The 110135-nt window shown below is 56.6% G+C and carries 120 protein-coding genes, 2 tRNA genes, 1 other RNA gene and 1 pseudogene (2 of these 124 only partly in view); 58 read left to right on the top strand and 66 right to left on the bottom strand.

Annotation, left to right across the window (positions count from 1 at the left end):
* The 11 genes from ACUTSC_RS05580 to ptsG form a co-directional block, all read left to right on the top strand.
* Positions 1–869: the 3' portion of a beta-ketoacyl-ACP synthase III gene (locus tag ACUTSC_RS05580; RefSeq protein WP_025302411.1), read on the top strand. The gene continues 85 nt to the left of window position 1, outside the view; the window shows 869 of its 954 coding nt (coding positions 86–954); its start codon lies beyond the left edge, outside the window; its stop codon occupies positions 867–869.
* An 18-nt stretch (positions 870–887) separates the two neighbouring features.
* Positions 888–1817 (top strand): ACP S-malonyltransferase, encoded by a 930-nt coding sequence (gene fabD, locus ACUTSC_RS05575; protein WP_015377451.1) that lies wholly within the window; start codon positions 888–890, stop codon positions 1815–1817.
* 11 nt (positions 1818–1828) lie between these two features.
* Positions 1829–2563: a 3-oxoacyl-ACP reductase FabG gene (gene fabG / locus ACUTSC_RS05570; RefSeq protein WP_197768691.1), complete on the top strand. Its 735-nt coding sequence runs from the start codon at positions 1829–1831 to the stop codon at positions 2561–2563.
* Positions 2564–2717: 154 nt separating this feature from the next.
* Entirely contained in the window at positions 2718–2954 is a 237-nt protein-coding gene (gene acpP / locus ACUTSC_RS05565; RefSeq protein ID WP_004719003.1) for an acyl carrier protein, read from the top strand.
* Between the two features lie 82 nt (positions 2955–3036).
* Positions 3037–4278 carry a beta-ketoacyl-ACP synthase II gene (gene fabF / locus ACUTSC_RS05560; RefSeq protein ID WP_049197999.1) on the top strand — a complete coding sequence of 414 codons (1242 nt, stop codon included), beginning with the start codon at positions 3037–3039 and terminating at the stop codon, positions 4276–4278.
* A gap of 145 nt (positions 4279–4423) precedes the next feature.
* The gene (pabC, locus tag ACUTSC_RS05555) at positions 4424–5221 is read left to right on the top strand and encodes an aminodeoxychorismate lyase (protein WP_197768679.1); all 798 of its coding nucleotides are present in this window, start codon (positions 4424–4426) and stop codon (positions 5219–5221) included.
* Positions 5222–5233: 12 nt separating this feature from the next.
* The gene (mltG, locus tag ACUTSC_RS05550; protein WP_049197996.1) at positions 5234–6259 is read left to right on the top strand and encodes an endolytic transglycosylase MltG; all 1026 of its coding nucleotides are present in this window, start codon (positions 5234–5236) and stop codon (positions 6257–6259) included.
* Positions 6249–6887 carry a dTMP kinase gene (tmk, locus tag ACUTSC_RS05545; RefSeq protein WP_049213159.1) on the top strand — a complete coding sequence of 213 codons (639 nt, stop codon included), beginning with the start codon at positions 6249–6251 and terminating at the stop codon, positions 6885–6887. Before mltG ends, tmk begins: the two co-directional genes overlap by 11 nt.
* Positions 6887–7894: a DNA polymerase III subunit delta' gene (gene holB, locus ACUTSC_RS05540; protein WP_443003151.1), complete on the top strand. Its 1008-nt coding sequence runs from the start codon at positions 6887–6889 to the stop codon at positions 7892–7894. Before tmk ends, holB begins: the two co-directional genes overlap by 1 nt.
* Positions 7895–7913: 19 nt before the next feature.
* Positions 7914–8690 carry a metal-dependent hydrolase gene (locus ACUTSC_RS05535; RefSeq protein WP_443003149.1) on the top strand — a complete coding sequence of 259 codons (777 nt, stop codon included), beginning with the start codon at positions 7914–7916 and terminating at the stop codon, positions 8688–8690.
* A 343-nt stretch (positions 8691–9033) separates the two neighbouring features.
* Positions 9034–10467, top strand: coding sequence for a PTS glucose transporter subunit IIBC (ptsG, locus tag ACUTSC_RS05530; RefSeq protein ID WP_016928184.1), 1434 nt, complete (start codon positions 9034–9036; stop codon positions 10465–10467).
* Positions 10468–10523: 56 nt separating this feature from the next.
* Here the strand turns inward: ptsG and ACUTSC_RS05525 are convergent, their stop codons facing one another.
* On the bottom strand, positions 10524–10889 hold the full coding sequence (locus ACUTSC_RS05525) for a DUF4180 domain-containing protein (RefSeq protein WP_197768681.1): 366 nt from the start codon (positions 10887–10889) through the stop codon (positions 10524–10526).
* A gap of 14 nt (positions 10890–10903) precedes the next feature.
* Complete coding sequence (gene mntR / locus ACUTSC_RS05520; protein ID WP_033638048.1) at positions 10904–11374, bottom strand: manganese-binding transcriptional regulator MntR; 471 nt, start codon at positions 11372–11374, stop codon at positions 10904–10906.
* 230 nt (positions 11375–11604) lie between these two features.
* On the opposite strand from mntR, the gene ACUTSC_RS05515 reads away from it, so the two are divergent.
* Positions 11605–12909, top strand: coding sequence for an Nramp family divalent metal transporter (locus ACUTSC_RS05515; protein ID WP_445653165.1), 1305 nt, complete (start codon positions 11605–11607; stop codon positions 12907–12909).
* A 9-nt stretch (positions 12910–12918) separates the two neighbouring features.
* Here ACUTSC_RS05515 and ACUTSC_RS05510 read toward each other — a convergent pair whose 3' ends face one another.
* Entirely contained in the window at positions 12919–13824 is a 906-nt protein-coding gene (locus ACUTSC_RS05510) for a LysR family transcriptional regulator (RefSeq protein WP_141969527.1), read from the bottom strand.
* A gap of 158 nt (positions 13825–13982) precedes the next feature.
* Between ACUTSC_RS05510 and ACUTSC_RS05505 the strand changes: the two genes are divergently transcribed.
* The gene (locus ACUTSC_RS05505) at positions 13983–14501 is read left to right on the top strand and encodes a YybH family protein (protein ID WP_197768682.1); all 519 of its coding nucleotides are present in this window, start codon (positions 13983–13985) and stop codon (positions 14499–14501) included.
* Between the two features lie 51 nt (positions 14502–14552).
* Here ACUTSC_RS05505 and ACUTSC_RS05500 read toward each other — a convergent pair whose 3' ends face one another.
* Entirely contained in the window at positions 14553–15302 is a 750-nt protein-coding gene (locus ACUTSC_RS05500; RefSeq protein WP_197768683.1) for an SDR family oxidoreductase, read from the bottom strand.
* A gap of 99 nt (positions 15303–15401) precedes the next feature.
* Between ACUTSC_RS05500 and ACUTSC_RS05495 the strand changes: the two genes are divergently transcribed.
* Positions 15402–15779, top strand: coding sequence for a winged helix-turn-helix transcriptional regulator (locus tag ACUTSC_RS05495; protein WP_074469396.1), 378 nt, complete (start codon positions 15402–15404; stop codon positions 15777–15779).
* On the opposite strand, the gene ACUTSC_RS05490 is transcribed toward ACUTSC_RS05495, so the two are convergent.
* Positions 15776–16681 carry a transporter substrate-binding domain-containing protein gene (locus ACUTSC_RS05490; RefSeq protein WP_197768684.1) on the bottom strand — a complete coding sequence of 302 codons (906 nt, stop codon included), beginning with the start codon at positions 16679–16681 and terminating at the stop codon, positions 15776–15778. The two genes, ACUTSC_RS05495 and ACUTSC_RS05490, sit on opposite strands and share 4 nt — an antisense overlap.
* Before the next feature lie 221 nt (positions 16682–16902).
* On the opposite strand from ACUTSC_RS05490, the gene hinT reads away from it, so the two are divergent.
* From hinT to ACUTSC_RS05445, 9 genes are all read left to right on the top strand, one after another.
* Entirely contained in the window at positions 16903–17253 is a 351-nt protein-coding gene (gene hinT, locus ACUTSC_RS05485) for a purine nucleoside phosphoramidase (RefSeq protein WP_004928776.1), read from the top strand.
* A gap of 11 nt (positions 17254–17264) precedes the next feature.
* Positions 17265–17654 (top strand): YcfL family protein, encoded by a 390-nt coding sequence (locus ACUTSC_RS05480; protein ID WP_015377465.1) that lies wholly within the window; start codon positions 17265–17267, stop codon positions 17652–17654.
* A gap of 26 nt (positions 17655–17680) precedes the next feature.
* On the top strand, positions 17681–18271 hold the full coding sequence (gene lpoB, locus ACUTSC_RS05475) for a penicillin-binding protein activator LpoB (RefSeq protein ID WP_107226962.1): 591 nt from the start codon (positions 17681–17683) through the stop codon (positions 18269–18271).
* Positions 18252–19118: a thiamine kinase gene (thiK, locus tag ACUTSC_RS05470; RefSeq protein ID WP_197768685.1), complete on the top strand. Its 867-nt coding sequence runs from the start codon at positions 18252–18254 to the stop codon at positions 19116–19118. Before lpoB ends, thiK begins: the two co-directional genes overlap by 20 nt.
* Positions 19119–19156: 38 nt before the next feature.
* Positions 19157–20176, top strand: coding sequence for a beta-N-acetylhexosaminidase (gene nagZ, locus ACUTSC_RS05465; RefSeq protein ID WP_197768686.1), 1020 nt, complete (start codon positions 19157–19159; stop codon positions 20174–20176).
* A gap of 79 nt (positions 20177–20255) precedes the next feature.
* Positions 20256–20798, top strand: a complete 543-nt coding sequence (gene ycfP / locus ACUTSC_RS05460; RefSeq protein ID WP_033638056.1) for an alpha/beta hydrolase YcfP — start codon at positions 20256–20258, stop codon at positions 20796–20798.
* A gap of 332 nt (positions 20799–21130) precedes the next feature.
* Positions 21131–22435, top strand: coding sequence for an NAD(P)/FAD-dependent oxidoreductase (locus ACUTSC_RS05455; protein ID WP_164097064.1), 1305 nt, complete (start codon positions 21131–21133; stop codon positions 22433–22435).
* A gap of 355 nt (positions 22436–22790) precedes the next feature.
* Positions 22791–23327 carry a glycine zipper 2TM domain-containing protein gene (locus tag ACUTSC_RS05450; protein ID WP_197768687.1) on the top strand — a complete coding sequence of 179 codons (537 nt, stop codon included), beginning with the start codon at positions 22791–22793 and terminating at the stop codon, positions 23325–23327.
* Between the two features lie 263 nt (positions 23328–23590).
* Entirely contained in the window at positions 23591–24070 is a 480-nt protein-coding gene (locus ACUTSC_RS05445; protein WP_025302433.1) for an RrF2 family transcriptional regulator, read from the top strand.
* Between the two features lie 64 nt (positions 24071–24134).
* Here ACUTSC_RS05445 and sdeB read toward each other — a convergent pair whose 3' ends face one another.
* Positions 24135–27278: a multidrug efflux RND transporter permease subunit SdeB gene (sdeB, locus tag ACUTSC_RS05440; RefSeq protein WP_445653164.1), complete on the bottom strand. Its 3144-nt coding sequence runs from the start codon at positions 27276–27278 to the stop codon at positions 24135–24137.
* A gap of 24 nt (positions 27279–27302) precedes the next feature.
* On the bottom strand, positions 27303–28490 hold the full coding sequence (gene sdeA, locus ACUTSC_RS05435) for a multidrug efflux RND transporter periplasmic adaptor subunit SdeA (protein WP_048233429.1): 1188 nt from the start codon (positions 28488–28490) through the stop codon (positions 27303–27305).
* 294 nt (positions 28491–28784) lie between these two features.
* On the opposite strand from sdeA, the gene ACUTSC_RS05430 reads away from it, so the two are divergent.
* Positions 28785–29141: a helix-turn-helix domain-containing protein gene (locus ACUTSC_RS05430; RefSeq protein ID WP_004928813.1), complete on the top strand. Its 357-nt coding sequence runs from the start codon at positions 28785–28787 to the stop codon at positions 29139–29141.
* 220 nt (positions 29142–29361) lie between these two features.
* Here ACUTSC_RS05430 and ACUTSC_RS05425 read toward each other — a convergent pair.
* From ACUTSC_RS05425 to ACUTSC_RS05415, 3 genes are all read right to left on the bottom strand, one after another.
* A non-coding RNA gene (locus tag ACUTSC_RS05425) (RtT sRNA) lies at positions 29362–29481 on the bottom strand.
* 47 nt (positions 29482–29528) lie between these two features.
* Positions 29529–29618 (bottom strand) — tRNA-Ser (locus ACUTSC_RS05420).
* 286 nt (positions 29619–29904) lie between these two features.
* Positions 29905–29994, bottom strand: a tRNA-Ser gene (locus ACUTSC_RS05415).
* Between the two features lie 447 nt (positions 29995–30441).
* Between ACUTSC_RS05415 and ACUTSC_RS05410 the strand changes: the two genes are divergently transcribed.
* From ACUTSC_RS05410 to ACUTSC_RS05385, 6 genes are all read left to right on the top strand, one after another.
* Complete coding sequence (locus ACUTSC_RS05410) at positions 30442–31908, top strand: peptide MFS transporter (protein ID WP_049202801.1); 1467 nt, start codon at positions 30442–30444, stop codon at positions 31906–31908.
* A 127-nt stretch (positions 31909–32035) separates the two neighbouring features.
* Positions 32036–32977, top strand: coding sequence for a glyoxylate/hydroxypyruvate reductase GhrA (gene ghrA, locus ACUTSC_RS05405; protein WP_197767615.1), 942 nt, complete (start codon positions 32036–32038; stop codon positions 32975–32977).
* Between the two features lie 90 nt (positions 32978–33067).
* The gene (locus ACUTSC_RS05400; RefSeq protein ID WP_049202798.1) at positions 33068–33805 is read left to right on the top strand and encodes a phosphatase; all 738 of its coding nucleotides are present in this window, start codon (positions 33068–33070) and stop codon (positions 33803–33805) included.
* A 42-nt stretch (positions 33806–33847) separates the two neighbouring features.
* Positions 33848–34426, top strand: coding sequence for a molecular chaperone TorD family protein (locus ACUTSC_RS05395; RefSeq protein WP_197767616.1), 579 nt, complete (start codon positions 33848–33850; stop codon positions 34424–34426).
* Positions 34427–34575: 149 nt separating this feature from the next.
* The gene (locus tag ACUTSC_RS05390) at positions 34576–35229 is read left to right on the top strand and encodes a tellurite resistance TerB family protein (protein ID WP_038875883.1); all 654 of its coding nucleotides are present in this window, start codon (positions 34576–34578) and stop codon (positions 35227–35229) included.
* A 68-nt stretch (positions 35230–35297) separates the two neighbouring features.
* Entirely contained in the window at positions 35298–37331 is a 2034-nt protein-coding gene (locus tag ACUTSC_RS05385) for a S9 family peptidase (RefSeq protein ID WP_445653163.1), read from the top strand.
* Positions 37332–37368: 37 nt separating this feature from the next.
* Here the strand turns inward: ACUTSC_RS05385 and exoX are convergent, their stop codons facing one another.
* On the bottom strand, positions 37369–38037 hold the full coding sequence (gene exoX / locus ACUTSC_RS05380; protein ID WP_004928833.1) for an exodeoxyribonuclease X: 669 nt from the start codon (positions 38035–38037) through the stop codon (positions 37369–37371).
* A 423-nt stretch (positions 38038–38460) separates the two neighbouring features.
* Here exoX and dksA point away from each other — a divergent pair, with 423 nt between their 5' ends.
* Both dksA and pip read left to right on the top strand, forming a co-directional pair.
* A complete protein-coding gene (gene dksA, locus ACUTSC_RS05375) occupies positions 38461–38886 on the top strand; it encodes an RNA polymerase-binding protein DksA (RefSeq protein WP_033653830.1) in 426 nt (141 codons plus the stop codon).
* A 193-nt stretch (positions 38887–39079) separates the two neighbouring features.
* On the top strand, positions 39080–40033 hold the full coding sequence (pip, locus tag ACUTSC_RS05370; RefSeq protein ID WP_445653162.1) for a prolyl aminopeptidase: 954 nt from the start codon (positions 39080–39082) through the stop codon (positions 40031–40033).
* Positions 40034–40066: 33 nt separating this feature from the next.
* On the opposite strand, the gene ACUTSC_RS05365 is transcribed toward pip, so the two are convergent.
* Positions 40067–40297: a DNA polymerase III subunit theta gene (locus ACUTSC_RS05365; protein WP_033638067.1), complete on the bottom strand. Its 231-nt coding sequence runs from the start codon at positions 40295–40297 to the stop codon at positions 40067–40069.
* 344 nt (positions 40298–40641) lie between these two features.
* Between ACUTSC_RS05365 and ftnA the strand changes: the two genes are divergently transcribed.
* From ftnA to ACUTSC_RS05345, 4 genes are all read left to right on the top strand, one after another.
* Entirely contained in the window at positions 40642–41160 is a 519-nt protein-coding gene (ftnA, locus tag ACUTSC_RS05360; RefSeq protein ID WP_038875847.1) for a non-heme ferritin, read from the top strand.
* Positions 41161–41485: 325 nt separating this feature from the next.
* On the top strand, positions 41486–41869 hold the full coding sequence (gene yobA / locus ACUTSC_RS05355) for a CopC domain-containing protein YobA (RefSeq protein WP_004940886.1): 384 nt from the start codon (positions 41486–41488) through the stop codon (positions 41867–41869).
* A gap of 2 nt (positions 41870–41871) precedes the next feature.
* Positions 41872–42753, top strand: coding sequence for a copper homeostasis membrane protein CopD (copD, locus tag ACUTSC_RS05350; RefSeq protein ID WP_060440195.1), 882 nt, complete (start codon positions 41872–41874; stop codon positions 42751–42753).
* A 69-nt stretch (positions 42754–42822) separates the two neighbouring features.
* The gene (locus ACUTSC_RS05345) at positions 42823–43164 is read left to right on the top strand and encodes a YebY family protein (protein ID WP_025302452.1); all 342 of its coding nucleotides are present in this window, start codon (positions 42823–42825) and stop codon (positions 43162–43164) included.
* Positions 43165–43447: 283 nt separating this feature from the next.
* Here ACUTSC_RS05345 and ACUTSC_RS05340 read toward each other — a convergent pair whose 3' ends face one another.
* From ACUTSC_RS05340 to ACUTSC_RS05260, 17 genes and pseudogenes are all read right to left on the bottom strand, one after another.
* Positions 43448–44536, bottom strand: a complete 1089-nt coding sequence (locus tag ACUTSC_RS05340; protein WP_445653161.1) for a phage integrase — start codon at positions 44534–44536, stop codon at positions 43448–43450.
* 119 nt (positions 44537–44655) lie between these two features.
* Positions 44656–44874, bottom strand: coding sequence for an ogr/Delta-like zinc finger family protein (locus ACUTSC_RS05335; RefSeq protein ID WP_445653184.1), 219 nt, complete (start codon positions 44872–44874; stop codon positions 44656–44658).
* Positions 44875–44947: 73 nt separating this feature from the next.
* The gene (locus ACUTSC_RS05330) at positions 44948–46045 is read right to left on the bottom strand and encodes a phage late control D family protein (RefSeq protein WP_445653160.1); all 1098 of its coding nucleotides are present in this window, start codon (positions 46043–46045) and stop codon (positions 44948–44950) included.
* Positions 46042–46506, bottom strand: a complete 465-nt coding sequence (locus ACUTSC_RS05325) for a phage tail protein (RefSeq protein WP_046373895.1) — start codon at positions 46504–46506, stop codon at positions 46042–46044. The genes ACUTSC_RS05330 and ACUTSC_RS05325 overlap by 4 nt, the downstream gene beginning before the upstream one ends.
* Before the next feature lie 668 nt (positions 46507–47174).
* Positions 47175–49046: pseudogene (locus ACUTSC_RS05320) on the bottom strand (phage tail tape measure protein); the annotation flags it as partial.
* Positions 49039–49158, bottom strand: a complete 120-nt coding sequence (locus ACUTSC_RS05315) for a GpE family phage tail protein (protein WP_071844561.1) — start codon at positions 49156–49158, stop codon at positions 49039–49041. The pseudogene ACUTSC_RS05320 and the gene ACUTSC_RS05315, both read right to left, overlap by 8 nt.
* A gap of 14 nt (positions 49159–49172) precedes the next feature.
* Positions 49173–49463, bottom strand: a complete 291-nt coding sequence (locus ACUTSC_RS05310; protein ID WP_445653159.1) for a phage tail assembly protein — start codon at positions 49461–49463, stop codon at positions 49173–49175.
* A gap of 60 nt (positions 49464–49523) precedes the next feature.
* Complete coding sequence (locus ACUTSC_RS05305) at positions 49524–50039, bottom strand: phage major tail tube protein (protein ID WP_442983251.1); 516 nt, start codon at positions 50037–50039, stop codon at positions 49524–49526.
* A 10-nt stretch (positions 50040–50049) separates the two neighbouring features.
* Entirely contained in the window at positions 50050–51225 is a 1176-nt protein-coding gene (locus ACUTSC_RS05300) for a phage tail sheath protein (protein WP_445653158.1), read from the bottom strand.
* A gap of 316 nt (positions 51226–51541) precedes the next feature.
* Entirely contained in the window at positions 51542–52795 is a 1254-nt protein-coding gene (locus tag ACUTSC_RS05295; RefSeq protein WP_445653157.1) for a hypothetical protein, read from the bottom strand.
* 240 nt (positions 52796–53035) lie between these two features.
* Complete coding sequence (locus tag ACUTSC_RS05290; RefSeq protein WP_445653156.1) at positions 53036–54118, bottom strand: phage tail protein; 1083 nt, start codon at positions 54116–54118, stop codon at positions 53036–53038.
* A gap of 34 nt (positions 54119–54152) precedes the next feature.
* Positions 54153–54893, bottom strand: a complete 741-nt coding sequence (locus ACUTSC_RS05285; protein ID WP_445653155.1) for a hypothetical protein — start codon at positions 54891–54893, stop codon at positions 54153–54155.
* A 4-nt stretch (positions 54894–54897) separates the two neighbouring features.
* The gene (locus ACUTSC_RS05280) at positions 54898–57057 is read right to left on the bottom strand and encodes a hypothetical protein (RefSeq protein ID WP_445653154.1); all 2160 of its coding nucleotides are present in this window, start codon (positions 57055–57057) and stop codon (positions 54898–54900) included.
* A gap of 1 nt (position 57058) precedes the next feature.
* Positions 57059–57658: a phage tail protein I gene (locus ACUTSC_RS05275; protein ID WP_445653153.1), complete on the bottom strand. Its 600-nt coding sequence runs from the start codon at positions 57656–57658 to the stop codon at positions 57059–57061.
* Entirely contained in the window at positions 57651–58559 is a 909-nt protein-coding gene (locus tag ACUTSC_RS05270; protein WP_445653152.1) for a baseplate assembly protein, read from the bottom strand. Before ACUTSC_RS05270 ends, ACUTSC_RS05275 begins: the two co-directional genes overlap by 8 nt.
* Positions 58556–58906, bottom strand: a complete 351-nt coding sequence (locus ACUTSC_RS05265) for a GPW/gp25 family protein (protein ID WP_445653151.1) — start codon at positions 58904–58906, stop codon at positions 58556–58558. The genes ACUTSC_RS05270 and ACUTSC_RS05265 overlap by 4 nt, the downstream gene beginning before the upstream one ends.
* Entirely contained in the window at positions 58903–59496 is a 594-nt protein-coding gene (locus ACUTSC_RS05260; protein ID WP_445653183.1) for a phage baseplate assembly protein V, read from the bottom strand. The genes ACUTSC_RS05265 and ACUTSC_RS05260 overlap by 4 nt, the downstream gene beginning before the upstream one ends.
* 100 nt (positions 59497–59596) lie before the next feature.
* On the opposite strand from ACUTSC_RS05260, the gene ACUTSC_RS05255 reads away from it, so the two are divergent.
* Positions 59597–60415, top strand: coding sequence for a TIR domain-containing protein (locus ACUTSC_RS05255; RefSeq protein WP_445653150.1), 819 nt, complete (start codon positions 59597–59599; stop codon positions 60413–60415).
* A 29-nt stretch (positions 60416–60444) separates the two neighbouring features.
* Here ACUTSC_RS05255 and ACUTSC_RS05250 read toward each other — a convergent pair whose 3' ends face one another.
* The 12 genes from ACUTSC_RS05250 to ACUTSC_RS05195 form a co-directional block, all read right to left on the bottom strand.
* Complete coding sequence (locus tag ACUTSC_RS05250) at positions 60445–60891, bottom strand: phage virion morphogenesis protein (RefSeq protein WP_445653149.1); 447 nt, start codon at positions 60889–60891, stop codon at positions 60445–60447.
* Complete coding sequence (locus tag ACUTSC_RS05245) at positions 60884–61315, bottom strand: phage tail protein (RefSeq protein WP_445653148.1); 432 nt, start codon at positions 61313–61315, stop codon at positions 60884–60886. The genes ACUTSC_RS05250 and ACUTSC_RS05245 overlap by 8 nt, the downstream gene beginning before the upstream one ends.
* On the bottom strand, positions 61227–61520 hold the full coding sequence (lysC, locus tag ACUTSC_RS05240) for an Rz1-like lysis system protein LysC (protein ID WP_445653147.1): 294 nt from the start codon (positions 61518–61520) through the stop codon (positions 61227–61229). The genes ACUTSC_RS05245 and lysC overlap by 89 nt, the downstream gene beginning before the upstream one ends.
* Entirely contained in the window at positions 61423–61881 is a 459-nt protein-coding gene (lysB, locus tag ACUTSC_RS05235; protein ID WP_445653146.1) for an Rz-like lysis system protein LysB, read from the bottom strand. The genes lysC and lysB overlap by 98 nt, the downstream gene beginning before the upstream one ends.
* A complete protein-coding gene (locus ACUTSC_RS05230) occupies positions 61878–62375 on the bottom strand; it encodes a glycoside hydrolase family 24 protein (RefSeq protein WP_445653145.1) in 498 nt (165 codons plus the stop codon). Before ACUTSC_RS05230 ends, lysB begins: the two co-directional genes overlap by 4 nt.
* Entirely contained in the window at positions 62350–62679 is a 330-nt protein-coding gene (locus tag ACUTSC_RS05225; protein ID WP_445653144.1) for a phage holin family protein, read from the bottom strand. Before ACUTSC_RS05225 ends, ACUTSC_RS05230 begins: the two co-directional genes overlap by 26 nt.
* Positions 62680–62681: 2 nt before the next feature.
* Positions 62682–63050, bottom strand: a complete 369-nt coding sequence (locus tag ACUTSC_RS05220) for a putative holin (RefSeq protein ID WP_445653143.1) — start codon at positions 63048–63050, stop codon at positions 62682–62684.
* Between the two features lie 4 nt (positions 63051–63054).
* Positions 63055–63258 carry a tail protein X gene (locus ACUTSC_RS05215; protein WP_445653142.1) on the bottom strand — a complete coding sequence of 68 codons (204 nt, stop codon included), beginning with the start codon at positions 63256–63258 and terminating at the stop codon, positions 63055–63057.
* Positions 63258–63722, bottom strand: a complete 465-nt coding sequence (locus ACUTSC_RS05210; RefSeq protein WP_445653141.1) for a head completion/stabilization protein — start codon at positions 63720–63722, stop codon at positions 63258–63260. The genes ACUTSC_RS05215 and ACUTSC_RS05210 overlap by 1 nt, the downstream gene beginning before the upstream one ends.
* Positions 63723–63820: 98 nt before the next feature.
* Positions 63821–64483: a phage terminase small subunit gene (locus ACUTSC_RS05205; protein WP_445653140.1), complete on the bottom strand. Its 663-nt coding sequence runs from the start codon at positions 64481–64483 to the stop codon at positions 63821–63823.
* A gap of 11 nt (positions 64484–64494) precedes the next feature.
* Positions 64495–65559 (bottom strand): phage major capsid protein, P2 family, encoded by a 1065-nt coding sequence (locus ACUTSC_RS05200; RefSeq protein WP_445653139.1) that lies wholly within the window; start codon positions 65557–65559, stop codon positions 64495–64497.
* A gap of 60 nt (positions 65560–65619) precedes the next feature.
* A complete protein-coding gene (locus ACUTSC_RS05195; RefSeq protein WP_445653138.1) occupies positions 65620–66453 on the bottom strand; it encodes a GPO family capsid scaffolding protein in 834 nt (277 codons plus the stop codon).
* Positions 66454–66596: 143 nt separating this feature from the next.
* On the opposite strand from ACUTSC_RS05195, the gene ACUTSC_RS05190 reads away from it, so the two are divergent.
* Together ACUTSC_RS05190 and ACUTSC_RS05185 are read left to right on the top strand one after the other, a co-directional pair.
* Entirely contained in the window at positions 66597–68363 is a 1767-nt protein-coding gene (locus ACUTSC_RS05190) for a terminase ATPase subunit family protein (RefSeq protein WP_445653137.1), read from the top strand.
* Positions 68364–69407, top strand: coding sequence for a phage portal protein (locus tag ACUTSC_RS05185; RefSeq protein WP_445653136.1), 1044 nt, complete (start codon positions 68364–68366; stop codon positions 69405–69407).
* Between the two features lie 36 nt (positions 69408–69443).
* Here the strand turns inward: ACUTSC_RS05185 and ACUTSC_RS05180 are convergent, their stop codons facing one another.
* The 15 genes from ACUTSC_RS05180 to ACUTSC_RS05110 all read right to left on the bottom strand — a co-directional run bounded on the left by ACUTSC_RS05180 (position 69444) and on the right by ACUTSC_RS05110 (position 79704).
* The gene (locus ACUTSC_RS05180) at positions 69444–69995 is read right to left on the bottom strand and encodes a super-infection exclusion protein B (protein WP_445653135.1); all 552 of its coding nucleotides are present in this window, start codon (positions 69993–69995) and stop codon (positions 69444–69446) included.
* A gap of 77 nt (positions 69996–70072) precedes the next feature.
* Positions 70073–70930: a DNA adenine methylase gene (locus tag ACUTSC_RS05175; RefSeq protein ID WP_445653134.1), complete on the bottom strand. Its 858-nt coding sequence runs from the start codon at positions 70928–70930 to the stop codon at positions 70073–70075.
* 69 nt (positions 70931–70999) lie between these two features.
* Entirely contained in the window at positions 71000–72409 is a 1410-nt protein-coding gene (locus ACUTSC_RS05170; protein ID WP_368460531.1) for a ParB N-terminal domain-containing protein, read from the bottom strand.
* A gap of 507 nt (positions 72410–72916) precedes the next feature.
* Positions 72917–73102: a hypothetical protein gene (locus ACUTSC_RS05165; protein ID WP_208904979.1), complete on the bottom strand. Its 186-nt coding sequence runs from the start codon at positions 73100–73102 to the stop codon at positions 72917–72919.
* A gap of 140 nt (positions 73103–73242) precedes the next feature.
* Positions 73243–73578, bottom strand: a complete 336-nt coding sequence (locus ACUTSC_RS05160; protein ID WP_445653133.1) for a hypothetical protein — start codon at positions 73576–73578, stop codon at positions 73243–73245.
* Positions 73579–73580: 2 nt separating this feature from the next.
* Positions 73581–75716 (bottom strand): replication endonuclease, encoded by a 2136-nt coding sequence (locus ACUTSC_RS05155; RefSeq protein ID WP_445653132.1) that lies wholly within the window; start codon positions 75714–75716, stop codon positions 73581–73583.
* Entirely contained in the window at positions 75713–76639 is a 927-nt protein-coding gene (locus ACUTSC_RS05150; RefSeq protein WP_445653131.1) for a DNA cytosine methyltransferase, read from the bottom strand. Before ACUTSC_RS05150 ends, ACUTSC_RS05155 begins: the two co-directional genes overlap by 4 nt.
* On the bottom strand, positions 76626–76856 hold the full coding sequence (locus ACUTSC_RS05145; protein ID WP_445653130.1) for a hypothetical protein: 231 nt from the start codon (positions 76854–76856) through the stop codon (positions 76626–76628). Before ACUTSC_RS05145 ends, ACUTSC_RS05150 begins: the two co-directional genes overlap by 14 nt.
* The gene (locus ACUTSC_RS05140; RefSeq protein ID WP_445653129.1) at positions 76850–77674 is read right to left on the bottom strand and encodes a DNA adenine methylase; all 825 of its coding nucleotides are present in this window, start codon (positions 77672–77674) and stop codon (positions 76850–76852) included. Before ACUTSC_RS05140 ends, ACUTSC_RS05145 begins: the two co-directional genes overlap by 7 nt.
* A gap of 2 nt (positions 77675–77676) precedes the next feature.
* A complete protein-coding gene (locus ACUTSC_RS05135) occupies positions 77677–77883 on the bottom strand; it encodes a TraR/DksA C4-type zinc finger protein (RefSeq protein WP_445653182.1) in 207 nt (68 codons plus the stop codon).
* Between the two features lie 11 nt (positions 77884–77894).
* Positions 77895–78167: a DUF2732 family protein gene (locus ACUTSC_RS05130; protein ID WP_445653128.1), complete on the bottom strand. Its 273-nt coding sequence runs from the start codon at positions 78165–78167 to the stop codon at positions 77895–77897.
* A 66-nt stretch (positions 78168–78233) separates the two neighbouring features.
* Positions 78234–78587 carry a DUF5347 family protein gene (locus ACUTSC_RS05125; RefSeq protein WP_141984674.1) on the bottom strand — a complete coding sequence of 118 codons (354 nt, stop codon included), beginning with the start codon at positions 78585–78587 and terminating at the stop codon, positions 78234–78236.
* A complete protein-coding gene (locus tag ACUTSC_RS05120) occupies positions 78551–78760 on the bottom strand; it encodes a phage filamentation protein Fil family protein (protein WP_445653127.1) in 210 nt (69 codons plus the stop codon). Before ACUTSC_RS05120 ends, ACUTSC_RS05125 begins: the two co-directional genes overlap by 37 nt.
* A 10-nt stretch (positions 78761–78770) precedes the next feature.
* Positions 78771–79280 (bottom strand): phage regulatory CII family protein, encoded by a 510-nt coding sequence (locus ACUTSC_RS05115; RefSeq protein WP_445653126.1) that lies wholly within the window; start codon positions 79278–79280, stop codon positions 78771–78773.
* A 31-nt stretch (positions 79281–79311) separates the two neighbouring features.
* The gene (locus ACUTSC_RS05110) at positions 79312–79704 is read right to left on the bottom strand and encodes a hypothetical protein (RefSeq protein ID WP_445653125.1); all 393 of its coding nucleotides are present in this window, start codon (positions 79702–79704) and stop codon (positions 79312–79314) included.
* A 113-nt stretch (positions 79705–79817) separates the two neighbouring features.
* On the opposite strand from ACUTSC_RS05110, the gene ACUTSC_RS05105 reads away from it, so the two are divergent.
* The 3 genes from ACUTSC_RS05105 to ACUTSC_RS05095 all read left to right on the top strand — a co-directional run bounded on the left by ACUTSC_RS05105 (position 79818) and on the right by ACUTSC_RS05095 (position 83629).
* Positions 79818–80663, top strand: coding sequence for a phage repressor protein CI (locus ACUTSC_RS05105; protein WP_445653124.1), 846 nt, complete (start codon positions 79818–79820; stop codon positions 80661–80663).
* A 7-nt stretch (positions 80664–80670) separates the two neighbouring features.
* Positions 80671–82830, top strand: a complete 2160-nt coding sequence (locus ACUTSC_RS05100) for a hypothetical protein (protein WP_445653123.1) — start codon at positions 80671–80673, stop codon at positions 82828–82830.
* Positions 82831–83224: 394 nt separating this feature from the next.
* Entirely contained in the window at positions 83225–83629 is a 405-nt protein-coding gene (locus ACUTSC_RS05095) for a hypothetical protein (protein ID WP_197767620.1), read from the top strand.
* On the opposite strand, the gene ACUTSC_RS05090 is transcribed toward ACUTSC_RS05095, so the two are convergent.
* Entirely contained in the window at positions 83626–83844 is a 219-nt protein-coding gene (locus ACUTSC_RS05090; protein WP_130017910.1) for a hypothetical protein, read from the bottom strand. The genes ACUTSC_RS05095 and ACUTSC_RS05090 overlap by 4 nt on opposite strands.
* A gap of 73 nt (positions 83845–83917) precedes the next feature.
* A complete protein-coding gene (locus tag ACUTSC_RS05085) occupies positions 83918–84262 on the bottom strand; it encodes a hypothetical protein (protein WP_070914786.1) in 345 nt (114 codons plus the stop codon).
* A gap of 291 nt (positions 84263–84553) precedes the next feature.
* On the opposite strand from ACUTSC_RS05085, the gene ACUTSC_RS05080 reads away from it, so the two are divergent.
* On the top strand, positions 84554–84904 hold the full coding sequence (locus ACUTSC_RS05080) for a DUF4377 domain-containing protein (protein ID WP_025302454.1): 351 nt from the start codon (positions 84554–84556) through the stop codon (positions 84902–84904).
* A 50-nt stretch (positions 84905–84954) separates the two neighbouring features.
* Here ACUTSC_RS05080 and ACUTSC_RS05075 read toward each other — a convergent pair whose 3' ends face one another.
* Together ACUTSC_RS05075 and ACUTSC_RS05070 are read right to left on the bottom strand one after the other, a co-directional pair.
* Positions 84955–85257: a hypothetical protein gene (locus ACUTSC_RS05075; protein ID WP_197767621.1), complete on the bottom strand. Its 303-nt coding sequence runs from the start codon at positions 85255–85257 to the stop codon at positions 84955–84957.
* Positions 85257–85766, bottom strand: coding sequence for a DUF4225 domain-containing protein (locus ACUTSC_RS05070; protein ID WP_197767622.1), 510 nt, complete (start codon positions 85764–85766; stop codon positions 85257–85259). The genes ACUTSC_RS05075 and ACUTSC_RS05070 overlap by 1 nt, the downstream gene beginning before the upstream one ends.
* Positions 85767–86308: 542 nt before the next feature.
* Between ACUTSC_RS05070 and fabV the strand changes: the two genes are divergently transcribed.
* The 4 genes from fabV (at position 86309) to ACUTSC_RS05050 (ending at position 88810) form a co-directional block, all read left to right on the top strand.
* Entirely contained in the window at positions 86309–87508 is a 1200-nt protein-coding gene (fabV, locus tag ACUTSC_RS05065; protein WP_047727768.1) for an enoyl-ACP reductase FabV, read from the top strand.
* Positions 87509–87735: 227 nt separating this feature from the next.
* Positions 87736–87954, top strand: a complete 219-nt coding sequence (locus tag ACUTSC_RS05060; RefSeq protein ID WP_142109717.1) for a hypothetical protein — start codon at positions 87736–87738, stop codon at positions 87952–87954.
* Positions 87955–88125: 171 nt separating this feature from the next.
* A complete protein-coding gene (locus ACUTSC_RS05055; protein ID WP_197767623.1) occupies positions 88126–88431 on the top strand; it encodes a hypothetical protein in 306 nt (101 codons plus the stop codon).
* A 43-nt stretch (positions 88432–88474) separates the two neighbouring features.
* The gene (locus ACUTSC_RS05050) at positions 88475–88810 is read left to right on the top strand and encodes a hypothetical protein (protein ID WP_197772921.1); all 336 of its coding nucleotides are present in this window, start codon (positions 88475–88477) and stop codon (positions 88808–88810) included.
* Between the two features lie 37 nt (positions 88811–88847).
* Here ACUTSC_RS05050 and dcuR read toward each other — a convergent pair whose 3' ends face one another.
* From dcuR to ACUTSC_RS05035, 3 genes are all read right to left on the bottom strand, one after another.
* Entirely contained in the window at positions 88848–89567 is a 720-nt protein-coding gene (gene dcuR / locus ACUTSC_RS05045; RefSeq protein ID WP_156865502.1) for a two-component system response regulator DcuR, read from the bottom strand.
* Positions 89560–91173: a DcuS/MalK family sensor histidine kinase gene (locus ACUTSC_RS05040; RefSeq protein WP_197767625.1), complete on the bottom strand. Its 1614-nt coding sequence runs from the start codon at positions 91171–91173 to the stop codon at positions 89560–89562. The genes dcuR and ACUTSC_RS05040 overlap by 8 nt, the downstream gene beginning before the upstream one ends.
* Before the next feature lie 125 nt (positions 91174–91298).
* The gene (locus ACUTSC_RS05035) at positions 91299–92141 is read right to left on the bottom strand and encodes a class I fructose-bisphosphate aldolase (protein WP_047727766.1); all 843 of its coding nucleotides are present in this window, start codon (positions 92139–92141) and stop codon (positions 91299–91301) included.
* A gap of 484 nt (positions 92142–92625) precedes the next feature.
* Between ACUTSC_RS05035 and ACUTSC_RS05030 the strand changes: the two genes are divergently transcribed.
* From ACUTSC_RS05030 to ACUTSC_RS05010, 5 genes are all read left to right on the top strand, one after another.
* Positions 92626–93555 carry a sugar ABC transporter substrate-binding protein gene (locus ACUTSC_RS05030; protein WP_033642730.1) on the top strand — a complete coding sequence of 310 codons (930 nt, stop codon included), beginning with the start codon at positions 92626–92628 and terminating at the stop codon, positions 93553–93555.
* A gap of 75 nt (positions 93556–93630) precedes the next feature.
* On the top strand, positions 93631–95115 hold the full coding sequence (locus ACUTSC_RS05025) for a sugar ABC transporter ATP-binding protein (RefSeq protein WP_049202519.1): 1485 nt from the start codon (positions 93631–93633) through the stop codon (positions 95113–95115).
* Between the two features lie 15 nt (positions 95116–95130).
* Entirely contained in the window at positions 95131–96171 is a 1041-nt protein-coding gene (locus tag ACUTSC_RS05020; protein WP_025160279.1) for an ABC transporter permease, read from the top strand.
* Positions 96172–96234: 63 nt separating this feature from the next.
* Positions 96235–97155 (top strand): substrate-binding domain-containing protein, encoded by a 921-nt coding sequence (locus ACUTSC_RS05015; RefSeq protein WP_197772922.1) that lies wholly within the window; start codon positions 96235–96237, stop codon positions 97153–97155.
* A gap of 139 nt (positions 97156–97294) precedes the next feature.
* Positions 97295–98059 carry an SDR family oxidoreductase gene (locus ACUTSC_RS05010; RefSeq protein ID WP_197767627.1) on the top strand — a complete coding sequence of 255 codons (765 nt, stop codon included), beginning with the start codon at positions 97295–97297 and terminating at the stop codon, positions 98057–98059.
* Between the two features lie 46 nt (positions 98060–98105).
* Here the strand turns inward: ACUTSC_RS05010 and metQ are convergent, their stop codons facing one another.
* Positions 98106–98921: a methionine ABC transporter substrate-binding lipoprotein MetQ gene (gene metQ / locus ACUTSC_RS05005; RefSeq protein WP_197772923.1), complete on the bottom strand. Its 816-nt coding sequence runs from the start codon at positions 98919–98921 to the stop codon at positions 98106–98108.
* 236 nt (positions 98922–99157) lie between these two features.
* On the opposite strand from metQ, the gene ACUTSC_RS05000 reads away from it, so the two are divergent.
* On the top strand, positions 99158–99676 hold the full coding sequence (locus ACUTSC_RS05000) for a hypothetical protein (RefSeq protein WP_049202527.1): 519 nt from the start codon (positions 99158–99160) through the stop codon (positions 99674–99676).
* A 146-nt stretch (positions 99677–99822) separates the two neighbouring features.
* A complete protein-coding gene (locus tag ACUTSC_RS04995; RefSeq protein ID WP_049204172.1) occupies positions 99823–100248 on the top strand; it encodes a universal stress protein in 426 nt (141 codons plus the stop codon).
* A 43-nt stretch (positions 100249–100291) separates the two neighbouring features.
* Here the strand turns inward: ACUTSC_RS04995 and ygjK are convergent, their stop codons facing one another.
* Both ygjK and ygjJ read right to left on the bottom strand, forming a co-directional pair.
* On the bottom strand, positions 100292–102667 hold the full coding sequence (ygjK, locus tag ACUTSC_RS04990; RefSeq protein ID WP_443003415.1) for an alpha-glucosidase: 2376 nt from the start codon (positions 102665–102667) through the stop codon (positions 100292–100294).
* Positions 102668–102684: 17 nt separating this feature from the next.
* A complete protein-coding gene (gene ygjJ / locus ACUTSC_RS04985; RefSeq protein ID WP_445653122.1) occupies positions 102685–103755 on the bottom strand; it encodes a protein YgjJ in 1071 nt (356 codons plus the stop codon).
* A 337-nt stretch (positions 103756–104092) separates the two neighbouring features.
* Here ygjJ and ebgR point away from each other — a divergent pair, with 337 nt between their 5' ends.
* The 4 genes from ebgR to ACUTSC_RS04965 all read left to right on the top strand — a co-directional run.
* Positions 104093–105073 carry a transcriptional regulator EbgR gene (gene ebgR / locus ACUTSC_RS04980; RefSeq protein ID WP_197767631.1) on the top strand — a complete coding sequence of 327 codons (981 nt, stop codon included), beginning with the start codon at positions 104093–104095 and terminating at the stop codon, positions 105071–105073.
* A 170-nt stretch (positions 105074–105243) separates the two neighbouring features.
* A complete protein-coding gene (gene ebgA, locus ACUTSC_RS04975; RefSeq protein ID WP_445653121.1) occupies positions 105244–108333 on the top strand; it encodes a beta-galactosidase subunit alpha in 3090 nt (1029 codons plus the stop codon).
* Positions 108330–108782 (top strand): beta-galactosidase subunit beta, encoded by a 453-nt coding sequence (locus tag ACUTSC_RS04970; protein WP_197772927.1) that lies wholly within the window; start codon positions 108330–108332, stop codon positions 108780–108782. The genes ebgA and ACUTSC_RS04970 overlap by 4 nt, the downstream gene beginning before the upstream one ends.
* 58 nt (positions 108783–108840) lie before the next feature.
* Positions 108841–110135, top strand: partial view of an amino acid permease gene (locus ACUTSC_RS04965; protein WP_100396277.1) — the 5' portion only. The gene runs 208 nt beyond the window's last position; only the first 1295 of its 1503 coding nucleotides appear in the window; it begins with the start codon at positions 108841–108843; its stop codon lies off the right edge, out of view.

The following is a 110135-nucleotide window of genomic DNA, read 5'->3' as shown; positions in this document are numbered from 1 at the left end:
CTGACGAGTGGATCGTCACGCGTACCGGTATCCGCGAACGTCGCATCGCCGCTGCGGATGAAACCGTTGCGACGATGAGCTTCCAGGCCGCTGAGAAAGCGCTGGAAATGGCAGGTGTGGCTAAAGAAGACATTGGGCTGATCGTCGTGGCGACCACCACGACCACTCACGCGTTCCCGAGCGCGGCGTGCCTGGTGCAGCAAATGCTGGGCATCAAAGACTGCGCGGCGTTCGATCTGGCTGCGGCCTGCGCCGGCTTCACTTACGCGCTCAGCGTGGCCGATCAGTACGTGAAAAACGGCGCGGTCAAACATGCGCTGGTTATCGGCGCGGACGTCTTGTCGCGCACACTGGATCCTGAAGATCGCGGCACCATCATTCTGTTTGGCGATGGCGCAGGGGCGGTGGTGCTGGGGGCATCTGAAGCGCCGGGCATCCTGTCTACCCATCTGCATGCCGACGGCAGCTACGGTAATCTGCTGACGCTGCCGTACAAGGATCGTCAGAATCAAGACAAGCCGGCCTATGTCACCATGGCGGGCAACGAAGTCTTCAAGGTTGCGGTTACCGAGCTGGCGCGCATCGTCGACGAGACGTTGCAGGCCAACAACATGGACCGCAGCGAGCTGGATTGGCTGGTACCGCACCAGGCCAACCTGCGCATCATCAGCGCAACGGCGAAAAAACTGGGCATGGGAATGGACAAAGTGGTGGTGACGCTCGATCGTCACGGCAACACCTCTGCCGCCTCGGTGCCTTCCGCACTGGACGAAGCCGTGCGCGACGGGCGAATTCAGCGTGGCCAACTGGTGCTGCTGGAGGCCTTCGGCGGCGGCTTTACCTGGGGCTCGGCGCTGGTTCGTTTCTGATTTGGACAGGAAGAAAAAATGACGCAATTTGCTTTTGTTTTCCCGGGCCAGGGGTCGCAGACCGTTGGCATGCTGGCCGAGTTGGCCGCACAGTTCCCGATCGTCGAAGAAACCTTCGGCGAAGCTTCTTCCGCCCTGGGTTACGACCTGTGGCAGCTGGTGCAGCAAGGCCCGGCGGAAGAGCTGAACAAAACCTGGCAGACCCAACCGGCTCTGCTGGCCGCCTCGGTGGCGATTTTTCGCGTTTGGCAGCAGCAGGGCGGTAAAGCGCCTGCGCTGATGGCGGGCCACAGCCTGGGCGAATACTCGGCGCTGGTCTGCGCCGGCGTGCTGGACTTCAAGGCGGCGATCCGTCTGGTCGAGCTGCGTGGCAAGCTGATGCAGGAAGCGGTGCCGGAAGGCACCGGCGCGATGTACGCCATCATCGGTCTGGACAACGACGCGATCGCCAAAGCGTGTGAAGAGTCTGCGCAAGGGCAGGTGGTTTCTCCGGTCAACTTCAACTCGCCGGGCCAGGTGGTCATCGCCGGCAACAAAGAAGCGGTTGAGCGCGCAGGCGCCGCCTGCAAAGCCGCCGGCGCCAAACGTGCGCTGCCGCTGCCGGTGAGCGTGCCTTCGCACTGCGCGCTGATGAAACCGGCCGCCGACAAGCTGGCCGTGGCGCTGCAGGACATTACCTTCAACGCGCCGCAGGTGCCGGTGGTGAACAACGTCGACGTGCGTACCGAAAACGATCCAGAAGCGATCCGCAGCGCGCTGGTGCGTCAGCTGTACAGCCCGGTACGTTGGACCGAGAGCGTAGAATTTATCGCAGCACAGGGAGTGACGTCGCTGCTGGAAGTGGGGCCGGGCAAAGTGCTGACCGGCCTGACTAAACGTATTGTTGACACCCTGACGGCTGCGGCGGTGAACGACACCGCCAGCCTGTCGGCGGCGCTTGAACAATAAAGAGGAAAATGATGAGCTTCGAAGGTAAAATCGTTCTGGTCAGCGGCGCGAGCCGCGGTATTGGCCGAGCTATTGCAGAAACGTTTGTGGCACGCGGCGCCAAAGTGATCGGCACCGCAACCAGCGAGAGCGGCGCTGAAGCGATCAGCAGCTACCTGGGCGCAAACGGTAAAGGGTTTATGTTGAACGTTGTTGATGCGCAATCTATCGACAGCGTGCTGGCATCGATTCGCGCCGAATTTGGCGAAATCGACATTTTAGTGAATAATGCCGGCATCACGCGTGATAACCTGCTGATGCGTATGAAGGATGACGAGTGGGAGGATATCCTCGACACCAACCTGACTTCCGTATTCCGCCTGTCAAAAGCGGTAATGCGCGCTATGATGAAAAAGCGGTTTGGCCGTATCATCACCATCGGTTCCGTTGTCGGCACCATGGGGAACGCAGGGCAGGCGAACTACGCGGCGGCTAAAGCCGGTTTGATTGGTTTTAGCAAATCTTTGGCACGTGAAGTTGCTTCGCGTGGCATTACGGTCAACGTCGTGGCACCTGGCTTTATTGAGACGGACATGACACGGGCGTTGACAGATGATCAACGCGCAGGCATTTTGTCATCAGTTCCAGCCAACCGGCTGGGCGATGCTAAAGAAATCGCCAGCGCTGTTGCATTTTTGGCCTCTGATGAGGCCGGCTATATCACCGGTGAAACGTTACATGTCAATGGCGGCATGTACATGATTTAAAAAATGTGAAAACCATTTGCGTTATTTGAGGCAAAAACCGCAAAATAGCGTAAAATCGTGGTTTGACCAGCCGGGATTTAGTTGCATCTTTTTCAGCATTTTATACACTACGAAAACCATCGCGAAAGCGAGTTTTGATAGGAAATTTAAGAGTATGAGCACTATCGAAGAACGCGTTAAGAAAATCATTGTTGAGCAACTGGGTGTTAAACAGGAAGAAGTTTTGAACAACGCTTCTTTCGTTGAAGATCTGGGCGCTGATTCTCTTGACACCGTTGAGCTGGTAATGGCACTGGAAGAAGAATTCGACACCGAGATTCCAGACGAAGAAGCTGAGAAGATCACTACTGTTCAGGCAGCTATTGATTTCATCAACGCTAGCCAGCAGTAAGAGAACATATCTAGGCGGTCGTTCGACCGCCTAAGTTTTTTCTATCCCTAGTGTCATATTTTTCCCTCCCTGGAGGACAAACGTGTCTAAGCGTCGAGTAGTTGTGACCGGACTGGGCATGTTGTCTCCTGTCGGCAATACGGTAGAGTCCACGTGGAACGCTCTTCTTGCCGGTCAGAGTGGCATCAGCCTGATCGACCATTTCGATACCACTGCCTATGCGACCAAGTTTGCTGGCCTGGTAAAGAATTTTAATTCTGAGGATTTCATCTCTCGCAAAGATGCGCGCAAGATGGACGCCTTTATCCAGTACGGTATCGCTGCCGGCATGCAAGCCATGCAGGATGCAGGTCTGGACATCACCGAGGCTAACGCCACCCGCATTGGAGCCGCGATCGGTTCCGGCATCGGCGGCCTGGGTTTGATCGAAGAAAACCACAGTTCACTGGTTAACGGTGGCCCACGGAAAATCAGTCCGTTCTTCGTGCCATCCACCATCGTGAATATGATTGCAGGCCACCTGACAATCATGTACGGCATGCGTGGCCCAAGCATTTCCATCGCCACCGCCTGTACTTCAGGTGTGCACAACATCGGCCATGCGGCGCGTATCATTGCTTACAATGATGCTGACGTGATGCTGGCCGGTGGGGCAGAGAAAGCCAGCACCCCATTGGGCGTCGGCGGCTTTGGCGCAGCGCGCGCCCTGTCCACCCGTAATGACAACCCGCAGGCGGCGAGCCGTCCGTGGGATAAAGATCGCGACGGCTTCGTGCTGGGCGACGGCGCCGGCATGATGGTGCTGGAAGAGTACGAGCACGCGAAAAAACGCGGCGCGAAAATCTACGCCGAAGTGGTGGGCTTTGGGATGAGCAGCGATGCTTATCACATGACGTCGCCGCCGGAAAACGGCGCAGGCGCTGCGCTGGCGATGGAAAATGCCCTGCTTGACGCCGGTGTGACCCCGTCACAAATCGGCTACATCAATGCGCACGGCACCTCTACGCCGGCGGGTGACCAGGCGGAAGCGCAGGCGGTGAAATCCGTCTTCGGCGCCGATGCCCACCGCGTGCTGGTGAGTTCGACCAAATCGATGACTGGCCACCTGTTGGGTGCGGCAGGCGCGATCGAGTCTATCTTCACCGTGCTGGCGCTGCGCGATCAGGCGGTACCGCCAACCATCAACCTGGATAACCCGGATGAAGGTTGCGATCTGGACTTCGTGCCTCACGAAGCGCGCCAGGTCAGCGATATGGAGTTCACCCTGTGTAACTCCTTCGGCTTCGGCGGCACCAACGGCTCGCTGATCTTCCGCCGAGTGTAACTCGCGCTGCGGATAGCTGACGAAAAGCCCGGTTTTTTAACCGGGCTTTTTTACGCCCGCCGTTTGGCCGCCGGCGGGGCTGCGTATCGTCTCGCCGCCTGCTATCCTGCGAGCGTAATGAAATAGCCCGGCAACAGGAGGAAGCATGTACTGGATTAACGGACAACGCCACGATGCGCTGGCGCCGAGCGATCGTGGCCTGCAGTTCGGCGATGGCTGCTTTACTACCGCCCGGGTTATCGACGGTAAAATCGAGCTGCTGCCCTGGCATCTGGAGCGGCTGCAGCAAGCGGCGCAGCGGCTGATGCTGCCTGCCACCGATTGGCTGGCTTTCGAGCGGGAGATGGCGCTGGCGGCCGAATCAATTCCGCTCGGCGTGGTCAAAGCGATACTGACGCGCGGCAGCGGCGGGCGAGGTTACAGCCCGACGGGGTGCGAAAACCCGACGCGTATCGTCGCCCGCAGCAGCTACCCTGCGCACTATTTGCAGTGGCGCGAGCAAGGCATCACGCTTGCGCTCAGCCCGGTGGCGCTGGCGCGCAATCCGCTGCTGGCGGGGTTGAAGCATTTGAACCGCCTGGAGCAGGTGCTGATCCGCGCGCATCTTGACCAGACGGCCGCCGACGAGGCGCTGGTGCTTGACACTGCCGGTATGCTGGTGGAATGCTGTGCGGCTAATTTGTTCTGGCGTAAGGGAAAAGCGGTATTTACCCCGGATCTGAGCCAGGCCGGCGTCGCGGGCCTGATGCGGCGGCGGGTGATCGAGCTGCTGGCGGGCTCGGAATACCGTCTGCAGTGCGTCAGTGAACCGCTGGAGACGCTGGCCGATGCCGACGAAGTGCTGGTGAGCAATGCGCTGATGCCGCTGCTGCCGGTAAACGCTGTGCAATCATGGCGTTATGCTTCGCGCCAGCTGTATGATTTTTTGCGTCCACACTGTTAACCATGGCTGATGATGAAGAAAAGAAAGCTGAAGGTCCTGTCTGTTATTGTTGTTCTGGTATTGGCGCTGCTGTTTTGGGGCTACCAGAAGATCGAACGCTTTGCCGATACGCCACTGGCTATCCAACAAGAAACCATCTTCAAACTGCCGGCCGGCACCGGCCGAGTGGCGCTGGAAGGGCTATTGGTGCGCGATAAACTGGTGCACAACGGGCGCTGGTTCCAGTGGCTGCTGAAGCTGGAGCCGGAGCTGGCGGAGTTTAAAGCCGGTACTTACCGGTTCACGCCGGGCATGACGGTGCGCCAGATGCTGAAACTGTTGGCCAGCGGCAAAGAGGCGCAGTTCACCGCACGCTTTATCGAGGGCTCACGCCTGCGTGACTGGCAGCAGGTGCTGCAGCAGTCCAAATACCTGAAACACACCCTGGCGGGCAAGAGCGAAGCGGAGATTGCCGCAGCGCTCGGCATTCCTGCGGGAGAAACGCCGGAAGGGCATTTGTACCCGGATACCTATCAGTATACCGCCGGCATGAGCGACATCGCGCTGCTCAAACGCGCACACGTGCGCATGAACAAAGCGCTGCAGGCCGCCTGGGCCGGCCGCGATACCAGTCTGCCGTATAAAACGCCGGAAGATCTGCTGACCATGGCCTCGATCGTCGAGAAAGAGACCGCGGTGCCGGAAGAGCGCAGCAAGGTCGCGTCGGTGTTCGTCAACCGCTTGCGCATCGGCATGCGCCTGCAGACCGATCCGACGGTGATCTACGGCATGGGCGAAAGCTATAATGGCAACATCACGCGCAAGGATCTGGAGACGCCGACGCCGTACAACACCTATGTGATCGCCGGCCTGCCGCCAACGCCGATCGCCATGCCGGGGGAGGCCTCGCTGCAGGCGGCCGCCAATCCGGCCAAAACGCCTTATCTCTATTTTGTCGCCGACGGCAAGGGTGGGCATACCTTCACCACCAATCTGGCGAGCCATAACCAGGCGGTGCGCGTGTACCGTCAGGCGTTAAAGGAAAAGAATGAAAAGTAAATTCGTTGTTATCGAAGGGCTGGAAGGCGCGGGTAAAACCACCGCGCGCGATACGGTGGTCAATGTGCTGCGCGAACACGGCGTCAGCGACATCGTCTTCACCCGCGAGCCGGGCGGCACGCCGCTGGCGGAGAAGCTGCGCGATCTGTTCAAGCGCGGCATCGACGGCGAATTGCCGACCATCAAGGCCGAAGTATTGATGCTGTACGCCGCGCGCGTACAGCTGGTGGAAACCGTGATCAAACCGGCCCTGGCGCGCGGCGCCTGGGTGGTGGGCGATCGCCACGATCTCTCTTCACAGGCTTACCAGGGCGGCGGCCGCGGCGTGGATCCGCAGCTGATGAGCTCGCTGCGCGACACCGTGCTGGGGGATTTTCGCCCGGATTTGACGGTGTATCTCGATCTGCCGCCGCTGGTCGGCCTGCAACGCGCACAGGCGCGCGGTCAGCTGGATCGCATCGAACAGGAGGCGCTGCCGTTCTTCGAACGCACCCGCGCTCGCTATCTCGAGCTGGCGGCGCAGGATGAAACCATCGTCACCGTCGACGCCGCCCAGCCGCTGGAGCAGGTCACCGCGGCGATCCGCGACTGCGTCGGCCACTGGCTGCGGCAGCAGGAAGGCGCATAATGAACTGGTACCCGTGGCTGAACGTCCCTTATCGCCAGTTGGTTGGGCAGTACGCCGACGGCCGCGGCCATCATGCGCTGCTGCTGCACGCGGCGGCAGGCAACGGTGACGACGCGCTGGCCTACGGCCTGAGCCGTTGGTTGATCTGCCAGCAGCGCAACGGTGAAAAAAGCTGCGGCGAGTGCCACAGCTGCCGGCTGATGCTGGCGGGCAACCACCCGGATTATCACGTGCTGGCGCCGGAAAAGGGCAAGAGCAGCCTGGGCATTGAGCCGATCCGTCAGGTGATTGAAACGCTTTACGCCCACGCGCAGCAGGGCGGCGCCAAAGTGATTTGGCTGCCGCAGGCGGAACAGCTGACCGAGGCGGCGGCCAACGCGCTGCTTAAAACGCTGGAAGAGCCGCCGGAGAAAACCTATTTTCTGCTGGGTTGCCGTGAGCCGTCACGGCTGATGGCAACGCTGCGCAGCCGCTGCCTGTACTGGCATTTGGCCAGCCCGGATGAGCAGCTCAGCCTGCAGTGGCTGGGCAGGCAGGCGGCCGGATCTCAGACGGACCGCCTCACGGCGCTGCGCCTGCACGACGGCGCGCCGCTGGCCGCCGAACAGCTGTTGCAGCCGCAGCAGTGGCAACAGCGCAGCGCCCTGTGCGCCGCGTTGATCGCCGCGCTGCCGCAGCGCGATATGCTGTCGCTGTTGCCGGTGTTGAACCATGAAGACGTCGCCGAGCGCCTGCACTGGCTGTGCGCGCTGCTGGTGGACGCGATGAAGTGGCAGCAGGGCGCGCATCACTATGTATTGAATCAGGATCAGCAGCCGCTGGTGCATCAGCTGGCCAGCCTGCTGAGCAGCGTCTCACTGCAGCAGATCGTGCAGCAGTGGCTGAACTGCCGCCATCAGCTGCTCAGCGTGGTGGGCGTCAATCGCGAGCTGCTGCTGACCGAACAGTTACTTCGCTGGGAACAGATGCTTGGCGCCGCCGGCTATTCCCAACCTCATTCGCTGTAAAGTAAAAGAGTTAAAAATTATGTTGTTAGTCGATTCTCATTGCCACCTTGACAGTCTGGATTATCAAACGCTGCACCAAAATGTGGACGATGCGCTGGCCAAGGCCAAAGCGTGCGACGTCGGCTATGTGTTGGCGGTCGCTACCACGCTGCCGGGCTACCGTTCCATGACCGAGCTGATCGGCGAGCGCAACGACGTAGCCTTTTCGTGCGGGGTGCATCCGCTCAATCTGGAAGGGGGCTATGATTACGCCGAGCTGCGCCGCCTGGCGGCGGCGGAGCAGGTAGTGGCGCTGGGGGAGACCGGGCTCGATTACTTCTACCAGAAAGACAATCTTGAGCTGCAGCAGGACTCTTTCCGCGAACATATCCGCATTGGCCGGGATCTGAACAAGCCGGTGATTGTCCATACCCGCGATGCGCGTGCGGACACGCTGGCGATCCTGCGTGAAGAGGACGCACAGGACTGCGGCGGCGTACTCCACTGCTTTACTGAAGATCTGGCCACGGCCGAAGCCCTGCTGGATCTGGGCTTCTACATCTCCTTCTCGGGCATTGTGACCTTCCGCAACGCCGAACAGCTGCGTGAGGTGGCCCGCTATGTGCCGCTGGATCGCATCCTGGTGGAAACCGATTCGCCTTATCTGGCGCCGGTGCCGCATCGCGGCAAAGAAAACCAACCCGCCTATGTGCGCGATGTGGCTGAATACATGGCGGTATTGAAGGGCGTCAGCCTGGAACAACTGGCCGAAGCCACCACCGCCAACTTTTCACGCTTATTTCACCTCGATCTGTGATCTTTGACCTAGGCTATAGCTGTAGGTCATTGTCTGCGTAATTTTTTTTAAGCTCGTAATTAATCACTGAAACGGGTAAGGTTCCCTCCCGTTTCAGGGTGATTGGTGCGTGTTTTTTGGCCGGCTTTGCCAAAAAACAGCCGGTTTATGCAAAGTTACCGCGGCTCGATCATCGAAACGTGATTGTCATCAAACATTGCGCAGGCTATTTATTTTACTCTGCGTAATAAATTCAAGGGGTGCTCAGACACCCTGAATTGCAGGGGTTTTTCTCCCCCCCTTGCAGCGCGAATCATCGCGACAAGAAGTAGCAAAGCATTATTACTCAGGAGCACACTCAACTATGTTCAAGAACGCATTTGCAAACCTGCAAAAAGTAGGTAAATCGCTCATGCTGCCGGTGTCCGTGTTGCCTATCGCAGGTATCCTGCTAGGCGTCGGCTCCGCCAACTTTAGCTGGCTACCTGCGGTAGTCTCCCACGTGATGGCGGAAGCGGGCGGCTCGGTCTTCGCCAACATGCCGCTGATTTTTGCCATTGGCGTCGCCCTGGGCTTCACCAACAACGACGGCGTTTCCGCGCTGGCGGCGGTGGTGGCCTACGGCATCATGGTGAAAACCATGGCGGTGGTTGCGCCGTTGGTGCTGCACCTGCCGGCTGAAGAGATTGCGGCCAAACACCTGGCGGATACCGGTGTGCTCGGGGGGATTATCTCCGGTGCCATCGCGGCCTATATGTTCAACCGCTTCTTCCGTATTCAACTGCCGGAATACCTGGGCTTCTTTGCCGGTAAGCGTTTCGTGCCGATCATTTCCGGTCTGGCGGCGATCGTTCTGGGCGTAGTGCTGTCCTTCATCTGGCCGCCGATCGGTACGGCTATCCAGACCTTCTCGCAGTGGGCGGCTTATCAGAACCCGGTCGTGGCCTTCGGCATTTACGGCGTGGTTGAGCGTGCTCTGGTGCCGTTCGGTCTGCACCACATCTGGAACGTACCGTTCCAAATGCAAATTGGTGAATTCACCAACGCGGCGGGCCAGGTGTTCCACGGCGACATCCCTCGCTACATGGCGGGTGACCCAACCGCGGGCAAACTGTCCGGCGGCTTCCTGTTCAAAATGTACGGTCTGCCTGCTGCGGCCATCGCCATCTGGCACTCGGCCAAGCCGGAAAACCGTGCGAAAGTTGGCGGCATCATGATCTCCGCCGCGCTGACCTCGTTCCTGACCGGTATCACCGAGCCGATCGAGTTCTCCTTCATGTTCGTCGCGCCGATCCTGTATGTGATCCACGCTATCCTGGCCGGCCTGGCGTTCCCAATCTGCATCCTGTTGGGCATGCGTGACGGCACCAGCTTCTCGCACGGCCTGATCGACTTTATCGTACTGAGCGGCAACAGCAGCAAAATCTGGCTGTTCCCGATCGTCGGCATCGTCTACGGTCTGGTGTACTACACCATCTTCCGCGTGCTGATTGCCAAGCTGGATCTGAAAACCCCGGGCCGTGAAGACACCGCTGCCGAGCAGACTGCGCAGGGCGGTTCCGAAATGTCCGCGGCGCTGGTTCAGGCCTTCGGCGGTAAAGAAAACATCACTAACCTGGATGCTTGCATCACCCGTCTGCGCGTCAGCGTGGCCGACGTGTCCAAAGTTGACCAGGCGGGCCTGAAGAAACTGGGCGCAGCCGGCGTAGTCGTCGCGGGCTCCGGCGTGCAGGCCATCTTCGGCACCAAGTCCGACAACCTGAAAACCGATATGGACGAATACATCCGTAATCACTGATTCAGGCAGGGGAGTTACCAAGGGAGGCGAAAGCCTCCCTTTTTTATTGCCTGTCGTCAGGCGCCAAGCCGCTGTTCGAGTTCGGTGAGAGAAGAGAGGAACCAGACCTGTTCGCCGCGATTGGCTTCGCGCACAAAATCTTGCAGCGCGTTGCTTTGCGTCAGCCAGAGGGTGATATCGCCCAGCAGCGTCACGCGCAGGCGGTAGTTGATGAATTTCTGCAATATGGCGCCGGCCATGCCGCTTCTTAGCTGGAAGAAGGCGGCGTCGAGGCGGTTGATGGGAAGGGCAATCATCCCGGCATCGTGTTCAAAGGCGGGCGCGATAAACAGGCTGACGTCGTTCTCGTCTTTCAACATTGGCCCGGCTTCGGCGAAAACCGCCAGGCGCAGATCATGGATTTGCCGCACGGCGTAGCTCATCGGCGCTCCGGGAGTCAGGGTTTGGCGTGCTTTTGCAGGTAATGCTCGAACACCGCCAGCGTTTCGTCCGAGATATGGTGTTCAATCCCTTCGCTGTCCAGCTCGGCGGTTTCGCTCGGCACCCCGACGCACATCAGCAGATCGACCACGATGCGATGACGGCGGCGCACCTTCTGCGCCAGCAGCTCGCCTTCTTCCGTTAGAAACACCCCACGATAAGGGCGCGACTCCACCAGCCCGGCGCTTTTCAGCCGCGCGATATTTTTGATCGCCGTCGGATGAGACACGCCGAAGCGGCGCGCGATATCGGTGGTTCTGGCTTCGCGGGTGCTTTGCAGCAAATCGGCGATCAGCTCAACGTAATCTTCGATCAGCGCATTGGACTGCGCTTCGCGGGCGCGGCTAAAACGCAGGGCGTGCTCGGCCTCGTCCGGCATGTCGGTCTGGGCGTGGCGGTCGGCGTTATCTGGCGCGCGGGTAACCATAGCGTGGGGCGTCCTGTAAGCATAAAAATGGCATCTCCCGGCAATGCGGGGAGGGTTGCCCTAAGTTAGTCCAAATAGCACACATTATCAATTCGATGCCACGCATTGTGGTAGTTAGAAATATCTCTACACAAAGCCAATGAATTTCGCCTGTTGCATAAAGTGTAGCCGATGCTACATTGTCAGCATGATAGGTGGAAAAATAACCAGTAAAAGATTGAGGGTACTTCATGCGTGATGCGGCAACCACTCCATCGTTAACCGAACGGACCAACATCGCGATTGGCGCCGCCCTTGCCGGACGCAAGCGCGGCGCCTTTACGCCGCTGCTGTTCGCCGGCCCGGCGGTGATTGCCTCTATTGCCTATATGGATCCCGGCAACTTCGCCACCAACATCCAGGCTGGGGCGAAATACGGTTACAGCCTGCTGTGGGTGGTGGTGATGGCCAACCTGATCGCCATGCTGTTCCAGGCGCTGTCGGCCAAGCTGGGTATCGTCACCAACCGCAATCTGGCGGAGATGTGCCGCGATCAGTTTTCACGGCCGGTAGTGATCGGCATGTGGCTGCTTAGCGAAGTGGCGGCGATGGCCACCGATCTGGCGGAGTTTCTCGGCGGCGCGATCGCGCTGGCGCTGCTGTTCCATATGCCGCTGCTGGCGGGGATGGGCGTGACGGCGGTGATCACCTATGCGTTGTTGATGGTGGAAAAGAAAGGTTTTCGCCCGGTTGAGCTGATGATCGGCGGCCTGGTGGGCATCATTGCGCTGTGTTACCTGGTGGAGATGTTCATCGTACCGGTGGATTGGCAGGCGGCCGGGATCGGCATGGTGACGCCGCAACTGCCGGACGCGCAGGCGCTGACCATCGCCGTCGGCATTATCGGCGCCACCGTGATGCCACATGCCATTTTCCTGCATTCGGGGCTGACCCAGCACCGCAGCACGGCCAGTGATAACGGCGAGCGGCGCAAGCTGCTGCGTTTCTCCAATATCGAAGTGGTGATCGCCCTGGCGCTGGCGGGGCTGGTGAATATCGCGATGGTCATCATGGCCTCGAGCGCTTTCCACGCCGGTAACAGCGACGTGGCCGAAATTGGCACCGCCTACCATACGCTGACGCCGCTGTTCGGTGCGGCGGCCGCCGGTATCTTCCTCGCTTCGCTGATCGCCTCCGGCATTTCCAGCTCGGTGGTGGGCACCATGGCCGGGCAAATGATCATGCAGGGCTTCGTTGGCTTCCGCATTCCGGTGTGGGTGCGCCGCCTGGTCACCATGGTGCCGGCGTTTATCGTGGTGGCGATGGGCGTCAACGCCACCGACGCGCTGGTCTACAGCCAGGTGGTGCTGAGCCTGGCGCTGCCGGCGCCGATGATCGCGCTGGTGATGTTCACCCGTCGCCGCGACATCATGGGCGAGTTCGCCAACGGCCGCTGGACCAGCCTGGCGGCGGTCGTCGGCACGGTAGTGATCGTGTTGCTCAACGTGGTGCTGCTATTGCAGACCTTCGGCGTCGAGATCCCTGGGCTGGGGTGAGCCGCGCGATCAGGGCCTGGCGAATTTGTTGGCGAACAGCTCGCTGATGAAGTCGACGAAGACCCGAATTTTGTGGCTGCGATCCCGCAGGCGCGGATAGAGAATATTGATCGGCGCTCCCGTGGGCGCCCATTCCTGCAGTATCGGCTCCAATTCCCCTGTCTTCAGATAATTTTCCAGCGTGCAATCCAGCAAGTAAACCAGGCCGAAGTGATTCCTGGCAACCTCGCACAGCGATGGGGAATGGTTGAAGCTTAGCAGCGGGCTGGGCGCCAGGGAGTAGCGTTCGTCACCGCGAATGAACTGCCAGTCGTCCGCCGCCGCTGCGCCTGAACGGATAAATCCCAGCCGCTGATGCTGTTGCAGCTGTTTCGGGTGTTCCGGCCGGCCATGGCGCGCAAAATAATCGGGAGACGCACAGCACAAATAGCGTGGTTGCAGCAATTGGCGGTTGACCATCTCGGGGATGTCGCCGGCGCCGATGCGAATAAATACGTCGGCGCGATCTTCCGCCGGATTGACCAGGCGATCGCTAACCGACACGCTGAGCTGCAATTCCGGGTATTGCGCCAAAAAAGCCGGCAGCGCCGGGGCGATATGCATGCTGCTCAGCATTGAGGCTATCTCAACCCGCAGCGGTCCGCGCGGTTGTTCAAAGTCACCCGACATGTCGTTTTTCAGCTGGTCAAACTGCCGCAGTATCTCTTGCGCGGTGCGATAGCAACGCTCCCCGGCGCTGGTCAGCGAGAAGCGCCGGGTTGAACGCTTGAAGAGGGATTGCCCGAACTGTTTTTCAAGCTGATTGATGCTGTATGTGACGCTGGCTGGGGAGAGCCCCATTTTGGTTGCCGCCTGACTGAACCCCTCCATTTCCACCACCTGGCAGAACACGCGCAACGCATGCAGTTCATTCATGTTAACGGCTTCCATTATTTAAATTATTAAAAGAGTATTTTTAAATATGCCGGCTGTCAATTTAACGCGGTATTGGATAATTTATTTTCAGCGTTTTTATTTATCTGAAATCGCATCCTGTATTGCCATAATGAAATAACGCCGAAGAGGATATTTACATGAAAAAGTTAACTGCCGTATTGTTATTGGCGGGCGCGGGCTTGTGCGGCCAAACTTATGCCGCAAGCAGCGAGGCCGTGCCGCAAAGTTACAGGGTTTCCGCAGAGGCGGGCGTCGCGGCCGAGCAGAAAGCGGTGTATGAGCTGATAAACCGCTACCAGACAGCGCTTAATGCCGGCGATACGCCAACGATCTTGTCACTTTTTGCGCCAGAAAGTTACTCGCAATGGAACGAGAAACCGACGGCGGATAGCAATGAAAAGCGCCGCCAACAATATGACAACTTATTTAAAAACGAGAAATTTGAAACAGAGTTTGCTTATGACAGCGTCAACGTGAACGGGAATATGGCCTATGTGCGCACGCACCATCATCGCGGCGCAACGGTTACCCGAATAAGCGACGGTGCTACCCTGATCGATTTAAACCGTGAAGTATTTGTATTGGAGAAACAGCAGGGGCAATGGAAGATCGTGGTCTATACCTTTAATACCAACCCGATTCAAGGGGTGAGTTGAGAGGGACAGATAAAGGCCGCGCGAGCGGCCTTCTTATGGTGTCGCGTGCGGTTACAGGTTCCCCACGCCGCCATCCATCTGCAGCTCCGCGCCGACCATAAACGCCGACTCATCCGCCGCCAGAAACACCGCCGCTTTGGCCAGCTCCAGCGTGCTGCCCATGCGGCCGATCGGCACCAGCGCGCGGATATCGTCGCGCAATGCCTGCTCATCCGCTTCCGCCAACCCCAGCTTACCCAACGCCGGGGTTTCGGTCGGGCCGGGGCTGAGGCCGTTGACGCGAATGCCGCGCGCGTGCAGCTCACCGGACAGCGTTCTGGCCAGCGACAGCAAGCCGGCTTTGCTGGCAGCATAGGCGCTGCTCTGCGGCAGGCCGATATGGGCGCTGACCGAACCGCACAGGATCACCGAAGACGGGTTGGCCAGCAGCGGCAGCAACGCCTGGATCAGAAAAAACGGCCCCTTCAGGTTGATGTCCATCAGCCGCTGATAGCTCTGCTCATCCCACTCCTGCAGCGGGCGATGCGTAACGTCGCCGGCGTTGATGTACAGCACGTCCAGCCGCGGCCACCGTTGCCCCAGCCGCTGCGCCAGTTCGCGCTGCTGCGGGATATCGCCGGCGTCGCTCAGCAGCAACAGCGCCTTGCCCGCCAATGCCTGGCCCGCCGCGTCCAGGGCGCTTTGGCTGCGCCCGGTGATCGCTACCGTCGCGCCCTCGGCGATGAACTGGCGGGCGGTTTCCAGCCCGATGCCGCTGGTGCCGCCGGTAATCAATGCGTATTTGCCTTGCAGTCGTGACATAACCGATTCCTCTTTAGCGTCAGTTGCGGCATTATTTGCGCTATAGTTCCTTTTGCATAGTAGGCACCTTTTGGATACTAAAGGGCGAGGTGGGATGAAATGACGGCGCAAGCGCCATTAGCGGCGGAAAATAATTTGGCGGCGTTGCCGACGGCGGGCGAACCTTGCCCGATGGTGGACTTCGTCAATCTGGTGTCGGGCAAGTGGGCGATACCGATCCTGTACCGGCTGATAATGATCGATGGCCCGGTACGATTCAGCGAGCTGCAGCGGGCGGTGGCGCCCATTGCGCAAAAAGAGCTGACGCGCCAGCTGCGGCTGTTCGAGCAGCGCGGCCTGGTGACGCGGCAGGTATTTCCCGAAGTGCCGCCGCGGGTGGAGTATCAGGTCACCGCGCTGGGTAAATCGCTGCGGCCGACGCTCGACTCGCTGGCTGAGTGGATGCGTCGGCACGCGCCGCAGCTGATCGGCGGCTAGTCGCCGATGCCCGGCGGATTGATGGCGGAGCGCTCGACCTTTTCGTCGCCTTCGCCCCAGCGCTCCAGCACCTGCGCGTATTCGCCGCTGACGATGACGCCGTTGATGGCGGCGTTGACGGCGTTCACCAACCCGTTGCCTTTTTTGGTGGTGACCGCGACGTAGGCCACGCTGGGGCCGATACCGACCATTTTGGTTTTGCCGGTCAGCGCTGCCTTGTAGGCGCCGGTGGAGTGGGGGCCGAAGAACGCGTCGGCGCGCCCGGACTGAATGCTCAGGTTGGTGGCGGCGTCGTCGGTCACATAGATCGGCTGCACCGGCGGCAACCCGGCGGCGCGGTTTTGCTTATCCCACCCCAGCAGTATGTTTTCCTGATTGGTGCCGGATCCGACGATGATCCGCAGCCCGGCGACGTCCTGTGGCCGGTTGATCGAGATGATGTGGCTAGTGGATTTGACGTAAAAGCCCAGCGTGTCCACCCGATAGGTCGCGAAGTCGAATTTGGTCTTGCGCTGTTTGGTGACGGCGATGTTGAAGATCGCCGCATCGTATTTGCCGGCGCTGATGCCCAGCGGCCAATCTTCCCAGGAGGTGGGCACCAGATTCAGCTCAAGCCCGAGGCTGTCGGCCACCAGGCGGGCGATGTCCGGATCGCTGCCGATCAGCGTTTTATTGTCCTCGGCGAACAGCGCCAGCGGTGGGGAGTTCTCGAACGCCACCGCCACCGTCAGTTTGCCGGGCACCGCAAAGTGAAAATTCTCCGGAATCAGTGCGATAGCGGCCGGGTTTTTCTCCGCGCGTATCGGCTCTCGGTTAGCCTGCAGATCGATACCGCCCGCCGTGGCCGCCTGCACGACGGCGCTCAGCAACAGCGCGCACAGCGCCGAAATTCTCAGTGGCATAGCACCCTCTATCCTTTGTTAATCATGGGGTTACTATTGGCGGTGGCGCGGGGCAAGTAAAGCAACAATAGTGAATAACCAAAGTGAAAAGATGCACAAACGGGGCGCCGGCCTGCGCGAATCTGCAGCACTCGACGCGGAAAGTGCGCAATCAGGTTGAAAGCAGTAGAATTTGTCACTCATACTGCGTACAGCTAATTGTGTAAAACAAGGAACGCCAGATGGCCGAAGAAACGATTTTCAGTAAAATTATCCGCCGCGAAATCCCTGCTGATGTGGTTTATCAGGATGAACTGGTCACCGCTTTCCGTGACATCTCCCCTCAGGCACCCACCCATGTGCTGATCGTTCCCAACGTGCTGATCCCAACCGTCAACGACGTGACCGTGGAGCACGAAGCCGCGCTGGGCCGCATGATCACCGCCGCGGCGAAGATCGCCGAACAGGAAGGCATCGCCGAAGACGGCTATCGCCTGATCGTCAACTGCAACCGCCACGCCGGTCAGGAGGTCTATCATATTCATATGCACCTGGTCGGTGGCCGCTCGCTGGGGCCGCTGTTGTCACGTTAAGCGAGGAAATCATGCGCGGTAAAAAAACTCTGCGTGGTCTGATGGCGTTGGCGCTGCCCGCCGCGTTGCTGATGGGATGCAGTTCACCGCCCGGCATCGCGGTCAACCAAGGGCAGACGGTGGTGATGGATCCTTCGGTGCTGACCGCCGGCATTTTGGCCGATACGCCCTCGATTTCGAACGCCTCCGGGCGGGTGATGGCGACCTCGGTGCTCAATAACAGCCAGCCGACGCCGGTCACCGTACATTATCGTTTCTATTGGTACGACGCGCAGGGGCTGGATATTCGTCCCTTCGAGAAACCGCGCGAGATCGTCGTGGCGCCCGACTCGGACGCCAAAATCTACTCGATTAACGGCAACCTGGACGCCAAAAGCGCGCGTCTGTATCTGTACCTGTAAGCGCTTGCCAGGTTTGGAGAAAAAGCATGAAAAAGTACGTCTTAGTGGCGCTGGCCGCATTAACCCTGAGCGGCTGTCTGTCGCGTCCGCCTGAGCCGGATCAGCCGCTGCCGCCGGTCACCGTCGAGCCGGATCAACCGACGCCGCCGGTCGAGCAGCCACAGCCGCCAACCACCGAGCCGGTGCCGCAGCCGCCGAAAATCCAGCAGCTTGACTGGCTGGGCAGCGTTCAGCCGCTGGTGGGGCAGATGTTGAAGGCCGATGGCGTCACGGCCGGCAGCGTGCTGCTGCTGGACAGCGTCAAGAACAACACCAATGGTTCGCTGCAGATGGGCAAAGCCACCGCGGCGCTGTATAAGGCGCTGGCGTCGAATTCCACCTTCAGCGTGGTGCCGGAAGCGAAGCTGACCAGCGCCCGACAAACGCTGGGCCTGTCGGCGGATGACAGCTTCGGTTCGCGCAGCAAGGCGATTGGCCTGGCGCGCATCGTCGGCGCGCAGTACGTGCTGTACAGCGACGTCAGCGGCGACGTGAAGTCGCCGGCGTTGGATATGCAGCTGATGCTGGTGCAAACCGGTGAGATCGTCTGGTCGGGCAATGGCGCCGTTAAACGCTGAGGCCGCGCTGCGACGATTGATGGAAACCAGACTGCCGGCGGTGAATACCGCCGGTTGTCATTTCAGCCCGGTGCAGGGGCTGACCGGCGAGAGCTGGCGCATCGACGGCGCGGGCATCACGCTGTTGGCGCGGCAGCACAGTGCGGAAAAACGCGCGCTGGGCGTGAGCCGACGGCGGGAAGCGCAGGTCGTGCGCCGCTGCGCGCCGGGGCTGGGGCCACGGGTTTTCGCACAGAATAATCAGTGGCTTATCCTCGAATGGCTAGAAGGTGACGTCGTCACAGATGCCGAGTTTGCGGCGCTGAATCAGCGTGGCGAGCTGGCGGCGATGGCGGCGGAACTGCACCGGCGGCCGCTCAGCGGTTACCGACTGGATCTGCGACGGCAGTTCCGCCGCTACTGGCAGCAGCTGGATAGGCGGCGTTTAACTCCTGACTGGCTGCGCCTGCAGCGTCATTTTTTACGCAGTGCCTTGCCACGGCCGCTGCGCCTGGCGCCGCTTCACATGGACATCCATCCGGGCAATCTGCTCGCCACCGGCGTAGGGCTGCGGCTGATCGACTGGGAATATGCCGCCGACGGCGACGTGGCGCTGGATATCGCCGCGCTGTTTCGCAGCAACGGTTGGTCGGCCGCTCAGCAGCAGCGCTTTTTGCAGCACTACGCGCGCCAGGGCTATCACGACGTCGCCCGGCTGCAGGCACAGGTGAGGCGCTGGCTGCCTTGGGTGGATTATCTGATGCTGCTGTGGTTCGAAGTGCGCTGGCAGCAGAGCGGCGACGCCGAATTTTTGCGCTGGGGCGCGGCGGTGCGCCGGCGACTTTGTTTATCATCATCCGAATTCTGAACGAACAATAATGAAGTGAGGTGCCCGTGGGCCCAGTAATGCTAGATGTCGCCGGCTACGAGCTGGATGCAGAAGAACGCGAAATTTTGAAACACCCGCTGGTTGGCGGATTGATCCTGTTTACCCGCAACTTCCACGATGCGGAGCAGCTGCGTGAGCTGGTGCGCCAGATTCGCGCCGAATCGCACGATCGGCTGGTGGTGGCGGTAGACCAGGAAGGCGGGCGCGTGCAGCGCTTCCGCGAGGGCTTCACCCGCCTGCCGGCGGCGCAGTCGTTCGCCGCGTTGCACGATGCGCAGGAAGGCGGTCGGCTGGCGCAGGAGGCCGGCTGGCTGATGGCGGCGGAGATGATCGCGCAGGATATCGACATCAGCTTTGCGCCGGTGCTGGACATCGGCCACGGCAGCGCGGCGATCGGCGAACGTTCGTTCCACAGCGATCCGCAGCAGGCGCTGGCGATGGCGGAACGCTTTATCCTCGGCATGCACAGCGCCGGCATGAAAACCACCGGCAAACACTTCCCGGGGCACGGCGCTGTCAGCGCCGATTCGCACAAGGAAACCCCGCGCGATCCGCGGCCGCTGGCGCAGATCCGTGAGCACGACATGGCGATCTTCCGCGAGCTGATCAACCGCCAGCTGTTGGACGGCGTCATGCCGGCCCACGTCATCTATACTGAAGCGGACCCGCGTCCGGCCAGCGGCTCGCCTTACTGGCTGCAGCAGATCCTGCGTCAGGAGCTGGGCTTCGACGGTGTGATTTTCTCCGACGATCTGTCGATGGAAGGCGCCGCCATTATGGGCAGCTACGCCGAGCGCGGCCAGGCGGCGCTGGATGCCGGTTGCGACATGATCCTGGTGTGCAACCACCGCGAAGGTGCGGTCAGCGTGTTGGATAACCTGTCCCCGGTCAAAGCAGAGAAGGTGAAGCGGTTATATCATCGTGGTCAGTTCACCCGTCAGGAACTGCGCGACTCCGAGCGCTGGCAGCAGGCGCACAAGGCGCTCAGCGCGCTGAGCGAACGCTGGGAGGAGCACAAGCAGCGTTCGCAAGGGTGAATCCAGGCGCCGCATCGCGGCGCAGAGCGGAAATGATGAGGGCCGCGCCCGCGGCCCTTGGCTTGTTGCGAGGATCCACATGATTATCTATTTGCACGGCTTCGATTCCACCAGTCCCGGCAATCATGAAAAGGTGTTACAGCTGCAGTTTATCGATCCGGACGTGCGCTTCATCAGCTACAGCACGCTGCATCCGCGTCACGACATGCAGCATCTGTTGAAAGAGGTGGACAAGGCGGTGCAGCAGGGCGGCGACGCGCACCCGTTGATCTGCGGGGTCGGTCTCGGCGGCTTCTGGGCGGAGCGCATCGGCTTCCTGTGCGGCATTCGCCAGGCGATGTTCAACCCCAATCTGTACCCGGAAGAGCACATGCACGGCAAGATAGACCGGCCGGAAGAGTATCGCGATATTGCCACCAAGTGCGTGGAGGATTTCCGCGAGAAAAATCGCGACCGCTGTCTGGTGGTGCTGTCGCGGCACGACGAGGTGCTGGATAACCGGCGCAGCGCCGAATTGCTGCATCACTACTACGAAATCGTGTGGGATGAACAGCAGACGCACAAGTTCAAAAACATCTCACCCCATCTGCAGCGGATCAAGGCGTTCAAGGCGCTGGGTTAACAGTTTCATAACGCCGCCGCGAGCCGCGCTCCCCGTTTTGTACCGACGGAAAGTGCGGCTTTTTTGTACGCCAAGGTAGAGTTTTTCGTGGCAATCGGCAAAATTTAAAACTGTGACTCAGCGCTAACTATTTGAATCACAATCCCCAAAAAATCCCCGCGTCCAGCCTTTAACCAAAAAAATTTGATGTACGTCAATTTTGGTATGACCAAATAACCTCGCATGTTATTCTGGCCTTAGAGAGCCGATTTATTTTAAGCGAACCCTATGTATTCTAAGGATATTATTTATTTACCCTGGAATAACAAATGGTTCACATTTAGGGGGTTATTTTGACAACGCCAAAGAAGAAAATCGTTATTGTTGGCGGCGGCGCCGGTGGCTTGGAGCTGGCGACCAGCCTGGGCCATAAACTTGGCCGCAAGAACAAAGCGGAGATCACGCTGGTGGATCGCAACCACAGCCATTTGTGGAAACCGCTGTTGCACGAAGTGGCGACCGGTTCCCTCGATGACGGCGTGGATGCGCTCAGCTACCTGGCGCACGCGCGCAACCACCATTTCAGCTTCCAACTGGGGTCGTTGACCAACATCAACCGCGAGACGCAAACGCTGCAGCTGGCGCAGATCTGCGACGAGCAGGGCGGCGAGCTGGTGCCGGCCCGCGAACTGCCGTACGACATCCTGGTGATGGCGCTGGGCAGCACCTCGAACGATTTCGGTACGCCGGGCGTGAAAGAGCACTGCATCTTCCTGGATAACCCGCATCAGGCGCGCCGCTTCCACAACGAAATGCTCAACCTGTTCCTGAAGTTCTCGGCGCAGCCGGGGCAAAAAGAGCGGGTCAACATCGCCATCGTCGGCGGCGGCGCCACCGGCGTTGAGCTGTCCGCCGAACTGCACAACGCGGTGAAGCAGCTGCACAGCTACGGTTTCGAAGGCCTGGACAACAGCGCGCTCAACGTGACGCTGGTAGAAGCCGGCGAGCGCATTCTGCCGGCGCTGCCGCCGCGCATTTCCGCTGCGGCGCACCAGGAGCTGATCAAACTGGGCGTGCGCGTGCTGACCAACACCATGGTGACCAGCGCGGATGCCAAAGGCCTGAACACCAAGGGCGACGAGTTCATCGACGCCGATCTGATGGTGTGGGCGGCCGGCATCAAGGCGCCGGACTTCATGAAGGATATCGGCGGCCTGGAAACCAACCGCATCAACCAGCTGGTGGTGGAGCCGACGCTGCAGACCACGCGCGATCCGAACATCTTCGCCATCGGCGACTGCGCCTCCTGCCCGAAAGAGGGCGGCGGTTTCGTGCCGCCGCGCGCCCAGTCAGCGCACCAGATGGCCTCGCGCTGCGCCACCAATATTCTGGCGCTGATGAACGGCCAGACGCTGAAGCCATACGTGTATAAAGACCACGGCTCGCTGGTGTCGCTGTCGCGCTTCAGTACCGTCGGCAGCCTGATGGGCAACCTGATGCGCGGCTCGATGATGGTGGAAGGGCGCATCGCGCGCTTCGTTTACATCTCGCTGTACCGCATGCACCAGGTGGCGCTGCACGGCTACATCAAAACCGGCCTGATGATGCTGGTAGGCGGCATCAACCGGGTGATCCGCCCGCGTCTGAAAATGCACTGATCCTGCCTTCCTCGACCAACCCGCGCCGGTTCGCCCGCGCGGGTTTTTTTATGGCGGCGCGAGGCGATCGGCGGCGGTTGCTTGATTCTTCAGCATAAGCTGTCGTCGGCGTGGGTAAAATTCTTAAGATTCCTCCTAAACAACGGGAAAACGGCCGTTTTCCCGCATTTTTGATCCCCTTGTCTTATTGCGGGTCCTCAGATCATTGTGCAGACTTTACCTCGTTTACAGACGGCGCGTCGCGCACGCCGTAAACCGGGATACCGCAAGCCGCCCATGCGCAAAATAATAAGCGCGGTGCCAGCCGGTCACAGACCCGGAAAAAATGCGTGGTAACACTTTCAGGAGGTTTCCTGTGAACAAGTCAATGTTAGCCGGTGTTGGGATTGGTATCGCTGCCGCTCTGGGGATTGCCGCGGTAGCCAGCCTGGACGTCTTTTCTTCCGGTCCGCAGTACGCGCAGGTGCTCGCCGCAACGCCGATTAAAGAAACCATCAAAACGCCGCGTCAGGAATGCCGTAACGTCACCGTTACGCACCGTGCGCCGGTGCAGGATGAAAACCGCATCGCCGGTTCTGTGCTGGGCGCAGTGGCGGGCGGCGTGATCGGCCACCAGTTCGGCGGCGGTCGCGGGCGCGACGTGGCGACCGTGGTCGGCGCGCTGGGCGGCGGCTATGCCGGCAACCAGGTGCAAGGGGCGATGCAGAACAACGACGTCAGCACCAGCGTTCAGCAGCGTTGCAAAACGGTCTACGACAAGTCCCAGAAAATGCTGGGTTATGACGTGACCTACAAGATCGGCAATCAGCAGGGCAAGATCCGCATGGATCACGATCCGGGCACGCAAATCCCGTTGGATAAAAACGGGCAGCTGGTGCTGAACAGAGCCTGATCGCCACATTCGAATTAAGCCCGCGGGCAGTGTTAGTTCTGATCGTTTAACCCGGTTAAGCGAGCGGCGTTAACATTGACGCGGGTTTCTGTTTTCTGCCCGCCAAGAATTTGCGATCGTTCTAATGTCTGCGTGCGATATCACTGGGCAAAACTTCAAAAAAGCCCCCGCGTTTGTTATATTATTGTGCAATTAAGCGGTGTGTTCGGCGCCAATCGCCACACCGGCCAAACCCGAGTATTTCGTCTCGCAGAGATAACGACATGTTAGATTTTCGCTTTCCGACAGCGTTGCAAATGGTCCTTAGCGTCGCCGTAGCTGAGAAGCAGGGCATGCGTTCGACAAGCGCCACCCTCGCCGCCGCTCTGGAAGCCAACCCCAGCTTTATCCGCAAACTGATGGTCCCGCTGACCAAAGACGGCATCATCGTTTCCACTCTGGGTCGAAACGGCTCTATCCACCTCGGCCGCCCGGCGGAAGAGATCACCCTGCGGGACATCTATCTGGCGGTGATCGACGACAAGCGCATCTGGGCTTCCCGCCCTGAAGTGCCGGCCCGTTGCCTGGTGAGCGCCAACGCCTGCTGGTATTTCAAATCGGTGGTGAACGAAGCCGAGCAGGCTTCGCTTGCGGTGCTGGCGCGCCACACCGTGGCCGATTCGCTGGCCGAACTGGAGCGGGGCGACAAGCGCGCCTGCGCGGAGTACGCCGCCGCGCAAGAGGCTGAAACCGCCGACAAATAATCGCGGATCGCATGCATAAAAAAGGTCGGGCAATGCCCGACCTTTTTGCATTTTAACGCCGCGTTCAGACGGTCTGCGGCTGCGCTTTACGTGCCACCAGGCGCCGCAGGGTGACGTAGAACACCGGCGTCAGGAACAGCCCGAACAGGGTGACCCCCAACATGCCGGAGAACACCGTGATGCCGGTGACGCCACGCACCTCGGCGCCGGCGCCGTGGCCGAGGATCAGCGGGATGGTGCCGGCGATGAAGGCGATGGAGGTCATCACGATCGGTCGCAACCGCAGGCGACAGGCCTCCAGCGCCGCCTCGACGATGCCTTTGCCCTGCATTTCCAGCTCGCGGGCGAACTCGACGATCAGAATGGCGTTCTTGCAGGCCAGCCCCATCAGAACGACCAGCCCGACCTGCACGAACACGTTGTTGTCGCCGCCGGTCAGCCACACCCCGAACAGCGCCGACAGCATGGTCATCGGCACGATCAGGATCACCGCCAGCGGCAGCGTCCAGCTCTCATACAGCGCCGCCAGCGCGAGGAACGCCAGCAACACCGCCACCGGGAAAACCACCAGCGCGGCGTTGCCCTGGGTCGATTGCTGATAGCTCAGATCGGTCCACTGGATGTTCATGCCGTTCGGCAGCAGCTTGCCGGCCATTTGCGTCAGCGCGCCCATCGCCTGGGTAGAGGAGAGCACGCGCGGATCGGCGTCGCCGATCAGATCCGCCGCCGGGAAGCCGTTATAGCGGATCACCGGATCCGGGCCGTAGGTGGTGCCGATGCTGACCATGCTGCCGATCGGCACCATTTCGCCCTTGTCGTTACGGGTGCGCAGGTTGGCGATGTCCTCCACGCTGTCGCGGAACTGGCCGTCGGCCTGCGCCATCACCTTCCAGGTGCGGCCGTAGCGGTTGAAGTCGTTGATGTAAGACGAACCGAGGTAGGTCTGCAGCGTGCTGAACAGCGCATTAAGCGGTACCCCTTGCGCCTTGGCCTTGTCGCGATCGATTTTGGCGTCCAGCTGCGGCACGTTGGCCTGATACGAGGAGATCGGGAACCCCATCCCCGGCGTTTGCATAATGGCGCCGGACATGGTGTTGATCGCCGTTTGCAACGCGCCGTAGCCCAGCCCGGCACGATCCTGCACGTACAGCGAATAGCCGGAGCCCTGGCCGATGCCGAGGATCGGCGGCGGCATGATTGAGAAGGCGAAGCCTTCCTGAATCTGTGAAATGCGCGCGTTGATCTCGGCGTTGATCTGCGCCGCGGTGCGGGTACGGGTGCTCAACGACTCCAGCGCGAAGAACACCGTGCCGGTATTCGGCGTATTGGTGAACTGCAGCGCGTTCAGGCCGGGGAAGGCCACCGCATCGGTGACGCCGTCCACGCTCAGGCCGATGGCGCTCATCTTGCGGATCACCGTATCGGTGCGCTCCAGCGAGGCGCCTTCCGGCATCTTCACGCCGCCGATCAGGTACAGCTTGTCCTGCGTCGGGATAAAGCCGCCGGGCACGGTCTTGAACATCACCCCGGCGGCGGCTAGCAGCAGCAGATAGACGACGAACACCGCGCCGCGCCGGCCCAGCACGCGGGATACGCCGCGCTGATAGCGTTGCGAGCCGCTGGCGAAGAAGCGGTTGAACGGCCGGAACAACCAGCCGAACAGCCGGTCGATCAGGCGTGACGGCAGATCTTTCGGCGCGCCGTGCGGTTTAAGCAAGCGCGCCGCCAGCGCCGGCGACAGGGTCAGTGAGTTGATGGCGGAGATCACTGTCGAGATGGCGATGGTGACGGCGAACTGTTTGTAGAACTGGCCGGTAACGCCGGAGAGGAACGCCATCGGCACGAACACTGCACACAGCACCACGGCGATGGCGATGATCGGGCCGGAGACCTCGCGCATCGCCTGGTGCGCCGCCGCCAGCGGCGACAGCCCCTCTTCGATATTACGCTCGACGTTTTCCACCACCACGATGGCGTCATCCACCACGATGCCGATCGCCAGCACCAGCCCGAACAGGCTGAGGGTATTGAGCGAGAAGCCCAGCAGATACAGCGCGGCGAAGGTGCCGACCACGGAGATCGGGACCGCCAGCAGCGGGATGATCGAGGCGCGCCAGGTCTGCAGGAACAGAATGACCACCAGCACCACCAGGATCACCGCTTCCAGCAGGGTATCCACCACCGCGCGGATCGAATCACGCACGAACACCGTAGGATCGTAAGGCGATTTCCAGCTCATGCCGTCCGGGAAGCGGGTCGCCAGCTCGGCCATCTTGCCGCGCACCGCGTCCGACAGCTCGATGGCGTTGGCGCCCGGCGACTGGAAGATACCGATACCGACCGCATCCTTGTTATTGAGCTGGGCGCGCAGCGCGTAGCTGCCGGAGCCCATTTCGATGCGCGCCACGTCGCGCAGCCGCACGATCTCACCGTTGTCGCCACTCTTGAGGATGATGTTGCCGAACTCTTCTTCGGTTTGCAGGCGGCCCTGGGCGTTGATCGACAGCAGATAGTCGCTGCGCGTCGGCATCGGCTCCGCGCCGAGCTGGCCAGCGGAGACCTGCACGTTCTGCTCCTGCATGGCGCTCACTACGTCGGAGGCGGTCAGGCCACGCGCGGCGACCTTGTTAGGATCGAGCCAGATGCGCATCGCATACTCACCGGCGCCGAAGATCTGCACCTGGCCGACGCCCGGCAGGCGGGCCAGCTCATCCTTGACCTTCAGGGTGGCGTAGTTACGCAGGTACAGCGAATCGTACTTGCCGGAAGGCGAGACCAGATGCACCACCAGCGTCAGCGCCGGGGACTGCTTCTGGGTGGTGATGCCCTGGCGGCGCACGTCTTCCGGCAGGCGCGCTTCGGCCTGTGCCACGCGGTTTTGCACCTGCACCTGCGCCTGATCGGGATCGGTGCCCGGGCGGAAGGTGACGGTGGTCACCAGCACGCCGTCGGAACCGGCGACCGATTTCATGTACATCATGTTTTCAACGCCGTTGATCGCTTCTTCCAGCGGCGTGGCCACCGTTTCAGCGATCTCTTTCGGGTTGGCGCCCGGGTATTCGGCACGCACCTGCACGCTGGGCGGCACCACGTCCGGGTACTCGCTGATCGGCAGCAGCGGGATGGCTATCACCCCGGCGACAAAAATCAGTATCGACAGCACCGCGGCAAAGATCGGCCGGTCGATGAAAAAACGGGAAAAGTCCATGGGTCAGAAGTCTCTGCTGGGAGCTTAGTTAAGTGCGGAGGCGATAGGGTTCATGGCGACGGCTTTCGCGTCGACCGGCATGCCCGGCATAAACACTTTCTGCATGCCGTCGACGATCACCCGATCGCCGTTTGCCAACCCTTTCTGCACGATGCGCAATCCTTCGGCCATGCGGCCCACGTCGATGTCGCGGCGCTGCGCCTTGCCGTCTTTATCGACGATGTAAACGAACTTGCGGTTCTGGTCGGTCATCACCGCTTTATCGTCGATCAGCATGGCGTTGAATTCGGCGCTGCCGGGCATCTGTACCCGGGCGAACAGCCCCGGCGTGAAGCGGCGATCGCGGTTGTCGAGCAGGGCGCGCATGCGGATGGTGCCGGTCCCGGCGTTCAGCTGGTTATCGGTGAAATCCACCAGCCCCTGATGCGGGGTGCCGTCTTCGCCTACCAGGCCGACTTTCACCGGCAGGCGCGCGTCGTGCCGGCCCTGCTGCTGATAGCGCAGGAAGGTGGCTTCATCCACATCGAAATAGACGTAGACCTTGTCGAGCGACACCAGCGTCGTCAGCACGCTGGCGCTGTCGCCGGCGGTGACCAGGTTGCCGGCGGTGATCATCGCGCGGCTGGCGCGCCCGTCAATCGGCGCGGTAACGCGGGTAAAGTCGAGATTCAGCTGCGCCATGTCGAGCTGGGCCTGTGCCGCCAGCACGTTGCTTTGCGCCTGCGCGGCGGACGACCGACGCTGCTCCCAGACTTCCTGAGAGATGGCCTGAGTGCCGATCAGTTTCTCGGTGCGCGAGGATTCGCTGCGCGCCAGGGCGGCCTGGTTGCGTGCCCGCACCAGCTCTGCCTGCGCCTGTTCGCGCGCGGCGCGGTAGGTGCGATCGTCGATGGTGAACAGCACCTGGCCTTTTTTCACCTCGTCGCCTTCGGTGTAGTTGACCCGTTCGATGTAACCGGAGACCCGTGGGCGCAGTTGCACGCTTTGCACCGCTTCGACCCGGCCGTTGAACGCATCCCACTGGCTGATCGGCTTGACCACCACGCTGGCGGCGCTGACCACCGGCGGTGGTGGCGGGGCATTGTGCGCGACGCTGTTGTCGCATCCGGCGAGCAGGGCGGCCAGCAGCGCCACCCCGGAGAGCCGCTGGCCCAGAGCGACGGCGCGCGTGCGGCCGCCGGCGTTGAACGATGAGTTTGGTTGATTTGCCATTATTTTTATTCCGATAAGTAAGCGCGGTCAGACCCCATACCCGGCCCTGTTCTCCGGGATTCGCCCCGCGCCGGCGTACGGTGAGGGGGCGGCTGTGCCGTGCAGCGGCGCAGCGTTAGGTTTTGAAACACATTGGTGTCACATTAATGTATCAATATCGGTTACATTAATTGGGTGGAGTATAGTGGCGGCTTTCCGGTAAATGCAATAATAAAAATTGCATTTAAAGCGAAACTGTTGCAACGTATGTGCATCGGGCAGAGGGTGACCCTGCCGAATGATGGGAGCATCAGCATGAACACTACGGGCTTTATTACCGATTTGAAGGCGTGGATCGACAACAATCTGGAAGAGAAACTGGATATCAACACCGTGGCGGACCGCGCGGGCTATTCCAAATGGCATCTGCAGCGCATGTTCAAACGCCAGACCGGCTACGCGCTGGGGGAGTATATCCGCATGCAAAAACTGAAAGTGTCGGCGGAACGCCTGGCCAACAGCGGCGAGCCTATCGTCAGCGTGGCGATTTCGCTCGGCTTCGACTCACAGCAGTCGTTCAACCGCAGCTTCAAACGTCAGTTTGGCCAAACGCCGGGCGACTGGCGCCGCGCGTTGGCGCAGCCGGCGTCTATGGGTCGCACGCACCACTGAGCGGTTGGCGAGTGGGGATAAAAAAGCCTGAATTTGCGTTCGGGCTTTTTTGTCTATGTGGAACGAGGGATTGATTCGCTGCGCTCACCCTGCGGGCCGCCGTTGGCGGTCCAAAACGCAGGCGTTTTGTCGAACCCTGTCGAGGGTTCTCACCCTCCCGGTCGGTGCGTTATGCAAACAAAAAAGCCTGAACTTTCGCTCAGGCTTTCTCGTTAGAATATGGCGGTGAGGGAGGGATAGATTCGCTGCGCTCACCCTGCGGGCCGCCGTTGGCGGTCCAAAACGCAGGCGTTTTGTCGAACCCTGTCGAGGGTTCTTACCCTCCCGGTCGGTGCGTTATGCAAACAAAAAAGCCTGAACTTTCGCTCAGGCTTTCTCGTTAGAATATGGCGGTGAGGGAGGGATTCGAACCCTCGATACACTTTCGCGTATACACACTTTCCAGGCGTGCTCCTTCAGCCACTCGGACACCTCACCATATTTTTTTGTTGCGAAATCATCGCTGCAACGGGGCGCTACTATAGGGAGTGGGGCCGATCCGGTCAAGAATAATTTCTGTGTTTTTGTTCGTCCGCTCAAGCCGTGCGCACTTTGCTGAAAACTGCGGCGAACGGCAGGGCAGATGTCATGAATGGGCGAGAAAATCAGCGGTAAGGTTCGTGGATAACCGGCGGAAATGGGGATCGCGGTCGCAGAGGGGGGGATGCGTAGTGCACCATGCAAAAAAAAGCCTGGACGCGAATCCAGGCTTTCTCTTTGAATTTGGCGGTGAGAGAGGGGTTCGAACCCTCGATACACTTTCGCGTATACACACTTTCCAGGCGTGCTCCTTCAGCCACTCAGACACCTCACCGTTTTGTTGCCGAAAACGCGTTGCGCTGTCGACGGGCGCTAATGTAGGAGAATCTGATCTCAGCGTCAACCCTCTTATTTCATTCTCATGACTGTTTAGCCAAACTTGCAGCAATTTGCTGATTTACCGAACGATATTCCCACTCTTGGCCACCGGCGGGCAGGGCAGGCAGCGGTTGGAATCCATGAAAGACGATTACTTGACCTTTTTCTGTACAGATAGCTCAATATATCGCCATTGAGATTGGTCTGTTTGCTGTTATATGCATTAATACTGGATTATTAGTCAGATGTGTCGCTAAATGGAATCATGTCGGCGCGGCGTTTTTGGCAAGGAACATCACGACGCCGCGCAGATTGCCGGGTGACAGGCCGGCGATATCGCAGACAGGGACAGACTCATTACATAATAATGCAGTAGAGGTTCGTTTTGACTCCTTCAGATGCCATGCCGGCGCCGCAAGCGCGCCATGCCATTCCCCCCGGTGCGGGGGCGCTGTTCTTCATCCAGATCTTCGCCACGCTCGGCTTCGCCGTGCTTTACTCTACGTTGGTGCTATACGCCACCAAGCGGCTGGGCTTCAACGAAAGCAGCGCCAACGCCATGATGGGCGTATTCGGCGCCTTCAACTATGGCCTGCACATGTTCGGCGGTTACCTCGGCGGCCGATTCCTCAGCAACCGCAATCTGTTCGTGCTCGGCATGGTGCTGCAGGTGATCGGCTGCGCGCTGATTGCCGTCGCGGGCGTGTGGGGGCTGTACTGGGGGCTGGCGATGTTCCTGACCGGCAGCGGCCTTAACGTCACCTGCATCAATATGATGCTCACCCAGCGTTTCAAGCCGGACGATGATCGGCGCGAATCGGCGTTCCTGTGGAACTACGCCGGTATGAACCTCGGGTTCTTCGTCGGCTTTACCGTCGCCGGGTATTTCCAACTGACGGAAAACTACCGCGCGCTGTTCCTGTTCGCCACGCTGGGCAACGCGGCGGCGATCATCGTCGCCGTCTGCCGCTGGCGCATTCTGGCGGATCTCAATACCCCGCTGCACGACGCCAGCCGCAGCCAATACCGTTGGCGCATGCTGGTCGGGCTGGCGGTGCTGGTGGCGCTGGTGCCGATCATCCGCGTGATGCTGACCCACGCCGAGTTCAGCGGCCACTTCGTGATCGTGCTCGGCGCGCTGATCTTCCTGATGCTGTGCGTGGTGACCCTGCGCCACCATCCGCGCGATGAGCGCCGCAGAATGGCGGCCTATCTGATCCTGGCGCTGGGCTCGCTGGTGTTTTGGGCGCTGTATCAACTGGCGCCGATGGGGCTGATGCTGTTCTCCGAGCACAACATCAACCTGAACGTTTACGGCATTCAGGTGGCGCCGCAGTGGATCCAGAACATCAACACGCTGGTGATCGTGGTGGGCGGCCCGCTGCTGGCCTGGTGGTTCAACCGCCTGCGCGCTCGCGGTTGCAACATCGACATTCCGCTGCAGTTCTCCGGATCGCTGTTCTGCATCGGCTTGGGCATGCTGGTGCTGCCGCTGGGTATCAGCATGGCGGGCGGCGACGGGCTGGTGGCATTCAAATGGATCGTTATCAGCTATGTGCTGCAAAGCGTCGGTGAATTGATGATCTCGCCGATCGGTTACGCCATGATCGGCAAGCTGGCGCCGCCGCGTTATCAGGGCGTGATGATGGGCTGCTGGATGATGGTGACCGGCGTCGCCTCGGTGCTGGCGGGCTACGTCTCCGGCCTGATGCCGGAAAACAGTGGCAGCACGCCGCTGCAAACCAATCCCGGCTACAGCGAAATCTTCAGCGCGCTGGGCTGGGGGGCGACGGGCGTCGGCGTAGCGATGCTGATTTTAATTCCGCTGCTGCGGCGCCTTATCCGGCGCGACGGCCCCTCTGCCGCCTGATTGATGAGTATGCACAACAGCCCCACTGGTCGGGGCTGTTTTTATTTTGGGCTTTAACGCTTGCATCCGGCGGCGAATCGCGGAAGGCTGGAGGAAAACCAATAAAAACAAACGGGAGCCCCGCAGTATGAACATCATATATTACCACCCCTTGTTCAACGCCCAGGAATGGCTGGCCGGCATCAAGCAACGCCTGCCGCAGGCCGAGATCCGCGAGTGGCAGCGCGGCGACGAGCGGCCGGCCGATTATGCGCTGGTGTGGCGCCCGCCGCACGAAATGCTGGCCAACCGTCGCGATCTGAAAGCGGTGTTCGCCCTCGGCGCCGGCGTTGACGCGATCCTCGATCAGGAGCGCAAACACCCCGGCACGCTGCCCGCCGGCGTGCCGCTGCTGCGGCTGGAGGATACCGGCATGGCGCAGCAGATGCAGGAATATGCGCTGAGCTATGTGCTGCGCTATTTCCGTCGTTTCGACGAGTATCAGGCGCTGCAGCAGCGGCAGGAATGGCAGCCGCTCGATCCGCACTCGCTGGACGATTTCACCATCGGCATCCTCGGCGCCGGCGTGCTGGGGCAGAGCGTGGCGCGCAAACTGACCGAGTTTGGCTTCAGCGTGCGCTGCTGGAGCCGCAGCGCCAAACAGATCGATGGCGTGCAAAGCTTCGCCGGGGAGGCGCAGCGTGCGGCCTTCCTCGACGGCGTCAAATTGGTGATCAACCTGCTGCCCAATACGCCGGAAACCGTCGGCATCCTCAACCGCGAGCTGTTCGCGCAGTTGAGCACGGGTGCCTATCTCATCAACATCGCGCGCGGCGCGCATCTGGTGGAGGCCGATCTGCTGGCGGCCCTGGAGCAGAGGCAACTGGCCGCCGCCACGCTGGACGTGTTCGCCCGCGAGCCGCTGCCGCAGGATCACCCGTTCTGGCGTCATCCGCGTGTCACCATTACCCCGCATATTGCTGCCATCACGTTGCCGCAGCAGGCGATGGATCAGATCGCCGCCAACATCCGTGCGCTGGAGGCGGGGCACGCCCCGGCCGGCGTGGTCGACAGGCAGCGGGGATACTGATCCTTCAGCCGCCGTTCGGTAACTGATAAGCTGTTATCGTCATCGCGCCTGTCCGTACCTTTGCGGGCGGGCCCTCTGGAAGGAGAAACAATGTACCCCGTTGATTTGCATATGCACACCGTCGCCAGCACCCACGCTTACAGCACGCTGCACGATTACATCGCCGAAGCCCAGCAGAAAGGCATCAAGCTGTTCGCCATCACCGATCACGGCCCGGACATGGCCGATGCGCCGCACTACTGGCACTTCATGAACATGCACGTCTGGCCGCGCCTGGTGAACGGCGTGGGCATCTTGCGCGGCATCGAAGCCAACATCAAAAACCTGCAGGGCGACATCGACTGCACCGGCCCGATGTTGACCGCCACCGACGTGATCATCGCCGGTTTCCACGAGCCGGTGTTTGCGCCGCAGGATAAAGCGTCCAATACTGAAGCGATGATCGCCGCGATGGCGCAGGGGGACGTGCATATCATCAGCCACCCCGGCAACCCGCGCTACCCGATCGACATTCCCGCCGTCGCGGCGGCGGCGGCCAAATACGAGGTGGCGCTGGAGCTGAATAACTCGTCGTTCACCCACTCCCGCAAGGGCAGCGAGGCCAACTGCCGGGCGATCGCCGCCGCGGTGCGCGATGCCGGCGGCTGGCTGGCGCTGGGCTCGGATTCGCACGTCGCCTTTTCGCTGGGTAACTTTGAGCACTGTGAGCGCATTATCGAAGAGGTGGGCTTCCCGCAGGAGCGCATTCTCAACGTTAGCCCGCGCCGGTTGCTGGACTTTCTCGAGCGGCGCGGCAAGCCGGCGATTGCGGAATTGGCCGATTTGTGACATCGTCCCGGCAAAATTTTCCGTATTGTATAAGGCCTTATCATGAATGAGTTTTCGATTGTCTGCCGCGTGCTGGGTACGCTGTTCCACCGTCAGCCGCAGGATCCGCTGTTGGTGCCGCTGTTCGCGCTGATCAAAGAGGGCAAGCTGCAGCAGCACTGGCCGCTGGAGCAGGATGACCTGCTGAAGCGCCTGCAGCAGGGTTGCGACGTCAACCAACTGGCGACCGACTTCAACGCGATGTTCGTCGGCAGCGAATGCAGCGTGTCGCCGTTCCGCTCCGACTACGTCGAAGGCGCCAGCGAAGCGGAAGTGCGTACCTTCCTGCAGCAGCGCGGCATGCCGCTGGCGGAGGCGCCGGCCGACCATTTCGGCCAGCTGCTGCTGGCGGCGTCCTGGCTGGAAGATCAGTCGCAGGAAGATGAAGCACAGGCGCAGATCGCGCTGTTCGACGAGTTCCTGCTGCCGTGGTGTGGCCGCTTCCTCGGTAAAGTGGAAGCGCACGCTACCACCGGTTTCTACCGCACGCTGGCGCTGATGACCCGCGACGCCATCCAGGCGATGCGCGACGAGCTGGCGGAGTACGAGCAGGACGACGAAGCGGGCGACGAAGAAGCGTAACACCGCAGCCATCCCGGCGGGCCGTCCGGCCCGCTAAACACAGGTTTGCATCCCCCAGACGTAAATTGACAAAAGATCCCCTAATCTGGCAGTTTACCGTCGGTTCGGCCGCGCCTGCGCGCCGCGCTTTTTCACGCAAGGGGTAGATGATGAAAAGTAACTGGATGCAGCAGATTCAAACGTTGATCGGGCAGAAGGCCGGCGCGATGGGCGGAGCGGAAGGCATCGGCAAGCTGCTGGCGCCCACGGCGCTGGGCGGCCTGGTCGGCGTGCTGTTGGCCAATAAATCCTCGCGCAAGCTGGTGGGCAAGTTCGGCAAAAATGCGCTGATCGTCGGCGGCAGCGCGGCGGTGGGCGCAGTGCTGTGGAACAAGTACAAGCAGCGGGTGAAAGAGACCCATCAGGGCGAACCGCAGTTCGGTTTGCAAACCACGCCGGTGGATCTGCGCGCCAAACGCCTGGTGCAGGCGCTGGTGTTCGCCGCCAAGAGCGACGGCCATATCGATGCCGACGAGCAGCGCGCCATCGATCACAGCCTGGCGCAGCTGCAGGTGGGGGAGGAGGCGCAGGGCTGGGTGCAAGAAGCGCTCGATCAGCCGCTCAACCCGGAATTGATCGCCCGCAGCGTGCAAAACGAAGACGAGGCGCTGGAGGTTTACTATCTGAGTTGTCTGGTGATCGACGTCGACCACTTTATGGAGCGCGGCTACCTCGATGCGCTGGCGCAGGCGCTGAAGATCCCGGCGGACGTCAAGCAGGGCATCGAGAGCGACGTCAACGAGAAAAAGCGCGAGCTGGCATAGCGCCGCTTGGCAAGCCGGGGGGAATCGTGTCACTCTTGCCGCAATCTATGTAAGCGGATGATTTAGCAATGATGACCCCACCGAAAGCGGAAAAACGCCCTTATCCCATCACCATCCACGGCGACACGCGCGTGGATGACTATTACTGGCTGCGCGACGACGAGCGCGCAGACCGCCAGGTGCTGGACTACCTGCAGGCGGAAAACGCCTACACCGATGCGATGCTGAAACCGCAGCAGGCGCTGCGCGAAACCCTGTACGAAGAGATGGTGGCGCGCATCCCGCAGCAGGAACATTCGGTGCCATACGTGCGCCACGGCTATCGCTATCAGACGCGCTATGAGCCGGGCAACGAATACGCGATTTCCGTGCGCCAGCCGCAGGCCGAGAGCGAGCACTGGGAGGTGCTTATCGACGGCAACCAGCGCGCCGAGAACCACGAGTTTTACACCCTGGGCGGGCTGGACGTGAGTCCCGACAACCAGCGGCTGGGGGTGGCGGAGGATTTCCTGTCGCGCCGCCAGTATGACATTCGCTTCAAGAACCTGGCCGACGGTAGCTGGGCGGACGAAGTGTTGGAGAACACCTCCGGCAGCTTCGAGTGGGCCAACGACTCCTCGACGGTCTACTACGTGCGCAAGCACGCCAAGACGCTGTTGCCGTATCAAGTCTATCGCCACGTGGTGGGCAGCGATCCGCAGCAGGACGAGCTGATTTACGAAGAGCGGGACGATACTTTCTACGTCGGGCTGGAGAAGACCACCTCCGAGCGCTTTATCCTGATCCACCTAAGCAGTACCACCACCTCGGAGATCCTGCTGCTGGACGCCGATCGTGCGGACGCCAAGCCGCAGCTGTTCATGCCGCGTCGCAAGGATCATGAGTACGCCATCGATCACTATCACCAGCATTTCTACATCCGCTCCAACAAGGACGGCAAGAACTTCGGCCTATACCAAAGCGAACAGGCGGACGAAGCGCAGTGGCAGACGCTGATCGCCCCGCGCGCCGACGTGATGCTGGAGGGCTTCAGCCTGTTCCGCGACTGGCTGGTGGTGGAGGAGCGCAGCGCCGGCCTGACACTGCTGCGCCAGATCCACTGGCAGACTGGCGAAGAGAAGCGCATCGCCTTCGACGATCCGACTTACACCACTTGGCTGGCGTATAACCCGGATCCGGAGACCGTGCTGCTGCGCTACGGCTATTCGTCGATGACCACCCCGACCACGCTGTACGAGCTGAACATGGACAGCGGCGAGCGGACGATGCTCAAACAGCAGGAAGTGAAGAACTTCACGCCGGAAAACTACCGCAGCGAGCGAGTGTGGGTGAAGGCGCGCGACGGCGTCGAGGTGCCGGTCTCGCTGGTGTATCGCCAGGACCGCTTCCAGCGCGGCGCCAACCCGCTGATGGTGTACGGCTACGGCTCCTACGGTAGCAGCATGGATCCGGCGTTCAGCGCCAGCCGCCTGAGCCTGCTCGATCGCGGTTTCGTGTTCGTGCTGGCGCACATTCGCGGCGGCGGCGAGCTGGGGCAGCTGTGGTATGAAGACGGTAAGCTGTTCAACAAGCAGAACACCTTCAACGATTTTATCGACGTGACGGAAACGCTGGTCGCCCAGGGGTACGGCGACGGCAAGCGGGTGTTCGCCATGGGCGGCAGCGCCGGCGGCCTGCTGATGGGGGCGGTGATCAACCAGGCGCCGCAGCTGTTCCACGGCGTGGTGGCGCAGGTGCCGTTCGTCGACGTGGTCACCACCATGCTGGACGAGTCGATCCCGCTGACCACCGGCGAATACGACGAGTGGGGCAACCCAAACGAGCAGGCCTATTACGACTATATCAAGCAGTACAGCCCGTACGATCAGGTGAAGGCACAGGCATACCCGCATCTGCTGGTGACCACCGGCCTGCACGATTCGCAGGTGCAGTATTGGGAGCCGGCCAAGTGGGTGGCCAAGCTGCGCGAGCTGAAAACCGACGATCGGCAGTTGCTGCTGTATACCGACATGGATGCCGGGCACGGCGGCAAGTCCGGGCGCTTCAAGGCCTATGAGGATATTGCGCTGGAGTACGCCTTCATTCTGGCGCTGGCGGAGTAACGGTATTCGGCGGGCGGCCTCTGTGCCGCCCGCCGTGTTAGCCAATCAGATAGTATTTCAGCGTGTGCTTCATGTCCGGGCTCAGATCGTCGATGGATTTCAGCATCCAGCGCAGATAGCCGGGATCTTCCTGGGCGATGCGATCGATCTCCTGCCCGCGATACTTGCCGAATTTGAACTTCTTCAGCAGCACCGGTTGTTCGGTGATCTGCACCATTTGCTCCGGCGTCCAGCCCGAATCCTTGATGATGCGTTGCAGCAGCGCGGCGGTGACGTAGCAGTCATACAGCGCGCGGTGCGGGTACAGCGTGGCGTCTGCCGGTAGCTGCACGTCCAGGTTCAGCGCATAGCGCAGATATTGGTTGCCGTACTTGATGTCCGGATACAGCGTGCGCGCCAGCTTGAGGGTGCAGATCCAGGCGCCGTTCATCTCCGGCAGCACGCCGCGATCGAAAGCGGCGTTGTGCGCCACGTAGTAGGGGCTGCCCTGATAGCGGCCGATCGCCACCGCGATGCGCGGTTTGCCTTCCACCATTTGCTCGGTGATGTGATGAATCGCCATCGCGTCGAGGCTGATGGGGCGATCCGGGCTGACCAGATCGCTCATCGGGTTGGTTAACTGACCGTCGAGCAGATCGAGGGAGGCCACTTCCACCACGCCGCCGTCCAGCCCGCAGGTCTCGGTATCTATTACGCGTAACGTCATGTTTTCCTCCGCGTTGCCGTCAGCCCTCAGCTTAACCGGCACAGGCGGCCGTGCCAACCGCGCCTTGCTGCTGGCAATAAAAAACCCGCCTTGGCGGGTTTAATGACGGATGGAAGGACGCTTACTCACCAGACGGATGCGCTTTTTTGGCGCGTTTCTCCGCACGTTTCTCAGCTGGGGTTTTCAACGGCTTCTTCTTCGCATTCTTTTTGCTATCCATTCCCTTACTCATGATGGCCTCTCGTTACCTATGATTGGGTGGCTTGCTCAGCCATTAACCGCCTAAAGCCAAAAGGATGCAAGCGGCAAAGTGCAGGTTTAGGTTAACCGGCTGTTTGCGCATGAAATTTTGTTTTTGGATGACCGGGTGTTAAAAATAAACATTATGTTATAATATTACACTTTTGGTATTGGGAGAGCGCAATGACAGTCATGACGTTACCGGATGCGCAGCAACTGCTGGCCATGCCGGATTCTGATTATATGAACTCGGTTCAACGGGCGTTTTTCCGCCAGCTGCTGCAGGATGAGCGGCAAAAGCTGCTGCTGCACATTGATGAGCTGAAAAAAGAGATCGACGGCGGTGAAGCGACGGGCGATGAAGCCGACAAGGCGGCGCGCGAAGAGGATCTGCGCCTGCTGTTCCGCCAGTTGGATCGCGAAAGCCGCCTGCTGCCGAAAATCGATGCGGCGCTGGCGCGATTGCAGAACGGCGAGTACGGCTACTGCCGGGAAACCGGCGAACCTATCGGGCTGGCGCGCCTGCTGCTGCGCCCGACGGCGGAGCTGAGCATCGAGGCGAAAACCGCACAGGAGATGCGTGAGCCGCATATGCGCAAAGGTGGCTAATTGAGTCCCGCCGGGGGCGAACTCGCCCCTCAACCGATCGGGCCTGTGAGCATTTTGCACGCAGGTCGTTGTGATTTTGAGCAAACGCGCGCCGAGTTCTCGGCGCGCGTTCGAGTTTTCGGGTTTTACCGTTGACCTGCCGGGCGGCTTCCGCTTTGATGAAAGCATGACTCACAGAGAGACGGAAAGCGCCATGGAACAATTACGAGGTTTGTACCCGCCGTTAGCAGCATACGACAGCGGTTGGCTGGACACTGGGGATGGCCACCGGATCTACTGGGAGCTGAGCGGCAACCCGAACGGTAAACCGGCTGTCTTCATTCACGGTGGGCCGGGCGGCGGCATCTCCCCGCATCATCGTCAGCTGTTCGATCCGGAACGCTACAAGGTGCTGCTGTTCGATCAGCGCGGCTGTGGCCGCTCTCGTCCGCACGCCAGCCTGGACAACAACACCACCTGGCATTTGGTGGCCGATATCGAGCGGCTGCGCGAAATGGCCAGCGTCGACCAGTGGCTGGTGTTCGGCGGCTCCTGGGGATCGACGCTGGCGCTCGCCTATGCGCAGACTCACCCGGAGCGCGTCAGTGAAATGGTGCTGCGCGGCATCTTCACCCTGCGTAAACAGGAATTGCATTGGTATTACCAGGATGGCGCTTCACGCTTCTTCCCGGACAAATGGGCGCGCGTGCTGTCCATTCTGTCGGATGACGAGCGTAAAGACGTGATCGCCGCCTACCGGCAGCGGCTGACCTCGGCCGATCCGCAGGTGCAGCTCGAAGCGGCCAAGCTGTGGAGCGTGTGGGAAGGGGAGACGGTGACGCTGTTGCCGAGCCGCGAATCCGCTTCGTTTGGTGAGGATGATTTCGCCCTGGCGTTCGCCCGCATTGAAAACCACTATTTCACCCATCTGGGCTTCCTGGAAAGCGATGACCAGCTGCTGCGCAATGTGCCGCTGATCCGCCATATTCCGGCGGTGATCGTCCACGGCCGCTATGACATGGCCTGCCAGGTGCAGAACGCCTGGGATCTGGCCAAGGCCTGGCCGGAAGCGGAGTTGCATATCGTGGAAGGGGCGGGGCATTCGTTTGATGAGCCGGGCATCTTGCACCAGCTGATGATCGCCACCGACCGGTTCGCCGGCAAGTGACGTAAAAAACCCGCCGTTACGGCGGGTTTTTTGTTATTTGACCTTCGGCTCGTACGGCAGGCGCGAAAACCTGTGGGATTCCGCGCGGTAGTGCGCCACGCGCTCGCGAAAATAGTCGCGCAGCGCTTCCGGCTGCTCACGCTCCACCACTTCCGGGATCACCGGCATGTTGTAGCGCTCTTTGTACGCCACGCCTGAGGCGGCGAGATCCACGTTCACCCGGTCCATCTCTTCTTTAGACAGCTCGGCCAGATTGTAACCCACGCTATGCTCCTTACTTACTTTGCCGCTTTGAACCTGCGCAGAAGGTAATCCACCCGGCGGCGCTTGGCAAGCCCGTTGCGCCGCTGCTGCGGGCGATATTTGTCCGGGAGTAATGCAATCTATTTATTCTTTTAAATAAGAATGATTCGCTTTTTGATTAAAATAAAAGATGAAAATAATTATCATGTTTATTCTCAATGTGGTGATGATATTTTAATTTGTTGATATATATGATTTTTATAATTAATGTGACTTGAGTGTAAATAAGGTGTTTTTATTTTTACGGCAGCAGGGCATAATGCGCGGAAATTAAATTCATGACCTGCAGAATAAAAGGAATCATTATGCTGACGCAAGAAATGACTCAAAAGCTGAATGAGCAACTGAATCTGGAGTTCTACTCCGCCAACCTGTACCTGCAGATGAGCGCATGGTGCAGCGATAAAGGCTTTGAAGGCGCCGCCGCATTTCTTAAAGAGCACTCTCAGGAAGAGATGCAGCATATGCAACGTCTGTTCGACTACCTGAGCGACACCGGCTCTCTGCCGCTGCTGGGCAGCATCGCCGCACCGCCGGTGACGTTCGAATCGCTGGCGGACGTGTTCCAGCAGACCTACGAACACGAACAGTTGATCACCCGTCAGATCAACGAACTGGCGCACGCCGCCATGACCGCACACGATTACTCCACCTTCAATTTCCTGCAGTGGTACGTGGCGGAGCAGCACGAAGAAGAGAAACTGTTCAAATCCGTGCTGGATAAGCTGGCGCTGGTGGGCACCAGCGGCAAAGGCCTGTTCTTCATCGACAAAGATCTGAAGAAAATGGGCGCGATGGGCCAGGGTGGCAACGGCCAGGCTTAATCTGCACCAGAACACCGAAAAACCGCGCGCGGGCGAGCCTGATGCGCGGTTTTTTTTACCCTGCGTTTATCGCGGTTATGCGGCGATACGTGCTGCCGGATCGCAAAATGCCAGTGATGTGCTCGACTTGCCGCAGCGTGGTCGTTATGATTTACCGCGATACGCTACAGGGATGGTAGAGTCAAAACAGCGGGTTAGCCGATACAACCCGTTTTTCTGTTTACCCGTGGCGCAATCATTTGCGGTGGGTTGGGGCCGCTGATACATCGCCTTGGCTGTGGCCTTAACCCTTATGACCCTCTTTATACTGTTAAGGGATACCACTGTGATCGGTAAAATTCGTTCCTCCTGTCGCCTGCTTTCCACCGTTTTTGTCCTGTTCGTCGGCCTGTCTTCGCAGCAAGCGCTGGCGCACGCCCACCTGAAAGTGGAAACGCCGAAGGCCGACGCCAGCGTCAGCCCGGCGCCGAAAGCGCTGACCCTCAGCTTCTCCGAAGGCATCGAGCCGAACTTCAGCGGCGTGAAAATCACCGGCCCGGACAACGCCGTGGTGAAAACCGGCAAGCTGCAGCTCGATCCGAACAACAACACCCAGGTCAACGTGCCGATCGAAGGCGAGCTGAGCGCGGGCAAATACAACGTCAGCTGGCATGTGGTTTCGGTCGACGGGCATAAAACCAAAGGCCAGTACAGCTTCACCGTAAACTGATCGTGAGTCTGGCGACCCTGTTCGTTCTGTGTCGCTTGGTGCACTTTGCGGCGGTGATGCTGATGTTCGGCATCAGTCTGTTCACCGCCTTATTGTCACCGCAGCGCCTCTCCCCGATCCTCTCCCGCGATGTGCGCCCGCTGCTGCTTGCCGGCACCTGGATTGCCGGGCTTTCCGCCGTGGCGCTGCTGGCCATTCAGGCCGGGCAAATGGGCGACGGTTGGGAAGATGCCTGGCGGCTGGAGGTCTGGTGGGCGGTGCTCGGCACCACCTTCGGCGAAGTGTGGCGCTGGCATCTGGGCCTGTCTCTGCTGGCGATCCTGAGCCTGCTGCTGCCGGAAAGGCCGCGCGCGCAGGCGTTGGCGCTGTGTTCGGCGCTGCTGCTGGTCAGCCTGGCGTTCATCGGCCACGCGGCGATGCACGAAGGCACGCTGGGCGTGCTGCACCGGGCCAACCATGCGGTGCACCTGCTGGCCGCCGGCTACTGGTTCGGCTGCCTGGCGCCGCTGCTGGTTTGCCTGCGCTACCTGCAGCCGCCGCAGTGGCGCAGCGACGCCATCACCACGCTGATCCGTTTCTCGCGCTGGGGGCACCTGGCGGTGGCGGCGGTGATCGTCACCGGCATCGTCAACAGCCTGATTATTCTCGGCGGTTGGCCGCTCAACCTCGGCTCGCCTTATCAGCGCCTGCTGCTGATCAAAACCGCGCTGGTGGCGCTGATGGTAATGGTGGCGCTGGCCAATCGCTACGCCATCGTGCCGGCAATGAGCCGCGTGCCGGCGCTGGCGCAGCGCGGCGTGGTGCTGGCCTGCTGGCTCGAAGTCGGGTTGGGGATGGCGGTGCTGCTGCTGGTCAGTTTATTTGCAACCTATGCGCCGGTTTGACATTTCGGCTTGCCGCAACCGGGCAAGCTGCGGGAAAATCGACGTGAATAGCAACCTGAAGGCCAACACATGAAATCGGTATTACTCGGCATTACGCTGCTGGCAACCGCGACCGGCGCGCTGGCGGCAGACAAACTGGTGAACATCACCAAACTGGAATACGGCAAACAGTGGGCGTTCACCAAGGAAGAAGTGACGCTGCAGTGCCGCAGCGGCGGCGCGCTGTTCGTGCTCAACAACAGCACTCTGATGCAATACCCGCTCAACGACGCAGCGGAGCAGCAGGTGAAGAAGGGCCATCAGCGCGCGCAACCGCTGGAGGTGCTCCTGCTGGACGACCCTGCCGAACCGGGGAAAAAAATGAGCCTGGCGCCGTTCATTGAACGCGCCGAGAAGCTGTGCGCTGACTAACCGCTTGTTTGCCAACGCCTTGCCCAGCGCGCGCGGATTGATGCGCATTTGCCGCATAGTTATTTCGTCACGAAACTATCACGCGGCCGCTGGGCGGCTGGCAAAACTGGCGCGGTAGGCTACTCTTAAAGTGCACGGCTGAACAAGCCCTGCATTAAATGCCAACTTTTAGCGCACGGCTCTCTCCCAAGAGCCATTTCCCTAGACCGAATATAGGAATCGTATTCGGTCTTTTTTTGTTTATCATTTTAAAACAGCAACTTACAAGCAAAACAACCACTTATCACGCCCCCTGTTCTACCGTATTACACCCTTTTTCTTCCTCTGTCGCCACTTTGCCGCCACTGTCTTTGTACGTCTGTGCCAGTGGGTTGAGCGCTATTGCCTCCTCTAAATGGTCTGGCGCGAAATGGGCGTAGCGCATCGTTACTCTGATATCTGAGTGCCCAAGAATGCGTTGCAAGACTATGATATTCCCCCCACCCATCATGAAGTGGCTAGCAAAGGTATGGCGGAGCACATGCGTCATTTGTCCTTCAGGCAAGGTTATATTCGCCAGTCTCATCACTCGATAAAATTGCTTGTAGCAAGGATCAAACTCTTTTTCATCCAGTATTGTGAGCTCGTCATATAATTCTTTCGAGATGGGGACCGTTCTGTTTTTCTTACCTTTTGTGTTGGTATACGTGATTTTATATTTTGATATCTGCGATGGCCTTAGTTTTGCGGCCTCATTCCATCTGGCGCCAGTTGATAGGCATATCTTTACGATGAGTGTTAGCTCTGGGTTGCCATGAGTATGGCAGGCGTTTATCAGTGCTTTTATTTTTTCATTGTTCAGCCATGCCATTTCCTTTTCTGGCTGATCAAACTCTCTGATGTTTTCCAATGGGTTCGGCAGCGTCCATTCGCCTAGCCGTTTTAATTCATTGAATACCGCCCGCAAAAAAGCTTGTTCGCAGTTAACCGTTCCTGTGCTGACTTTCCTTGTTTCAAGACTGGTGCTATACCCGTTATCTATTTCCCCTCGAAGTCGCTGATCTCGATAATGAGCCCAGTCCTTTGGGGTGATCTCTGATGCTACTGGGTTCCCCATGCCGTTACAGATAATGACTAGTTTTCCGAGCCGCCCTTTTTTGTCGTTTAATGAGCAGCCATGCAGCCTGTACCACAGATCGATCAACTCGCTAAGCTTTCGCTTGTCTTCCTTATCGCCAAGCCAGGGCTTGGCCTTTGCCTGGTCGAGCTGATAGCTCTCGAAGGCGAGCGCCTCCCCCTTGGTGGCGAATTGCTTACGGGTACGCTTGCTGCCCCTCCCGTTGTGATAGAACTCGCATAGCCACTTGCCGGTGCTCAATTTTCTTACGGTCATACTCGTAGATCCAGTGAACCAAATTAGGTATTGAATACTGTATATAATAACAGTATTCAATGTTTGTGTGCGGCTGGTTCAAACATGGATCAAAAAACCCGCCGGCGGCGGGTTTATGGTTAAAAGTGCAGGGCGGTTTGGCCAGACTTTGATGGGTGAGGGGACGCAGGGTCAACCTGGCCGGGCTTAACAATGGAGCGCACAAACGTTTCCATCGTGATAAAGACATGACTGCAATTCACGTTTGTGCATTGGTTGTAACGCTCTTTTGTCGTTGCTGTCACTTCGTTACTACTGCGGGTGTGCGCCGCATGGCCACACAAGGGGCATCGCATCATGGTATTAGCCTCTACTGTATCGATATACATACAATAGCACGATGTTTGAAAAAGCAAATATTAAACTTGCAAATCACTCCATTTCGAGAGCGGTTATCTTCACTTCAAGCTCCAGCGCCGTGGTAAACCCGCCATCTGCCACTGTGTGCGTTACTGTGGTTATCGTCCAGTCTGCAGCGTCGATCTGACGCTTGAAACCCTTCACTAATACAGGCACTTCCGGGTAAAGTTCCGCCCGGCCTCTAGCCAGGGTAATTGAGAATTGCGCCGCGCCGCGCTGTATTCGTTCCCAGTTTGCCTTTGCCGCTCGGCGAGCGTTGGACGCATTTGCATAGGTCCGGCTCAGCACATAAACGTTATCGTCGGTGCCTACCAGGTATTCCCCCTGTTTATCCTGAACTGGCGCCTTAGCGGTGTTTGTCTTTCGCTTGCGCTTCCTCTTTACCTTTACCGTTTGCGGTTTTGCCGCTTTTGTATCGAGCCAACTGGCTGAAACTCCGGTATAGGCCTCTCTGTCAGCCAGGGTAAATTGGTGTTCATCGCCGTCGGCGCGCACGATTGTCATTGCCGGCAATGGCTTGCCGCTGGCATTCACACCCTGGCCCTGCTTAATGAATAGCAACTTCCCATATTTTACTGCAGCAATAGCGCCTACGCGGCGCGCCAGGCGCATCAGAAAGCTGCCATCTGATTCATTCGTTTGATCGATATGGTCGATAACGATAGTGGCCATTTGCGGACTGATTGACTGCTCCAGTTTATGGCGGGCTGCAAATTGTTTAACGATCTCGCCGATGGTGGTTTTTGAATATGACTTTTCACGCTTGATATTCAGCGTGTTCCTGAAGTCGGCGCTTCTGCCGCGCAGTGTCACCTTGTCCGGTGCGCCGGAATGGCCAATCTCGTCAATAGTGAAGGTGCCTTTATTGATCATTGGTCCGCCTTTCCAGCCCAGCTGCAGCTCCAACTGGACACCGCGCGAAGGCAGATCAATAGCGCCATCGGCATCGTCAAGTTCGATATCAAGCTGATCTGCCTCGAATCCGCGGTTGTCTGTCAACGTGAGGGATATCAGCCGGCTTTCCAGTCTTGTGGTTATGTCCTTGCCATTGAGGGTGATCTTGAACGCTGGCGCGCTATCCCGGCCGCTCAACCAGTCTGGCGTGTTCATGAAAGAAGCCCTCCAATAGCCGTTGCCGCTTGATCTTTCATGATACTAAGTTGCTCCTGCAGGTCGCCGAGCATTGTGCCCAGGTCATCATCCACACGCTTTAGCTTCAGCGTGAACTCAATACGCCTGGCGCCGCCATCCTTGAAGAATACGGACTTGTTTAGATCCAACCCTTCAATGACAAACATCCCGTAAATGGTCCCGCTGCCATCTAGCAAAGACCATGCTTTGCCGAGATCGGCGATTGTTTGCAGGGCCAACAATGACAGGCGGCCGCCGGTGATCTCCGGCAGTAGCACACCACTTAGTGTAATGGTGTCGTTTTCTGGGCCCACATATTGCGCTGACGGCCGTTTCCCAACGCGGTTGTTGGTCGGGTAGCGCCAGGCCATCTGATGCTGCAGCTCCTGATAGGGAACAGTTTCAAGCATAAAGACGTATAATCCTAGTGCCATCATCATAATTCCCACCCCAGATCTCGATCAGAAAAATTACTGCGCGCCTTGGCCGCGTCTTTTTGCATGTGCTCCCGGAGCGCTTTCACCGCGTCTGTTGCTACAGCTTTGCCGTTCTGGTTATTTCTGGCGTCAACACTGAGATCGATCTTGGGCTGGTAGTAGAAGTTACCGCCGCTTGGTACCTTAACTGGTTTCATGCTGGAGCCAGTAAAACGAATGGCCATATCATTGGCCGTGTAACCTGTTGGCGCCGGCTCTCCGACCGAGCCATATTTCTTGGCTATGGGGTTATTTTTCAATAGCTCATTCGTTTGGGCTAATGCCTCGTTTTTTTGCGGCAACAGGTCCAGCTTTTCGAGCAGCCATTTAAAGCCATCCATGACGGCGCGCAGCGGGGCGGTAATGACGTCCAATCCTCGTTTCAGGCCAATACCAATTTTTTCAGCTGCGCTACTGGCCGCCCGCTTTATTTCTTCCCAAGTCTCGCTGGCTTTGGCACTTATGCTGGTCCAAACGCCCGAAATGTAATCCTTGATGGCCTGCCATTTCTCACTGGTATATGCACTGATGCTGTCCCAAAGTCTTTTTATTTTCGGACCCAGGGTGTCCCAATTCATCCAGATATAGAGCGCTGCGGCGGCGATGGCTGCAGCCATAGCAAGGATAGGGTTTGCTAACATCATGCGGCCCATCCAGATAATTGCGGAGCCAACCCCTCTGATGGATTTGGAGAGTAGCATCATCGCCGATGGCCCTTTAATGCCCAGCACGGATAAAGAAAATCGCAGTATCGCAAATGGCCCTAACACCGCGGCAACTCCCAACATTAGCCCGCCAAATGCCACTGTGATTGCAGTAACTGCAGCCGCCGTTTTCATGAACCCAGCCGCCAATTTAGGATGCGATTCAACCAGGCGGCGAGTCCATCCTATGGCACTTTTGAACCAGTTGATAATGTCCATTAATGGCGCGCGCAGTTGTTGTCCAAGGTCACTAAACATATTGCTAAGGCCAGTTTTGAGCAGGGCGTATTGAGACGACAGGGAATCTTTATCGATATTTGATTCTCTTTGCATGGAGCCTTTGGCCTGCCCGCCTTGCACTAATGCCAATTGGCGATCCAATTCGCCAATGTTATTTGCCAGCTTGGCAGCGTCATCTCCAAATTCTTTCCCGAAAAGCATGGTCATGGCGCTTAGGTGTTGCGAATCAGGTAACCGCTTAATGCGGGATAAAACGTCCTTGATTGTGCCTATTGCGTTTGTAGCTATCCCTTTTTCCAAGTCTTTTGCATTAAGCCCGAGTAGCCCCATCCCTTGGATAAATCTCTTTCCCTGCATTGACGCGATACCCAATTCGCGGACCATTGCCTTACTGGCCGATGCAGCTACTTCGGGTTGTGTACCCAGCGAAAGGAAGGTTGATGCTAGTGCTGCCGCTTGTTTGTAATCCAGTTTGTCCGCCACGTCACCCATGCGTTGCAGAACGTTGATGATGTCAGCGCCTTTTGATTGTGCGTTGTCATCCAAATAGTTCAGGGCGTCGCCAAGCTCCTCGATTCGCTGAGTTGGCACATGGTATAGGAATGCTATTTTCCCAAGGTCGTCTGCAAGCTGATCGGCGGGTAACTCGAAGGCCTTAGCCGCTTTTGCTGCCGTCATTGCGAATCCAAGCAGATCGGCTTTTTGTTTTGACCAAGGATCTTTGTCGCTTGCGACACCCATCCTTGCGCCACCCTCTACCAGTGATGCAAAATCCACGGCCCCATTTTCCATAGGTAATTGTTCAGCCGCGGCTTTGATAGCCTTTTGCATTTCATAATATTTAGCTGTACGCCCCCCCTTGTCATCCAAAAGAGGGTTGACCTGCTTGGCTACGCCTTTCATTGCATCTTCGATGGCACTATAGCTTTTCACTGCCGCTAAAACAGGGGCGCCCATCGCTACACCTGATGCTACGGTTGTTGTACCAGTCCCCGCGATGTTGTTTCTCAGCTCTCTGGTTTTTTCATATTGCGCTTTTGCGGCGTTCATTCTGCGCTGTTGCTCGCCAGCGCGTTTTAGTTGGCGCTCCTGCTCCTGCAGCAGCCGGTTATAGCGGGCGGTTTCGTTGGCGATTCTGTTTGTAGCACCGGCGCCATCGGTGGCAGATACCCCCATACGGTAAAGCTCTGAGCGCACCCGGCCCATCTGAGCGACTTCGCTCTTTTGCCTTTGCTCCAGTCGGTCTACCGCGCGCCACTGATCCTCCAGGGCTTTTGTCTGCTTTTTGGTGGGATTTTCAAGCGCGCCCATTTCGCGCGTCATCATCTGGGCTTTCAGCTTGGCGCTAGCCAGTTCGTCGGCTGTTTTCTTAATGGACGTCTGCAGCGAATTGAAGGTGTTCACCTGGTCGCCGGCGGCGCTCAGTCGCTTCAGTTCATCACGGGAATTTTTGACGGCAGCGGCCAGCGCTTTATTGCTGGCCTGCATGGTCTTAAAGGGGCGGGTGATTTTGTCCACCGCGTTCAGGATAACCTGCAGTCTTAGATTGCGGTCACTCATCACTTTCTCCGCTTCGAATCAGTGCCCGGTGCCGCCAGTCCCACAGTTCGGTTAAGGTGAACGGGTACATTTCCGACGGCGGCCAGTGGAAGATGGCGGCGATATCCGCCATCAGGTCTTCAATGGTTAAATCGGCCGGGATTCCAGCGCCGATCTCGGCAACAAAAAACTGACGATGCCGCCGGCCAACTGTGTAAAGTCAGCCGGATCCATTTCACTGATTTCCTGCGGCGTCAGTGAAGGTGTGGAAACTCGCGGCAAGACAGTTGCCACCGCTGAATAATCCATTTCCAGCAGGTCGGCCAGCTTCACACCACGCAGCGCGCCAGACTGCGGCTTGGTTAGGGTGATCTCGGTGATTTCGGTCTTGCCGCGCTGAATTGGGGTGTCCAGTGTCACCTTGGTCGGTTCGGTCATTTGGTTGTGCTCCACAATTTTCAGAAAGAAGAGGGCGCCGGCGTTCCGGCGCCGAAGGTATTACAGGCCGATGGCTTGACGGTGCTCAGCCAGGCGGTCGACGCCGCCAAAGCTTTCGATCATGTTCACCGTGTCAACCTCGCAAATCTCCTCGCCGGCGATGGTTAACTTGAAGTAGGTCACGGCGGTAGAAATTTTGGTGGCCGAGTTTTCGCCCTGCTTGTGCTCGCCAAAATCCAGCTCTTTATGGCGGCCGCGGATCACCGCTTCGACCGCCTGCACTTCGCCGGTGTCGTCGCGCTGAATTGAGCCGGTATAACGCAGCATGACGCCATCCAGTTTTGCGACGCCCATTTGCTTAATCGGCAGGGCTTCGATGCCGCCAATTGTCCATTCAACATCAAGCGCGTCGTCGTCCAACCCCAGATCGACCTTGGCGCTACCGCTCATGCCGCCGCCGCGGTAGTTCTCGAGCTTGCGCGTCAGCTTTGGCAGCGTCAGGGACTCAACGATCCCCTGCCAGTTGTTCCCCTCATTGAAGAGGTTCAGGTATTTCAATTTGCGTGGTAATGCCATTGCGTGCCCCTTAGCTGTTCACGTTCTGGGTGAAATTGACCAGGTACTGATCAGTGATGCGCTGGCGTAACAGCAGGTTTTCCAGCGGCGGGACCGGCGTATAGTCGTAATCAATGACTAACTTCCCGGCTTTCAGCGTGTCTTTATCGTTCGCTGCGTCATCGATCCAGACGTTGCCGTCGATGATGTAGCCGGCTGATTTCAGCTCACGGAATTTGGCCTTGATACCTTCCAGGATATCTTTGGCCAGTGACGGGTGCAGTGGCATGTCAACGGCCCACATGTGCGCCTCTGCCATTGTGTCCGCCAACACCTGCGCAGTGCGGGTGTAGTTTTCAAATTGGAACAATGGATCATCGGAACAGGTGCGGGAGCCCCAGAACTTATAGCCATCCTTGCGGATCAGAGTGGTGACATCGTTCTTGTTCAGTAGGTTGGCATCGGTGGCGCTGTCTTGCAGATCCCAAAACACATCTGCACTGATGCCGGTCACGCCATTAACGCCGACGTTTGACAGCGTTTTGTGCCAACCCGTCTGCTGGTCTATTTTGGCGCGCAGCCCTAATGCACGGGCGGTTGCGAACGCCGTCGCGTCTGCATTGGTCACAGTGTCCCAACTCAAAAAATCTGGCCAGATCAGCATGGCCTCGCGCTGGCTGAAGTTCTCGCGATACGCGATAGCTTCGGAAACCGTCTTGCAGCCATAGGCGCTCAGGTAGGCGAATGCGCGCAGGCTCTGCGCTACTGACAACAATTCAGTGGCGACGGCCTTACTGTCGTGGCCGGGTACTCCTAAAATTCGCGGCTTCACACCTAACAAGCTTTGCGCAGCCAGCAGGGCTTTCATTCCGGTTTTCTTGCCAGTGGTGGCGTCGACGCCGCCGATGATGTTAGTTGTGGTTTCAGCCTCGGTGTCGCCCTGTTCGACACGGACAACAACGGTAACGGGTTTTGCTTGGTCGGCGATGGCATCCAGGGAGCGGGCGAGGGTGCCGGTTTCGCCAGCCTTGCCGCTGGCGGCTAGGACGTCGGTCAGCAATACGGGGGTGTTGAGTGGGAAAGCCGCAGCATCGGCATCGTCGGCGGTGCAGACCATCCCCACAATTGCGGTGCTTACGGTTGTGATTGTGCGGGTGCCCTCGTTAATTTCGAGGACACGAACGCCATGATGATAATCTTCAGCCATCGGGCGGATCTCCGGTTCCGGTTAAGGTTTCTCCGCTATGGTGTTCGCTGATGGCGTCTAGTGCATGCATTGGGCATTGTGTAGTGACTGGCACAATGGCTAGGCGTATTCCTGTAGGCGTCTTTGTTTGCCGGTATGGCCAACATAGTTACGATGGCTGTGCTGCAGGAAAAATGAAGCCCCGGAGAGGGGCTTATGTGTATCAGCTCAAACTTAACCTGACAGTTTTCACGAGCATCGCTTAAAAAAATCTGGTAGTCAGTTTTGAGCGATGTGCGTGCATGATTTATTTTTTTAACCTAAATGGTTTAGATTTTTATGGCTTCGTGATTAGTGGCTGGCTAGATGCAATCATTACCTTATGAGCGATGAAGTTAGCAAGATCAATATCATGGTTTATATATGCTAACTCTTTCGCCTGAGGATGCAGTACGTCAAAATTACCATCAATACCTTTCGTATGAACGATACGACAACGGATATTATAAAATCTTAGAACAACTTGCTCTAATAAAGCATCATCTTCAACACCAGAATTAATAACATGCCCGGATAATTTTTTGGCATTTTTTGAATGAAAATATTCATCCCGTTCCTGTTCTGATTTTAGCCATGCGCGAAGGCTCTGAATATCTACACACTCTGATATTGTGGCTTTAAGTTGAGAAAGCTCATTGCCAAATGCTCCAGAAGAAGAGTTAAATTTTATTATGTGCATGACCTTGGCAAGATCTTTGTCATTATTAGAATTAAAGCTCGGGTCTTTTAGAATATTCCTTATTTTATTTTGTGCCGCCATTTCAGAATACACAGGATAGTAGAATTCAACCACTTGGTAGAGAGCTAGATATTTTAGTAAAGGCATACCAAAAGCAGACTGTGCATACCAATAAAGTGAAAGAGCCTCACTGTCATAAGTAAACTGAATAGAGGACAATTCGATATCCTCTAATGTTCTGATGCGTTTACGCAAAGATCTTGCTTTTCTCTCGAAGCTAAGCATAACAGGTTGTTCTATCTTACAGTCTAATTGGAAACATATTGCCGAACATATTTTCTCTACCAAGTATAAAGCCTGATCATGCTGAGTGATATCTAACCCTGATATTTTTATCGTGGCAGAGTATTCTTTTGTGCGCTCAAAATGACGTAAGTTTCTAAAAAGCTGATCTCTTAATAAAGTAAATAATGTAAATGCATTACTGGGATAAGATATCTCAATGCTAACGCCTTCTTGATGGGATGGAACTATTAATGAACCATTGCTTTCTGCATCATTGCTTTGTCGAGAGAATCGCTGCAATGGGAATCTACCATGAGGGAGTTGAATTTCGCATTCAAGAGTGCCATTCTCAGAAGACCATATGGCTTCGTATCCTTCGACAAATTTATATTTGAAAAAATCTTGGGCACACTCTAAGATTTTATCTGCTGCTTCATCGTTTACACTGAGGAGACTTACATTTCTACCTTTAGGAATATGAATATAAAATCCTCTGCGAGACTCATCCTCTAGGGAGTATTTTATTCCATTTTCATCACAAATCGATTTTACAGCTTCAATGCTCAATTTATACTCCTAAGTATGAATTATGTTTTTTGAATGAAGGCACATGCCTATTTGTCGAGTATTTTCCCGGTTTTTATGATTTATTATTCAGCCAAGGTAACGTCAATATACATATTTTTCAACATTTTTCATTGATAGTGAAGTGAACATTTTATGCAACGTCTTCTTCTGGCACAGGGCTATCTGTCAGCTTAGGTTATATGTTGTAACAGTGCTAGATCAAGTCTGAGCCAATACAACTTATGCTACACGGTGCCAAAGCATTTGCAGCTTATGGCGCTCAACGACGCTAACCGCTTGGCCTTGCCCCATAGCCTCCGTTTGCGCCCAGACGGCATGGGTATGCGGCGGCACTGCAACTTGGTGCGCATGATCTTCGACTTCGCTTGTATAGTTGCGCGTTCTGCGGCTGTCGTTGTCAGAACCGACAATATAATCGTCATCCCATATATCACCGGGGGCGGTCATCCCCCCTTGATGCCTGTGTCTTCCTTCAGGCGATGTTTGCAGATTTTGTACGCCTTGCTCGCTAGTGCTACCCGATACGTTCAACACGGACGCTGGTAGATGCGCACGCGTTATGCTCACTGTGTCGCTTCCCCCCATAGTGCCCACGTCTGATCCGTCTGCTTTTGCAGTTCTTATCGTCAGGTATTCGCCGGCATACTCCCATGTTGACCACGGCCATTTAGCGTTAGGGTTCACGTTCTGGTTGAATAGGCGCGAAGTCCCTAGCGGGTTATCTAATTCCCAGGCGGCACGAATCGCATCTTTTACCGCTTCAGCAATCTCATCTTTGACGCTTTTGCTCAACTCGCTTAACGCTTCATCTGTGTAATCTTTGGCTGCGTCTTCCGCCCCCTTGACGTCTTCGGCGGTTGCCAGGATAACCGATGGATCAGCAATCAGTTCCACCGCCGCTGTGCTGCTGACTTTCAACTGCATCCTGATGATTTGGAAGCGGCCGGAGCCTTCGGCCAGCAATGGTTTGTAGGTTTCCGGCATGTTGCCGACGGCGACGCATTCGCCATCGTCGGCGTAAAGCGCCAGCTCACGCAGCCAGAATCCGCCGATCTGCGGTGGCATGATCATTTCGGCTTCTATGACGCTGGCGTCACTGTCGGCGATCACCAGTTTATTCAGCTCACCGCGATACTGCTCACCGATCAGCCCGGCGTTGGCGGCGCTGGGCTGGGGTAAACGCCCACCGCCGTCGCCGACGGCCATTTCCTTGATGGCTATCGGCGTGCCTGTAACAGCAGCATTTGCCAGCTTCTCTGCGCCGGCGGTGGTGATCATTGCGCTGTATTTTTTCTCGCTCACGCTTAGCCCTCCTAAATCAGGTCGTTGCCGCTCATTAAATGGTGATCCCGCGGCGGCTGTAATACCCTTGGAAGTACTGATAAATTTGCGCGATTTCGTCATCACTCAGCGCGCGGTCATAAATCAGCGAGGCGTAGTTAAGATGTGGGGCCGATCCTTCCGCCCAACTCTGCCCAATAAGATATGTGAGGGCTGGATTGGCGAACGACGCCACAGGCCAGCCAGGGGTAACAGTTTTGACCTGGTCGTTGGTCATATCTCCGATTAATAGCCCTTTGCCCACATCACGCCCATGGAAGAAAGCGGGGGTGAGGTCTGTGCTTCTGGTATTCATTCCCAAACTGTAGGCATTATTGAAGGGATTTCCGTTCGCATCAGTGCCTTTGTAATGCGAGTAGACATAGATCGCGGGCGGTGCAGCACCTTGCATCAGCAGCGATTTACCCGCATCAGTGCTTCCTTTGAAGCTGGAAATTAGGAAGCAGCGGCTTGCCGCTGTCGAAGGCGCGGTCGCAATAGAAATCAGCGTTGCCTTTTCGCTTGTCGGCACGCGGGTATCGATGTAATTACTCGTCGAAAACTCGAAAGCCTCGCCTTTCTGAATGGGGTTCCCGTGTGGGGCTGCTGGAGCGCCTCCGGGGGCGAGGTTAGCCGTCAAATTTCCGCGACCAAAGATATTGGCATATTTCAGCCCTTCAGTACTGAATGGCGGATTCCAGCCGTCCGGTTTAGAAATAGACGCGCCGGCAACGTTTGATTTAATGACCATGACCATAATATTACTCTCCGATTTCAATCGGCATGCAGAATTGCACCGATGCGTTATTTAATGGATAGGGCTTGCCGACTAGCTCAGGAATGTTTTCATCCGCATATTGGCCGCTCCCCGCCCGATACTCGTAATTTGCCAGTGATGCAAAATTGTCACTGTCAAAAACGTTACCGTTACCGTTATGGGCTGCTTTATCGCCATACCAGAGTTTTGCCTCACCTACCGGTAGCGCTGCCAGCGTGATTTTTATAATAGTGTCGGCGGCAATTTCCACTGACTCAATCGGCACGGTGCTATCGGTGCTATCGGTGCTGTCAGTGATACGGAATCCCTTATCGGCATATATCGTCGGTACGCGGCCGACATATGCCGGGCGGAATTGCAGCGGCGGGCTAGGGACGTGATACAGCACATACACCACGCGGCCGATGCGCACGATACGGATAGGGCCGAGAGGCTCCCAGCCCTGGCCCTCGTTGATAACGCGATGCATCACCTTGGCAAATTGCATATCCATCCAGCGGTAGCCGTTGGACGTTAAATGCCCACCTTTATCGGGGAATGGATAAGCCGGCGTCACCAGATAGGCGTTGGCGTTTTCTTTGCAGAATTCCCATTGTGCCATGCCGATCCCCAACTCGTAGGTATCAACGGTATAACCCCCGCCGGTCTGGTACATAAAGATGGCTGGGGGGGATTTTTGCCCGGCAATACCATGCGCCATGTCTTTGGTCATGTGTTCAAGTAACAGTGTGTCCAGCTTTCCACGGTATCCGACCTTTGTTTGCACGCCACCGCGCGTGCCGTTGTAGTTCCACTCGCCCTGGATGAAGATAATGGCCGCAAAGGCATAGCTGACGCCCATTTGGTCAGCGATGGCCTTAACCTGCTTCACTGCTTGAAGGGGGCGCTGGTACAACTCAGGGTTTCTTCCTTTTGATAGTTCTTCGATGGTGCGCCCATTCACACCGGTGCTGGACACCACAAATCGCCGTGCCGGATCACGTTCCAGGCAGTTTTTTTGCAGCCACAGTTTGCGAAGGAAATTGCCCAAGGCGGCACCGCCTTCACCTTCATTGCTTGCATTAAAGGCCAATGCTTTACTTTCTGCGGCTGTGAGAACTGTACTGCCATCCCCCGACTGCACCACAGCTTTTAGCGGCTTCAGTGCGGCCTCACCGACCGGTACGAACTCGGCCGCGGTGCGGCTTTTCGGGCGGACGCTGTCGCCAAACATCAGATTATCGTAACCGTCGATCGGCTCGCCGCTGAGCGCCGGATGTCCTTCTTGCTGCGTACCGAGGCTTTGGCTGTAGATCAACAAGTGATTAAGTGCGGAAACCAGGCGCTGAATATCGGCGTTGTAGCGGTCGCGCACAGATTGGGAATAGGCCTTGTTCTGCGCGTCGTGTGCCACTATATCGAACTCGCTGACGCTGCCGCCGGTACCGATAGGATTGCCGTCGATATCGATGTAATCTCTGAAGAAACCGTCGGCGTCTTCAAGTCTCAGCCAGGCATCTTGCGTGGTCAGAGTTGAGAACGCGCCGTGCCCCTGCAGGGCTCTTGGGGCTACATCTCCCGAAGGGCTGACGAGTTCAACAATAAAATCATCGGCATCTTGGAAAATAATGCCGGCACGTTCCCCTACGTGAGTTATTTTCAGGTCATCAAGAAAAATTCCCTGCGGTGAAAGCAGGCTTTTAATCGTGCCAAAAGCCCCATTATCAAATAGCCGCCATACCGAGAAATAATCATCATCAACCATATCGATCAGTAAATTGCTAATGGCTTCGTTGACGTGAAAATAATCTGTGACTTTTTTAACCAACTCGCCAGAAGGTAAAGTCCGTCCCGTTGGCGTGGCAACACCATCGATATTTTTGAATTCAGCAACCCATGCGTCGGCGTTCTCGATACGCACAGAAAAACGTGAGTTTAATGGAAGGCTTCTGTCATTAATTTTTGCCTGTGCCTTTTCCTTGTTATCAAAAGGCTGTTCGCCAATGGAGTAACCCTCGATTGCCTGTTTTAAATATTGAGTACGGTTAGCCAGTTGCTGCGGCTGAATATTTGCAACTCCATCGCGTCCTCCGCGCACTTTGTCACCGCGTTGGATTTGATAAACGCTATCTTCCCAGCGTCCGCTTTCTGTAATTTTCGTCATATTATTTCCCGGAATAGTGATAATCGCCGCTGAAACCCACAGCACCGTTATATTTGATGCTGTCGTCTGGTTCGTAATCGGTGGGATAAATAGTGACAATATTGCCGTCATGCATGACGGCGGCGGAGTACACCAGGCCCCTTGTTCTGGCGCTCAAACTTAGCTGCCAGATATGGCGGCTTACTGGCTTCGCGTCGCCAATTAGCCGCTCCAACTCGTTTACAATTTCTTCTGTGATCCCGATATCTATCACGTCAATCGTTAAACGAAACGTGCCGGCAGGGTCGGCAACCTCCCACCATTCCTCGATCGTCATGGTGTACCCCATGTTCTCGATCACGCGATTAATTGCCGCAACTGTCCCTTTCCGTCGGTGAATGTAAAAGGCATCTTTAACGGCCTTGCGCTTTTCTGCTGCTGGCCATTTTTCATCCCACCGATCGACCGAAAACGCCCAGGCAAGGTAGGGCAGAAAAACAACCGGGCATTTGTCCGGGTTCCACAGGTCGCGTAGAGGCACATTCAGATCGCTAACCGCAGCGCATGATTCCGCTGCTCGGCGCTCTAGCGCAGAGGAGCCTGGCGGCAGCAGGCTATTCATCCGATCCACCAATTACAATGCGGGCATCTGTGCAGTTAGCGGCCTGCGTTTTGTCCAACACCACATCGGCAGGCGGATTGCGTAGCTCTACACGCTGTACGCCCTGAGTGTGCAGCGCTGCATAGATTGCTGTTAGGCGGATATCGCGCCCAAGGCGCCGCTGCTCGTTGATATATGCATTCAGGCGCTTTTGTGCGTCGGCAAGGATTGGTTCTTGTGCTGGCCCCGGATAGACATAAAGCACGGCGTCAATCCCATAGTTGATGATGCTGGCAGATTGAACCGTGAGGCGATCAGCTACGGGCCGAACTGCCTGATCGTTAAGTGCAGCGTCAACTTTCGCCAGCAATTCGGGGGAGGCCGTTCCATCCCCTTCGCGCGAAAGAATCGTGACAGTGACCAACGCCGGCGCCGGGCTGATCGCCGATGCATCTGCAACTTTTCCATCTGCGCTTAGTGCGTGGAACTCATAGGCGCCGGTTGGTCCGGCGACGCTCATTCCCTCGAATGCTGTCGGGATGCGCTGGCGAAAATCTGCATCAGACTCCATCACAGCCTCAACTGGCGGGATGGCTTCGCTGTCTTCGGGGATAATTGTCAGGCGCGGCGTGTTGTTGTTGGCGCCAAGCTGGTCGAGGTCGCTACCGATGGCATACGCCACCATCACGGCTTGTGCAGCCTCGTTGATGCGCTGGCGTAACAGCATTTCCCGATAGGCATTTTCCTGCAGCAGCATCACGATCGGCTCAGATTCCAGCTCCAGAGTGCGTGCTATGGCCTCGCGCTGCTCTTCAGGATAGAGCTCAAGCAGGCGCGCCTTTCTTTCCTCAAGCAGGTCTTCAGAGCTCAGGGTTTCCACTACCTGGGGCGGCGGCAGCTGCGAAAGGTCGATCACGCTCATGATGCGCTCCCGTAAGGAATTGAAATATTGATGCTCGCCGTGGTGTCGTTCCTGCTGCCGGAGACGTCCACAATCATTTGGCCGTCAATCTGCGTGGTCACAGTGACGGCTGTCAGTGATACGCGCGGCTCCCAGCGGTTGATAGCGCTGTATGCTGCGGCCATCAACTGCAATCTTGTTGTGTCGTTTTGAGGCTGGTCTATTAACTCGGACATCAGCGAGCCGAACGGGCGCCGGGTGATCCTGCTGCCGATTGGAGTCAGCAAAATTTTGCTGATTGATTGACGAATGTGATCGATATCTTCGACGGCTCGGCCGCTAATGGTGTTCATGCCCTGATACATCATTTCACCGGCCCTCCCGATTCTTCGTCGCCTTTCTTCACACCACTGTGCGCATGCTCATCAACAACGACGCCATTAGATGTGAAGTAGCCATCGGCGTGGGTGATATCGCCCTTCATCGTCCCTCCCTCAGTTACTGACAACTGTGCTGTTTGCAGCAGTTGAGTGCAGGTGACTTTTGGTGTTTCCAATATGATCCCTGTCGCCGCCTTAAATATTGCTGTTTTCACACCCTCCACGGTCAGGGCGCCGGCTTCGGGGTCATAACCAAACCTTGCGCCGTCGGGGAACTCCGTAACCAAGGCGCCCTCCGAATTCGAGGGGGCAGGGTGGGCGTCCGAAAAAATGGCTGGCAGAACAAAGGCGGTTGTCAGCTCGCCGGCCATGCTCAAAATCAACACCTGCTCGCCGACTGACGGCGCCCACCATGTGCGGGCGCTACCTGCGCGCATGGTCAGCCATTTTAGAGGTGCGGTTTCAAGCCCGCCTGTTTGCACACGGCATAGGCCGTTCTCTGTATCGACCTCGGAAATGGTTCCGATTCGGATCAGATTCGTTAGCAGACGCAGGAGTTCGGATAGTTGTGTGTTCATTGGCACAGCCTGCCATTTAACTTTTTGATTATGCACATCGATGGCTTGTGTCAGCCATGGTACAATTTTGATTTCTGCAATATTGAACAAGGATCTATCAGTGGCCCCAGAAGAACTCATTGAACAATTGAAAAAATTCCGCTCACGATTAGCTGATGATGTTACTTTTGCTTACGATCAGCGAGGGCGGGAGTTTGGTAATCAGCGTTTTGAAGCATTTAAACGCTCGTTTATTAGTTTCATCAACAAAGAAATACCCTTCGAGGCTGCTAATTGTAATCGTGCCTTTACAATGCATGCTTATTCATATAATAGATATCAAACAGTGGGGCAGAATTTTTGGAAAAATGGTGGGGACCGCGTTGCTTCATATATCGAGTCGTTAGTTATTGATATTGAAAATGATGAAATACAACTGAGGGACTCTCAGGTGGAAACCATTACGGGAAATGTCAGTGACTCGCCCCGGGGGAAAGTCTTTAATAAGGTATTTATTGTTCACGGTCATGATAATGAAATAAAGACGAGGACGGCGAGGTTTATAGAGAAGTTAGGTTTTGAAGTGGTAATTCTTCATGAGCAAGCCAGTCGTGGAAAAACCATAATTGAAAAGATAGAGCATTATACAGATGTGGACTTTGCTATTGTTCTTTATACCCCAGATGATTTTGGGAATACGGCTGAACAAGCTAAAGCTGGAGAGCTTAACCCCAGGGCAAGACAAAATGTTATTTTTGAACATGGGTATTTAATGGCTAAAATTGGTAGGGAAAATGTTGTCGCACTAGTTAGTGATAGCTTGGAACTACCTAACGATATTAGCGGGGTTGTCTATGTTTCTGATACGAACTGGGAAATGGATATTGCAAAGGAAATGAAGCTAACAGGGTATGACGTGGATTTTAATAAGTTATTTTAAACAGCTGGCCGTTTTTATCTTGAACGGCCTTAATTACTAAGATGATTTATCAGAATATCACCGATGGCGGTGATAGCTGGATCATTCAGCCCAAATAATTGGCGGGCGTCGTATTTCACGGTTGGACCGCGCTTACTCACTTTGTCACGCAGGCCGTAATGGTGCACGCGTGCAATGCGCATAACGCTGCCGGCAAAGTAAACTGCGGCCTCGTCTGCCGTGGTTGCTGTTTTCATAAAGCGAGTGGTCTGCAGCTTGCTGAACATTTTCCGGCGTATCCGCCCCTTTTTGTTTCGGCCTTGCGGCTTTCGCTCGGCATACGGGGTTTCGTCCGGGTTGCGCTGCCGGCTGATTTGCAGTCTCTGGCGGCGGCGCAATTCATTAGCCCACTGGCGAGTTAGCTTTTTCCTCGCCGCTGGGGTTAGCTGTGAGGCGAGGGCGGCCAGCCAGTCTTCAATCTGAATAAAGTCACTCATTAGGCGCCCACTGATCGGCGTAAGGTGGCTCCGGCTCAGGGACGGCCTCTACAACCATTTGGCCGCCTGCCTCTTTCACGATCACGCGCTCTGTTAGCTTCAGGTTTATGCTGATGTCACAAGTGGTGTTATTCAGAATATCCACTTCAAACGTGAAGCCCTTATCTCTGCCGTCTGGGTTTGCCATGATGTCCGGCTGGTTGCGGCGAAGCCAATACAAAATCACTGCGTTCAGCAGGTTTTGGTCTGCTGAAAAGTCGGTAATCACCAGGTTGAGTGTGTACTGGTATTCGAATGAAATGGTTGGTGCCAGGCTGGAAACAACAGCACCCTCATCAACAAAAATGTGCAGTTTGTCTGGGTTTTTCCCCAGATATTCGATCCCGCCAGAGAGGGCTTTTCTCAGTGATTCCGGCTTGTTCATCGCTCTTTTCCTGGCATTGAATGATGGTATCGACCTGATCGGCACACATCGCCCAGGCCGCCTCTACACGATTCTTTTCCCGCTCCAGGTCCCCGTTTGTGAGCGGGTTACTGGCTGGCAGCTGGCAGGCGATCAACCTCGGACAACCAGACGCGATAAGCCGCACCTCCGGTGATTGCCGGCCGGGCGTGCAGGCGCACAACATCAGGAGGCAAGCGGCTATCAGCCCAGGCTTTAAGCTCTGCATTTTCACGATACAACCCCGCAATCAGATTTTCACGTTGTGACAGAAGGGCGGCCGTGTTGGTCATCTGCTGACGCAACTCGGCCTGCGCCCGGTTGTTACTGCTGGCTATCAAGCCCAGGGTTATCATCTCGGCATTTTTAGCTGATAACTGCGCCGCCATCCCTTCGATGGTTTTTCCCTGGGCCCTGATGGTTACTTGCTGATCGCTTACGGCTTTTTCATAGGTGCCTAATCGCCAAGTTTTCCACCCTAACGCCGCGGCGAGCGCCAGGACGATGGCGGCCACGATCAACCAACTGCGTGGAATGACGGCGGTCATGCCAGCGCCCCGCCATAACTGACGTATTTTTTCAGCAGGGTTTCAAGCTTGTGCTCGGGCTGGCCATATCCGGCACCCGGCAGGCTCGCCCAGATATTGCGGCACTTTTTCAACGCTGACTCTATCCGGCCAGCGTTGATGTCAGCCAGAGCGCCGCGCTCGCGGATTAGTTGGATTGCCCACTTATCCTGTGATACTGGCCCAAAGTCTGGCAGCTTCAGCGCGGCGCGGTAATGACCCCAGTCCTTGATCAAAAACTGGTAGCCGCCTGATGCCGTGCTGCGCTGCCCGCGACTGTTAAACACCTTGCCGGGACGGCCGCCAGCGAACGGGTGATCTCGGTAGCTGGAAAAGGTTTCTGCCTTGCCGTCGATGCCGGTCACGATCACGTTGTAGCCGTCGTCCGACCTTGCCAAAAGTGTGGCGCCAATTTCACTGAATCGCAGTGTGTCCAGATAGGCGTTAATGTTAGGAGTGGTGACGATGCGGGCCATTTTTCCCCCTGGCTTTATGCTTGGCTGGCGCCCGCTCTTTTGCCGCGGGCGGTGATGGAATTATCGCCATGATGTTCCCGCGGGAGCGAGTAACCGCCATCAGGATCATGAAACTTAAAAGGGCGGTTAGCGCCCCCGACTGCGGGAATCGGCCGAACACGGAAAAAATGGGCACGGCGGCGCAAATCATGATCACAACGTATGCAACACCGCTGGCCCACGGCTTATGCTTTGCCCCTCGACGTTGGAACGCCAGCAGGCGGCCGGCAATGAGCAAGCAGATGATCGACGTTATCCAGTGCATGGTTATTTCCCCCGGAATATGCGGAAAATCGGGCTATCCCCGTCAAGTTTCTGCAGCGCAACCAGCAGTATTTTGATGGCCACGCCTGCAGCAACGAACGCGCCGGCGCCAAGCTTCACCTCAACATCCAGCCCGGTGGCTCTCTTCAACAGCGCGGCGGCCATCGGCGCGAACAGACAGCCGGCAATAAAGCTACTGATCCAGAGCGCGCCGCGGCGCTTAAGCGTCAGCTCCTGCGACGCCAGTACGAACAGCGATGCGCCACCGAAGGCGCCAAGCACAATTGGCGCGGCGTCGCCAGACAAGATGGAGAGAAGGGTGATCCCGCTAAACGTGAATAACGTGGTGCCGCTTGTTACTGGTTCGCCCATGACATCAATCCCAAAGTTGAATAATTTGCTGTGTGGGGGTCGGCGCAATGTCCGGCATTTCTACCGGCGTGCCGTGCGGAATAAATGGCCCGATTTCTGCCAGTCCTGGGTTGGCCAATAAGACGACTTCGGATAGCCCCGCGGTGCGGCCATAGTGGCGCCAGCACAACTCATCAACGGTATCGTTTTGGTGGGCTAACACTTCCATCAGATCAGCTCTACAGTCATGTGTTTTTCACCCTGGATCAGACGCATGGCCCAGCGAGCATCCCGCCACAGCTCATCAATGGATTCGTCCGTTTCGTCGGCGCGCTTTCCACCGGCGCCGGTGGCATCAAAATCGCGATACCGTTCGTTGAGGTTGGCCTTGGTGATGCAGTACACCGCGCGGTTGTAGTGCTGTAGCAAAACGCTCTCTTCGTCCAACTCTTCTGCTGGCACATTTTCCAAAGCGGTAAAGCCGGCGACCTGCTGCGCCTCTCGCCACAAGGCTAATTCGCCATTCACTTCCGCAATGGCATTCAGCGCTGCATGGCGCAGGCGCTGCGGGGTGAATGTGCCATCGGTCCTGATGGACTCCTGCAAATCGGACAGATCGACATCCGGCCAAAATTGCGTGTTCTTGATTACCTGTGTTTCCTCGCCGGCCTGGCCTAGCGCTACAAATTTCATGGGCAGGGCTCTCAATGGGTGGGCGGTGGACGGGCGTATTGATGCGGTATAAAACCTGTCGCAACGCCCGTGCCGCCCCGCGCGTGGGCACGTTCGGTTTAGCCGTTCTCGGCCTTCTTCAACTCGCGTTCGAGTCGTTCAATGTCTTTTTTTACACCAACCCGCTCATGCAACTGGAAGGCGCGGTTTAACTGGTTGAGCGCTAACTCAGGCTGTTCGTTATCCCGCAATCCGTAGCCCATGACTTTGTGCAGCTTGGCGCGCACTTCATCTGGCATGTCGTGGTCTTCAATCAGATCCATGAGGCGCGTCAGGATGGAGAGATTTACCGGCTGCTTAGCGTCGTAGGCTTTCAGGGCGCTGTCCGCGATCTCTTCGGCCACCGCACAGGCGGTTTGGCGTGCATATCGGCTTGGCATGACCAGGCCATGCTTGAGCGCATACTCTGCGATGTCGATGGCGCCATTGTGATCGCCGGCGTCGATGCGCCAGACCATCACATGCATGATCACGTCATCTTGCGCGCCCATTCCGGTCTGCAGCACTCCTGCCACCCAGGGGGTGTAATGCGGCAGGACTTCGCGTTTAACTTCGGCCTTTTTCTCCTGCGACTGCACCCGCTTCAGCCGGCGGCTGTCTTCTTCAATTTTCAGGAGCATCATTTCATAGCCATTGGCATGGCGGCTCAGAGCGCCGCCCTGGCGGGCGGCCTCCTTTGCTTGCACATAGACCATATGGCGCTGCGCTGGACTCAGGGCCATCAGTGAGCCCCTTATTCGCCCGCCGGTGCTTCCGGCGCTGGCGCCGCAAACTTACCGAGTTTGATGTTTTCGATCAGGCAACCACAGCCGTAATCTTCAACAACATAGGCCTCGTTGACCGATTCGAAGTTTTCGATGCGGTCACGTTTCGGGTTGTCGATGATCAGACGGCGGCGGGTGTCTTCCTGCCAGTAGATGGACAGGTTATCCAAGCGGGTAATCAGCATGGCGTTGGCCGGGAAGAAGGGCGCGCGAACAGCCTGTAGGCCGCCCATGCGTTTCTGGCTGATAATCAGATCAGCGGCCAGCGCTTCGGTGTTTGGCTGCGACTGGTTCACCAACGGGAAGTATTTATCCGCCAGCAGGCCGCGGCCGCAAATCACCACCAGATCGGTATCATCCTGGAACCACGGATCGATCAGGTTGTTCACGGCATCCATCACGACGGCATCCAGGTTGGCAAAGTCGCCGTTCTCACCCACGCGAATCATGGGTGAAACTACAGCCCCTTCGTCATCTACGATTTTATCCATCACGCGCGCTGGGGCGTCGGCGCGGTATTTCTGCAGCCAGCCAATGTTAACGTCCTGCAGCAACGGGTTGGCGGTTCGGTTCGAGGTTTTTTCGCGCTTCAGGCCGTTAAAGCCGATCATGATGCGGTCCAACGCCTGGCGTAACACGATGGCGTTACGGATACGCAGCTGGAAATCCTGGAACTTGGCCCACAGGTCCAATTTGCTGTAGGTGATCGAGGTATCGAAGTTGGTTTGCTCGCATTTGTACTCGATGGAGTCCAGACCGCTCGGATCCGTCGTTTCGCGCTCTTTGGTGGAGGTGTCCGTGGTGCTGGCGATAGTGGAGCCGATGCCAAGGCCCAGGCGCTGCCCGGATTGTTCAGTAACCTGAACGATATTAACCCGTTGCAGGAATGCGGCACTCTCCTGGATCTTATCCTCCAGTTTCTGCGCCACGGATGGCTCTACCGCAAACTTGGCGCTGAGCTCGACGGTTACGCCGTTCAGCTCACCCAGCGTGGTCAGGTAGGCGTTAAATTTAAATCGCGTTTCATTGCGCATAATCGGTAACTCTCCGTAATCAGTTTTCTATGCCCTATGGGGTATGCCGTGGCACTGCGTTTAGCAGTCGGTTTTTTCTCCGTTGCTTTCACCGCCGCCGCCAGGTGTTAACGGGCGAAACTTCGGATTGCGGTCCTGCTTGCTCAGGTTGGTCTGCAGGTCGTTAAGTTGCTTGCTCAGTGCGGTGATCTGGGTTTCCAGCGCCGGCACTTTTTCAGCAGTGGTGTTGAGCTTGGCGACGCTATCACCGAGGCTCTGTACTTCGCCGGCGACCAGTTCCACAGCCTGATTCACGTCAGAAAAGCGCGCGTCGTCATTGGCGTTACGCTTGGCGAACATCGCCGTGATGCGGGACAGCAGGCCGGGTCTTTGGTCTTCCTGCTCCACAAATTCGATCAGGGCTTCTTCTGCCGCGGTAAAGAGGTTGTCTTTATGCTGCTTGCGGTTAGCCAATGGGTTTGCTGATGCGGACGCACTGAACGCGAGGTATTCGGTACCCAGGCTGGCCGGGTCGTCGGTTACGGCTAGGCCGATCAGGTAGGCTTCGCCGGTATCGGCAAATTTCGGGTTTACCTCGATCGAGGTGTAAACCTTCTGCGCCTGCTTAACCATTTCGACCAGGTCCGCGGTTGGTGCGATGTCGCCATAAAGCGCCATCTTCCCGGCCAGTGGACCCTCGGTAATTTCCTCCGCTGTCAGGCCGGTTACATCACCGAAGCGACGGAAGGAGCTATCGGGGTGATATCCCTTGATGTGTTCCAGATTTACCCGCGCGCCATAAACAGATGGGTTGTAGCTCTTGGCCATCTGCGTCAGCCATTCGCGGCTAATGTTGCGGCCGTCGGTTGTCGCACCCTCTACGGCAATACGAAAACGCTTTGATTTAAGTGTCATTAGTCTGTTCCGGTCAGTGTCGGTAATCGGTCAGGCTTATGGTTGCGGCGAATAGGGAGGGGAGACAACGAAAGGGCATTGTGTGGTGTTTGGCACAATGGCCGGGAAGGGATGGCGGCGCGGCCGGTCGGTAGTCTGGCGCCATGACAACGACGACGCTCAACACCGATCTTGATCCCCGCAGACAGGCGATGTTCCTGTACTTTCAGGGGTTACGCATATCCCGCATTGCTGAAATGCTGGGAGAGAAGGCCGCAACAGTACACAGCTGGAAGAAACGCGACAAGTGGGGGAGCATTGGCCCGCTTGAGCAAATGCAACTTACCATAACAGCGCGCTATTGCCAGCTGGTGATGAAGGAGCACAAAGAAGGGAAAGACTTCAAGGAAATCGACCTGATCGCCCGCCAGGGTGAGCGGCTTGCCAGGATCGGGAAATTCAATAGCGGCGGCAATGAGGCCGACTTAAACCCGAACGTGGCCAACCGCAACAGCGGCTCGCGCAAGGCGCCTGAGAAGAATGTTTTCAGCGATGAACAGACGGAGAAACTGACCGAAATTTTCCATGATTCTCTGTTCAAATATCAACGCAACTGGTTTGAAGCCGGCGCCAAACACCGCATTCGTAATCTGCTTAAGTCCCGCCAAATAGGCGCGACTTTCTACTTTGCGCGCGAAGCCCTGATCGATGCCATTACTACAGGCCGAAACCAAATCTTTCTGTCGGCGAGTAAGGCACAGGCGCACGTTTTCAAGCAGTACATCATCGAGTTTGCCCGCGAAGTGGATGTTGAGTTGAAGGGTGACCCGATGACCCTCGGCAACGGCGCGTGTCTCTACTTCCTTGGCACCAACGCCCGCACCGCGCAGAGTTATCACGGCAACCTGTACCTTGATGAATATTTTTGGATCCCTCGCTTCCAGGAGCTGCGCAAAGTTGCCTCTGGCATGGCGCTGCACAAGAAATGGCGCCAGACCTACTTTTCAACGCCGTCGAGCCTTACCCATAGCGCCTACCCATTCTGGTCCGGCGCTCTGTACAACAAAGGCCGCGCCAAGGCTGATCGGGTTGATGTCGATCTCACCCATGCCAACCTGGCGCGCGGCGTTCTCTGCCCGGATGGCCAGTATCGCCAAATCATCACCGTCGAAGATGCAGTTAACGGCGGATGCAACCTGTTTGACTTGGATCAGCTGCGGCTTGAATACGGCCCAGAGGATTATCAAAACCTGCTGATGTGTGAGTTTATCGACGATATGGCGTCGGTGTTCCCACTCACTGAAATGCAGGGGTGCATGGTCGATAGCTGGGAACAGTGGGACGATTTCGAAGCGCTGGCCATCAGGCCTTTTGGGTATCGCCCGGTGTGGATCGGTTATGACCCGGCCAAAGGCTCTGCGTCAGGTGACAGTGCTGGTTGCGTGGTTGTGGCGCCGCCGATGGTGCCGGGTGGGAAATTCCGCATTTTGGAGCGCCACCAGTGGCGCGGTATGGACTTTGCCGCTCAGGCGAAAAGCATCAAGCTTTTGACCGAGTGCTACAACGTCCAATACATCGGCATCGACTCCACTGGCGTTGGCCACGGCGTCTATCAGCTTGTGAAGCAGTTTTTCCCTGCGGTGCAGGAGTTTGTCTATCGCCCGGAGGTGAAAAACGCCCTAGTGCTGAAAGCCAAAGACATCATCACACACCGGCGCCTGGAGTATGACGCCGGACACACCGACATCACCCAATCCTTTATGGCTATCCGCAAGGCGATGACCGCCAGCGGTAGCCGGCCAACGTATGAAGCAAGCCGCAGCGAAGAAGTCAGCCATGCCGATCTGGCGTGGGCAACTATGCATGCACTGTTCAATGAACCGCTCGAAGGCGTCACGGCGGGCAACAGCAACATTGTGGAGATTTTTTAAATGAGCAAGTGTCATAAAAAGCGCGCATTACCGCCAGTTCACGCCCATAAACAAGCTGTCGGCGCGGCAGGGGTTGAAGCATTCACCTTTGGCGATCCCGTCCCGGTGCTCGACCGTCGGGAGCTGCTTGATTACGTCGAGTGCGTGCGCATGGATAAATGGTATGAGCCGCCGATCAGTTTCGATGGCTTGGCTAGGACGTTCCGCGCCACGGTTCACCATAGCTCACCGCTATATGTGAAGCGCAATATTTTGACCAGTACGTTTAAGCCGCATCGTCTGCTGAGCCAGCAGGCCTTCAGCCGTTTCGTGCAGGATTACCTGGTGTTTGGCAACGCCTACCTGGAGTTGCGGACCAACCGCCTCGGCGGCCCGATGGAACTTAGACCCTCCCTGGCGAAATATACGCGCCGTGGCGTGGATCTGGATACCTACTGGTTTGTGCAGTATGGCCTGGGCGTTGACCCTTACCAATTCGACACCGCTAGCGTGTTTCACCTGCTGGAGCCTGATATCAACCAGGAGATCTATGGCTTGCCAGAATATCTGTCGGCGCTTAATTCTGCATGGCTCAATGAATCCGCCACCCTGTTCCGTCGCAAGTATTACCAGAACGGCAGTCACGCTGGCTTCATCATGTACATGAGCGACGCCGCCGCCAGCCAGACTGATGTGGATAATATCCGCAACGCTATGAAAGGTGCGCGCGGGCCTGGTAACTTCCGCAACCTGTTCATGTATTCGCCGAACGGTAAGAAGGATGGCATTCAGATCATCCCGCTGAGCGAGGTGGCAGCGAAGGATGAGTTCTGGAATATAAAAAATGTGACCCGTGATGACCAGCTACACGCGCACCGCGTACCGCCGCAACTGATGTGCATCGTGCCGGAGAACGCTGGCGGGTTCGGCAACGTAAAGGAGGCGAGCGAGGTGTTTGTTCGCAATGAGTTGATACCGCTGCAGCGGCGGATGCAGGAGTTAAATGATTGGATGGGGGAAGAGGTGGTCACTTTTGAGCCTTATGCATTGGGTTCTGAATCTTAAAATCGAAGCCCTACATAAGATCGTAGGGCTTTCCCCTTAATAGAACCTGCGCTGTTCGCGGTACTTTTCCCTTGGTGTCTTTGGTCTTCCCACTGCATGATTAAGAAGGTGTTCATTTTCCACTAGGTGTTGGCGAGCCCAAGACTGAAGATTGAATGCAAACCCATTCATTTGATCTCCCATGTTCGATGCTCTGTAGGTAATTCCTTTTTTCTGTAACCCCGCCATGATTCCATCTTGAATGCCGACGTAGATAGAATTTTCTCCATTTATGATGTATGGCAGCAGATATCCTTTTTCTTCTGGTGTTAATTCCGAGAGCGATTTCTTTAACCGAATAAGCTGCTTCGCTTGTTTCCGTTTTTCAATTATGTGGTGATATAAGCGACCACCACAGAATGCAATTGTTAGTAGCCAAACCGGGCCGATGTAAACGCCATACGCTTTTCTAAATCCATCAACATAAATTGTCTGCGCAGCTGCTTCGGGTAGAAACAAAATCAAAGATAATGCAATGATGATCATCACCAACACCGCACCAGGTATTTGCATTAAAAAAGCTGAGAAACTAGATATTTTTTCCAACATATGAAACACCAAGTCAAACTGTGAAAGTAGTTAGATATGAGGTGAGGGGGATTTTCGATGAAGCTAATTCTTATCTATTAAATGGCATGAATTCTACTCCCAATCATAGAGTTTGGAATTTTGATATTTGTACTTTTTATTAAAATCTCCTCGCCTTTCTTTTTGTCACCAGCACTATAATTCAAATTAAACGTAAACATTTCCTTTTCAGCGTAAAGCTCTTGTATTTCCTTAGCGTTATCGTAAGTGAGAATCCAAGAATTGCTTATATTGCATATTGTATCGCGCAATATTTCATGATCATGTTTCTCATAGAAATTTGTGTACAGTGATGCTCCTTTTACAAAATATGGAGGATCAATGCATAAGAAAACATTCTCATCACTACTGACGGAGTTTATAAATTCATTCGCATCCATATTAAATACGGATATCTTATCCCTCATGCTGGATATGGTCTTTATTTTTGTGATTAGGTTGTTTTTATTATATCGGCAACCAAGCTTATAATTGCCATTTTGGGATATGCCACCAATAACACCAGCTTTGATTATCCCTGATCTATTAGTTCTGTTAAGAAAAAACGTAGAAAACCCCAAATCGATAGCTGAGGATTTTAATTTGTTTTTTTGGATGTCTTTTTGATTATGCCATTCGTCAATGGTTACAGGCGTAGATATTATTTTTTCAATAAACTCATCTGTGTTATTGACAACTGAATCCCAGAATGACCAAATTGATCTATCTATATCATTCAGGTAAATTTCATTCACTAATCCAGAGTAAAGCATGGATAGTGCTAACCCTGCCCCGCCGGCATAGGGCTCCGCATAGGTTACGTTACTCATGCCATTCTCATTCACAATACCTGATACGATGTCAAATATGGCGGTTTTACCACCAGGATAACGTAAAGGAGAGTGTGTGATAGGCATATAGATAATCCAAAAGTTATAAACGGGCGCATTATAGCTGATTACGCCCTAAAGTTAAATACTTCAAATTTAATTCTTTACTTTCATTTCAACTAACGGTTCAAGTATCATCCATACTTGCCGTAGCATATCTCTGTCTGGAAGAAGAAACTCACCATGTACATATCGATTCAATGATTCTAATGAATTCCAATAAGTGTTGTCCTTAGCTATGAACCTTTTCAACTCATCTAGGTATGCTTTATTTGGGAACCACTCATCCCTTCTAACCAATGCTTTCATATTTTCAGAAAGCTGCTTAACTTTACCATTTGGATTTAGACATTGTTCTTTGCATTTGTGAATTTCAAATACACGAACAACTGACAGTTCTAATATTGTCCTCAATAATAAAGCCCCAGCAGTTTTATGCGTGTCAATCCATAACCCTTGACCTTCTTCAATCAGAATATCTAGTTTTTTTAATCCTGTTACATATCGTTTATCAATTGATATGAGTCTTTCTTTTCTTTTCCTTTTGTCACCAGCATTAGCCTTATCCTTTGGGTTCCCTCCATTGTTGGCTGCATATTCATTTAGTGGTTGAAAATCTACCGCTCCATTATTGGAAGGAGTTGGCGCGGTTGAGAACTTTCCTTCTAAGTAAGAATTTATTTGATTACCATCATTCAGGTTCCTTGAGTTTATTTTTTTATTGGCAATATCAGTAACTATTTCCCTCAGTACATGATCGAAGGTGGTTTTATCGATGGTGGTTGTTAATTTCCCATTTTGAATACTGAATCCGGTTTTATCCGAAAATAATTTTGAGTTTACCAATCGAGACATTGTTGAAATACTAAAGCTTGAATTAAGAGCTTTTTCCTCAATGTCAGTTGGCAATGCTAAATTAGTAAAGTATCTTTCTAAAAAATACTCTTGTACGGAGTCTTGTATTTCACTTGCGGCCACATTAAATCGATCGGCCATGTCCTCTATAGATTCACCACTACTGTAACCAGCAGTAGATATAAACTTGTTTTTCTGTTGTCTGCTCCATTGCAGTTTTCCTTCGGCGTGAAGTTCAAATAATACATTTTGAACCTCCCGTCTTGAGGGGGCTACATAAACCTCTATTTTTTCTATTAAATCGTCACCTAAAGAGTTCTTTAATCTTTCTAGCGCCCGACGACTTCTTGCTGATGGGGCTAAGTCAGGCTCTAATAAACATTTAAGTGCAGAAACCCGGCGATTACCTTCAACTACAACATAATTATCATTTTCTTTGATTACATAGATTGGGTCATGATTAATAAATCCTTTGTCTACAATTTTTTTTGCTAGCCTTTCTATTTTTTCATGTTCAAAAAGATAATCTAATATATCTTTTGTATTTTTTTTGGGTGCATACTCTGGAATCCTTGGGTTTTCTCTATCCAGTCTTAAATTAGCTACTGATAAATTGATTCTTTGCCATGAGCTGTAGTCAATTCTTTCCATTATTGACACCTATATAATTAACATTGTTAAGTATTTTTTATAATAACCTCAATAATTTATAGTATCTGCTATCCAGCTTCAACCAGTTAGCTTTTTCAGCTTGGCGCGCAATCGTAGCCCCGCCACGCCTGCCCGCTTTTTGTATGGGTTTTCATGCAGGTGCCCGTATAGCAGAAGGGCGCGCCATTACTGGTGCGCCCGGCTGATTTAGATCCTTTTTTGATCGTGCGGATTCATGCAGCATAGACATACACAAGCCCTGGCAGGTGAATCACTGGTTCATATTGTATTTGTAGTAGGTGTTAAGCCCATAATCGCCTTCAACCTGGAGGCGCCAGGTAGGCTGATAAAATTTTATGTATTCGTTCGCCTGGCTCGGTGACCAATCAAAGCCGACCCCTTGCAACTCCCTAAAAAATCTGCAACCGTAATAATCCATCTGCCGGTTGGTTCTCTTTTTCTGGCTAGTTCAAAAGCCCAAGACTCTTCGCCACGGCGTGCCATAAGTTAGCCCTCGTCTGCGTTATAAAAAATACCGTCGTAGTCTTTGTCCGGTAGAACTCCACTGGATAGATCGATGATCATTCCTAGTGCAAGTTTTAGATCAGAAGCATGCCGGGGGGCGATAAGAGCAAGCTCTGCAATAAACCTGACGCGAGTTAAAGTTTGTTTTTGTTTTTCAAGTGATTCCATCACTGCCTCCTGATGGTACTGTATATATGTACAGTATTATATTGAGCGTATTTCTGAGCCCCGTCAAGACATCTTGTTAATGAATTTATTTCAATTGCATGTAATTTCAGCAAAATTGCGAATATAACCATGACTCCAAGTTACTTCCTTCTACGCCCATAAAGCCGGCCATCTGTCCCGGCTTTGAAGTAGAAAGCGCCAATCTTCACTGTTCCGCCAAGCAGCAGGCGGTCAATCTCTTCAATGCCTGGCTTTTGTCTGCCGGCGGCGTTTAACTCCTGCGCTATTTTTTCCCGCTGCTTATTGCCTTCTTTTTCCATCTGTTTCAGCAGTTGATCGCGCTCTCCGGTTTGCCCGGTAACTTTTTGGCGCAACCTATTGAAACGCTGCATCAGGGCACCTGCCCGAACCGGGGGGCGCGCCGTAAATACATCACCTCTGGTGTTGCCGTAGTAGTGATTACCGGCAATTTTCATCGTCATGCCTTTGGCAACAGTTGGCACTCAGAATCACTGATCTGAATGCCGGCAATTTCTTCTACTCGGCCCCGGATTTTCTCCATTGCGACAGCTGCGCCGGTTGGAACATTGGCGTCCTGTGGTCTGCTTATTCTTGTTTTTGGGTTTCTGTCCCTGATTCTTGCCAGCACCTTCCGCCGTTCCTTGGCAGATAACTCGCCAAAATCGATATCACAGTTGGCATGGTCGGCTTCGCCTATATCCGGTGGGGCCATACTCCCACCAGGATCCCCCGTACAGTTATTGACAGAACTCCGAGAGGGCGCAGGCGCGCCCTGAAGGTCAACCCCCAAAACCGGCGCTTTCTTCGGCACAATTTTCCATTGGGTTACACGGGTGATGATTGGCACGTCCTGGCCAACTGGCGGGGAGAAAACACCACGCACGCGGATCACATCTTCGCCGTATCCGTTGGTTTCTTCCGCTGCCTCGTAATAGGTGCGGACAACAAGATCGTCACGCTTAACAAAAGGCCCACCCTGGGCGTTGATATATTCCGCCCAATTGCCGACGTCGGCGGCGTCGTGGACTGCTGCAAACTCTACGCTAAGGCCAATCGCGGCCTCATGGTCGGCCATCCGACGCAGCTCGCGGTATACGGTAACCGGAGCGCCACCAATGAATTGAAACTGACGAACACGCCATCGAGCGGCCCAGGCCGACACTGCGGCGGCGGTCTCCTTGAGCGGCTTCCCGCTTTCGTCGTCCAGTTCGCCATCCAACTGATAGCCGTCGATATTTTTCGAAATGTATTTCGCAACATAGCCGGTGGCGCTGCCCTGGTCAGGATCGATCTCTTCAGCATGGAAGCGTGCTTTGCGTGCCTTCGCAGAACTCAATTCCCGTGCATCTTCCTGCGTGGCGTAATCGCGCATTATTTCACGTACCTGGCCAACATCTTCAGGCTGCATGAAGATCAGCATGTGCCAGTGTGGCGTGCCGTCGTGGTGAGGCTCGGCAACCCTGATCCCGAAAATGCGTAAATCTTCGCGGTGGAGTTTGGCGCGAATCTTTGACCAGACCGACCTCAGATAACCCTGCGTCTCGGCCGGGCTGGCGCCGTTCCATTTCCGATTGCGATGGCCGTGTTTGTTGGTGGCATGAAATTTTGATGGGGCCGTTATGGTGTAGAACTCGCCGACGTAGCCCAGATCGTTACAGATGTTCTCGAAGCCGCGAATACGTACCATCAATTCACTGCGGCGGATCGCTGGATTCGCAACGCTGCCATCATATTTATCGATCAGGCTTATACGGTTGCCGGCCTCGTCTTCAAGCTCCATCCCCTTTAAAAACTCGCGGGTGCGTCGCTTCTGCTCGCGCCACTCGGTGATCGCCGTCTTGCTGGCGTATGGGTTGGTTTTTTTACTGACGTTGGCAAGCGCAATATTCAAGTGCTCGCGCCATTCTGCAGAGGTGCGGCGCAGACGGTTGAGCCACCATTGCGGCGACAACATCCGGGATACGGCAGGGCCGGCATCTTCTTCGCTGAAAAAGCGTTTATTCAGCTTTTCCCACAGCGGCGGCAGTTGGCTAAAGTCGCGAGTGATGATCCCGGCACGGCGGTATAGCAACCACATTGCCTTCAAATCACTGCAGCCGGAACATTGCTCTGCGACTAGCCCCAGCTCCTGTGCGATAAATGCGGCTATATCCTCGGCCAGCGCCTCAACATCACTACGTGACATATCAGCAAGGTGATTAAACCGCGTCATATACCTGGCGTTGTCCGCCGTCATTTTTAATATCCGGTACTGTTTATTGACCAGTTCCAAGCGTGGTAATGCGCGCTTAACAAAATTAAGCGTCAAGTACGCATGGGCTCGCTGGATCCCCTGAGATTGCTCAAGTTTGAAGAAGTGGGAGTTAACCTGGCGCTTTACTAGGCTAGGTTGGCTGTTCAGGTATTCAAAGGCAGCTGCGAGGTCGGTGTTGATGCGATCCCGATTCTTCTGTTCTTCCGCACTGACGAATGGCGAGCCGACACCTTTTCTCGGTGCGTTCCATGAATATGCCCATTCAAAAGCAGGCTCGCCGCTGCCCGGGTAGGGCGGCGGCGGGGTGGGGGCGTGGCGGCCGCGGTGTCTATTGCTCATACCTGCGACTTGAGAGCGCTGATTATTTGATACATCGCCTCTGGCGGAACTGCATTCCCCGCCATATGAACAGTCAACTTGTGTGACGGCGGTGTGATGTAGTCGGCAGGGAATGACATGGCCAGCATGTTTTCTTCCTTGGTCAGAATGCGCATGCGGTCGCCGTCAACTACTGCCCAGCGGTCACGCGTCGTGATAGTGCCGATCGGACGCTGCAGGGAGCGGCCTGATTTGGTGTTGCCGTAATATGAAATTAGGAACCGGTCACCGAATCGAGAGCGCCCACTTGCAACTCTGTCGAGTGTCGCCGCCGCGCGTCCTGGTTTATTGACCGCTGACCAGCGCCCGGCTTCGAAATCAATGAATGATTCAGCAGAGACATGCGGCAGTTTCGGCAGATTCAGCTTCAGTGGGTTTTTGCTACGGGTACAGATGATGAACATACGGACGCGGTTCTGAGGCACTCCCAGGTCTGCGCAGTCCACGATGTGCGACGCCAGAGAATAACCAAGCCGTTGCATCGCATACTCCCATGCAGGGAATAGCGACCATTGAAGAAACTCAGGCACGTTCTCAACGATGATTCCTTCAGGTAGTAATACTTCGGCAGCGGCGGGCACCGCCCAGGCAGTTGAGCGGCTCGCGTCGTGCTGTGGGTTGCCGTTGGCTTTGCCCCGCGCCTTGCTATGACCTTGGCAACATGGTGATGCCAGTAAAAGATCCAGCTTTGGCACTAAAGCCAGTACGGCTGCGAAATTAGCTTGGTGCAAGTCTTGGCATGCGTGAATTGTTTCCGGGTGGTTCATCGTGTGTGCGCTAACAGCGGCTTGCCAGTGATTAGCCGCCCAAACAATGTCTACGCCCGCTTTACGCGCGCCTGTTGATGAGCCGCCGAGTCCAGCGAATAAGTCAATTCCTTTCATTGGCTTTACTCCGGGTGATATAGCCAAATACGAAAATTGCCAGCCCGTATACGAATCCGCCGAGAACCAGCGCGGCGGTGAGAGGCCAAATGACTGACAGAATTAGGGCGCAGGCGGCCGTAGTGACGCAGTAGATGTGCCCGCTTTTAATGCCGAAGCAAAGCAGGCAGAAAGCGGCGCAGGCGCCAACAAGCCAGCAGAGAAAACCGATCAGCATGCGGCGGCCCCCATCGTTGCGATGATTTCTCCGACACGCCCGCGCCCATCACTTTTGCAGCTCACAGAACGCGGTGCGGTGATGTGGTGGATCTCAAACTCGCCATAACACTGCAGTGCTTCGGCGACATCGCTGTTTGAGGCCACAACGTGACAACCGCGTGCGGCGGCGGCACGCAGCGAGTACATCAGGTTGTACTGATGCAGTTCGCCAAAGCCTTCAGTGTGGTAATCGGTAAAGCCGGTTGTCTTCGTCTTAGGCATGTACGGCGGATCGCAGTAAATGACATCGCCGGGCGCAGCCATTTCAATGCTTTCGGTGAAGTCACAGCAGAGGAAAACGGCGTTTTTCGCTTTCTCGGCGAAAGCGCGAATCTCTTTCTCTGGGAAATAAGGTGCGTCCACCTTGCCGAATGGGATATTGAATTCCCCGCGGCGGTTATAACGGCACATGCCGTTGTAGCCGTGGCGATTCAGATAGAGGAACTTCGCCGCGCGCATGATAGTGCTGACTTCGATGCGGAGATTGAAACTGGCACGGACTGCTAAATAGCCCTCCTGGCCCTTGTGATTGGCAAACATCAATTGGCCAAGCCCGATCAATTCTTCCGGGTACTCTTTGGCTACGTTATGGAAGTTAATCAGGTCGCCATTGATATCAGCCAGCAGATAGGAATCGAAGTCGGTGTTTAGGAAAACGGTAGCGGAGCCCACAAACGGCTCCACCAGGCGGCGGCCGGGTGCGGTTGGTAGATGTTGGCGCAGGGTGTCCATAATGCGGCGCTTTCCGCCCACCCATTTCAACGCGGAATTCAGCATAACTACCCCCGGTAGTGGCGTGATTTTGTTTCGTGAAGTTCCTGGCAGCTGGCGCAACGGGCTGTACCAGGAACGGCAAGGCGGCGTGCCTCTGGGATCTGCGCGTCGCACTCTTCACAGAGAAAGGCGGAAGGGGCGGCCGGTTTCCGGCGCGCCTGTTCGATTTGAGCGTCCAGGATCAGCTGCTGGCGTTCCTGTTCAATGTCCATTGCGTCGGCCATTAATGCAGCTCCATCGCCTGGTTTTGGATGAATTCGGCTTCGTGGCGCAGCAGCTCCACGGCATCGCGAAGGCTCAAATCCTTGGCGATGATGGAGTTGGCCAGATTTTCCAGCTTGGTGGACATCACCGCGGCCTGATTCTTACGCTCATCCATGCGGGCGCGCTTCAGCATTTCTTCCAACTGGTAGGCGGTTTGGTGCACAACGGAAACATCGTCGCCGGCGGCTGGATCGATCCCGATGGTGATAGGCAGTTTTTGCATATTTCTCATGGTGGTTTTCCTTTCTTCAGGTAATAAAAAGCCCGGCGGGTTTACGCCAATTAATTTCTGGTCAGGTTAAAAAGTTATTTCTCTCGGCATGCTTAAATGCTTCGGGAATAAACTCACGACTGCGCGGAATTTATTCATTGCATCGACCAATGCTTTTTTCTCCTCACTCGTCAGTTCATTGAAATCCAGCCCGTGGCGCTCTTTCTTGATACCAGCTAAAAAGAAAATGGCGCTCAGAGCCCGGATGTTGTCTTTGTTTCGTGGATCGCTTTCGTCGCGCACGTCTGCCAAAAATCGATTTATTTCAGCGGTGCTGTCGCACTTGAAAACATCCCGGCGCAATTCGGCGATGTGCTGTAAACCGTCGGCCCGCTGGCCCGGTGTCAGCGGCACAGTTCGCGTAGTTTCAGTAAAAGCCATTTTGCCGCCTTACTGCCGATTGACTCCCGCGGGGCGGTGGTCAGTTGAGCCAGCAGTTCTTTCTGGTCTTGCGCCGGGCACCAACGCCGGCCGTTCTGCAGTTGGATCCAACCGTGGCCAAAGTGGCGAGATTGGCTTTGTTGCTTGAGCAGGGGAGCAATAGAAATTGGCATCATGTTCACCTCAGCTCATGCCCAGTGACGCGCCAACGGCGGTGATGGCATCAACAGTGGAGGCCATTGTCGGGTTGGCATGGATGCGGGACTGAATGGCAAGGCCTGCCAGCGTCATGTAACGAATGCCGGCATTGACGCTTTCGCGTATCGCACCGCGGCGCGCGGCGGTCATGGCACCATCTGCAACTGCCTCGGCAGCGACCTTGCCGATTTCTGAGGTGGCATTGAGCACATACGCCGCGACCTTGCCGCTGGATAGCTCATTGATTGGTACGCACGGCTGGCAGTGCAGCTGCGCGAGCATCCCATCGATCAGCGTCGGGTCTTCGGTGAGGTCGGTCAGCGTCAGCAATTCCTCAACCGTCAGACGGTGCGGCTGGTCTGGATTTAACTTGTTACGCAGTACCTGCGCCGACATGCCAGCATCAGCGCTCAACTGCTTGATGTTGTGTTTTGTTGCGAAGCGGCGGCAGGCTTCTTCGAAGTGCGCCTGTTTAGAGACTTGATAATCAAACATGGTTTAGCCCTTCAAAATTCGAATAATCGAATTAACCGCGGATGTAGCGGCATTTGATCGCAACCTGGCGGTTTTTCTCGCGCCACGCTTCGAGGTTGATCAGGGCGTTACCGTGCTTGGTCATCGTGACCTCTTCGATCTCACCGGTCTTCCGGTTCTTTCGGTTCTGCTTCACGGTGGTGGTAGGGGTTGGCGCCAGCAGCACAACGCCGTTGGCGATCCACTTCTCAAGCACGGATGCGCTGATGCCGTTAACGGCAATGAAGTCCTCTTTGGACATGGTCGGAGAGGTGTGCATAGCAACTGCGCGCTGCACTGCTTCCAGAATTGCGCCGCTCAGACCGGGCAGCAGCATGTTTGTAATCTGCGTAGGTGAAAAAGGCGTGGCGGGTGCGGCTTGGGGGTTTGCAATATCATGAGACATAAAGCAATATCTCCGGTTAGTGGTTTGTGTTCTACGGTGTTACATGTGGTGTGTATTCACTATAGATCGCAATTGTGTTCAGTGTAAATGCATTTGCGTGGGCTAATTTACATATGACTGATAAATCAGAAGATTCAGCCGCCATTATTGAGCGCCTTGTTTCATCCTATGGCGTCACTTCGCAGCGAGCGCTGGCCAGCAGCCTTGGTGTTCCTCCCAATAATGTAAGCTCATGGGTCCAGCGCAACAGCGTTCCCGGAAGTGCAGTAATTAAGTGCGCGCTCGATACTGGTGCTGATTTACGTTGGCTAATGACTGGGAAGTTTGAGAATTCGAATTTTGAAGTTGGCAAATCCAAAATGTCTGGTCGAGCCCTTTATGAGCAAATCCAAGCGTCAGGTGGCAAGCCTGTTTTGCGGCGTATGCTGGATGCATATGGGTTCCGCACGCAGAAGGAACTTGGAGATTTCCTAGACATATCAACGGCAACGATCAGTACATGGGTTAGGCGTGAGTATTTCCCAGGTGATGCGGTTGTTGCATGCGCGTTAGATACCGGCGTGTCGTTATTATGGCTGGCGACAGGTCAGGGTAACCCTGGTAATCCAGATGCTGTGTCATATGAGCCTAATTTTGTAACCTTACCCCGAATTTCTATCTCATCTGGAAAGTTAGTAAATGTTGGTAGTTGGCTAGCAGATCCGTCCTTTATTCCTGAAGGCGAAAAGTCTATACGTTTTGTCGAGCGAGGCAATGATGCTTGGCTAATAGCTTTTGATAGAAATACCATAGGTAATGGTAAATGGTTACTTAATATTGATGGTATTCATGATGTATATTCCGTATCACGTATTCCCGGAAATAAAATAAAAGTGACTGGTGAGTCTTCTCAATTCGACTGTTTAGTTGACGATGTTGAATGTGACGGTGAAATAGTTAAAACAATAATGGGTATTTAGGGTTTTTATGAAGCTTCAACTTTCACTTACAGCTATTTGTAATGTTTATATAATGCCAAAAGCTGATGATGTTCAGCAGCAGTCTCCTTTTCAAGGATATATTCTTCCTTTGTTTGATGAGATGCATGTTAATTCACTTGCAAGAACTTTATTATATCCTAGAGATGTTTGTGAGATATTTATGACACCAGCGGAAGTGCTTGATGCCCGTTCGTTGGCGAGGTCAAATAATTCATATTTACTATCTATAGATTCTTTTTCGCAGTTTGCGAAATATTTCGATCAGCCTTTTACAATAATAACTTGTGTGGAAGGGTTTGTAGATGAAATTAAAAGTCTAGTTAAAGATTTTAAATATAGTCCGATATTGGTGACTGATGGCGATAGTGGTGAGTTTAAAACTGCGGAAATTAATAATGCTTATGTATTTGATGATAAGTTATTCAATAAACTTACTGAAGTTTCTAGTGAAACCGGTGAGTATCAAGAGTTATTTTTAGAAATAATCAAAAAAAATAGAAGGGATTTCAGAAACGAAAATAAATACATAGTTGGAGACGCGGTAAGTCACAATATAACGTTACCAGGCGAGGCAGTACTAGTTAGCTGTGGATATGAATTCAAGTCCATAAAAGAAATAGAACCAAGTTTGGAAAGGAAAAATTATGTAGATGAAATGGTTAGGGTTGCAGATTTGATTCTTGAAAAACAAACAAACTCTAAATCTACTAATCAGTCTGATTTGATATTGTATTCCCCATCTATATTTAGTTATTTATATGATCCAGAACATCGCTTTTGGAATAAAATTTATCGTGAGTTATCATCTAGGAAAAAGAAAGAGTTTATTAAAAAAAATGTAATAAGAAATTTAAATTATTCCGGCATGATCTTTCAAGAGGAAGAGCCTAGTAGTGTTGCGGAATATTTTAAAGATAGAGTGTTAGGTAATGTTCTTGCGATAAGAAAATTTGAACTAAGATATACAACGCTGGCCATAGCATTTTTGTCAATAGCAAACAATTGTCCAGCAATTAGATTGCCAAATTCGATAAATTTTTATCCCAAAAAGATGAAGAATCTTGAGACGTTATCAAAGCGAGATGATTTAAAAGGAATTAATTTATTTAAACGTGAGTTTTCAGAAATTATTCATCTTATGAAAGATTCTATAGGTGATGAAATAATTGATTATGTTAATTCAAAATCAAGAATTTTAACATTGTGCTGTGATGTACCTATTGAATGGTTGCCTTTTGATGGGGTTCCATTGATGTTTAGTCATGAGATATCAAGGATTTATGCGACTCCGGGGAATACGCTTTTGAGTAATGCTAGTAACCCGGCGCAAATTGAAGTGACTATAAATGAGTTGCAAAAAGTTCTTGTATTGAGATCTTTCAGAGATAATGATCCTATTAGAGATGATCTAAAAAAACAGATCGTAAATCTACCTGAGTGTGAACTTGATATTGAAATTATTGATGTGAATAGCGAGAGTGAAGTCATAGAATCATTAAATAACTATGATGGATGGATTTTAATTTTTGACTGCCATGGCGGTGATGGAGGCAATGAATCTCATGGTTGGTTGAATATCGGGAATGAAAAAGTTGATACTTGGCTTCTAAAAAATAAAACTAGAATCCCCCCCGTTGTTATATTGAGCGCGTGCTCTACCTCTTCTGTGTGTGGTTCACATGCATCTGTAGCAAACGGATTATTATTTAGCGGGGCGTTGAGTGTTATAGGAACTTTTCTTCCTGTTAACTCAAAAAAATCATCAATATTTGTTTTAAATATTTTATTAAAATTAGCTTTTTTCTTTAAGGAACTATCTAAAAAAGGGTTTGGGGCGACTTCATGGCGAACGCTTATTAGTGTTATAATGAAATTATCATATATAAATGATATACTTGATGGTTTTGAAAGTCAATTATCACTAATAACGCGAAAAGATAGATTTGATATTATAAAGAGAACCACTTCGAAGATTTACTCCATGGAAGATGATTGGTATGAATACCTAATATCAGAAATAAGTAGCAAAACTAATAAGGGTTTTGATGATGTTATTTTGTTAGTTAATGAAAACTTTAGGATTGTAGAAACTATGTATTATCAGCAATTGGGACGACCAGAAAATTTGATCATAAAATTTCAGTGATTTTTGCATGGTAGGAACTGAAAAAAGTACAAGTATCATCATGCTCTCGGTGGCCATTTTATAGCCATAAAAAATTGAATGAAAAATAACTAATTGATACTAAATGAGAAAAAAACATCAGACTCGTATTCGGTCTTTTTTTGTGTGATTGATTTGTAAGGAAATTCTATTTAAGGCACCACCAACAATCCCCGCTCCTCTTTTCGAGTCATAGCCACCAACCCGATCTCCATCCTTATTCCCCACCCGCACATATCGCTAATTTCGCCGCACCAAAAGTCATTACGTCATTTATGGCGCTGATAAGCTCCGGTCATTGCTCCCATTACCGGTTAAACGAAAGTGGCATTATGGGGAATATCAAGGTATTAGGCGTTGTAAAAGGAAACCTGTTTTGAACGATCGGTTGAGTCGGTTGAAGAGGGCGCTGCCCGGCTATCTCGATGCGTGGCGTGAGGGGGTTTTACCCTCTGACTGGGGGCAGGTAGCTAATCCTGAAGTGGTTGCCGCCCTGTTGGCGGAGTGGGAGGCGCTAAGCGAATTGGCGTCGCTGTTCGAAACCGCGACTGAAACCCCTTCCGATCCCGCCGCGTTTTGGCGGGCGCGTGCTGAGCTGATGGCGCAGCGCAATCTCGAACTCAGTGTCCAACTGGCGACGCCAATCCGTTTGCCCGGCGTGCGGGTGGCCTTTTTTGGCTATGTGAAAACGGCGGTGATGGACGCCAGGCAGGTGAAGGCGGCGATTCGTGATGCCGGTTTTATCATTGCGGGCGAAGACCAAAGTGAGAACACGGCTTAACGCGGCTTCTTCTCAAATTTCTCGGCAAAAAAGAACCGCAGCAATTTATGGGTCCACAGCAGGATGGCGCCGACCACCACCAGCGAGATGACGAAATGCGACAGGTTTTTAGGCGCGGCGTAGCCGTGGGTAAAAGAAACCCCGGCGCCGCTGAGCAGCAGGGTGGCGATCCAAAAGCCGAGTAGCAGGCACAAGGTACGGAACAGTTTAAACATTGTTATCACCGAAATGCTGAAAGCGCCGACTGAACGGAAAGACTCAGCCGGTGCTTTGATTAATTAAAACCGCTTAGCGAGAGCAGGTGTTGCCACCCTTGTTGCTATTGTTATTGCAGTTGCTCTTGTTGCCGCCTTGCCCCATGCCGACGTTGCCGCCACCTTTGCTGGCCTCTTTGAAACAGCCGCCGTTAAGCGCGCCCAGCGCCAGACCGCCAAGCCCCCCTAGTGAGCCGGTGATGATGCCGTTAATGCAGTCCGGGGAGGTGTGTTTCTGGTACATATTGCCGTCCGACGATTTACCGCCCCCGTTCTTGTTGCCGCCGTTGTTATTGACGCGTCCGCTGCTACCGCGGTTGTCGGCAAAGTTACCGGCGCCGGCGATCAGGTGGAAGTATTTGGCCTCGATCTCTTGCATAAAATTCCCTCTTTATCGATACGGTTAAATGGCGTAAAGCTTGCGCAAGCCAGCTGTTTTTAACAGAAAAAACAGTGGGGGTAATTACCGGTTCGGATAAGAACAGGGAATTTATTTAAAAGTATTTTTCAGGCTTATGAGAGTGATGGTGAATGATGTTCTCGACGAGAGGGTAACGCGAGCCACCCGGGCCTTTGCAACGAATGGCCTTTCTGCGGCGCGCAGCAAGGTTCAATTCACCCGGCCAATTTGTTAGGATCGTCTGACCTACATGACTATTGGTGCAGTACATTGAAAATTAAAGCGTTGTTATTTGTTGCGTTGGCCGCGCTGGCCGGCTGCAGCCAGGAGGGAACCTCGATGAATCAGCCCGCAAACGAGAAAGGCGGCCAAACGGAAGTGTTGCTGGTGAACAGCGCGCTGGTGGACTGCGTGGGCGTCGGCCCGATGAAGTGCATGCAGGTGCGCCGCTCCGCGCAGCAGCCGTGGGAGTTGTTCTATACCGGCATTGAGGGTTTCACCTTCGAACCGGGTTATCAGTATCGGCTGAAAGTGCTTGTTACCCCGGTGGAGAACGTGCCGGCCGATGCCTCATCGCTGCGTTATACGCTGATTGAGCAGCTGGAAAAGAACAAGGCGTAATGGATCTACCTTGTCACCACCAAATGGCGTTTCATTTGGTGGTGACGACTTCAGGAAAGTTTGTCTTTTTTCTTTCTTCTGGAGGATTCGAAAGTGGCGAAGGCATGTGAAAGAGCAAACCCCAACGCACAGTAGCGTAGAGGCCAATTTTCTTTGGTCCATGTTTCAGAGTCAGCAATAAACATCGCGTTGCCGTTGGCAAAAAGGGTAAATTGCCAGCAAAGGATTAAAAAACATATCGTAACCAGAACGACATAACCCTTGGAACCCAGAGGCGGTCTGAAGGCGTATTTCACGGCTAGACAGGCCGCGGCAGCGAGAGTAGAAAGAATATGATATAAAGTTGGTTCCATCACTGTTCCTGGCTGCCTTTATAAATGGAATTAAGGGTTGAGACATCTGCGCCACCTTCAAGCATCAAGCTGGTTCTTCCCATGTTTCTCCAACCGCGAATATAGTCTGTATTGATGTAGCGAAATAATCGCCAGGCTTCTGGTTTCAGCGACAGTTTTAGTAAACCATAGCCTGATAACAGTAAGTCTACGCCACCTAACGCCATGTCTGCTGCTGAATGGGAATAGCCTAGCGTTGAAGCCGCAGAACGGTACATCATTCGGCCTGGACCAATAGTATTCTTGCCAAATAACAGCGTATAACCGTTTTCGTAGACATTATTGATGCCATTGATTAAAAGTAACGTTCCTGGAATGGCTCCGACGCCAGTCCAATCCAAGCCCACGCCGAGTAAAATTTGTGCTATTCCCGAGAGGAAGCCAACGCCGGCTAACACGTAGGTCACTACGGCGTCATGACTGACTTTCTTTCTCATTACGGCATAAGGTGTCACGGCGTCAGTTCGCAATAAGCGATCTTGCTAAGAAAGCGATTGATATTCTTGCTTCATTTCTCTCATTGCAATATTCGCCGCTTCACCTACTTGTTGGCATTTTTGCAATTTATCATTCAAAAGCAGTGCATCTCATGTCTGAAGGCATTACCGACTGTCCGATCTTTTAAAAAGTTCCTATTAACGCGCTCTGAGAGTTCTAAAAGCATACGTCCTTGTTGACGAGCCATCGTTTGCGAGTAGGTATTTAAACGTTCCTTTAGTAACAGTGGATTATCCATTTTTCTTTGTTCCTCCCTGGATTTCGACCGAAAAACAGCCACACCATAACGCAACGCCAGAAGCATGATCAACTTTTGCTGATTTTAAGAGGGAAGGCTTGAACGCGCTGAGGGTGCGAAGCGTGGCGCGTGGAGGCATCACGATGCGGAGTTGGGCAACCCTGATCCCTCGACTAAACTGGTCTGTTCACTGCGCTTGTTTTCGCACTTTCTTAAGTATATCGAGAAAATCAGGTATATTGTCCTTCGGTTTTTAGCTACCAAGAAAAAATTACTATGATTATCAAACCTAAAATTCGTGGTTTTATCTGCACCACCGCTCACCCGGCAGGCTGTGAAGCCAACGTCCGTGAGCAAATCGCCTACGTTAAGTCGCGCGGCGAACTGAAAAACGGGCCTAAAAAGGTGCTGGTCATTGGTGCATCCACCGGTTACGGTCTGGCCTCGCGCATCAATGCCGCTTTCGGCAGCGGTGCGGCCACCATCGGCGTATTTTTCGAGAAGCCTGGCAGCGAAGGCAAAACCGGTTCCGCCGGTTGGTACAACTCCGCCGGTTTCGACAAGGCAGCTAAAGAAGAAGGCCTGTACGCGAAAAGCATCAACGGCGACGCATTCTCCAACGAGTGCCGTCAGACCGTGATCGATCTGATCAAAAAAGATCTGGGTCAGGTTGACCTGGTGGTTTACTCGCTGGCTTCGCCGGTGCGTAAGATGCCGGAAACCGGCGAAGTGGTACGTTCCGCACTGAAGCCGATCGGCGAGCCGTACAAATCCGTCGCGCTGGACACCAACAAAGACGTGCTGGTTGAAGCCGTGGTCGAGCCGGCCAACGAGCAAGAAATCGCCGACACCGTGAAGGTGATGGGCGGCCAGGACTGGCAGCTGTGGATGGACGCGCTGGACGAAGCGGGCGTGCTGGCGGATAACGCGCAGTCTGTCGCTTACTCCTACATCGGTACCGATCTGACCTGGCCAATCTACTGGCACGGTACGCTGGGCAAGGCGAAAGAAGATCTGGATCGCGCGGCGCACGCCATCAACCAGAAACTGCAGGCCAAAGGCGGCGCGGCTTACGTTGCGGTGCTCAAGTCGGTGGTGACTCAGGCTTCCTCCGCCATTCCGGTGATGCCGCTGTATATCTCCATCGTGTTCAAGATCATGAAGGAGCAGGGCATTCACGAAGGCTGCATCGAGCAGATCCAGCGTCTGTTCGCCACCAAGCTGTACAGCGGCGCTGCGCCGGACACCGACGAGAAACACCGTCTGCGTCTGGATGACTGGGAACTGCGCGACGCCGTGCAGGAAACCTGCCGTGAAATCTGGCAGCAGCTGAACGACAGCAACATCAACGAACTGACCGATTACCAGGGCTACAAGGCGGAATTCCTGCGCCTGTTCGGCTTTGGTCTGCAGGGCGTTGACTACGACGCCGATCTGAGCGGCGAAGCCAACTTCGATGTGATCGAGCTGGTCTAAGCGCGTCGAGCGGTCAAACAAGGTCGGGTTAGCCCGGCCTTTTTTATTGCCTGCGAATTATCGGGTGGCTAAGCGAAAATGTTTATTTTGGGTTAACAGACGAACCTGGTGATTAACATCGGCAGTCGGATGGTGAAATAACGGCGGTTATTAAACTAAAGAAAGTCATTTTTTTATTTACCCTTGCTGCCGGCTGCGGGTATTTTATTTCCTTTAAGGAGAAAACGATGACATGGCGTTTTTGGGCACCGGTACCGTTATTGTTGTTGAGCGCTTGCAGCGCGATTCAGCCGACGTCGACGTCCCCAGACTGGTCTCAGCCGCAGCCTGCCACGCGAGAGCAGCGGCAGCGCATCATGGCGGGTGAGTCCGCCTCCTCGGTATTGCACGAAGGAAATGTCGGCATTGGCGGCACCTTCGATGGGTCAAAAATATTCGATCGTTAAGCCGCTAAATATATTCAGCCAAATTAATGTGCGCATTCTGCCGATATTGTCGGAGGGTTTACCTTTCCTGCGTTATTCTGCCGTGGCCTGACTATTCATTGCGTTAGCAGACAATTCGTTTTCCTTATAGGGAACCGCCGGTTTATTTCGGTGTAATCAAAGGAGTTGCCCATGGCGAAGGACATGGCCGCGATCTTTCTCTTGCTGTTGCTGCCGTTAAGCCAAAGCGCCGGCGCGGCGCGCTACGACAGGCAATGTGAAGGCGTGTCGCCGGTGCTGTTTCAAAAGCGGCTGAAAGCGCTGGCGCAGGATCTGCGGCAGGAAATGAGCGAGGAAGCGCCGCCGGCAGAGCGCGATGCGGAAGAGCTGGCGCGGCTGGCGGAGTGCGGTATCGAGCCCGGCAAAGCGCCCGTCACCGGCGGGCAGCGCGCGCCCCGTTCAGAGGAAAAGTCGGCGGCATCGCCGAACGGTTGCTGAGCCGGCGTGCGCACAGAGTAAAACGATGTAAAAGGAGTCATTGATGAAAAGGATAGTGTTGGCCGGCGCGGCCTTGTGTTGCACCAGCTTCGCGCAGGCGCGGGTAGATTTGGAATACCATGCTGCGGCGCCGAAGGACAGCAAGGTCACCGAGGAGTACCAGAAAAAGCGCGAAGCATTGCGCCACAAGGTGTGGAATGTCGATAACCTGACGCTGGCCAACGAGCAGGCGATTGCATGGGAACAGCAGCGCGAGGCGGCAGAGACCGCCGAGCGGCAGCAGCGGAACCTGGAGCAGCAGCAGAAAAAGCAGCGCTGCCTGCGGAGACACTCGAAAGATCCTCATCCCGAGGCGAAGTGTTACATGCACAGCTTCTAACATTAACCGTCCGGGCGCCATCAGCGCCCGGCGTCGTTTAGGCCGGGCGGCAATGCTCTTTCAGCATGGCGATCGCGTCCGGTTTCAGCTGATACAGATAGACCGGGCGGCCGGTGGCGCCGTACAGAATACGGGTGCCGAGAATGCCGCTCTCCGCCAGATAGATGAGGTACTTGCGGCAGGATACCCGCGAAATGCCGATGGCGTTGGCCAGGTTGTCGGTGGAGAATTCGCTGTCGTGCTGCTGTTCGATCCACTCGCACACCGTGCTCAGGGTGATGCTGGTCAGCCCCTTCGGCAGCTTTTTGCTCTCCTGGCCGCCGGGCTGGCGGCGCAGCAGGCTGTCGACGTCGGCCTGCGAAAACTCGCGCTGCGCCAAGAGTTGCGACTGCTGCCGGTAGTGGCTCAGCGCCTCCTTGAAGCGGCTGAACTGGAACGGTTTGATCAGATAATCCACCACGCCGTAGTGCAGCGCCTTTTGCACCGTGTTCACGTCGCTGGCGGAGGAGATGATGATCACATCCGTCTTCTCGCCCAGCTCGCGCAGGCCGGGCAGCAGATCCAGCCCGTTCTCCTGCTGCATGTAGATATCCAGCAACACCAGATCGATGCTGACGCTGGTGTCGGCCAGCAGGGCACGCGCCTGGCTCAGAGTGGCGACCGTCGCCTGGCAGTGAAAACCGCCGACCTGGCTCAGGTAGTATTTGTTCAGCTCCGCCACCATCGGGTCGTCGTCGACAATCAGTACGTTAATCATGGGCTCTGCTCTTGGCCTGATAGGGAAGGTGCACGAAAAATTGGGTCAGCTCATCCGGTTCGGATTCGAAATCGATGCTGCCCCCCAGCTTCTCCAGATGGCTGCGGATCAGCGCCAGGCCGATGCCGCGTCCCGTTCCCTTGGTGGAAAATCCGTGTTCGAAGATGCGTGCGCCGATCGCCGGATCGATGCCGGGGCCGTCGTCGCTAACGATACAGTGTAATTGATCGTCGTGGTGATGGAAGCTCAGGCCGATCTCGTGCCCCTCAACGCCGTCGATGGCGTCGATGGCGTTTTCGATCAGGTTGCCGAGCACGCTGATCAGCACGTGCGTGGTTTCCGCGTCGTCGGTTTCCGGCAGCAGGCTGGTTTCCTCGATGGTCAGCTCAACGCCGGCTTCGTGGGCGCGGCTGATCTTGCCGATGAAGAAGCCCGCCACTTCCGGCGAGTGGATCTTGCGCAGCAGCGCACCGATCTCTTCCTGGTAGTTGCTCGCGGTGTTGATGATGTAGTTTTCCAACTGCTGGTAGGCCTTCATATGCAGCATGCCGAGTATCACGTGCAGCTTGTTCATAAATTCGTGCGACTGCACCCGCAGCGCGTCAGCGTAGTGCGCCATGCCACTCAGGCGCTGCAGCAGGCGGCTGACCTCAGTCTTGTCGCGGAAGGTGGCGATGGCGCCGGTCACCTGGCCGTTGACGATCACCGGCACGGTATTGGTCAGCAGTTCGCTGCCGTTGAAGCTGATCTGCCGATCGCGCAGCGGTTCGCCGCTGGCCAGCACCTCCGCCAGATGCAGCTGCGCCGGCCAATGCTTGCTGGCGGCTTCCAGCAGCAGGTTTTCCACCGGGCCGCTCTGGCGCAGCAGGCGCTTGGCCTCGTCGTTGACGATGGTGATGCGGGATTCATTATCGACCGCGATCACACCTTCTTTAATCGATTGCAGCATGGCGTTGCGCTGTTCGAACAGGTTGGAGATTTCGTAAGGCTCGAAACCCAGCATGATGCGTTTGAGCGCGGAGACCAGGAAGAAGGTGCCCAGGCTGCCGACCAGGGCGGCGAAGGCAATGGTCCAATAGATGATCCAGCGGCTTTCCGCCACCACCCGCTGCACGGTGTCCAGCGCGATGCCGAGCGCCACCACGCCGATTTGCTGTTTCTGCGCGTCATACACCGGCACGAACACCCGCAGCGCCGGGGCCAGCGTGCCGCGGTTGATGGCGCTGTTGACGTTGCCTTGCAGCGCGGGCGCCAGATCGTCGCCGATAAAATGTTTGCCGATCAGCCAGGGTTTGGGGTGCGAATAGCGGATGCCCTGCATATCCACCACCACCACGAACAGCAGCTCGTTTTGATGGCGCACCTGCTCGGCGAAGCGCTGAATGGCGCCGCTTTGGTCGCGCCGCTGCAGGCCGTCGACCACGGTGCTGGAGAGTGCCAGCGTATTGGCGACGGCGATGGCTTTTTGCTGCAGCTGATCTTGCCCCTCGCGGCTCATCTGCACGAAAAACAGCGCGAACACCACCAGCAGCACCGAAGCGATGATGGCGGACACCATCAGCGTGATGGAGGTGCTCAGCTTGAGCGGCACCCGTTGTTTTGGCATGGCGGTTCTCCGAATGGCGATATCACGGCGTATTCTAGCGAGGAATGAGGCAAGCTGCAGTTACCGGCAGCAGGTTATAGCATGCTGCCGGGGGAGCAAGGGGTTATTTTAGTTACAAAAGCGGGTCACTGCTGGTGGTAGATCTCCAGCGCCTGTTGGCCGCTGGCGCCCTGATGGATGATTGCCATCAACGCGCGCACTACCTGCGACGGATTGCTGTGTTGATAGACGTTGCGGCCGTAGACCATGCCGGAGGCACCCTGGGCCATCAGCGCGGCGGATTTCTCCAGCACCGGCCCCAGTTCCCCCTTGCCGCCGCCGCGCACCAGCGTCGGGCAGCGCGCCGCTTCCACCACGCGGTGGAAGTCTTCCACCCGTTCGGTCGGGTCGGCCTTGATGATGTCGGCGCCCAGTTCGCGCGCCAGCCGCACCAGCGGCACGATCTTCTCCACGTCCCCCAGCGAACCGTAGGCGGCGCCCTGGCCGGCCGGGGCCATCACCAGCGGTTCGATCATCAGCGGCATGGCGTATTGGTCGCAGGCGTGGCGCAGGCGGCCGATGTTCTCCACGCACTGGCGGAAAATGCCGGGCTCATCCGGGATCATATACAGATTGACCACCACCGCGGCGGCGTCCATTTGCAGCGCTGCGAGGATCGGCGCCTCCGGGTTGTGCAGCACCGCCCACATTTCGCGGTGGCGCGCGGCGTTATAGGCGTTGCCGACGTCGGTACGCATCACCAGCGCCGGTTTTTCGCGCTGCGGCGCGCGCTGCAGCAGATCCGCCTGGCCGTAGTTGACCTGAATGGCGTCTGGGCGCGCGGCGATCAGGTTGCCCATCACCCGTTCGATATCTTCCAGACCGATTAAGAAATCCGGTTCGTTGGCGATGCCGTGATCGATCGCCACGTCCAGGCACTTGCCGTTGTTGAACAGGCGGTTCATCCGCACCTTACTGCTGAGCTGCATGTCAGGTCCTCCTGAGATAGGGATATGTCCATTATTGCCGAGTAAGGATGGTCGGGAAACGCGGAAACCGCAAACTGCGTGGCCGCTCGCAGTTTTTGCCGGCGCACGAAAGGGGAACGCTCGCCGGCGGCTTTCATTTCATTTGTTAGATCCGTGTCATGTTTTTGTTAATAAGCCATTCCAAAATGCATGTTTCGCTTGTTTGGGTTAAAAAGTTTCAATAATCTAAATTATGAAATAAACATTTAATAAAACGGTGAGGACGCCGTTTTCTGTGCCAGGGGTTTATTTCAATTGTTTGTTTTTAATCTGTTTTGAGATATCGATCACCATTTTTTCTACGGCCTTAATACGGCGATTACACGGTAAATTCGCCGTATCAAAGGGATAACACCGACCGTAATGTTGTTTGAATGTAAAAAATATTTTTCATTAGCTGTCAACCAACAGACCTCTTCATTCTAACGATTAAAGGGTAACGAACATGAAGCTGAAGAAACTGATCGCCGCCTCGGTACTGATGTGTATGCTGCCGGCCAGCGTGTTGGCGAAAGACATCAAGATCGGCGTTTCCATGGCTTACTTCGATGACAACTTCCTCACCATTCTGCGCCAGTCGATGCAAAACAAAATGAAGGCCGACGGCAACGTCAGCGGCCAGTTCGAAGACGCCAAGGGCGACATCGCGCAGCAAATTCAACAAATCGAAAACTTCGTCAGCCAGGGTGTCGACGCCATCATCCTGAATCCGGTGGATACCCAGGGCGTCAAGCCGATGATTAAGCTGGCCGAGAAGGCCAAGATCCCGCTGGTGTTCGTCAACCGCAAGCCGGAAGTGGCGCTGCCGGCCGGCATGGCCTACGTCGGCTCCGACTCCAAGCTGGCCGGCAAGCTGCAGATGGAGGCGCTGGCCAAGCTGATGAACGGCAAGGGCAACGTAATGATCCTGATGGGCGAGCTGTCGAGTGAAGCCACGCGCGACCGCACCCGCGGTGTGGAAGAGGTGGCGGCCAACTATCCCGGCATCAAAATAGTCGACAAGCAAACCGCCAAGTTCTTCCGCAAAGAGGCGGTGGACGTTACCACCGACTGGATTTTGTCCGGCCAGCAGATCGACGCCATCGCCTCCAACAACGACGAAATGGCCATCGGCGCTATTTTGGCGCTGAAGCAGGCCAAGAAATCCGGCGTGCTGGTGGCCGGCGTTGACGGCACGCCGGACGCGCTGGAGTTCATCAAGAAGGGCGATCTGGCGCTGAGCGTATTCCAGGACGCCAAAGGCCAGGGCGAAGGCGCGGTGCAGACCGCCGTTCAACTGGTGAAAGGCGAGAAAGTGGAGAGCAACGTGCTGATCCCTTACCAACTGATCACCCAGGCCAATTACCAGCAATTCGCCGATAAAAACAAGAAATAAGCCGTGAAGCCCGCCGCGGGCGCCGGTGTGGGGCGAGCGCGGCGGAAAACGTGGGTCAGTGCGGAGGTAAGCGGTATGTACCCTTATGTTCTTGAGGCCGAAGGCATCAGCAAGCAGTTCCCCGGTGTCAAAGCGCTGGATAAGGTCTCGATTAAAATCAAACCCGGCAGCGTGCACGCGCTGATGGGGGAAAACGGCGCGGGCAAATCGACGCTGATGAAATGCCTGATCGGCATCTACCACCCGGACGAAGGCTCGATCAAAATCAAAGGCCGGCCGGTCACCTTCAGCGACACGCTGCAGGCGCTGCATTCGGGCATTTCCATGATCCACCAGGAGCTGAACCTGGTGCCCTACATGACGGTGGCGGAAAACATCTGGCTGGGGCGCGAGCCGGCGCGGCTGGGGTTCGTTAACCACGAACAGCTGAACGAACAGACCCGCGAACTGCTGGCGCGGCTGAACATCAAACTGCAGCCGGAGACGCTGGTGGGTGAGCTGAGCATCGCCAACCAACAGATGGTGGAGATCGCCAAGGCGGTATCCTACAACGCCGACGTGCTGATCATGGATGAACCGACCTCGGCGCTGACCGAAGGCGAAGTGGTGCACCTGTTCGCCATCATTCGCGAGCTGCGCGAGCAGGGCAAAGGCATCATCTATATCAGCCACAAGATGGATGAGATCTTCGCCATCACCGACGAAGTGAGCATTTTCCGCGACGGCACCTTCATCGCCTGCGACAAAACCGAAAACCTGACCAAACAGTCGCTGATCACCATGATGGTGGGGCGCGAACTGACGCAGATGTTCCCCAAATTCAACAACAATATCGGCGAGGAAGTGCTGCGGGTGGCGGGGTTGCGCCGCAGCGGCTGGTTCCACGACGTGTCATTCAGCGTCAAGCGCGGCGAGATCCTCGGCGTCGCCGGGCTGGTGGGCGCCGGGCGCAGTGAAGTGATGGAAAGCCTGTTCGGCATGCACCCGGCGGACGGCGGCGAGATCTTTATCGAAGGCCAGGCGGTGAAGGTGGATTCCCCGGCGAAGGCGATCGAAAGCGGGTTGGCGTTTCTCACCGAAGACCGCAAGAAATCCGGTCTGTTTCTGGTGTTGTCGGTGGTCGAGAACATGAGCATCGTCAACCTGTCGGAATACATCGGCAAGAACGGTTTCGTCAGCCACGTGCAGATGGCCAAAGACTGCATGGATCAGATTAAAAAGCTCAACATCAAAACGCCGACTATGGATCAGATCATCAATAACCTCAGCGGCGGCAACCAGCAGAAGGTCTTGATCGCGCGCTGGCTGCTGGCGCAGCCGAAAATCCTGATCCTCGACGAACCGACGCGCGGCATCGACGTGGGGGCGAAAGCGGAAATCTACCGCCTGATCAGCGAGCTGGCCAACCGCGGCGTCGCCATCATTCTGGTCTCCTCCGAGCTGCCGGAGATCCTCGGCATGAGCGATCGGGTGATGGTGATGCACGGCGGCCGCATCACCGGCATTTTGGACAAAGACGACGCGGACCAGGAGAAGATCCTGGCGCTGGCCTCAGAATAACGAAGGGTGAACACCATGAGTAACGTAAAGATTGAGAAGCCGCTCTCCGCCGATTCAACGGGCAAGGGAACGCTGTTCTCCGGGCTGAGCGGCAAAATGCCGAAGGATACCGGCATCTTCATCGTGATGATCGGCATCGCGCTGATCTTCGAAATCCTCGGCTGGTACATGCGCGATCAGTCATTCCTGCTGAACCCGAACCGCCTGCTGCTGATCGTGCTGCAGGTGGCGATCATCGGCATCATCGCGGTGGGCGTCACCCAGGTGATCATCACCACCGGCATCGATCTCTCCTCCGGCTCGCTGATTGCGCTGACTGCGGTAGTGGCGGCCAGCCTGGCGCAGACCTCGGACAGCATCTCGCCGATGTATCCGGGGCTGCTCGATCTGCCGGCGGCGATCCCGATCGGCGCGGGGATCGGGGTGGGCATCGTCTGCGGCTTTATCAACGGCTTCCTGATCACCCGCACCGGCATTCCGCCGTTTATCGCTACGCTGGGGATGATGGTGTCGGCGCGCGGCCTGGCGCAGTACTACACCAAGGGCAACCCGGTCAGCTTCCTGTCGGACGGCTTCACGTCAATCGGCCAGGGCGCGATGCCGGTGATCATCTTCCTGGTGATTGCGGTGATCTTCCATATCGCACTCAAGCACACCCGCTACGGCAAATACATCTACGCCATCGGCGGCAACATGACCTCGGCGCGGGTTTCCGGCATCAACGTCAATAAGTACCTGGTGACGGTTTACACCATCGCCGGCGGCCTGGCGGGGTTGGCGGGCGTGGTGCTGGCGGCGCGCGTCAGCAGCGGCCAGTCGAGCATGGGGATGTCCTACGAGCTGGACGCCATCGCCGCGGCGGTGATCGGCGGCAGCAGCCTGATGGGCGGCGTCGGGCGCATCACCGGCACGCTGATCGGCGCGGTGATCCTCGGCCTGATCAAAAGCGGCTTCACCTTTATCGGCGTCGATTCTTACATTCAGGACATCATCAAAGGCGTGATTATCGTCGCCGCCGTGTCGATCGACATGCGGCGCAACCGTAAAAAACACTGATTGCCGTGAATTGCCGCCGGCGCCAGGGTTGGCCGGCGGCGTTTTTTTACCGGGGGACACATCATGAATTACCTGAAAGGGTTGTGGCTGGCGGTGGCGCTGTGCGCGTCTACCCCGGCATGGGCGCAAACCATCGGCGTGTCGATGGCCTATTTCGACCAGAACTTCCTCACCATCATCCGCCAGGCGATCGACAAGGAGGCCAAGGCGCGCGGCATCACCGTGCAGTTTGAGGATGCGCGCGGCGACGTCGGCCGCCAGACCGATCAGGTGCAGAGCTTTATCAGCGCCGGGGTGGACGCGATTATCGTCGATCCGGTCAACTCGGCCAGCACGCCGGTGATGACCAAAATGGTGCAGGCCGCCGGCGTGCCGCTGGTGTACGTGAACCGCACGCCGGGCGACGCCAAACTGCCGCAGGGCGTGGTGTTCGTCGGCTCCGACGAGCGGGAATCCGGCACGCTGCAGATGGAAGAGCTGGCACGGCTGGCCGGCTATCAGGGCAACGTGGCGGTGATGATCGGCAACCTGACCGACGCCGGCGCGCTGCAGCGCACCAAAGACGTGGAGCAGGTGGTGAGCAAGTACCCGAAAATGAAGGTGGTGCAGAAGCAGAGCGCCAACTATTCACGCAGTGAAGGCATGGATCTGATGATGAACTGGCTGACCAACGGCGAAGCGATCGACATCGTCACCGCCAACAACGACGAGATGGCGATCGGCGCAATCATGGCGCTGCAGCAGGCGGGCAAGGCGGACAAGAAAGTGCTGATCGGCGGCATCGACGCTACGCCGGACGGCCTCAAGGCGCTGGCCTCCGGCAAGATGCAGGTCACGGTGTTCCAGGACGCGGTCGGCCAGGGCAAGGCCTCGGTCGATGTGGCGCAGCGTATGATCAACGGTGAAAAGCTCGAGCCGTATTACTGGATCCCGTTCGAGCTGGTGACACCGGCCACGATGCAGAAGTATGCGGCCAGGCCGTGAGTTAACCGTCAGATCCGCGTTGTCGGGGCGCTGCTTGCAGCGCCTTTTTTATTGGCGTCAGTTAGATGTCCGCTTGCGGCCAGCGTGGCGCCGAATCTTGCCTCACACTGAGGATCTTTAAACCGCGTGAGGATGAGCGATGAACGCATTAAACGGCAAGGTGGCGGTGATCGGCGGCGCCAGTTCGGGGATAGGCAAAGCAGCGGCGCTGCTGTTCGCCCGCCAGGGAGCTGCGCTGGTGTTGGGCGCGCGGCGCGAGCGGCTGTTGGCGGAGCTGGTGGAAGACATTCGGCGCGAGGGCGGCCGGGCGCTTGCGGTGGCGGGCGACGTCCGTGACGAAGCCTTCGCCGAACGGCTGACGGCGACGGCGGTCGATGAGTTCGGCGGGCTGGATATCGCCTTCAACAATGCCGGCACGCTGGGGCCGCTGGGACCGTCGCTGGCGTTGAGTGCCTCAGCGTGGCGCGACGTGTTGGAAACCAACCTGTCCAGCGCCTACTACGGCGCCAAATATCAAATCCCCGCCATGCTGGCGCGCGGCGCGGGCTCGGTGATTTTCACCTCCACCTTCGTCGGCCACACCGCGGCGTTTCCCGGTACGGCGGCCTATGCGGCCGGCAAGTCGGGGCTGATCGGCCTGACGCAGGCGCTGGCGGTGGAGTTCGGCGGGCGCGGCATTCGGGTGAACGCGCTGCTGCCGGGCGGCACCGATACGGCGATGGGCCGGCAGATGAGCAATACCCCGGAAGCCTTGGCACAGGTGGCCGACCTGCACGCGCTGAAGCGGCTGGCGATGCCGGAGGAGATCGCGCAGGCGGCGCTGTATTTGGCGACTGACGCTTCCTCATTCGTCACCGGCACCGCGATGCTGGTGGACGGCGGCGTATCCATCCAGCGCGGCTGAGGTTGCCATCGCCCGTGGCCGGGCGCCACGGGCATGCGGGGGAGGGTTACCAGCCTTTAACGGCGTCGCCCTTGTAGATGTCGGCGGCGCTGGCCGCCACTTCGTCGGTCTGATAGGCCTTGACCAGATCCTTCACTTTCTCGCTGTCTTTGTTGTCGATGCGGCTGGCGAAGATGTTGACGTACGGCGAGTTTTTGTCTTCGACAAACAGCCCGTCCTTGGCCGGCGACAGGCCGATCTGGCTGGAATAGTTGGTGTTGATGATCGCCAGCGTCACCTGTTGGTCGTCCAATGCGCGCGGCAGCTGCGGCGCTTCAATCTCGACGATCTTCAGCTTTTTCGGGTTGCCGACGATGTCCAGCGCGGTCGGCAGCAGGCCGACGCCGTCTTTCAGGGTGATCAGCCCCTGTTTTTGCAACAGCAGCAGCGAGCGGCCCAAGTTGGTCGGATCGTTCGGCACCGCCACCTGCGCGCCGTCCGGCAGCTGGCTGAGTGCGGTTATCTTCTTCGAATAGCCGGCGATCGGGTAGACGAAGGTGTTGCCTACCGCCGCCAGTTTGTAGCCGCGCTCCTGCATCTGTTTGTCCAGATACGGCTTGTGCTGGAAGGCGTTGATGTCCAGATCGCCGTTGTTCAGCGCTTCGTTCGGCAGCACGTAGTCGTTGAAGGTCACCACCTCCACGTCCAGATCGTATTTCTGCTTGGCGACCTTCTGCACCACTGCCCACAGCGACTGATCGATGCCGGCGCTGATGCCGACCTTGATGTGGTGATCGTCCTGTGCGGTTGGGCCGCAGGCGGTCAGCAGCAGCGTGCCGGCGGCGGCCAGCGCCAGGGTGAGGTTTTTCAGCGTAAATGTCATTTTCCCAGGGTCCTTGTCAACATTGCCTGCTAATTTTGGCGGGCAGAATAGTGGCAGTGACTGTAGGTAATCGCTGGGCTAAAACAAAATACTGATTCACTATGACTCATAGCGATTAGCTATGAGCGGCCGCCGCCTGGCGCGATGCGGATTGTTTTGACGGCGAATCGGCGGGCTTATTATGATAGCCGTTGGCCCGCGAGGGCAGACTGGGTACTGAAACGAAGGAAAAGACAATGCGATTGAACACTTGGAGCAAGGCGCTGCTGCCGCTGGTGGTGTTGGCCTGCGTCTCGGCGACTCAGGTTCGGGCGGCGGAGAGCGATACCGGGCCGATCCCCAAACAGCTGCTGGGCAACTGGCGCGTCAGTAAAATTGTGCCGACCCAGACCACCGGCTGCTGGGATCAACAGCAGGCGCAGAGCCTGATCGGCGGCAAAATCAGCTACAAAGCGGATGCGTTCAGCTGGAACGGCACGGCGCTGAAAAGCGAAGGGGCTACCGTCAGCACCGTAGAAGCGCAGGAGTTTGTCGAGGACAATTCCGGCAGCAGCTCCTACATCGATTTCCCGATGCTGGGCATCAGCACGCCGTCGGTCGAACGCGTGGCCATTCAGCACGCGGATACCGCCATCAAAGGCATCACCGATCAGGGCACCGATGGGGTGCCCGGCGATAACGTGCTGGTGAAAGACGCCAATACGCTGATCCTGTCGCTGTGCAACGTCTGGTTTGAGGCGCAGCGCGAGAAGTAATTTTGCCTTCAGCCCCGGCAACGGGGCTTTCCCACCGCTTTGCCACCCGTCATACGTGCGATTTCTGAACTAAAATTAACCATAACGATATGACCCCGGCGTGATATCGGAGCCTCGGCTCTACCGAGTCCATGACAGGAGGCGCTATGTGTTACCACCATATTGTCATCGCCACCGATCTGAGCGATGACGGCAAACGGCTGGTCGAAAAGGGGGCCCTGCTGGCGGAGGCGCTGCAGGCCAAACTCTCGCTGATCTATGTGGACGTTCACTACGACACCTACCACGCGGCGATCGGCTTTTCGGAGCGCAGCGATAACGGCGTGCCGTTCGAAGAGAAGATCCGCAAAGAGCTGGAGCCCACCACGCAAAACGTCAATTACCCGATCGCGGAAGTGATTATCGGGCGCGGCGGCTTCGTCGATGAACTGCGTACGGCAGTCGTGGATAAGAACATCGATCTGCTGGTGTTCGGCCATCACCACGATCTGTGGAGCAACCTGTTTTCTTCCACCCGCAATGCTATCAACCAGCTGAATATCGACGTGCTGGTGATCCCGATCCGTTCATAAACGCGGGCCACCGCCGGGCAACGATGGCGGTGGCCGCTGCGGCTTATTGCGTGAAGAAGTCGTTATACAGCATGTACAGGTGCGCCGCGCTCCAGGAGAAGTTCGGCGCGCCTTGCTGCTTGCCGGTGAGCGGGTTGTAGTTCTCGCGGATCGGCCCGTCGGCGACCAGGCCGTCGGCGTGGCGGAAGAAGGCCTGCGCCATCGCCACCGCATCGTCGCGATAGCCGTAGCGCTCCATGCCCTTGAGGCCGAAATACAGCTGATCGACCCACACGCGGCCGCGCCAGTAGATGTCCGCACCGAACGCCGGATTGGTCAGCGCCGCGGTGCCGAGCGGCACGTAGGTATTGAACTCGCGCGGATCCTTCATCACCCTGACCACCGCATCGGCGTGCGGCTGGCTGGCGGCGCCGTTGAACAGCGGCGACCAGCCTTCCGGCCCTTTGCCGCGTTCGACGATTGGTTTGCCGGCGCAGCCGTTGGCCAACGGCCGGCTTTCGATGCGGGTGTCATAGAAGAAGCCGCTTTGCTTGTCGAACATGCAGGTGTTGATGTAGGCCGCCAGCCGGTCGGCTTTGGCGCGGAAGGCGGCGGCTTCGGCGCCGCGGCCCAGAATATCGGCCATCTCCGCCAGGTAGCGGTTGTCGCTGTACATATAGCTGGCCTGATCCACCGACTCCTGCAGCAACGAATAGCCGAGCAGCGTGCCGTCCGGCGCACGGTTTTCGGCGAATTGAACCTGCCAGTCTTCGCGTTTGCCGCCCTGTGCCACGTAGCGCGCCAATTGATCCGGATCGATAAAGCCGAATACCGCCGCATCGTCGCGGCCCGACTCCCAGGAGGCGGCGGTCTGCGCCGGGATCTCGATGCTGTCGTACTGCCCCTCGCGCACGATGCGATCGTAATTGTCGAGGCCGGCCAGCGTTTGCTCGCGCTGCCCGCGTTTGACGGTAAACAACATGCGCCCGTCGGGGGTATTGTGCGCTTTGTCACGGGTGGCGCCGTACTCCGGCACGCCGTTGCCGTTGTGATCGCGGTTGCGCAGCCACCAGTCATGGTAGGCCACCAGCTTCGGGTACATCTCCGCCAGCCAGCCCTTATCGTCGGTGACGCGATACACCTCCATCACCGCCCAGGCCGCCAGGCTCGGCTTGGTGTTGCGCTCGTTCCAGTTGCCGCCGTCGCCGCCGCGCTCCGGGCTGGGGTTGTAGGCGATAAGGTCGGGCAGAAAACCGGCGTCCCACGGGCGCAGGGCGTCGCCCGGCCGGATCTGGAAGGCGAACACTGCGCGAATGTTGTCCTTGGCCACGTCCGGGTTGAAGTGCGCCATGGCGTAGGCCTGTTTCCAGGTGTCCCACGGCCAGGTTTGGTTGCCGGAGAACCAGCGCCCGGTCACCGACGGGGTGACCGAGTCGAACTTCATCGCCCCGGCTGCGCCGCGCCAGTTGCCGTTCAGCGTTTCCATCGCTTTGACCGCCACGCGGGTTTGTTCCGGCGTGGCGTGCGGGTTGCTGAGCCCAGTGGCGAGATAGCGTTCCCAGCGCTGGGCCGACGCGGCCATATAGCGCTGCGGGTGAGCGAGGATATCGGCGATAGCGCGCTGTTCGCGCTGCGCTTCTTCGACGGTGAGCAGGTGCGAGTAGGTGGTGTACAGGGTGGTGGAACCGGCGATGCGCGCCGTGGCGCGGAAGCGGTGGCCGTCGACCGTGGTGCGCTGCGGCAGTGATTTGTGGATCTGATACTCGGACTGGCCGGAGGTCATCAGCTGCGACGGCGCGCGCACCTTGCCGAAGGTGACGCGCAGGCCGTCAGCCGTCGGCACAATGCGGCGCGTGTAGTCCGGAAACGCCTGCTCGAGGGTCGCCGGCGGCTGCGGTTTTTGCTCTTTGGCCGCGTAGCGCTCCAGCAATTCACCGTCCCACACCAGCTCCAGCGGCGTGTCGGTCAGGATTTGGGTTTCCAGCAGCGAGGTGCGCGCAGCGGCGAAGCGCAGCGTCAGGTTGACGGTCACGCCTGGCGCGCTGAGCCGCTGCACCAGGGCGCCGGGCAGGCTGTAGGCCGTCATGGTGAAATGCACCGGTTTACCGTCTCGATAGACGCTGAGCCGATCGAAATTGTTGGCCATAAAGTTGATGTACTCTTCGGTCAGCAGCGCCGGGCCGGGGAAACCGCCCATGCCTTCCGGCCCGCTCGGCAACAGGTGGCCGTGCCAGGCGCCGAGATCGAAGAACGGATTGAAGCGCTGGTGATCGTCGAAATCGTAATCGAGCATAAAGTGCGGCGCGCCGCGGCGGTCGATGACGTTTTTATAGCGCTCCACCAACGGGGCGTCGGCGTCGGGCGTTTTCGGCGCACAGCCCGTCAGCGCCAACGCGAGGGTGAGGGCAGTGGCCAGCGGTGTCAGGGGAGTCATATTCATCGTAGAAGCCTCAACGGTTACCAATAGAAATATTGCATCAGAAACACCGAGTTGCTGGCGCCGGTGCTGTCGTTGCGCATGAAGAATTTGCTGTCCAGCGCGGTGGCCAGTTTGCCGCCGGCGTATTCGTACCAGACGCCGAACTGGGCGTATGAGGTGGCGGTATCCGCCGCGCGATCAAACCGGTGGCGGGCGTAGCTGTAGGCGGTGGAGAGATACAGCCCTTTGGCGGTTTCCGTCATCGCGCTGAGCATCAGGCCCGATTCGCTGCCGGGATGGCCGCCGCTGTCGCCTTTGCCGGTGTGGTGCCAGACGCGGCCGGCCAGGTGCTTGCCGCGCAGCCCCAACAGAAACAGCTCCCCCAGGCCGTCGGTCACTTCCAGGCCGTTCAGCAGCGTCAGATTGTCCTGCAGGTCGTACTGGGTGTAGCCGTTGACCATCGCCCGATAGGTATACTTGTCGGAATAGCGGTCGTATTTACCGAAGTGCAGCAGCGCCTTGCTCTCGTCGATGCGGCTTTCCGGCGCCGCCGTCACGCTGTAGCGAAAGCGCCCGGTCAGGTTTTGCAGCTTGGCGGCGTAGCTGAGATCGCGGGTATTGGGGATCATGTAGCCATACTCCGGCGTGAAGTCGCCCCACCATTGCAGATCGTCGAGCGACGAATCGTTGCGTACGCTGAGCATCATCTCGGTGCCGTCGTCGGTGCGGTAACCGCCGTAAAAGCGGTTCAACCCACCCTCGAAGCCGCCCCAGCTGTGGCCCGGCGTCCAGGCGTGGCCCTGGCTGTCCGCCTGCACAGTCCAGCCTTCGCCGTAAATCAGCCCGAACCAGTGGCCCCGCTTGATCTCCAGGCCACCTTCGATATAGGTGCCGTCGCTGTATTGATGCTGATGTTCGCCGTTAAAATAGACGCTGCCGCCGATGCCGAGCTCGCCGTAAAAACGCAGGGCGGTCGCGGCGCTATCGGGTAGCGGCGGCGGTGGGAGCTGATTGCGCTCCGCCGGGGTCACCGGTTCCTGCGCCGCCCAGGCAGGCGCGTTAACGAGCAGCAGCAAGGGCAACAGGGCGTGATGGCTTAGTGGTTTCATGGGGCATAGGCCTGATGTTGGGTGGATCGGAACGTCAGCCGAGCGGCGGCTCACGCGAGGTCGCTCCCGGATCCCTGGGAGAAGAGAAAAAGTCCGCCTTCACGGGGCGGTAAACGGCAGGTATATTAGTAAAATATTTAGTAAAAAATATGCTTTAATCAGTAAATCGTTAACTTGATCACAGCGAGTGAAATGAGTATCTTTCGCTGCAGGCGCCCGGCAACGGCTGGCATGAGCGTGCTCTGGCCCGGTCTGGCAAGGAGAGGAGGCGGGCGGCGCTGTACGCCGCGGCGCTATCCGTTTAAGCTACCGTTTTTCGTCTGTGCATTGGGACTCTATGGCCACACTGAAGGAAATTGCTGAAGCCGCTAATGTGTCCGTCGCCACCGTTTCGCGCGTGTTGAATGACGACCCCACCCTGAGCGTGAAGGCGCAAACCCGCCAGAAGATCCTGGAAGCGGCGGAGCGCCTCGAATACAAGGTTGCACCTTCCAAACGGCAAAGCGGGCAACGCCTGCATTTCGCCGCGCTGTTCACCTATACGCAGGGCGTGGAGATCAACGATCCCTATTACCTGGCGATGCGCTACGGCATCGAAACGCAGTGCGAAAAGCTGGGCGTGGCGCTGAGCGCCGGCTACGACTTCAACGGCGACAAGGCGCTGCCGGCGGCCGACGGCCTGCTGGTGATCGGCCGGCCACAGCCCGCGCTGTATGAGCAGCTCAGGCAGCAGGAAACGCCGGTCGTATTCATCGACGGCGTGGTGGAGGATGAGCGGTTCGACTGCGTCAATGTTGACCTGTACAAAATCAGCCGCAAGGTGATCGACTACTTCATCGGCCGCGGCTATCAGCGCATCGGCTTTATCGGCGGGCGCGACGATCCGGCCGGTATCGACCAGCGCGAGCAGGCGTTCGTCGAGTATGGCCGGCAGCAAAACGTGGTGCGAGCGCAGGACATTTACCACGGCGATTTCAGCAGCCAGTCGGGCTACCAGTGCGCCAAAGCGATGTTGCAGAGCAAGAATGGCTATCCGCCGGCGCTGCTGGTGGCGACCGATTCGATCGCGATCGGCGTGCTGCGCGCGCTGCACGAACACGGCATTCAGGTGCCGGGGCAGATCGCGCTGATCAGCGTCAACGACATTCCCACCGCCCGCTTTATTTTCCCCGCCTTGTCCACGGTGCGCATCCCTTCGGAAACCATGGGCGCACAGGCCGTCAACCTGCTGGTGGAGCGCCTGCGCGATGAGCGCACCGTCCCGCTGTCGATCTTCGTTCCCAGCTCGCTGCAGCTGCGCGACACCACCGTCGCCTGACCGACCCCCGCCTCGGCGGGGCGTTGCGTTGGCGCCCAAAATTAACGTCATGATAAAAAAAGGCATTTGAGATTTATTGTGATCCTGTCGTCATTTGGTAAATATCAACTGTAGTTTTTACTAAATATTTACTATCGTTTCCGCATTGCACAGGTGTCGGGAGACGTGACGTGAATAATTGGGAAAACATTGAAAAACAGTCGGAGCACCGGTTGGCGCCGCGCGCGAGCTTCTTCAGCTACGCGGACGTCGGGCAGGCGCTGAGCTTCGATCGTAACGCCAGCCGGCGCTTCCAACTGCTGAGCGGCCGCTGGCGTTTTCGCTTCTTCGAGCACCCGGCGCAGGTGCCGGCGGCGTTTTACCGGGAGCCGATGAACGACTGGGGCGATATGGCGGTGCCGGGCATGTGGCAGTTGGAAGGGCACGGCCACCTGCAGTACACCGACGAGGGCTTCCCGTTCCCGATCGACGTGCCTTACGTGCCGACCAACAACCCCACCGGCGCCTATCAACGCCCCTTTACGCTCGACGCCGGCTGGCAAGATCAGCAGGTGCTGATCAAATTCGACGGCGTGGAAACCTACTTCGAGGTGTACGTTAACGGCGACTATGTCGGCTTCAGCAAGGGCAGCCGGCTGTGCGCCGAGTTCGACATCAGCCCCTATGTGCGGCAGGGCGAGAACCTGCTGTCGGTGCGGGTGATGCAGTGGGCCGATTCCACCTACATCGAAGATCAGGACATGTGGTGGATGGCCGGCATCTTCCGCGACGTCTATCTGATCGGCCAGAGCGCCACTCACCTTCACGACCTGACGCTGGTCACCACCTTTGATGAGCGCTATTGCGACGCGCAGTTGGCGATCGATGCCGAGCTGCGCCATCTCGGTGTGCAGGCCGCCGAGGGCTGCCGCCTGCAGGCGCAGCTGTTCGACGGCAATCGCTGCGTGGCGGAGCAGTGGCGCGACGATCTGCACATCGAGCAGGCGCTGAGCTGCCGTTTCGAACTGCCGGTCAGCCGCCCGCAGCAGTGGAATGCGGAAAATCCCTATCTGTATCAGCTGTTGCTCAGCCTGTATGACGGCGCCGGCAACCTGCTGGGCGTGGTGCCGCAGCGGGTGGGTTTCCGCGAGATCGCGGTGCGCGACGGGCTGATGTACGTCAACGGGCACTACCTCAAGCTGCACGGCGTTAACCGCCACGATCACGATCACCGCAAAGGGCGCGCCGTCGATATGGCGCGGGTGGAGCGCGATATCGTGCTGATGAAGCAGCACAACATCAACTCGGTGCGCACCGCCCATTACCCCAACGATCCGCGCTTTTACGAGCTGTGCGATCTCTATGGCCTGTTCGTGATGGCGGAGACCGATCTGGAAAGCCACGGCTTCGCCAACGTCGGCGATCTGAGCCGCATCACCGACGATCCGCGCTGGGAGCAGGCCTACGTCGAGCGCATCGAGCGCCACGTGGCGGCACAGAAAAACCACCCGTCGATCATCATCTGGTCGCTGGGCAACGAGTCCGGCTACGGCTGCAACATTCGCGCCATGGCCCGGCGCTGCAAGGCGCTCGATCCGACCCGTCTGATCCACTATGAAGAAGATCGCGACGCCGAAGTGACCGACGTGATCAGCACCATGTATTCCCGCGTGGCGATGATGAACGCCTTCGGCGAATACCCGCACCCCAAACCGCGCATCCTGTGCGAGTACGCCCACGCGATGGGCAATGGCCCCGGCGGGCTGTTCGAATACCAGTCGGTGTTCAACCGCCACGCCAGTTTGCAGGGGCACTATATCTGGGAATGGTGCGATCACGGCCTGCTGAGCCACGACGAGCAGGGGCGCGAGCGCTACCAGTACGGCGGCGATTACGGCGACTACCCGAACAACTACAACTTCTGCATGGACGGCCTGATCTATCCGGACCAGCGCCCCGGCCCCGGCCTGCGGGAATACCAGCAGGTGCTGTGCCCGGTGGAGGTGACGGCGGAAGAGGGCGCGGGTGACGTGCTGCGGGTGAAAAACCGCTATTGGTTCAGCTCGCTGGCGGACATCACGCTGAAGGTCAGCGTCAAGACCGACGGCCGCCAGGTGGCAAGTTACGAATTCAAGCTGCCGCATCTGCAGCCGGGCGAGAGCGAAGACATGCATCTGCCGGTGTTGGCGCTGGGGCAGGGGGAAACGCTGATCGACGTAGCGGTGCATAAGGACAGCGCCACCCGCTACAGCGAGAGTGGCCAGCGGCTGGGGCATTACCAGCATCTGCGCCAGGCGGCGACGCGGCGACCGGCTGCACCGCTGGCCGATGCGCCGGCGCTGCAATGCCGCGAGGAAAATCATCAGCTGCTCGTCAGCGGCGGCCGGTTCCAGCTGGCGTTCTCGCTGCTGAGCGGCGAACTGCTGTCGTGGCGGGTAGACGATGAAGAAATGGTGGGGCGCGCGCCGCGCATCACCTTCTTCAAACCGATAATCGATAACCATAAACAGGAATATGAGGGGATTTGGCTGCCACAACATTTCCCCATCATGCAGCAGCACTTCCGCCGCCTCAGCCGGCAATGGCAGGGCGAAGATCTGCTGCTCGAGGTGCACAGCCTGATTGCGCCGCCGGTGTTCGACTTCGGCATGCGCTGCACCTACCGCTGGCGCATCTCCCCGCAGGGCTACGTCAGCCTGGATCTGTCCGGTGAGCCTTACGGCGATTTCCGGCAGATTATCCCGAAAATCGGTCTCGATTTCGGCATCAGTCGCCGCTTCGAGCAGGTGGAATACTACGGCCGCGGGCCGGGCGAGAACTACCGCGACAGCTGCCGGGCCAACCTCATCGGCCACTACCGGCAGCGCGCCGAGGCGCTGTTCGAACACTATCCGTTCCCGCAGGACAACGGCAACCGGCAGGACGTGCGCTGGCTGAGCCTGCAGGACGCGGCGGGCAAGGGGATCTTCATCCAGCCGCGGCGGCCGATCAATTTCAGCCTGTGGCCTTACAGCGCCGAGATGCTGCACCAGGCCCAACACATTAACGAGCTGGAGCCGAGCGACTGCCTGACGCTGAACCTGGACGACCAGATCCTCGGTCTCGGCTCCAACTCCTGGGGCTCCGAAGTGCTGGATACCCACCGGGTCTATCTGGCGCCGTTCAGCTACGGCTTCACGCTGGTGCCGTTCGACGGGCGGCAAACGCAGGGCGCCGCGCTCGCCGGTTATGACTTCGCGCCCGCTCATCATCACCCGCAGTCTGCGGAGGAAAACGCATGATCATTCTCGAATCCCTGGCGGAGTTCCAGCGCATTTATCACAGCGGCAAGAAGTGGCTGCGCTGCATGGAAGCGATCGCCAATGTCGAGCGCATCAGCCCAAACGTGTGCCATTCGATCGGCGACTCGCTGACGTATAGGCTGAGCGTCGGCGCCGGCCGCCAGCACGGCTGGCTGGAGGGCAACCGCCGTTACTTCGATGTGCACTATTACCTCGACGGGGAAGAGACCGTCGAGGTCGCCGACAAACGGGCGCTAACGACGGTGGCGCCCTATCAGGACGAAACCGACCGCGAGTTTTTCAGCGGCGAAGGCGAGAGTCGCCGGGTCGGCAAAGGCAACGTGGTGATCTTCGAAAACCACCAGGCTCACCGCTTCGCAGAAAGCGGCAAGGTAAAAAAAGTCATTTTAAAAGTGACGGTGGAAGACAGCTATTTCGTCAATAAATAGCGCGCTCGCCGATCGATAACAACAAACCGAAGTCCCCTACACCATTCGGAGAATCTCTATGGCTGCGTCGAACAGAAACACCATCGGCAAGTTTGGCCTGCTGTCGATGACGTTTGCGGCAGTGTTCAGTTTCAACAACGTGATTAACAACAATATTCAGCTCGGGGTCGCCTCGTCGCCGGTGTTCCTGGTGGCGACGATCATTTACTTCATTCCCTTTTGTCTGATCATCGCCGAATTCGTCTCGCTCAACCGCAACTCCGAGGCCGGCGTTTATGCCTGGGTGAAAAGCGCGCTCGGCGGGCGCTGGGCGTTTATCACCGCCTACACCTATTGGTTCGTAAACCTGTTCTTTTTCACCGCGCTGCTGCCGCGCGTCATTGCCTACGCTTCTTACGCGTTCCTGGGCTATGACTACGTGTTTACGCCGCTGACCACGGCGATCATCAGCATCTTCCTGTTCGCCTTCTCGACCTACATCTCCAACAGCGGCGCAAAACTGCTGGGGCCGATGACCTCGGTGACCTCGTCGCTGATGCTGCTACTGACGTTTTCCTACATCGTTCTGGCGGGCGCGGCGGTGCTGGGCGGCATCGAGCCGGCCGACCCGATCAACGTGCAGGCGATGACGCCGAACTTCAACTGGGCGTTCCTCGGCATTACCGCCTGGATCTTCCAGGCGGCGGGCGGGGCGGAGTCCGTGGCGGTGTACGTGAACGATGTGAAAGGCGGCAGCCGCGCCTTCGTGAAGGTGATCATCGTTTCCGGGCTGTTCATCGGCGTGCTGTATTCGGTGTCTTCGCTGCTGATTAACGTCTTCGTGCACCGCACCGATCTACACTTTACCGGCGGTACGGTACAGGTGTTCGAAGGCCTGTCGGCGCACTTCGGCCTGCCGACGGTGCTGATGAACCGCTTCGTCGGCATCGTTTCCTTCACCGCCATGTTTGGCTCGCTGCTGATGTGGACGGCGGCGCCGGTGAAGATTTTCTTCACCGAGATCCCGAAGGGCATTTTCGGCGAAAAAACCATTCGCCTGAACCGGCACGGCGTGCCGACGCGCGCCGCCTGGATCCAGTTTTTCATCGTTATCCCGCTGATGCTGATCCCGACGTTGGGTTCCAGCAGCGTGCAGGACTTGATGAACACGCTGATCAACATGACCGCCGCCGCCTCGATGCTGCCGCCGCTGTTCATCATGTTGGCCTACCTGAATCTGCGGCTGAAGTACGACCGGGTGGCGCGCGATTTCAAAATGGGCTCGCGCCTGCAGGGCATCGCCATCGTCAGCGTGCTGATCGCCATCTTCACCGTCGGTTTCTTCGCCTCGACGTTCCCGACCGGCGCCAGCAT

The organism is Serratia sp. TSA_105.2 (assembly GCF_052692115.1).
This window is presented reverse-complemented; position numbering and strand designations above follow the sequence as displayed.

What these genes read in the sequence shown, in the direction of transcription:
- fabD (WP_015377451.1), top strand. Translation starts at nt 888, where the DNA reads ATGACGCAATTTGCTTTTGTTTTCCCGGGCCAGGGGTCGCAGACCGTT.
- fabG (WP_197768691.1), top strand. Translation starts at nt 1,829, where the DNA reads ATGAGCTTCGAAGGTAAAATCGTTCTGGTCAGCGGCGCGAGCCGCGGT.
- acpP (WP_004719003.1), top strand. Translation starts at nt 2,718, where the DNA reads ATGAGCACTATCGAAGAACGCGTTAAGAAAATCATTGTTGAGCAACTG.
- pabC (WP_197768679.1), top strand. Translation starts at nt 4,424, where the DNA reads ATGTACTGGATTAACGGACAACGCCACGATGCGCTGGCGCCGAGCGAT.
- mltG (WP_049197996.1), top strand. Translation starts at nt 5,234, where the DNA reads ATGAAGAAAAGAAAGCTGAAGGTCCTGTCTGTTATTGTTGTTCTGGTA.
- tmk (WP_049213159.1), top strand. Translation starts at nt 6,249, where the DNA reads ATGAAAAGTAAATTCGTTGTTATCGAAGGGCTGGAAGGCGCGGGTAAA.
- holB (WP_443003151.1), top strand. Translation starts at nt 6,887, where the DNA reads ATGAACTGGTACCCGTGGCTGAACGTCCCTTATCGCCAGTTGGTTGGG.
- ACUTSC_RS05535 (WP_443003149.1), top strand. Translation starts at nt 7,914, where the DNA reads ATGTTGTTAGTCGATTCTCATTGCCACCTTGACAGTCTGGATTATCAA.
- ptsG (WP_016928184.1), top strand. Translation starts at nt 9,034, where the DNA reads ATGTTCAAGAACGCATTTGCAAACCTGCAAAAAGTAGGTAAATCGCTC.
- ACUTSC_RS05525 (WP_197768681.1), bottom strand. Translation starts at nt 10,889, where the DNA reads ATGAGCTACGCCGTGCGGCAAATCCATGATCTGCGCCTGGCGGTTTTC.
- mntR (WP_033638048.1), bottom strand. Translation starts at nt 11,374, where the DNA reads ATGGTTACCCGCGCGCCAGATAACGCCGACCGCCACGCCCAGACCGAC.
- ACUTSC_RS05515 (WP_445653165.1), top strand. Translation starts at nt 11,605, where the DNA reads ATGCGTGATGCGGCAACCACTCCATCGTTAACCGAACGGACCAACATC.
- ACUTSC_RS05510 (WP_141969527.1), bottom strand. Translation starts at nt 13,824, where the DNA reads ATGAATGAACTGCATGCGTTGCGCGTGTTCTGCCAGGTGGTGGAAATG.
- ACUTSC_RS05505 (WP_197768682.1), top strand. Translation starts at nt 13,983, where the DNA reads ATGAAAAAGTTAACTGCCGTATTGTTATTGGCGGGCGCGGGCTTGTGC.
- ACUTSC_RS05500 (WP_197768683.1), bottom strand. Translation starts at nt 15,302, where the DNA reads ATGTCACGACTGCAAGGCAAATACGCATTGATTACCGGCGGCACCAGC.
- ACUTSC_RS05495 (WP_074469396.1), top strand. Translation starts at nt 15,402, where the DNA reads ATGACGGCGCAAGCGCCATTAGCGGCGGAAAATAATTTGGCGGCGTTG.
- ACUTSC_RS05490 (WP_197768684.1), bottom strand. Translation starts at nt 16,681, where the DNA reads ATGCCACTGAGAATTTCGGCGCTGTGCGCGCTGTTGCTGAGCGCCGTC.
- hinT (WP_004928776.1), top strand. Translation starts at nt 16,903, where the DNA reads ATGGCCGAAGAAACGATTTTCAGTAAAATTATCCGCCGCGAAATCCCT.
- ACUTSC_RS05480 (WP_015377465.1), top strand. Translation starts at nt 17,265, where the DNA reads ATGCGCGGTAAAAAAACTCTGCGTGGTCTGATGGCGTTGGCGCTGCCC.
- lpoB (WP_107226962.1), top strand. Translation starts at nt 17,681, where the DNA reads ATGAAAAAGTACGTCTTAGTGGCGCTGGCCGCATTAACCCTGAGCGGC.
- thiK (WP_197768685.1), top strand. Translation starts at nt 18,252, where the DNA reads ATGGCGCCGTTAAACGCTGAGGCCGCGCTGCGACGATTGATGGAAACC.
- nagZ (WP_197768686.1), top strand. Translation starts at nt 19,157, where the DNA reads ATGCTAGATGTCGCCGGCTACGAGCTGGATGCAGAAGAACGCGAAATT.
- ycfP (WP_033638056.1), top strand. Translation starts at nt 20,256, where the DNA reads ATGATTATCTATTTGCACGGCTTCGATTCCACCAGTCCCGGCAATCAT.
- ACUTSC_RS05445 (WP_025302433.1), top strand. Translation starts at nt 23,591, where the DNA reads ATGTTAGATTTTCGCTTTCCGACAGCGTTGCAAATGGTCCTTAGCGTC.
- sdeB (WP_445653164.1), bottom strand. Translation starts at nt 27,278, where the DNA reads ATGGACTTTTCCCGTTTTTTCATCGACCGGCCGATCTTTGCCGCGGTG.
- sdeA (WP_048233429.1), bottom strand. Translation starts at nt 28,490, where the DNA reads ATGGCAAATCAACCAAACTCATCGTTCAACGCCGGCGGCCGCACGCGC.
- ACUTSC_RS05430 (WP_004928813.1), top strand. Translation starts at nt 28,785, where the DNA reads ATGAACACTACGGGCTTTATTACCGATTTGAAGGCGTGGATCGACAAC.
- ACUTSC_RS05410 (WP_049202801.1), top strand. Translation starts at nt 30,442, where the DNA reads ATGCCGGCGCCGCAAGCGCGCCATGCCATTCCCCCCGGTGCGGGGGCG.
- ghrA (WP_197767615.1), top strand. Translation starts at nt 32,036, where the DNA reads ATGAACATCATATATTACCACCCCTTGTTCAACGCCCAGGAATGGCTG.
- ACUTSC_RS05400 (WP_049202798.1), top strand. Translation starts at nt 33,068, where the DNA reads ATGTACCCCGTTGATTTGCATATGCACACCGTCGCCAGCACCCACGCT.
- ACUTSC_RS05395 (WP_197767616.1), top strand. Translation starts at nt 33,848, where the DNA reads ATGAATGAGTTTTCGATTGTCTGCCGCGTGCTGGGTACGCTGTTCCAC.
- ACUTSC_RS05390 (WP_038875883.1), top strand. Translation starts at nt 34,576, where the DNA reads ATGAAAAGTAACTGGATGCAGCAGATTCAAACGTTGATCGGGCAGAAG.
- ACUTSC_RS05385 (WP_445653163.1), top strand. Translation starts at nt 35,298, where the DNA reads ATGATGACCCCACCGAAAGCGGAAAAACGCCCTTATCCCATCACCATC.
- exoX (WP_004928833.1), bottom strand. Translation starts at nt 38,037, where the DNA reads ATGACGTTACGCGTAATAGATACCGAGACCTGCGGGCTGGACGGCGGC.
- dksA (WP_033653830.1), top strand. Translation starts at nt 38,461, where the DNA reads ATGACAGTCATGACGTTACCGGATGCGCAGCAACTGCTGGCCATGCCG.
- pip (WP_445653162.1), top strand. Translation starts at nt 39,080, where the DNA reads ATGGAACAATTACGAGGTTTGTACCCGCCGTTAGCAGCATACGACAGC.
- ftnA (WP_038875847.1), top strand. Translation starts at nt 40,642, where the DNA reads ATGCTGACGCAAGAAATGACTCAAAAGCTGAATGAGCAACTGAATCTG.
- ACUTSC_RS05345 (WP_025302452.1), top strand. Translation starts at nt 42,823, where the DNA reads ATGAAATCGGTATTACTCGGCATTACGCTGCTGGCAACCGCGACCGGC.
- ACUTSC_RS05340 (WP_445653161.1), bottom strand. Translation starts at nt 44,536, where the DNA reads ATGACCGTAAGAAAATTGAGCACCGGCAAGTGGCTATGCGAGTTCTAT.
- ACUTSC_RS05335 (WP_445653184.1), bottom strand. Translation starts at nt 44,874, where the DNA reads ATGATGCGATGCCCCTTGTGTGGCCATGCGGCGCACACCCGCAGTAGT.
- ACUTSC_RS05330 (WP_445653160.1), bottom strand. Translation starts at nt 46,045, where the DNA reads ATGAACACGCCAGACTGGTTGAGCGGCCGGGATAGCGCGCCAGCGTTC.
- ACUTSC_RS05325 (WP_046373895.1), bottom strand. Translation starts at nt 46,506, where the DNA reads ATGATGATGGCACTAGGATTATACGTCTTTATGCTTGAAACTGTTCCC.
- ACUTSC_RS05315 (WP_071844561.1), bottom strand. Translation starts at nt 49,158, where the DNA reads ATGGCGGATATCGCCGCCATCTTCCACTGGCCGCCGTCGGAAATGTAC.
- ACUTSC_RS05310 (WP_445653159.1), bottom strand. Translation starts at nt 49,463, where the DNA reads ATGACCGAACCGACCAAGGTGACACTGGACACCCCAATTCAGCGCGGC.
- ACUTSC_RS05305 (WP_442983251.1), bottom strand. Translation starts at nt 50,039, where the DNA reads ATGGCATTACCACGCAAATTGAAATACCTGAACCTCTTCAATGAGGGG.
- ACUTSC_RS05300 (WP_445653158.1), bottom strand. Translation starts at nt 51,225, where the DNA reads ATGGCTGAAGATTATCATCATGGCGTTCGTGTCCTCGAAATTAACGAG.
- ACUTSC_RS05285 (WP_445653155.1), bottom strand. Translation starts at nt 54,893, where the DNA reads ATGGTCATGGTCATTAAATCAAACGTTGCCGGCGCGTCTATTTCTAAA.
- ACUTSC_RS05280 (WP_445653154.1), bottom strand. Translation starts at nt 57,057, where the DNA reads ATGACGAAAATTACAGAAAGCGGACGCTGGGAAGATAGCGTTTATCAA.
- ACUTSC_RS05275 (WP_445653153.1), bottom strand. Translation starts at nt 57,658, where the DNA reads ATGAATAGCCTGCTGCCGCCAGGCTCCTCTGCGCTAGAGCGCCGAGCA.
- ACUTSC_RS05270 (WP_445653152.1), bottom strand. Translation starts at nt 58,559, where the DNA reads ATGAGCGTGATCGACCTTTCGCAGCTGCCGCCGCCCCAGGTAGTGGAA.
- ACUTSC_RS05265 (WP_445653151.1), bottom strand. Translation starts at nt 58,906, where the DNA reads ATGATGTATCAGGGCATGAACACCATTAGCGGCCGAGCCGTCGAAGAT.
- ACUTSC_RS05260 (WP_445653183.1), bottom strand. Translation starts at nt 59,496, where the DNA reads ATGAACACACAACTATCCGAACTCCTGCGTCTGCTAACGAATCTGATC.
- ACUTSC_RS05250 (WP_445653149.1), bottom strand. Translation starts at nt 60,891, where the DNA reads ATGAGTGACTTTATTCAGATTGAAGACTGGCTGGCCGCCCTCGCCTCA.
- ACUTSC_RS05245 (WP_445653148.1), bottom strand. Translation starts at nt 61,315, where the DNA reads ATGAACAAGCCGGAATCACTGAGAAAAGCCCTCTCTGGCGGGATCGAA.
- lysC (WP_445653147.1), bottom strand. Translation starts at nt 61,520, where the DNA reads ATGTTGTGCGCCTGCACGCCCGGCCGGCAATCACCGGAGGTGCGGCTT.
- lysB (WP_445653146.1), bottom strand. Translation starts at nt 61,881, where the DNA reads ATGACCGCCGTCATTCCACGCAGTTGGTTGATCGTGGCCGCCATCGTC.
- ACUTSC_RS05230 (WP_445653145.1), bottom strand. Translation starts at nt 62,375, where the DNA reads ATGGCCCGCATCGTCACCACTCCTAACATTAACGCCTATCTGGACACA.
- ACUTSC_RS05225 (WP_445653144.1), bottom strand. Translation starts at nt 62,679, where the DNA reads ATGCACTGGATAACGTCGATCATCTGCTTGCTCATTGCCGGCCGCCTG.
- ACUTSC_RS05220 (WP_445653143.1), bottom strand. Translation starts at nt 63,050, where the DNA reads ATGGGCGAACCAGTAACAAGCGGCACCACGTTATTCACGTTTAGCGGG.
- ACUTSC_RS05215 (WP_445653142.1), bottom strand. Translation starts at nt 63,258, where the DNA reads ATGGAAGTGTTAGCCCACCAAAACGATACCGTTGATGAGTTGTGCTGG.
- ACUTSC_RS05210 (WP_445653141.1), bottom strand. Translation starts at nt 63,722, where the DNA reads ATGAAATTTGTAGCGCTAGGCCAGGCCGGCGAGGAAACACAGGTAATC.
- ACUTSC_RS05205 (WP_445653140.1), bottom strand. Translation starts at nt 64,483, where the DNA reads ATGGCCCTGAGTCCAGCGCAGCGCCATATGGTCTATGTGCAAGCAAAG.
- ACUTSC_RS05200 (WP_445653139.1), bottom strand. Translation starts at nt 65,559, where the DNA reads ATGCGCAATGAAACGCGATTTAAATTTAACGCCTACCTGACCACGCTG.
- ACUTSC_RS05195 (WP_445653138.1), bottom strand. Translation starts at nt 66,453, where the DNA reads ATGACACTTAAATCAAAGCGTTTTCGTATTGCCGTAGAGGGTGCGACA.
- ACUTSC_RS05190 (WP_445653137.1), top strand. Translation starts at nt 66,597, where the DNA reads ATGACAACGACGACGCTCAACACCGATCTTGATCCCCGCAGACAGGCG.
- ACUTSC_RS05185 (WP_445653136.1), top strand. Translation starts at nt 68,364, where the DNA reads ATGAGCAAGTGTCATAAAAAGCGCGCATTACCGCCAGTTCACGCCCAT.
- ACUTSC_RS05180 (WP_445653135.1), bottom strand. Translation starts at nt 69,995, where the DNA reads ATGTTGGAAAAAATATCTAGTTTCTCAGCTTTTTTAATGCAAATACCT.
- ACUTSC_RS05175 (WP_445653134.1), bottom strand. Translation starts at nt 70,930, where the DNA reads ATGCCTATCACACACTCTCCTTTACGTTATCCTGGTGGTAAAACCGCC.
- ACUTSC_RS05170 (WP_368460531.1), bottom strand. Translation starts at nt 72,409, where the DNA reads ATGGAAAGAATTGACTACAGCTCATGGCAAAGAATCAATTTATCAGTA.
- ACUTSC_RS05165 (WP_208904979.1), bottom strand. Translation starts at nt 73,102, where the DNA reads ATGGAATCACTTGAAAAACAAAAACAAACTTTAACTCGCGTCAGGTTT.
- ACUTSC_RS05160 (WP_445653133.1), bottom strand. Translation starts at nt 73,578, where the DNA reads ATGAAAATTGCCGGTAATCACTACTACGGCAACACCAGAGGTGATGTA.
- ACUTSC_RS05155 (WP_445653132.1), bottom strand. Translation starts at nt 75,716, where the DNA reads ATGAGCAATAGACACCGCGGCCGCCACGCCCCCACCCCGCCGCCGCCC.
- ACUTSC_RS05150 (WP_445653131.1), bottom strand. Translation starts at nt 76,639, where the DNA reads ATGAAAGGAATTGACTTATTCGCTGGACTCGGCGGCTCATCAACAGGC.
- ACUTSC_RS05145 (WP_445653130.1), bottom strand. Translation starts at nt 76,856, where the DNA reads ATGCTGATCGGTTTTCTCTGCTGGCTTGTTGGCGCCTGCGCCGCTTTC.
- ACUTSC_RS05140 (WP_445653129.1), bottom strand. Translation starts at nt 77,674, where the DNA reads ATGCTGAATTCCGCGTTGAAATGGGTGGGCGGAAAGCGCCGCATTATG.
- ACUTSC_RS05135 (WP_445653182.1), bottom strand. Translation starts at nt 77,883, where the DNA reads ATGGACATTGAACAGGAACGCCAGCAGCTGATCCTGGACGCTCAAATC.
- ACUTSC_RS05130 (WP_445653128.1), bottom strand. Translation starts at nt 78,167, where the DNA reads ATGAGAAATATGCAAAAACTGCCTATCACCATCGGGATCGATCCAGCC.
- ACUTSC_RS05125 (WP_141984674.1), bottom strand. Translation starts at nt 78,587, where the DNA reads ATGGCTTTTACTGAAACTACGCGAACTGTGCCGCTGACACCGGGCCAG.
- ACUTSC_RS05120 (WP_445653127.1), bottom strand. Translation starts at nt 78,760, where the DNA reads ATGCCAATTTCTATTGCTCCCCTGCTCAAGCAACAAAGCCAATCTCGC.
- ACUTSC_RS05115 (WP_445653126.1), bottom strand. Translation starts at nt 79,280, where the DNA reads ATGTTTGATTATCAAGTCTCTAAACAGGCGCACTTCGAAGAAGCCTGC.
- ACUTSC_RS05110 (WP_445653125.1), bottom strand. Translation starts at nt 79,704, where the DNA reads ATGTCTCATGATATTGCAAACCCCCAAGCCGCACCCGCCACGCCTTTT.
- ACUTSC_RS05105 (WP_445653124.1), top strand. Translation starts at nt 79,818, where the DNA reads ATGACTGATAAATCAGAAGATTCAGCCGCCATTATTGAGCGCCTTGTT.
- ACUTSC_RS05100 (WP_445653123.1), top strand. Translation starts at nt 80,671, where the DNA reads ATGAAGCTTCAACTTTCACTTACAGCTATTTGTAATGTTTATATAATG.
- ACUTSC_RS05090 (WP_130017910.1), bottom strand. Translation starts at nt 83,844, where the DNA reads ATGTTTAAACTGTTCCGTACCTTGTGCCTGCTACTCGGCTTTTGGATC.
- ACUTSC_RS05085 (WP_070914786.1), bottom strand. Translation starts at nt 84,262, where the DNA reads ATGCAAGAGATCGAGGCCAAATACTTCCACCTGATCGCCGGCGCCGGT.
- ACUTSC_RS05075 (WP_197767621.1), bottom strand. Translation starts at nt 85,257, where the DNA reads ATGGAACCAACTTTATATCATATTCTTTCTACTCTCGCTGCCGCGGCC.
- fabV (WP_047727768.1), top strand. Translation starts at nt 86,309, where the DNA reads ATGATTATCAAACCTAAAATTCGTGGTTTTATCTGCACCACCGCTCAC.
- ACUTSC_RS05060 (WP_142109717.1), top strand. Translation starts at nt 87,736, where the DNA reads ATGACATGGCGTTTTTGGGCACCGGTACCGTTATTGTTGTTGAGCGCT.
- ACUTSC_RS05055 (WP_197767623.1), top strand. Translation starts at nt 88,126, where the DNA reads ATGGCGAAGGACATGGCCGCGATCTTTCTCTTGCTGTTGCTGCCGTTA.
- ACUTSC_RS05050 (WP_197772921.1), top strand. Translation starts at nt 88,475, where the DNA reads ATGAAAAGGATAGTGTTGGCCGGCGCGGCCTTGTGTTGCACCAGCTTC.
- dcuR (WP_156865502.1), bottom strand. Translation starts at nt 89,567, where the DNA reads ATGATTAACGTACTGATTGTCGACGACGACCCGATGGTGGCGGAGCTG.
- ACUTSC_RS05040 (WP_197767625.1), bottom strand. Translation starts at nt 91,173, where the DNA reads ATGCCAAAACAACGGGTGCCGCTCAAGCTGAGCACCTCCATCACGCTG.
- ACUTSC_RS05035 (WP_047727766.1), bottom strand. Translation starts at nt 92,141, where the DNA reads ATGCAGCTCAGCAGTAAGGTGCGGATGAACCGCCTGTTCAACAACGGC.
- ACUTSC_RS05030 (WP_033642730.1), top strand. Translation starts at nt 92,626, where the DNA reads ATGAAGCTGAAGAAACTGATCGCCGCCTCGGTACTGATGTGTATGCTG.
- ACUTSC_RS05025 (WP_049202519.1), top strand. Translation starts at nt 93,631, where the DNA reads ATGTACCCTTATGTTCTTGAGGCCGAAGGCATCAGCAAGCAGTTCCCC.
- ACUTSC_RS05020 (WP_025160279.1), top strand. Translation starts at nt 95,131, where the DNA reads ATGAGTAACGTAAAGATTGAGAAGCCGCTCTCCGCCGATTCAACGGGC.
- ACUTSC_RS05015 (WP_197772922.1), top strand. Translation starts at nt 96,235, where the DNA reads ATGAATTACCTGAAAGGGTTGTGGCTGGCGGTGGCGCTGTGCGCGTCT.
- ACUTSC_RS05010 (WP_197767627.1), top strand. Translation starts at nt 97,295, where the DNA reads ATGAACGCATTAAACGGCAAGGTGGCGGTGATCGGCGGCGCCAGTTCG.
- metQ (WP_197772923.1), bottom strand. Translation starts at nt 98,921, where the DNA reads ATGACATTTACGCTGAAAAACCTCACCCTGGCGCTGGCCGCCGCCGGC.
- ACUTSC_RS05000 (WP_049202527.1), top strand. Translation starts at nt 99,158, where the DNA reads ATGCGATTGAACACTTGGAGCAAGGCGCTGCTGCCGCTGGTGGTGTTG.
- ACUTSC_RS04995 (WP_049204172.1), top strand. Translation starts at nt 99,823, where the DNA reads ATGTGTTACCACCATATTGTCATCGCCACCGATCTGAGCGATGACGGC.
- ygjK (WP_443003415.1), bottom strand. Translation starts at nt 102,667, where the DNA reads ATGAATATGACTCCCCTGACACCGCTGGCCACTGCCCTCACCCTCGCG.
- ygjJ (WP_445653122.1), bottom strand. Translation starts at nt 103,755, where the DNA reads ATGAAACCACTAAGCCATCACGCCCTGTTGCCCTTGCTGCTGCTCGTT.
- ebgR (WP_197767631.1), top strand. Translation starts at nt 104,093, where the DNA reads ATGGCCACACTGAAGGAAATTGCTGAAGCCGCTAATGTGTCCGTCGCC.
- ACUTSC_RS04970 (WP_197772927.1), top strand. Translation starts at nt 108,330, where the DNA reads ATGATCATTCTCGAATCCCTGGCGGAGTTCCAGCGCATTTATCACAGC.